The following is a 115343-nucleotide window of genomic DNA, read 5'->3' on the forward strand; positions in this document are numbered from 1 at the left end:
GCCGGTCGTTCGGTCAAGACCGTCGACGTGGACAAGGCTGAACGCGCACGTTTCTGCCTGACCGACGCCGAAGTCAGCGAGTTGGCCAAGCAGGCGATGATCATCGAGAAGCACTACAAGTGCCCGATGGACATCGAGTGGGCCAAGGACGGTGACGACGGCAAGCTGTACATCGTGCAGGCCCGTCCGGAAACCGTGAAGAGCCGCACCCAGGCCAACGTCATGGAACGCTACCTGTTGAAAGAGACGGGTACCGTGCTGGTGGAAGGCCGTGCCATTGGCCAGCGCATCGGCGCCGGCAAGGTCCGCATCATCAAGGACGTGTCCGAGATGGACAAGGTCCAGCCAGGCGACGTACTGGTTTCCGACATGACCGACCCGGATTGGGAACCGGTCATGAAGCGCGCCAGCGCGATCGTCACCAACCGTGGTGGCCGTACCTGCCACGCGGCGATCATCGCCCGTGAGCTGGGTATTCCTGCGGTAGTGGGTTGCGGCAACGCCACCCAGCTGTTGAAAGACGGCCAGGGCGTGACCGTTTCCTGCGCTGAAGGCGACACCGGTTTCATCTTCGAAGGCGAATTGGGCTTCGACATCAAGAAGAACTCCGTGGACGCCATGCCGGAGCTGCCGTTCAAGATCATGATGAACGTCGGCAACCCGGACCGCGCCTTCGACTTCGCGCAGCTGCCGAACGCCGGTGTGGGCCTGGCCCGCCTGGAGTTCATCATCAACCGCATGATCGGCGTGCACCCCAAGGCATTGCTGAACTACGACGGCCTGCCGCAGGACATCAAGGACAGCGTCGACAAGCGCATCGCCGGTTACGACGATCCGGTCGGCTTCTATGTCGAGAAACTGGTTGAAGGCATCAGCACCCTGGCGGCTGCGTTCTGGCCGAAAAAGGTCATCGTGCGCCTGTCGGACTTCAAGTCCAACGAATACGCCAACCTGATCGGCGGCAAACTGTACGAGCCGGAAGAAGAGAACCCGATGCTGGGCTTCCGCGGCGCCTCGCGTTACATCAGCGAATCGTTCCGCGACTGCTTCGAGCTCGAATGCCGCGCTCTGAAGCGTGTGCGCAACGAGATGGGCCTGACCAACGTCGAAATCATGGTGCCGTTCGTCCGTACCCTGGGTGAAGCGAGCCAGGTGGTCGATCTGCTGGCGGAAAACGGTCTGGCCCGTGGCCAGAACGGCCTGCGTGTGATCATGATGTGCGAACTGCCGTCCAACGCCATCCTGGCTGAAGAGTTCCTCGAGTTCTTCGACGGTTTCTCCATCGGTTCCAACGACCTGACCCAGCTGACCCTGGGCCTGGACCGTGACTCCGGCATCATCGCCCACCTGTTCGACGAGCGTAATCCGGCGGTGAAGAAGCTGTTGGCCAATGCCATTGCCGCGTGCAACAAGGCCGGCAAATACATCGGCATCTGCGGTCAGGGTCCTTCGGACCACCCGGACCTGGCCAAGTGGCTGATGGAGCAGGGCATTGAAAGCGTATCGTTGAACCCGGACTCCGTACTGGAAACCTGGTTCTTCCTGGCAGAGGGTCAGGCGCAGGCTTGATCCTGTAGGAGCGACGGTGCGGCGTTCCGACCTGCTCGCGATGGACTGCAGAACAGCGCGTTTTTTCAGCATGAACGCGTTATCGTTGGCGACCATCGCGAGCAGGCTCGCTCCTGCAATGATTGGCAGTGTGGTCGGTGAACGCTGCCTTTGAGATTCAAGCAGGGCGGGCTCCATCTAGATGCCGCCCTTTTTTGTGCAAGAGATTATGCAAAGCAGCAGCAACCTATTTCCTGTCGCCCTGATCAGCGCCGAACGGCGCGGTGATCTGAGCGAAGATGTCTATCGATTGAAACCCGGTAACAGCCCCGACTTCACTGTCGAACTGGCTGTGACACGCCTTGGCATGGCCGATGAGTCGTCCTCCCGTGGTGTGCCGGTGATCCTGCTGCATGGCAGCTTTTCCAATCGCCGGTTCTGGTTCTCTCCCAAGGGCCTGGGATTGGGCGCTTACCTGGCTCGCCTGGGGTTCGACGTCTGGATTCCGGAAATGCGCGGTCACGGCCTGTCCCAGCGTAACCACGACTACCGCAAGAACCGTGTCGCCGACTACGCGCGCTATGACCTGCCGGCCATTGGCGCGTTCGTGCGCGAACAGAACGGGCAGGTGCCGCACTGGATCGGTCACTCGCTGGGCGGTACTACACTGGCCGCAGCGCTGGGTGGCGAGTACATCGGTGAGCCGGTCGTGGCTTCGGCGGCGTTTTTCGGTACACAAGTCAGCCGCACTTACTGGCCATTGAAGATTCCGCCGGTGGAGTGGAGTGGTCGCTTCATTCTCAAGCGCTTTGCCCAGTTGTCCGGCTCAAGGCTCAAGCGCGGTCCGGAGGACGAGCCTATCGGCCTGGCCTTGGAAAGCATGCGCTGGTTTGGCCTGTTCGGGCGCTTCGGTGATGCCGACAAGGACTGGTGGGCAGGCTTGGCCGAGGTCAAGTTGCCCGTGCTGGCGGTCAGTGCCGCGGGTGATCATCAGGACCCGGCGTGGGCGTGTCGCAAATTGTTCGAGCAGTTCGGCTCCGAGCACAAGCAATTCATCAACCTGGGGCGCGAGCAGGGCTTCGGCGACAATTTCGGTCACGTGGAAATGCTCGTCAGCAAGGCAGCCCAGGCTGAAGTCTGGCCTTTGGTGACGCGCTGGTTGGCTGATCAGCAGACACCTTTGCCGGGCGCGCAACAGGATTTGGCCGCGGCAATCTGAGCCTGACGCTCTAACAAGGGCATTTCGCTCCGGTCGGCTTGCGGCTAAGATATGACGCATTGAGCTGTTCCGGTCACAATGCGTGACTGAGCCATCACCGATGTTCGTGCTGTCTTCCTCTTCACAGGAGTTTCTCGATGATCCATTACCTCACGCCTGACCTGTGCGATGCCTATCCGGAACTGGTGCAGGTGCTGGAACCGATGTTCAGCAATTTCGGCGGCCGTGATTCCTTTGGTGGCGAAATCGTGACCATCAAGTGCTTCGAAGACAACTCGCGGGTCAAGGAGCAAGTCGAGCTCAAGGGGAATGGCAAAGTGCTGGTGGTAGACGGTGGCGGTTCCCTGCGTCATGCGTTGCTGGGTGACATGCTGGCCGAGAAAGCCGCGAAAAACGGTTGGGAAGGGCTGGTGATCTACGGTTGCATCCGTGACGTCGATATCATCGCACAGACCGATCTGGGCGTTCAGGCCCTCGCCAGCCACCCGAGGAAATCCGACAGGCGCGGGCTCGGCGATCTCAACGTTGCCGTGACCTTCGCCGGCGTGACTTTTCACCCGGGCCATTACATCTATGCGGACAACAACGGCGTGATCATCTCGCCCAGCCCGCTGCAAATGCCTGAATAAAGCGCTGGTCGACCAAAGGAGTGCGGATGTTCGAGGAAGAAAACGCGCAATGGGGGCTGGTGCATGCCCTGGTGCTGGACGGTAAAGGCGGCGCGCGTTCGATTGCCCGGACTGAACTCGATGACTTGCAGCTGCAGGCCCATGAAAGCCTGTGGCTGCACTGGGATCGCAGTCATCCGCAAACCCGGACCTGGTTACGCAAATCCAGCGGTCTGAGCGAATTCAGCTGTGACCTGTTACTCGAAGAAAACACTCGTCCGCGACTTTTACAGCTTTCCGACAGCGAACTGCTGCTATTTTTGCGCGGGGTCAATCTGAACCCCGGTGCTGAGCCGGAAGATATGGTGTCGGTGCGGATCTTCGGCTCTGCCCAGCGTGTCATTTCCCTGCGTTTGCGTCCGTTGCGTGCCACTGACGAGTTGTTGGTGCAACTGTCCGAGGGCAAGGGGCCGAAAACTGCCTCCGAACTCATCCTTTGCATGGCGCAGTACCTCACCAACAAGGTGCAGGATCTGGTCAGCTGTCTCTCGGAAGTGGTCGATGAGGAAGAAGAAAAGCTGGATGCCGACGAACGGTATACTCCTGAGCACGGATCGGTTTTGCAGATTCGTCGCCGGGCGGCTGCGTTGAAGCGCTTTCTTGCTCCGCAGCGGGATATTTTCGGTCAACTGACGCGGATCAAGTTGCCCTGGTTCGTCGAGGACGATGGCGATTACTGGAACGAATTGAACAACAGCCTGACTCGTTATCTTGAAGAGCTGGAATTGACCCGGGAGCGGGTGGGGCTGGTCCTGGAGGCTGAGGACCGTCGCTTGAACGTGCGTATGAACCGCACGATGTACCGCTTCGGGATCATCACCGGGATCTTTTTGCCGATGAGTTTTCTGACCGGGCTGTTGGGGATCAATGTCGGTGGAATTCCTTTCTCTGCCAGCCCCTACGGTTTTCTGATCGCCTGCCTGATGATGGTCTCGGTGGCACTGGGGCAGTGGTGGTTGTTCCGACGTTTGCGCTGGGTCTGAGGGAAGCCATGTGACCAGACCAACTCTGACCGCGTCTCCCACAGACATCACGAGAGGTGCGTATGCACGATCCGTTTGAACAGTCTTTGCGCGACATGCTCAACGCCTCACCGTCTACCCGGGACGACGATGCGTGCCTGGGGCGTGTGCTGAAAACCGCCAACCGCCAGGTCGGCGCCGGTGATTTGTTCAGTCTGCTGGGGCGCTGGTTGCCCGCACTGATGATCGCCCTCAATAACGGATCGGCCCATGTCGCGCCGGTATCCCGTCTTCGTAAACCTGCTGCCCGCACTGCTGATAAGGCTGATTGAATATGGAACTTGATCTCTGGACTCAGAGCCTCGTCACTGCAATGACTGCGTTGTGGACCAAGGTTGCGAACTTCATTCCGAACCTGTTCGGCGCACTGGTCGTGCTGCTGTTGGGTTTCGTCGTGGCCAAGCTGCTCGACACCCTGCTGTCGAAATTGCTCGCCAAATTGGGCCTTGATCGCTTGATGGGTGGCACCGGCCTGACCAAGTTGCTGTCCCGCGCAGGGTTGCAAGTTCCTATTTCGACCCTGATCGGCAAGATCGTCTATTGGTTCGTTCTGCTTATTTTTCTGGTTTCTGCCGCAGAATCCCTTGGCCTTGAGCGAGTTTCAGCTACGCTGGACATGCTTGCGTTGTATTTGCCGAAGGTGTTTGGCGCGGCGCTGGTGTTGCTGGTAGGTGTCTTGCTGGCGCAACTGGCCAACGGTCTGGTGCGTGGAGCGGCAGAAGGCGTGGGTCTGGACTATGCTTCAGGGCTTGGGCGGATTGCCCAGGGCCTGGTGATCATAATCAGTATTTCGGTTGCGATCAGCCAGTTGGAGGTCAAGACTGACCTGCTGAACCATGTGATTGTAATTGTGTTGATAACCGTTGGTCTGGCGGTAGCGCTGGCCATGGGGTTGGGAAGCCGGGAAATTGCCGGCCAGATTCTTGCGGGAATCTACGTGCGTGAGCTGTACCAGGTTGGGCAACAAGTGCGTGTTGGCGAGGTCGAAGGCCAGATCGAAGAGATCGGCACGGTTAAAACCACATTGCTGACCGATGAGGGTGAGCTAGTCTCTCTTTCCAATCGGATCCTCCTTGAGCAGCATGTGAGTAGCCGCTAACCCGGCAAACCCTGCTAATGTATGCCGCCGCAAAATGCCTGCTCACGCTGGCTGCGGCGGACATTGACCTGACTGTCGGCCCGACTTGTTTTGAATAAAGCCCAATCGTTATCCATGCGCTACGACCCCCGCGAGCTCTCTGATGAGGAGTTGGTCGCGCGCTCGCATACCGAGCTGTTTCACGTAACGCGTGCCTATGAAGAACTGATGCGGCGTTACCAGCGAACATTATTTAACGTGTGTGCACGATATCTTGGGAACGATCGCGACGCAGACGATGTCTGTCAGGAGGTCATGTTGAAGGTGCTGTATGGCCTGAAGAACTTCGAAGGTAAATCGAAGTTCAAGACGTGGCTATATAGCATCACGTACAACGAGTGCATCACACAGTATCGAAAGGAACGGCGAAAGCGTCGCTTGATGGACGCATTGAGTCTTGACCCCCTCGAGGAAGCGTCCGAAGAAAAGACGCCGAAACCTGAGGAAAAAGGTGGACTTGATCGCTGGCTGGTGTATGTGAACCCGATTGACCGTGAAATTCTGGTGCTACGATTTGTCGCAGAGCTGGAGTTTCAGGAGATCGCAGACATCATGCATATGGGTTTGAGTGCAACAAAAATGCGGTACAAACGCGCTCTAGATAAATTGCGTGAGAAATTTGCAGGCATTGCTGAAACTTAGTTCAGCGCAAATATCTCTTACGCGTAGGCAAGTTCTGTTAGACTTGCCGCCGAGTTGTCCCCCGGTTTGCGGGACTGCTTCACAATCACCAGATGGGGATTTAACGGATGAAACTGAAAAACACCTTGGGCTTGGCCATTGGTACTCTTATTGCCGCTACTTCGTTCGGCGCATTGGCACAAGGCCAAGGCGCAGTTGAAGGCGAGCTCAACTACGGGAAGAAGTACAACGACAGCGTTAACAACGTTGAAGACGGCTACACTCCTGGCGCCTCCATCGGTTACTTCTTGACCGACGACGTATCGTTGAACTTTACCTACAACAACGACGACTACACCCGTTCGAACAACGGTACTGGCAATCAGAAAATCGAAGGCGACCAGTTTGGTCTGAACGCTCAGTACCACTTCAACAACGCTGGCGACGCTCTGCGTCCTTACGTTCAAGGTGGTGTTAAGCACGGCAGCATGACCAACGTAGCCGCTGACGGCCACACCGGTCGTGACCAGTCGACTTTCCTGACTGCTGGCGCTGGCCTGAAGTACTACTTCCTGGAAAACGTCTACGCTCGTGCTGGCGTAGAAGCTGACTACAAGCTGGACAACGGCCGTTGGGACTACATCCCGTCCGTAGGTCTGGGTGTTAACTTCGGTGGCGGCAACAAGCCTGTCGCTGCAGCTCCAGCTCCAGAAGTTTGCTCCGACAGCGACAACGACGGCGTTTGCGACAACGTTGACAAGTGCCCGGACACCCCGGCCAACGTAACTGTTGACGCTGATGGCTGCCCAGCTGTTGCTGAAGTCGTTCGTGTAGAGCTGGACGTGAAGTTCGACTTCGACAAGTCGGTAGTCAAGCCAAACAGCTACGGCGACATCAAGAACCTGGCTGACTTCATGAAGCAGTACCCATCCACCACCACTACTGTTGAAGGTCACACTGACTCCGTCGGTCCTGACGCTTACAACCAGAAACTGTCCGAGCGTCGTGCAAACGCCGTTAAGCAAGTTCTGACCAACCAGTACGGTGTTGAGTCGTCCCGCGTTCAGTCCGTTGGCTACGGCGAATCCCGCCCAGTTGCTGACAACAAAACTGAAGCTGGTCGCGCTGTTAACCGTCGCGTAGAAGCGCAGGTTGAAGCTCAAGCTAAGTAATTAGCTCGCAGCTCTGAAAAGCCCGGCTCAGGCCGGGCTTTTCTTTGTCTGCGATTTGGTGGAGCGGGTGAAACTACGCTGACTGATCTGCCGTCATCACAGGCAAATCATGCTGCCACAGGGATTGAGTTGCACTGGCTGCCACTGCACCGATCACCATTATGGCAGGGCTTTTCAGTTGGAATCTGTAGGCAGCTTCATCCATGTCTGTGAGAGTGCTCCGACATTCCCGTTGATGGGGCAAGGAGGCGTTTTCAATCATGGCCACGGGCGTATCCGTCGCCATGCCGCCGGCCAATAGCTGTTCCCGGATTTCACCGAGCTTGGCCACTCCCATGTAAATCACCAGCGTCGTTCCGCCTTGGGCCAGTGCCTGCCAGTTCAATTGGCTGTCGTCCTGGGTGTGTGCGGTGACCAGCGTGACACCACGGGCGACACCGCGCAAAGTCAGCGGAATATCGCATTGCGTTGCCCCCGCCAGCCCGGCAGTGATGCCGTTGACCAACTCGGCTTCGACCCCACGCTCACGCAACCACTGCGCTTCTTCTCCACCGCGACCGAAAATGCATGGATCGCCGCCCTTGAGCCGTGCCACGCATTTACCCTGCCGGGCATAACGAAGCATCAGGCGATGGATGAACGCTTGCGGGGTGGAGCGGCAGCCGCCGCGCTTGCCCACCGGGATGATCCGCGCCCCGGGGCAATGCTCGAGTACCGCGACATTGACCAGGTCATCGATCAGCACCACATCTGCCTCGCGCAAGGCGCGTACCGCTTTCAATGTGAGCAACTCCGGATCACCCGGGCCCGCACCTACCAGCCAGACTTTTGCACTCATAGTGTTTTCCTCACGAGAAGACGGTGACTGGCTGCGCCGTGGCAGCCAGCAGGCGTTTGATTTCCGGAACGCAGGACCCGCATTGCGTGCCGCAACCCAGTTCTTGCTTGAGTCCCTGCAAGTCCAGGCCACGGCTGATGCCGGCGCAGATCGCGTTTTGGCCGACGTTCTTGCAATTGCACAGGATCTTGTTCGCGTTGACGGGCGCGTCGAGGTTGCCCGGTGGTGCGCTCAGCGGCGCAAGCAGCCAGCGCCGCAGTTGCTGGTCCGCGCGACCTTCGAGCCACAACCCCTGCAACCAGTGCTGGGCAAGGGTTTCCCCGGCCAGTCGAATGGCAGTGATCCGGCCATTTTCGATTCGCACGCGCTTGCCAATGGCCCGCCGAGGATCGTCGTAAGCCAGCACCGGGCCATCATCGAGTGCCAGGTTTTTATCGATTTCGCTTAGCAGCTCTGCCGCAGGCGCTGAAGTATTGGCCGCCCTTATAAGCAGGGCCGGGCGCTCACGACCAACCAGGCTGAGGCTGACGTAGGAAAACGCCTCACAAAGCGGCCGTAGCGTCTCAAAATGCCGTTGAACATCACCCTCGATCAGTGCGAACAGTTTCCAGGGCAGATCCACCGGATCCAGGCGAACGCCGCTGTGTTTAAGTTCGGGCTGTTTCGACAAAGGATCGAATGCGGGCAGGGTGAGGCTGTTCACCCCGCCCTTGAGAAAACGGTCGCCCCAATGCATCGGTAAAAAGGCCTGGCCCGGACGCACGCTGTCATCGCTGGCAACTGCGACGATGACTGCGCCACGCCGACTTTTCAGGCTGACCAGATCCCCCGGCTGCAGGCGATGGCGACGCAGTTCGTCCGGGTGCAGGCTCAACTCCGCTTCGTTGACATGGCCGAACAACTGCGCGGCGGTGCCGGTGCGGCTCATGCCGTGCCATTGATCGCGCAGGCGGCCGGTGATCAGGGTCAGCGGGAAGCGTGCATCCCGTTGCTCTTTGGCGGCGCGGTAGGGATCGGCCACGAACTGTGCGCGCCCATTGGCAGTGGCGAATACCCCGTCGACGTACAGCCGGGCCGTGCCTTCAACGGCACCCGCAGGGAAGGGCCACTGCTGTGGGCCGAGACGATCGATCAGTGCATGGCTGATACCGGACAGATCCAGGTCGCGACCTTGAGTCAGTTGTTTGTATTCGTCAAAGACCTGAGCGGGATTATTAAATTCAAACAGGCTGGTTTGGCCGGGGCGCAGATGTTTTTCCAGGCGTTGTGCGAAATCTACGGTGATTGCCCAGTCCGGCCGCGCCTCACCCGGTGCGACAATTGCCTGGCGTACGTGGGAAATGCGCCGCTCGGAGTTGGTCACGCAACCTTCCTTTTCCCCCCAGCTGGCGGCGGGCAGCAAAAGGTCGGCGAACTTCGCGGTTTCAGTGGTGCTGAAGGCTTCCTGCAACACCACGAACGGGCAGGCTTGCAGCGCTGCGCGCACGGCCGTCTGGTCCGGCATGGATTGCGCGGGGTTGGTACAGGCGATCCACAACGCCTTGATCTTGCCATTGCGCACTTGCTCGAACAGTTCGATTGCGGTGAGCCCGGGATTTTCCGGCAGTTGCTCGACGCCCCAGTAGGACGCCACTTGCTCACGGTGTTGCGGATTGGCGGCGTCACGGTGGCCGGGCAGCAGGTTGGACAAGCTGCCGGTTTCCCTTCCGCCCATGGCATTTGGCTGACCGGTGAGGGAGAAAGGTCCGGCGCCGGGACGACCGATCTGCCCGGTGGCCAGGTGCAGGTTGATCAGTGCACTGTTTTTCGCGCTGCCGGCGGTGGACTGGTTAAGCCCCATGCACCACAGCGACAGAAAGCTCGGTGACGTGCCGATCCACTCGGCACACTGCTGCAATTGCCCGAGACTGATTCCGCAGAGCTGCGAAACCATTTGCGGCGTGTAGTCACGCACCAGGCTTTTCAGCTCGGCCAGGCCTTCGGTGTGGTCGCGGATGAAGTCACGATCGATCCAGTCTTCCCACAACAGCAGATGCAAAATCCCATGGAACAGGGCGACATCGGTGCCCGGCAAGATCGCCAGGTGCAGGTCAGCCAGATCGCAGGTGTCTGTGCGACGCGGGTCAATGACGATGACCTTCATCTGTGGCCGGCGGGATTTGGCGGCTTCCAGCCGGCGAAACAGCACCGGGTGGGCGTAGGCCATGTTGCTGCCGACGATCATCACGCAATCGCTCAGCTCCAGGTCTTCGTAGCTGCAGGGCGGGGCGTCGGCACCCAGGCTGCGCTTGTAGCCGACGACTGCCGAGGACATGCACAGGCGCGAATTGCTGTCGATGTTGTTGGTGCCTATCAGGGCACGTGCCAGCTTGTTGAAGGCGTAGTAGTCCTCGGTCAACAGTTGCCCGGAAATGTAGAACGCCACGCTGTCCGGGCCATGCTCGGCAATGGTTGCGGCAAATACACTGGTGGCATGATCGAGGGCGGTATCCCAATCGGTGCGGTGACGGGCCAGGCCTTTACCGAGGCGCAGTTCGGGGTACAGCGCCCGCGCCGTCAAGTCGCCGGTCAGGTGCAGGGTCGAGCCCTTGCTGCACAGTTTGCCGAAATTGGCCGGGTGCGCCGGGTCGCCGCTGACGCCGAGGATGCGTGAACCGTCGTGCTCGATCAGCACGCCGCAGCCGACCCCGCAGTAACAGCAGGTGGATGCAGTGATCTGGCGGTCCATCAGCCTGCATCCCGCAGGGCCAGCATCACCCGGCCATTTTCCACCCGGGCGAGATGGTGGTGGGCACAGCCGATGTCCGGGGCCAGGGCTTCGCCGCTTTCCAGGTCGATTTGCCAGTTGTGCAACGGGCAGGCCACCCGCTTGCCGTAGACCAGGCCTTGGGACAACGGGCCGCCCTTATGCGGGCAGCGGTCGTCAAGGGCGAACACTTCGTCGTCGCTGGTACGAAAAATCGCGATGTCTCCCTTTGGCCCGGCGATGATCCGCGAGCCCAGGGCATTGATCTCTTCCAGTGCGCAGATATCCAGCCAGTTCATGCCAGCACCTCCAGGTTTTTCACGGGGATGACGTCGAATTCTTTTTTCAGCTGGGGCTGTTCCAGGCGCTCCTTCCACGGGTCCTGTTCGAACGACAGGGAGAATTGCAGGCGATCATTGAGCGCCTTGCGCCGCTCCGGATCTTCCAGCACGGCTTTCTTGATGTGTTCCATGCCGACCCGTTGCAGGTAGTGCACGGTGCGTTCGAGGTAGAAAGCTTCTTCGCGATAGAGCTGCAGGAATGCACCGTTGTATTCGCGCACTTCTTCGGCGGTCTTGAGCTTGACGAAGAACTCCGCGACCTCGGTCTTGATCCCGCCGTTGCCACCGATGTACATCTCCCAGCCAGAGTCCACACCGATAATTCCCACATCCTTGATACCGGCTTCCGAACAGTTGCGCGGGCAACCGGAGACAGCCAGCTTCACCTTGTGCGGCGACCACATGTTGAACAGGTCATGTTCCAGTTCAATGCCAAGTTGTGTGGAGTTCTGGGTACCGAAGCGGCAGAACTCGCTGCCGACGCAGGTTTTCACCGTGCGGATGGATTTGCCGTAGGCGTGGCCAGACGGCATGTCCAGGTCTTTCCACACGCCTGGCAGGTCTTGTTTGCGAATGCCCAGCAAGTCGATGCGCTGGCCACCGGTGACCTTGACCATTGGCACGTTGTACTTGTCGGCGACGTCGGCGATGCGCCGCAGCTCTGAAGGATTGGTCACACCGCCCCACATCCGCGGGACTACCGAATAGGTGCCGTCTTTCTGAATGTTGGCGTGGGCGCGTTCGTTGATCAGGCGCGATTGTGGATCGTCCCTGGCTTCCCCTGGCCAGGTGGAAATCAGGTAGTAGTTGAGCGCCGGGCGGCAGGTGGCGCAGCCGTTGGGTGTGCGCCAGTTCAGGTAGCTCAGGGTGCCGGCGATGGTCAGCAGGTGCTGCTCGCGGATGGCCTGGCGGATTTGCCCGTGATTGAGATCGCTGCAGCCGCAGATGGCCTTTTCGCTTTTCGGTTTGACGTCCGCCGCGCCGCCCACGGTATTGATCAGGATCTGTTCGACGAGCCCGGCGCAGGAGCCGCAGGAGCTGGCAGCCTTGGTGTGTTTCTTGACGTCGTCGACACTGAACAGCCCGTGTTCCTGAATGGCCTTGACGATGGTGCCCTTGCACACGCCGTTGCAGCCGCAGACTTCGGCGGTGTCGGCCATGCTCATGGCTTTGTCCTGGCCTTGATGTCCTACGTCGCCTAAAGCGTTTTCGCCAAACATCAGATGATCGCGGATCTCGCCAATGGCGTGATTCTCACGGATCTGCCGGAAATACCAGCCGCCGTCTGCCGTATCGCCGTACAGGCAGGCGCCGACCAGCACGTCATCCTTGATCACCAGTTTTTTGTAGACCCCGCCGATCGGGTCCGAGAGGGTGATGGTCTCGGTGCCTTCACCGCCCATGAAGTCGCCGGCGGAGAACAGGTCGATGCCGGTAACCTTCAATTTGGTCGAGGTCACCGACCCCTTGTAGGTGGCAAAACCGAGTTGGGCGAGGTGGTTGGCGCAGACCTTGGCCTGTTCGAACAGCGGCGCCACCAAGCCATAGGCGATGCCGCGGTGGCTGGCACACTCGCCGATGGCATAAATCCGTGGGTCGTAGGTTTGCAGTGTGTCGTTGACCAGAATCCCGCGGCTGCACGGAATGCCGGATTTCTCCGCCAGTTCGGTATTGGGGCGGATGCCGGCGGCCATCACCACCAGGTCGGCGGGGATGATGTCGCCGTTCTTGAATTGCACCGAACCGACCCGGCCGTTGCCCGCGTCGTGCAAGGCCTGGGTTTGCTCGCACAGGCGAAAATGCAGGCCGCGAGATTCCAGCGCGGATTGCAGCAACTGGCCGCTGGTCTTGTCCAGTTGCCGTTCCAGCAACCACTCGCCGATATGCACCACGGTCACGTGCATGCCCCGCAGCATCAGACCGTTGGCGGCTTCCAGGCCGAGCAGGCCGCCACCGATCACCACGGCGTGCCGATGGGTTTTCGCGGTGTCGATCATGGCCTGGGTGTCGGCGATGTCGCGGTAGCCGATCACGCCTTCAAGGGTATTGCCGGGAATGGGCAGGATGAAAGGTGTCGAGCCGGTGGCGATCAGCAGGCGATCGTATTCGGCTTCGCTGCCGTCTTCGGCAATGACCCGGCGCTTGACCCGGTCGATCTCCACCACCTTGCGGTTGAGCAGCAGCTTGATGTTGTTTTCCAGGTACCAGTCCAGGTCGTTGAGCACGATCTCTTCGAAGGTTTGTTCGCCCGCCAGCACCGGCGACAACAGGATGCGGTTGTAGTTGGTGTGCGGTTCAGCACCGAAGACCGTGATGTCGTACAGCTCAGTGCTCAGTTTGAGCAGCTCTTCCAGGGTCCGGACCCCGGCCATGCCGTTGCCGATCATCACCAGTTTTAGTTTTTTCATCAGGTTCTCCGGGGAGCTCAGGCCTGCCTCATCAGGGTTCAGGCCATGCTCGACAAATTTTGCGCAAACAAAAAAAGGCGTCCCGCTAGTTGCCTAGCGAGGACGCCTTTGTCCTGGTCCCGTTCTCTCGGGAAGTGCAACCTTCGTCGTTGAAGCCTGCGCTGTATGTCTGTTGCAAGAGGTAATGCAGCGGTTATGCCAAGTCGCTCAAAACCCGTGTTTGTTGGCTTTTTCCCCGTTCACAAGGGCGGATACCTGAGGGAATGCACCGATTCAAGGCGCTTTGCCCGCTAATGGAGCGCAACCACCAGCAGCACCAGGTTCAGCAGCAAGGACACCAGCGCCAATGTCCGCCAGACTTTCAGTGGCTCGCGTTCCAGCAAGGGCTTGGGACGCACGCTCAAGCTGCGGCGTTCGCCCTGTTCCATCAGCAGCAGCCATTCTTCCGCCGTTTCGAAACGCTGGTCGGGGGCCGCCGCCACGGCGCGTTCCAGGCTATGGGCGATCCAGTCCGGCAGGTCGGGCCGGTAGCGGCTGGCGTTGACCGGGAGGCCAAACCTGGGGCGTTGGAACGCTTCGATTTCGCCATAGGGATAGTGCCCGGTGAGCAGGAAATACAGGGTCACACCGACGGCGTACAAGTCCTGCCGTGGCGTCGGTACTTCGCCGCGAAAGGCTTCGGGTGCAATGTAACTGGGTGTACCCGGCAGCGCCCAGGGCAGGTCTTGCGAGAGACCGGGGCAGTAGGCCAGGCCGAAATCCAGCAGGCGCAACTCGCCATCGTCCCCCAGCAGCAGGTTCTCCGGCTTGATATCGCGATGCAGGATCTGCCGCCGGTGCAACAGGCCGACCGCTCGCAGCAAGCGTTCGGCGATGTCTTGCCACTGGGGCAACGGCAAGGGGCCGCTTTGCTCATGCCGTTGGGCCAGGGTAGCGCCCGAATATTCTCGCATCACGTAGTACAAATGCTGACGCTGACTGGCGGCATGGACTTCAGGAAAGTGTCGACCGGCCACGCGTTTGAGAAACCATTCCTCCGACAGTAATGCTTGCCCGGCCTGGTGATCGTCGTGCAGGCGCCCGGGCAGGGTTTTCAGCAGCCAGGGTTGTTGCTGGCTGTCGCGAACGCGATAAAGCAGCGATTGCTGGCTCTGTGCGACGATCCCCTCGACCTGCCAGCCCTCGAACGCCTGACCCGGTTTCAGGGCGGGCGGCAGTGGCCATTGCTGCAAGTGCATCAATGCATCGCCAATGCTCGCTTCGCCCAAGGCATCGACCCGTACCAGCAAGGCGCTGGCGTTGTCCTGGCTGCCCGCCAGGTGCGCGGCATTGACCAGGGTTTGCGCAGCGCTGTGCAAGTCCGGTTGGTCCCGCAGGATCGCGGCAATGGCGGTATCGCCCAGGACGGCCCAGACGCCGTCGCTGAGCAGGACGAAGCTTTCATCGGGGCGCAACTCACCGTCGAGAAAATCCAGCACCAGGTGTTGATCGAGCCCCAGTGCCCGTTTCAGCACATGCTGCATGCCCGGCTGGTCCCAGACGTGATCCTCACTGATTCGCTGCAATTGGTCGGCGTGCCAGCGATACACCCGGCAATCGCCGACATGGGCCAGGGTAAAACGCCGGCCACGCAGGACCAGCGCACTGAGGGTGGTCAGCAGCGGTTGTCCGCCGCCATTGGCCTGCAACCAGCGGTTCTGCGCCAGCAACAGACGATCGAGCGCCTGTGCGACGCTCCAGGTTTCCGGCGTGGCGTAGTAATCCAGCGCCAGGGCCTGCAGCGTCGAACGGGCGGCCAGACCGCCATCGACGCACTGGCTGACACCGTCGGCAATCGCGAACAGGTAACCCTTGCTCGCGGCCAGCGCCGGAGCCGGCGTGACCAGGCGCAGGGCATCCTGGTTTTCCTCGCGGGGACCGATGGCACTGGCTTCGGCGAAACTCAGTTGCAGGCTCATCGAGGCCTCAGACCCGCGCAGCCGTCACGGCGGCCGAACCCCAGGTGGTTCTCCAGCGACGTTTCACGCCGTGCAGACCGAACCAGGCCAGGACGCCGAGGCTGGCGAACAACCACAGCGCCAGTTGATAGCTGCCGGTGCTTTGCTTGATCGCGCCCATGCCGGCCGCGAGGGCAAACCCGCCGATACCGCCGGCCATGCCGATCAGGCCGGTCATCACGCCGATTTCCCGGCGAAAACGCTGGGGCACCAACTGGAATACCGCGCCATTGCCTGCGCCCAGACCGAGCATGGTGCAGACGAAAAGTGCCAGGGCGGCGTAGGAACTCGGCAGGTTGAAGCCGACCACGGCAATGCAGGTCGCCGCGACGGTGTACATCGCCAACAGGGTCCGAATGCCGCCAAACCGGTCAGCCAGTGCACCACCCAGGGGGCGCATCAGGCTGCCACCGAACACGCAGGCAGCGGTGTAGTAGCCGGCAGTCACCGGGTTCAGGCCGTACTGGTCGTTGAAATAACCGGGCAGGGCGCTGGCCAGGCCGATGAAACCGCCGAACGTCACGCTGTAGAAAAACATGAACCACCAGCTGTCACGATCACCCAAGGCCTTGAAGTAGTCGGCCATGGATTTGGCTTTTGGCCGCTCGGGGGCATTGCGGGCCAGCCAGGCGAAGACGACCAGGGTCAGGATCAACGGAATCAGGGCAAAGCCGAACACGTTGCTCCAGCCAAACGCCGCCGCCAGCACCGGGGCGATCAATGCCGCGAGGACCGTGCCCGAGTTACCCGCGCCAGCGATGCCCATGGCCTTGCCTTGATGCTGCGGCGGATACCACTGGGAGGCCAGGGGCAGGGCGACGGCGAACGAAGCGCCGGCCATGCCGAGGAACAGGCCCAGCAGCAAGGCTTGCTCGTAGCTGTGGATCCCGAGTTTCCAGGCGCCGAACAGGGCGCAGATCACGATGACCTGGCCGATCAGGCCGGCGGTTTTTGGCGACAGGCGATCAGCCAGCATCCCCATCACGAAGCGCAACACCGCCCCGGCCAGAATCGGCGTGGCGACCACCAGCCCCCGTTGCTGTGTCGTCAGCTGCAGGTCGGCGGCGATCTGCACCGCCAAAGGACCGAGCAGGTACCAGACCATGAAACTCAGGTCGAAATAGAGGAACGCTGCGAACAATGTGGGTGTATGGCCGGATTTCCAGAAGCTTGAATTCATTGCGCACCTCAGCTGTGAAGAGTCTCGAAAGGAGTCATGAGCTTGCAGGTGGGGCGCCGATACGGCCGCACCACCGGCCCCGTGCTCTGGGGCCAAAACGAAAAAACGCCGCCACCCGATCCGCCAAGGGCAAATGAGGTGAGCGACGTCTTTGTCGTAGGTGGGGCAACCGCCGTTGGTTACCTGTAGTGATTACCTAGCCAGATCTGTGCCATATCGGAAATTTGTGTAAAGCAAAAAGATCGCAGCCTTCGGCAGCTCCTACAGGGGAATCTGTGCACCCCGTAGGAGCTGCCGAAGGCTGCGATCTTTTGTTGTTCAACCCAATAATTCACTCATGGCAATAATCTGCTCCGCCACTTGAATCAGCTTCTGCTGGCGGCTCATCGCCTGGCGGCGCATCAGTGTGTAGGCCTCTTCCTCGTTGCAGTCCTTCATTTTCATCAGCAGCCCCTTGGCCAGTTCGATGCGCTTGCGCTCGGCCAATTGCTGGTCGCGGGCATGCAACTGGGCGCGCAAGGCCTGGTCACTCTCGAAGCGTGCCATGGCCACATCGAGAATCGGCTGCAGGCGTTGTGCGTGAATGCCTTCGACGATGTAGGCACTGACCCCGGACTTGATCGCCTGGCGCATCACATCGGGGTCGTGTTCGTCCGTGAACATCACAATCGGGCGTGGCTGGTCGCGCGTCACCAGCACCACTTGTTCCATGACATCGCGGCCCGGTGACTCGGTATCGATCAGAATTACATCCGGACGCACCGTTTCGACGCGTTCGGGCAAGTCGATGGTCAGGCCGGATTCATCGATCACTTCGAATCCGGCTTCGGTCAGGGCGGCCTTCAGGCGTCCGACTTTTTTGGCGGTGTCGTTGATCAGCAGGATACGCAGCATGTTCGTGGTCTCCTGTCAGCGGCTGGCGGATCGGTGCGAGCTGTCGCTCATTGCATGCAGTTTGAAACTGCGGGCATAACCGGCCGGGTCCGAGCCGTCCCAGATTTTGCCGTCGATCAACTGACTGCTGCGCATTTCCCCGGCTGACGAAGCGACGCCGACGGCACGGGCGGCTTCACGGTAGAGGTCCAGTTGCTGGACCTGCCGGGCCACCGCGAGATAGTCCGGGTCATCGCGCAACAAGCCCCAGCGGCGGAACTGGGTCATGAACCACATGCCGTCGGACAGGTACGGCAGGTTGACCTCGCCGTCCCCGTGCAGGCGCAGCGCGTGCGGGTCTTGCCAGCGGTGGCCAAGGCCGTCGGCGTATTCGCCCAGAAGGCGCGGTTCGATGCAGTCCAGTGGTGCGTCAAGGTACTGCGCGGCACTGAGCAGTTGTGCGGTGCTGCGGCGATTCTCGGTGCTTTCTTCGATGAAGCGGCTGGCTTCCAGAATCGCCATCACCAACACCCGGGCGGTATTGGGGTATTGCTCGACGAACGCACGGGTGCAGCCGAGGACCTTTTCCGGATGATCGGGCCAGATGGTCTGGGTCGTGGCCAGGGTGAAACCGAGGTCCTGTTGCACGGCGCTGGCGGACCAGGGCTCGCCGACGCAGAAGCCGTCGATACGCCCGGCCCGCAGGTGCGCGACCATTTGCGGTGGCGGCACCACCACGCTGTCGACATCCAGCAGCGGGTGAATGCCCTGGCTGGCGAGCCAGTAATACAACCACATGGCGTGGGTGCCGGTGGGAAACGTCTGGGCGAAGGTGAGTTTTGAGCGAGTTTGGTGCACGTGCCGATCCAGTGCTTCAGGACTGGTCACTCCAAGCGCCTGCAGGCCGTGGGACAGATTGATGCTCTGACCGTTCCGGTTCAGGCCCATCAACACGGCCATGTCGGTCGCGGCCACGCCACCGATGCCCAGGTGAACGGCGTAAATCAGGCCATAGAGGCTGTGGGCGGCATCGAGTTCGCCGCTGACCAGTTTGTCCCGCAGGTTGGCCCAGGACGATTGCCGCTTGAGGTTCAGGGTCAAACCGTGGGGCTGGGCGAAGCCCTGTGTGGCGGCGACAACCACAGAAGCGCAGTCGCTCAGGGCCATGAAGCCGAGATTGATTTCGGTTTTTTCCGGGGCATCGCTGCCATTGACCCAAGCCAGGGGGCCGGCTGACGGTTCGTTCATCGCGTGTTCACCTTGCAAAAAAAACGTCGTCCCGAGTTCTTGCTTGAGCAGGCCGGGGACGACGCCATTGTCTTTGCACACATTCGGTCGTTGGCATGGGTGCTGGTGCCCAGAGTGGTGCAAGGCATATGCCATTATCCGTTGATTTGATCACGCGCCTCGCTTGCCACCCCGTTGCCCGGCTATAATCGCCGCCTCAATTCGCCGCCAATCGAGTCAAATCCGCCCATGTACACCCTGGCCCGTCAGCTGTTGTTCAAACTCTCCCCGGAAACCTCCCACGATCTGTCCCTGGACCTGATCGGCGCGGGCGGGCGTCTTGGGCTCAACGGCTTGCTGTGCAAGGCCCCGGCGAAGCTGCCGGTGAATGTCATGGGCCTGGATTTCCCGAATCCGGTAGGTCTGGCCGCCGGCCTGGACAAGAACGGCGCAGCCATCGATGGTTTCGCCCAGCTGGGTTTCGGTTTTGTCGAAATCGGCACCATCACGCCGCGTCCGCAGCCGGGTAACCCGAAGCCACGTCTGTTCCGCTTGCCGGAAGCCGAGGCGATCATCAACCGCATGGGTTTCAACAACCTCGGTGTCGATCACCTGCTGGCCCGCGTGGCGGCGGCCAAGTACAAAGGCGTGCTGGGCATCAACATCGGCAAGAACTTCGATACGCCGGTCGAGCGTGCCGTGGACGACTACCTGATCTGCCTGGACAAGGTCTATGCCCACGCCAGCTATGTGACGGTCAACGTCAGTTCGCCGAACACGCCGGGCCTGCGCAGCCTGCAATTCGGTGACTCGCTCAAGCAGTTGCTGGCCGATCTGGCCGAGCGCCGCGCGGAACTGGCATTGCGTCATGGCAAGCATGTACCGCTGGCGATCAAGATCGCGCCGGACATGAGCGACGAAGAAACCGCACAAGTTGCGCAAGCGCTGATCGAAACCGGGATGGATGCCGTCATCGCCACCAACACCACCCTGAGCCGCGCAGGCGTCGAAGGCATGGAGCATGGCGAAGAAGCCGGTGGCCTGTCCGGCGCACCGGTTCGTGACAAGAGCACCCACACCGTGCAAGTGCTGGCGTCGGAGCTGGGTGGGCGTTTGCCGATCATTGCAGCGGGCGGCATTACCGAAGGCAAGCACGCCGCCGAGAAAATCGCAGCGGGCGCGAGCCTGGTGCAGATCTATTCGGGCTTCATCTACAAAGGCCCGGCGCTGATTCGTGAGTCGGTAGACGCAATCGCAGCGCTACGCTGAACCCCTGTAGGAGCTGCCGAAGGCTGCGATCTTTTGATTTTAGAAATCAAGGTCAAAAGATCGCAGCCTTCGGCAGCTCCTACAAGGTAATGGGGGGTATGGGACAGGCATAAAAAAGGGCTCCTTGAAGGAGCCCCTGGGCCGGAGCCCGCCGTCCGGATGGGACGTGCGTGGTTAATTCAGTACAAAGTCAGATTGTCGTGTCGGAGTGTTGTGCCCTGTAATTAGCCGACGGCGTGAAGTTCGTTGAGTCTGTGGATTCCCGCAGTGCCGGTCATACCGTCCCAGTTGTCGCCGCGTCCTTCTCGCCAGCCGTTGATCCAGGCTTGACGTACCGACGGTAGAGTAAATGGGCAAAGCTCACGGGATTTACCACCAACGCCATATTGATATCCGCGCAAAAATGCTCTTTCCAACGGATCACGCTTAAGTCTTCTCATAGGGTGTTGCCCTCACTTGTTGACTGTATTTATCGCGTCGACCTCTATTGAGGTCTGGCAGAAAAACTCTGCCGTTGGGGGCTCGTTGCCGGCGTGACGAGCCAAGGTGTTGGCGTCATTGCGGCGCCAACCTGTATTGAGTTCTAACCAATGCGTCACATCGAGGGAATGATCGTTTTGTCATAAGGACGTAACCGTTCATGTGCTAACGCCATAAGTAACAGAGCAGTTGTAGCGTATTTATTGGCCAAACCCCGGTATGATCGGCTCTGCGCTGGATGATGGGCTTAATCCTTTACTGAGAATGGCTCCCGTTGCCGGGAAGCACTATTCGACGAAGGGTCGACTTATGACATTTTGTTGCATCAACTTTTTTATCTGTCCTTGCATCTAAGCTCATTTAACCCGGGCAGCAGGGGTGGAACGGCACACCTTCGTGCCACGCGGGCGTTCTTCGAGAAAAGCGCCTGATTGAAAACCGGACCGGCAATGCGTTGCCCGGTCACTCAGCTAAAGGTTCTGGAATCCCCATGTCCGATCGTTTCGAACTCTTCCTCACTTGCCCAAAAGGCCTTGAAGGCCTGCTCATCGAGGAAGCCGTCGGGCTAGGCCTTGAGGAAGCACGGGAGCACACCTCTGCCGTGCGTGGCATGGCCACCATGGAAACCGCTTATCGCCTGTGCCTGTGGTCGCGCCTGGCCAACCGCGTGCTGCTGGTGCTCAAGCGCTTCCCGATGAAGGACGCCGAAGACCTGTACCACGGCGTGCTGGACATCGAGTGGCAAGACCACATGCTCAATGACGGCACCCTGGCCGTCGAATTCAGCGGCCATGGCTCGGGTATCGACAACACCCATTTCGGCGCGCTGAAGGTCAAGGACGCCATCGTCGACAAACTGCGCACCCCGCAAGGCGACCGTCCGTCCATCGACAAGCTCAACCCGGACCTGCGTATTCACCTGCGCCTGGACCGTGGCGAAGCCATTCTGTCCCTCGACCTGTCGGGTCACAGCCTGCACCAGCGCGGCTATCGCCTGCAGCAAGGTGCGGCACCGCTCAAGGAAAACCTCGCGGCCGCCATCCTGATCCGTTCCGGCTGGCCACGTATCGCGGCCGAAGGCGGCGCACTGGCTGACCCGATGTGCGGTGTCGGCACCTTCCTGGTGGAAGCGGCGATGATCGCTGCCGACATCGCGCCGAACCTGCGTCGCGAGCAGTGGGGCTTCACCGCCTGGCTCGGTCACGTCCCGGCGCTGTGGAAAAAATTGCATGAAGAAGCTTCTGAGCGCGCAGCGGCCGGCCTGGCCAAGACACCGTTGTGGATCCGCGGCTACGAAGCTGATCCGCGACTGATTCAACCGGGTCGCAACAACGTCGAGCGTGCCGGCCTGAGCGAGTGGATCAAGATCTACCAGGGCGAAGTCGCAACTTTCGAGCCGCGTCCGGACCAGAACCAGAAAGGCCTGGTGATCTGCAACCCTCCGTACGGCGAGCGTCTGGGCGATGAGGCGAGCCTGCTCTACCTCTACCAGAACCTCGGCGAGCGCCTGCGTCAGGCCTGCCTGAACTGGGAAGCAGCGGTGTTCACCGGTGCGCCGGACCTGGGCAAGCGCATGGGCATCCGCAGCCACAAGCAGTATTCGTTCTGGAACGGCGCCTTGCCGTGCAAGCTGCTGCTGATCAAGGTGTTGCCGGACCAGTTCGTCACCGGCGAGCGTCGTACTCCGGAACAGCGCCAGGTCGAGCGCGAGCAAGCCGCCTATGATCAGGCGCCGAACGAACCGCAAGAACGCAAGTTCAACAAAAATGGCAACCCGATCAAACCGACGCCGGCACCGGCTCCGGTGGTCGAGCAGCCGCGCCTGAGCGAAGGCGGGCAGATGTTCGCCAATCGCCTGCAAAAGAACCTCAAGGCCCTGGGCAAGTGGGTCAAGCGTGAAGGCATCGACTGCTACCGCGTCTACGATGCCGACATGCCGGAATACTCCATGGCCATCGACCTGTATCACGATTGGGTCCACGTCCAGGAATACGCCGCGCCGAAATCCATCGATCCGGAAAAGGCCTCGGCGCGCATGTTCGATGCCCTGGCGGCGATTCCGCAGGCGTTGAACATCGACAAGAGCCGTGTGGTGGTCAAGCGCCGCGAGCGTCAGAGCGGCACCAAGCAGTACGAGCGTCAAGCCGCTCAGGGCAAGTTCGTCGAAGTGAATGAAGGCGGCGTGAAGCTGTTGGTCAACCTCACCGATTACCTGGACACCGGGTTGTTCCTCGATCACCGGCCGATGCGCATGCGGATTCAGAAAGAGGCCGCTGGCAAGCGCTTCCTCAACCTGTACTGCTACACCGCCACCGCCAGTGTTCATGCGGCCAAGGGCGGAGCGCGCAGCACCACCAGCGTCGACCTGTCGAAAACCTACCTGGACTGGGCGCGTCGCAACCTTTCGCTGAACGGTTTCTCCGACAAGAATCGTCTGGAGCAAAGCGATGTGATGGTATGGCTCGACGCCTGCCGTGACGAGTTTGACCTGATCTTCATCGACCCGCCGACCTTCTCCAACTCCAAGCGCATGGAAGGTGTCTTCGACGTGCAGCGCGACCAGGTGCAACTGATCGACCTGGCCATGGCGCGCTTGGCGCCTGGCGGCGTGTTGTACTTCTCCAACAACTTCCGCAAGTTCGAACTGGAAGCCAATCTCGGCGAGCGCTATGCGGTCGAGGAGATCACCGCGCAGACCATCGATCCGGATTTTTCCCGTAATGCCAAGATCCATCGCGCCTGGAAAATCACGGCGCGTTGACACTTGATTTGATTGGATCCACAGAGCCTTGATTTTCAAAGGCTCCTGGATCCCATCAGTGCTGGTCAAGTTAGTGGCTAATGGCTATAACTCAACTCACGACCAAAGGGCTTTCCCGCACCTGGCGTTTTGAGTTGCGTTCTATGTCGTTGCATGCCGTGCGCCCCAGGATCCTGGGTTTTATCAGCGAAGATGCCTCGGCCTGGTTGGTCGCGCTGCTGGTATTGCTGGTCGGCGGGGTGCTCACCGGGTTGCTGGCGTGGTCGACACTTAATCTGTTTCACCATCAATTGCGGCAACGCTTCCAACTGCTGGCCAGTGAACGTTACAGCCGTATCGAAGAGCGTTTCGAAGATCAGGAGCAGCGCCTCGACGGCCTGCGCCGGTTTTTCGCCAATTCCGATTCGGTGTCCCGAGCGGAGTTCGATGGTTACACCCAACCTTTGCTGCTGCGAACCCAGGCGTATTCCTTTGCCCAACGGGTCACTCGTGATGAGCGGGCGGCGTTCGAGCGTCGGGTGCGTGACGAAGGCTTGAGCGGCTTCACCCTGAGAGAACTCAACGCCGCCGGCCAATTGCAACTGGCCGGCGAGCGAGATGAGTACGTAGCGGTGCTGTATAGCCAGACGCAAAGCAAACTCGGAGCACCCCTCGGTTACGACTTGCTGGCCCAGCCGCTACGGCGTGCCACGCTCGATCGGGCCGATCAACATGGCGCCATGGCGGTGTCGCAACCGATGCATCTGGTGAGTATCGAGCCGGCTTATGCGCGTGGTGTGCTGCTGGTTGCACCGGTCATGCAGCGCAACAGTCAGGGCCACAGCGCCATGAAGCCCTTCGGTTATGTCATGGCGGTGATCAGCATGCGCCAGTTGCTGGCGGATGGACTGCCGGAAGCGGGCCGCGACTATCTCTCGGTGCGCATCCTCGACTTGTCGATCGACGAGCAGCACGAGGTGCTGTTCGAGTCGCCCAACCCGCCGCCCATCAGCGACCTGTCGTCCACGCGCCTGTTGCGCATGGCCGACCATGACTATCAAGTCGATATCCAGCCCAGCGCCGCGTTCGTCAAGGCCAACCATTCCTCCGTCACCAGTGTGGTGGTGTTGGGTGGGTTGCTCAGCGTGATGCTCAGTGCCTTGCTGTATGTATTGGTCAGCCAGCGGCAGCGGGCGTTGAAACTGGTCGAGCAACGCACCCAGGAACTGCGCGACCGAGAGCAGGAACTGCGTGGCACCCATGGTCAGTTGCGTGGCGTGCTGAATGCCGCCACCCAGGTCGCGATCATCGCCACCGACCTGCGCGGCGTCATCAGCACTTTCAATGCGGGTGCCGAGCAGATGCTTGGCTACTCCAGCGCCGAGGTGGTGGGGCATATGACCCTGGAGAGTCTGCACCTGCCCCGGGAACTGGTTGCTCGCTCGGCCGAGTTGAGTGCGCGCTATGGCAAGCCGGTGCCGACCTGCCAGGCGATGCTGGTCGAAGGCGACGCGCAGGGCGACCATGAGGCGCGGGAATGGACGCTGGTGCGCGGCGATGGCAGCCATTTGATGGTCAACATGCTCGCCACGCCGATGCTCGATGAACAAGGCCTGTGGGTCGGGCACCTGGCGGTGTGCATCGACATCACCGAACGCAAACGGGTCCATGAGGCGCTCGCGGCGCGGGATCTGTTGTTGAAGAAACTCAGCGCCCACGTCCCCGGCGGGATCTACCAATTCAAGATGGAGTTCGACGGGCGTTTCAGCGTGATCTATGCCAGCGACGGCATTCGCGAGATCTACGAGCTCGAACCCGACGTGCTGCTGCTCAATGCCGAAGCGATCTTCACCCGGATTCACCCCAAGGACACCACCCGTGTCCGCGCCTCGATCCGGGCCTCGGCCGACACCCTCAGCCCCTGGCGCGAGGAGTACCGCGTGCAATTGCCACAACGGGGTCTGCGTTGGGTACGTGGCGAGGCCACGCCGGAGGAACTGCCCGGTGGCGGTGTGCTGTGGCACGGCTACATCTCGGACATTTCCGATATGAAGCGGGTGGAAGAAGAGTTGCGCGCGCTGTCGGTCACCGACTCGCTGACCGGTATTCACAACCGGCGTTATTTCCAGGAACGCTTGACCACCGAAATGGCCCGGGTCGAGCGCGGCGGTGGGGATCTGTCGGTGATCATGCTCGATATCGACCATTTCAAGCGCATCAATGACCTGCATGGCCATGCCGTCGGTGATCGGGTGTTGCAGGCCGTGTGCCAACGGATCGGCCACCGGCTGCGTCGCACCGATGTGTTCTGCCGCCTGGGCGGAGAGGAGTTCATGGTGTTGTGCCCGGATAGCGGCGGCGAACATGCCTATATGTTGGCCCAGCAATTGTGGCAAGGCTTGCGCAGCTCACCGATTGAAGGTGTCGGTACGGTCACCGCCAGTTTCGGGATTGCCAGTTGGCGGGTCGGGGAGGGCGCCGATGCCTTGCTGTTGCGCGCGGATTCGGGGGGCTATGCGGCGAAGCAAGCGGGAAGGGATAGGGTTGAGGGGGAGATGAATTAACCTGCGGTGAGCTGAAAAGATCGCAGCCTTCGGCAGCTCCTACAAGGTTATGTGTATACCTGTAGGAGCTGCCGAAGGCTGCGATCTTTTGATTTGACGGGTTACAACACCGAAGCCGTTTGTGGCACTTTCGGTTGGCGGTACAGGTCCAGCAGCACCTGATCGAGCACCGAAGATGCGCCGAACGGAGCCTTGTCGTTGAGGATCGCCACCACCGCCCAGGTGTTGCCATTGACGTCGCGACTGAAACCGGCAATCGCCCGCACGGTGTTCAGGGTGCCGGTCTTGACGTGGGCTTCACCGCGCATGGCAGTGGTCTTCAGGCGTTTGCGCATGGTGCCATCGGTGCCGGCAATCGGCATCGAACTGATGTATTCGGCGGAATACGGGCTGTGCCAGGCCGCTTCGAGCATCGAGGCCATTTCCCGGGCGCTGACACGCTCGGCACGGGACAGGCCGGAGCCGTTCTCCATCACCAGGTGCGGTGCGGTGATGCCCTTTTTCGCCAGCCACTGACGCACGACACGCTGGGCGGCCTTGGCGTCGTCACCATCGGCATCGGTACGGAAGCGTTGGCCGAGGCTCAGGAACAACTGCTGGGCCATGGTGTTGTTACTGTACTTGTTGATGTCGCGGATGATTTCCGCCAGGTCCGGCGAGAACGCCCGGGCCAGGACCTTGGCGTCTTTCGGGGTTGGCGCCAGCACATCCCTGCCCTGAATGCTGCCACCCAGCTCTTTCCAGATCGCGCGGACGGCGCCGGCGGTGTAGGTCGCGTGGTCGAGCAGCGACAGGTAAGTCTGCGAGCTGCAGCCTTCACCCAGTTGACCGCCGACCGTCACGGTCACACTGCCGTCGGCCTGTGCCACCGGGTTGTAACGCACGCCACCGGTGCATTGCCTGGAGTTGAGGGCCTTGACCTGGTTGTCGATGCGGATGCTCGCAATCGGCGGCTCCACCGAGACCAGCACCTTGCCCGAGTCATTGCGTGCGACGAAGCGCAGCGCCTTGAGGTTGACCAGCAGCGAGTCGGGTTTGACCAGAAACGGCTTGTTCTCGTCGTTGCCGTCGTCATTGAACTCCGGCAGTTGCGGTTGCACGAAGAAGGTTTTATCCAGCACCAGGTCGCCGGTGACCTGGGTGACGCCGTTGGCACGCAGGTCGCGCATCAGCAGCCAGAGTTTTTCCATGTTCAGCTTCGGATCGCCGCCACCCTTGAGGTAGAGGTTGCCGTTGAGAATGCCGCCGCTCAAGGTGCCGTCGGTGTAGAACTCGGTTTTCCACTGGTGGTTCGGGCCGAGCATTTCCAGCGCTGCGTAGGTGGTGACCAGTTTCATGGTCGACGCCGGGTTGACCGACACGTCGGCGTTGAACACCGTCGGGGTGCCGGGGCCGGTGAGCGGGATCATTACCAGCGACAGGGCGTTGTCCTGCAACTTGCTGGCTTTCAGGGCTTTTTCAACGTTGGGCGACAACGCGGTATTGACGGGAGCGGCGCAAACGGGAAGGGCCAGGGGGAGAAGAAAACCGGCCAACAGCAATGGACGCAAAGATTTGATCATCTGAAATAAAACCCTACAGCCGAGGGGAAAAAAGATGAGGGCATGGAGATAAATTCCCTCAATGGTCATGAAAGTGTCGGCATTATGCCCCAAGGTGTCACAGCTTGTGCCGTGCGCAGGCATTCTGATCGGCTATTTTTTTACCGACGGTAGGCGTGGTGGCCCAGAGAGTCAGGCAATCGGCGGCTTAAACTGCTAAAGTGCCGCCCGTTATTACTTAAGAGGATTGTTCCAATGGCGACTAACCGTTCCCAGCGTCTGCGCAAAAAACTGTGCGTCGATGAATTTCAAGAGCTGGGTTTCGAACTGAACCTGGATTTCAAAGAAGATTTGGCTGATGAAGCCATTGATGCTTTCCTCGACGCGTTCCTCAAAGAAGCCATGGAAGCCAACGGCCTGGGTTATGTTGGCGGCGACGACTACGGTCTGGTTTGCCTGCAGAAGCGTGGCTCGGTCAGCGCTGAACAGCGCGCTGCCGTTGAAGCCTGGCTCAAAGGCCGCACCGAGCTGACCAGCGTTGAAGTCAGCCCGCTGCTGGACGTCTGGTACCCGGAAAAGCCGATCAATCCGGTAGCTTGATGTTCCAGTAAAAACGGCGACCCAAGGGTCGCCGTTTTTTTTGGCCCGGTTTTGTGTATTTCAGGCCTTGCGCCAGTTCAGAATCACCAGCGTCACCACCCCGGCGACAATCCCCCAGAACGCCGAGCCGATGGAAAACAGCGTCAGCCCCGATGCCGTGACCATGAAGGTGATCAGCGCCGCTTCACGTTCCTTCACTTCGCTCATGGCGATGCTCAAGCCGTTGATGATCGAGCCGAACAGCGCCAGCGCCGCAATCGACAACACCAGTTCCTTGGGCAGCGCGGCAAACAACGCCGCGAGCGTCGCACCGAACACGCCGGCGATCCCGTAGAAAATCCCGCACCAGACCGCAGCGGTATAGCGCTTGTTGCGATCCTCATGGGCGTGCGGTCCGGTGCAGATCGCTGCGCTGATCGCCGCCAGGTTGATCCCGTGGGAGCCGAACGGTGCCAGCAGCAAACTGGCGATGCCGGTGGTGGTGATCAGAGGCGAGGCGGGCACCGTGTAACCATCGGCGCGCAATACGGCGATACCGGGCATGTTTTGTGAGGTCATGGCGACGACAAACAACGGGATGCCGATGCTGATGGTTGCCGCCAGGGAGAAGTGCGGCGTGGTCCAGACCGGCGTGGCCACTTCCAGGTGGAAATCGCTGAAGTCCAGCAGCCCCATGAAGCCTGACAATGCCGTGCCGATCAGCAATGCCGCCAGCACCGCATAGCGCGGCGACAGGCGCTTGACCACCAGATAAGTGACGAACATCCCCAGTACCAGGGCCGTGCGGTGTTGTGCCGCGACGAAAATCTCGCTGCCGATCTTGAACAAAATCCCCGCCAGCAGGGCGGCGGCCAGGGAGGCCGGAATCTTTTTCACCAGTCGTTCGAAGCTGCCGGTCATCCCGCAAATCGTCACCAGCACCGCGCAGGTGATGTAGGCGCCAATGGCCTCGCCGTAAGACACGCCGCCGAGACTGGTGATCAGCAGTGCGGCGCCGGGGGTCGACCAGGCAATGGTGATCGGCGTGCGATAGCGCAGTGACAGGCCGATGGAGCACACCGCCATGCCGATCGAGATGGCCCAGATCCACGAAGAAATCTGCCCGCTGCTGAGGCCCGCGGCTTGCCCGGCCTGGAACATCAGCACCAGGGAGCTGGTGTAGCCGGTCATCATGGCGATGAAGCCGGCGACGATGGCCGAGGGCGAGGTGTCGGCCAGCGGGCGGATTTGCGTGTGGGTGGCGTCGTTCATGACGGTGGTGTTCCTTGTCTATAAAAGCAGTGAATCCAGCAGGTATTTGTGGCTGACCCAAATGTGTGGCGAGGGAGCTTGCTCCCGCTGGGCTGCGAAGCAGCCCCAATCAAGGCACTGCAGTGTGTCCAATGGAATGCGTCGGCTGATTTTACGACTGCTGCGCAGTCGAGCGGGAGCAAGCTCCCTCGCCACAAAAATGTCTCTCGACAAAAGTTTTGTGTTTTAAGCCTAAACTCAAAAGTAATCAGGCGTTGCGATACAGCCGAGGCAACATTCAGCCGTACAGTCGTGTTGCCACCTTCCATTGTGTACAATCGCAGTGTTTTTTACGCGATACTTGCCAGCGACCCACTGTGCCGTATTACAGTCGCGGTCAATTCGCCGCAGTTCTTCCGACTCGAGTGCCCATGAACGAACAGTTGCAACCCCTAAAGAAACAACCGCGAGCAGGCAAAGCCGGCCGCAGCGGTACCCAGGACGATATTGTCTACGCGCATATCTTCGAGGCCATCCTCGAACAGCGTCTGGCGCCCGGCACCAAGTTGAGCGAAGAAGCGCTGGGGGAAATTTTCGGGGTCAGCCGCACCATCATTCGCCGTGCCTTGTCGCGCCTGGCCCATGAAGGCGTGGTGCTGCTTCGTCCGAATCGTGGCGCCGTGGTCGCCAGCCCGAGCGTCGAAGAAGCCCGCCAGGTGTTCATGGCCCGCCGTCTGGTGGAGCGAGCGATCACTGAGCTGGCCGTTCAGCACGCGACCGCCGAGCAGATTGCCGAATTGCGCCAGATGGTCAACGACGAACGCGACAGCTTCTCCCGTGGCGATCGTGGCGCCGGCATCCGCCTGTCGGGTGAATTCCACCTGAAACTGGCCGAAGCTGCGAAAAACGCGCCGCTGATCAGTTTCCAGCGCAGCCTGGTGTCCCAGACGTCGCTGATCATTGCCCAGTACGAAAGCGGCAACCGTTCCCATTGCTCCTACGACGAGCACACCCAGTTGATCGACGCTATCGAAAAGCGCGACTGTGAACTGGCGGTGAACCTGATGATGCATCATATGGATCATATCGACAGCAAGCTGAACCTCGACGAGGAAAGTGCTTCGGATGATCTGCATGCGGTGTTCTCGCATTTGTTGCAGACCAAGAAGCCTGGGCGCTCGCCGGCCAAGCTCTGAAAAATCGCAGCCTCGTTTCACTCGACAGCTCCTACAGAAGAATGCGCTCCATGTAGGAGCTGCCGCAGGCTGCGATCTTTTGATCTTTCTGACAGGCAATAAAAATCCCCCGGACTGAAAAGTGCGGGGGATTTTTTATGCCCGAAGGAAACTAGCGCTGATGCACCAGATTTCCCGCCGCATACGTCTGCTGCACAGTCCGGTCATCGCCCAGCGTCATCAGCACAAACAACGTCTCGGCGATGTTGTTGGCCTGCTTCAAGCGATAACTCAGCAGCGGCGTGGCGTTGTAGTCCAGCACCAGGAAGTCGGCGTCGGTGCCCGGTTGCAGGGTGCCGATCCTGTCCTCCAGGCGCAGTGCGCGGGCGCCGCCGAGGGTGGCCAGGTACAGCGACTTGAACGGGCTCAGGCGTGCACCTTGCAGTTGCATCACTTTGTAGGCTTCGTTGAGGGTTTGCAGCAGCGAGAAACTGGTGCCGCCGCCCACATCGGTACCGATGCCGACATTGAGCTTGTGCTTCTCGGCCATCGGCAGGTTGAACAGGCCGCTGCCGAGGAAGAAGTTCGAGGTCGGGCAGAACGAGATGGCCGAGCCGGTTTCCGCCAGGCGCGCGCACTCGTCATCGCACAGGTGCACACCGTGGGCGAATACCGAGCGCTCGCCGAGCAACTGGTAGTGGTCGTAGACGTCCAGGTAGCCCTTGCGCTCCGGGAACAGCTCCTTGACCCACTCGATTTCCTTGAGGTTTTCGCTGATGTGGGTCTGCATGTACAGATCCGGGTATTCGGTCAGTAACTGGCCGGCCAGGGTCAGCTGTTCCGGGGTGCTGGTCGGTGCGAAGCGCGGGGTGACCGCGTAGTGCAGGCGACCCTTGCCGTGCCAGCGTTCGATCAGCGCCTTGCTTTCGACGTAGCTGGATTCGGCGGTGTCGGTCAGGTAGTCCGGGGCGTTGCGGTCCATCATCACTTTGCCGGCGATCATCCGCAGGTCAAGCTGCTCGGCGGCTTCGAAGAACGAGTTCACCGATTGCGGGTGCACGCTGCCGAATACCAGCGCAGTGGTGGTGCCGTTGCGCAGCAGTTCCTTGATGAAAATGTCCGCGACCTGATCGGCGTGGTCCTTGTCGGCGAACTGGCTTTCGCACGGGAAGGTGTAGGTGTTGAGCCAGTCCAGCAATTGCTCGCCATAGGCGCCGACCATGCCGGTTTGCGGCAGGTGGATGTGGGTGTCGATGAAGCCGGGGGTGATCAATGCATCCTGGTAGTGAGTGATTTCGACGTCAGCCGGCAGGGTCGGCAGCAGTTCGCTGGCGTGGCCCAGGGCGCTGATCTGGCCGTTATCCACAACCAGCAAGCCGTCTTCGAAATACTCGTAGGAGGCTTCGATGCCCACGACGGCTGGGTCGGCAATGCTGTGCAGGATGGCGGCGCGGTAAGCTTTGCGAGTCAAAGGCATGAGATTCTCAATTCGAGGCTTTCAAGTTTGCGGTTTGGCTGCGGCGTGACGCGGGCAGCAGTTTGGCAATCGGTTCGGCGCTGGACGTCTGCTGGCCGAAGTTCGCGTTATAGATGGCGATGATTTCGCCGGCGATGGAGATGGCGATTTCCACAGGCAACTTGCCTTTGACTTCGCCGATGCCCATCGGGCAGCGCATGCGTTGCACGACGCTGTTGTCGAAACCGCGGTCGCGCAGGCGATGTTCGAACTTCACCCGTTTGGTCTTCGAACCGATCAGGCCGAAGTAGGCGAAGTCGTTGCGCTTGAGGATCGCGGCGGTCAGTTCGAGGTCGAGTTGATGGTTGTGGGTCATCACGATGCAATAGCTGCCGGCCGGCAGGTCATCGATTTCATCCACCGGTTCTTCGCTGACGATCTTGCGCACGCCATGGGGGATCTGCTCGGGGAACTCATCTTCCCGCGAATCGATCCAGCGAACCCGGCAGGGCAGGCTGGCCAACAGTGGCACCAGGGCGCGGCCAACGTGGCCGGCACCGAACACGGCGATCTGCGCTTGAATCTGGCCCATCGGTTCGAACAGCAAAACGGTTGCACCACCGCAGCATTGGCCAAGGCTGGCACCGAGGCTGAAGCGCTCCAGATGGGTGTCCTGCTTGCCGCTGGCGAGCATCTCGCGGGCGATCTTCATGGCCTTGTATTCCAGGTGCCCGCCACCGACGGTGTCGAAGCTCTGGTTCGCACTGATGACCATCTTCGAGCCAGCGTTGCGCGGCGTCGAGCCGAGCTCTTCGATGATGGTGACCAGCACGCAGGGCTCACCCCGGTTTTGCAGGTCGGCGAGGGCGTCGATCCAGTTGTACATGTTTCACCTCAACATCTCTGTTGTCTGTACCGGCCTCTTCGCGAGCAAGCCCGCTCCCACAGGGGAATGCATTCCAAATGTGGGAGCGGGCTTGCTCGCGAAGGCCGCACTTCGGTCTTAGAGCGAAGCCATCTCGGTCTCAGCCCCGACAGCTTTTGCCGCCTTCAACTGGCGCATCTGCTCACAGCCCCACAACACTCGCTCCGGGGTTGCCGGGGCGTCGATTTTCGGTTGATGTCTGTAATCGCCCAGGCTCGCCACGGCGTCCTTGATCGCACACCACGAGGCGATACCGAGCATGAACGGCGGCTCGCCCACGGCCTTGGAGTGGAACACCGTGTCTTCCGGGTTCTTGCGGTTCTCTACCAGCTTGACCCGCAGGTCCAACGGCATGTCCGCCACGGCCGGGATCTTGTAGCTGGCCGGGCCGTTGGTCATCAGCTTGCCCTTGTTGTTCCACACCAGCTCTTCCATGGTCAGCCAGCCCATGCCCTGGATGAAACCGCCCTCGACCTGACCGATGTCGATGGCCGGGTTCAGCGAGGCGCCGACGTCGTGGAGGATGTCGGTGCGCAGCATCTTGTATTCGCCGGTCAGGGTGTCGACCAGCACTTCGCAGCACGCGGCGCCAAAGGCGAAGTAGTAGAACGGCCGACCACGGGCCTGGCTGCGGTCGTAATAGATTTTCGGGGTCTTGTAGAAGCCGGTGCTCGACAGCGACACCTGGGCAAAGTACGCCTGCTGGATCAGTGCTTCGAAGGTCAGGATGTGATCGCGGACCCGTACGTGGCCGTTGTGGAATTCCACGTCTTCTTCGCTGACCTTGTACTGGCGCGCCGCGAATTCCACCAGCCGTTGCTTGATGGTTTCGGCAGCGTTCTGCGCGGCCTTGCCGTTCAGGTCGGCACCGCTGGAAGCAGCGGTTGGCGAAGTGTTCGGCACTTTGTCAGTGTTGGTCGCGGTGATCTGCACACGGTCCATTTCCACCTGGAACACTTCGGCCACGACCTGCGCGACCTTGGTGTTCAGGCCCTGGCCCATTTCGGTGCCGCCGTGGTTGAGGTGGATGCTGCCGTCGGTGTAGACGTGCACCAGGGCACCGGCCTGGTTGAGGAAGCTGGCGGTGAAGGAAATACCGAATTTCACCGGGGTCAGCGCCAGGCCTTTTTTCAGGATCGGGCTGTTGGCGTTGTAGCGACGAATCGCTTCGCGACGCTCGGCGTACTGGCTGCTTTCTTCCAGTTCGGCGGTCATCTCTTCGAGCATGTTGTGCTCGACGGTCTGGTAGTAGTGGGTGACGTTGCGCTCGGTCTTGCCGTAGTAGTTGGCCTTGCGCACGGCCAAAGGATCCAGGGCCAGATGGCGAGAAATGGCGTCCATCACTTCTTCGATGGCGACCATGCCTTGCGGGCCGCCGAAACCACGGTAGGCAGTATTCGACGCGGTGTTGGTCTTGCAGCGGTGACCGTTGATGGTCGCATCGCCCAGGTAGTACGAGTTGTCCGAGTGGAACATCGCCCGGTCGACGATCGACGCCGACAGGTCAGGCGAGCAACCGCAGTTGCCGGCCAGCTCCAGGTTGATGCCGTGCAGGCGGCCGGTGCTGTCGAAGCCGACGTCGTACTCGACATAGAACGGGTGACGCTTGCCGGTCATCAGCATGTCTTCGACCCGTGGCAGGCGCATCTTGGTCGGCTGGCCGGTGAGGTGCGCGATCACCGCGCACAGGCACGCGGGGCTTGCGGCCTGGGTTTCCTTGCCGCCGAAACCGCCGCCCATGCGACGCATGTCGACGACGATCTTGTTCATCGACACGTCCAGCACTTCGGCCACCAGCTTCTGCACTTCGGTGGGGTTTTGCGTGGAGCAGTAGACGATCATGCCGCCGTCTTCGGTCGGCATCACCGAAGAGATCTGGGTTTCCAGGTAGAAGTGCTCCTGGCCGCCGATGTGCAGCGTGCCCTGGATGCGATGTTCGGCAGTGGCCAGCGCCGTGGCCGAATCGCCGCGTTGATGGGTGTGGCTGTCGAGTACGAAGTGGCGCTTGCGCAGGGCTTCGACCACGTCCAGCACAGGTTCCAGGTCTTCGTATTCGATGATCGCGGCCATGGCCGCCTTGCGCGCGGTTTCCAGATCTTTCGCCGCCACGGCGATCACCGGTTGACCAACGAACTGCACAGTGTCGATGGCCAGCAGCGGATCGCCCGGTAGCAACGGGCCGATGTCTTTCAGGCCCGGTACGTCTTCGTGGGTGATGGCGATGCGCACGCCTTCGAAGGCGTAGCAGGGCGAGGTGTCGATGCTGATGATCCGGGCGTGGGCGCGGTCCGACATGCGCGCATAGACGTGCAACTGGTTCGCAAACTCCAGGCGGTCGTCGATGTATTGCGCCTCACCGGCCACATGCTTGGCGGCGCTGTCGTGCTGGACGCTGCGGCCGACACCGGTGGTCAGGTCCTTGGCGAACAGTTCAGCCAATTCGGCTTGGGTCTTCTCTACGGCGTGATGATTAGACATAAGCGGTCACCCGGGTCTCGATGTGCGGTGTTTGCAGTTCGATGAAGTATTTGCGCAGCAGGTTCTGCGCGCTGAGCAGGCGATATTCCTTGCTGGCGCGGAAGTCCGAGAGCGGCGTGAAGTCTTCGGCCAGGGCAGCGCAGGCGCGTTCGACAGTGGCGTTATTGAATGGCGAGCCGAGCAACGCGGCTTCGCAGGCAGCGGCGCGTTTCGGGATGGCCGCCATGCCGCCGAAGGCGACGCGGGCTTGAGCGACGATGCCGTTTTCCAGGCGAATGTTGAAGGCGGCGCAGACTGCCGAGATATCGTCGTCCAGGCGCTTGGAAACCTTGTAGGCGCGGAACAGTTTATCGACGCTGGCGCGGGGCACGATGATCTTCTCGATGAACTCGCTTTCCTGGCGCGCCGTGACGCGGTAATCGATGAAGTAATCTTCCAGCGCCAAGGTGCGGCGGGTCTCGCCTTTGCACAGCACGATCTGCGCACCGAGGGCGATCAGCAGGGGCGGCGAGTCACCAATCGGCGAGGCGTTGCCGATGTTGCCGCCCAGGGTGCCCTGGTTGCGGATCTGCAAGGACGCGAAGCGGTGCAGCAATTCACCGAAGTCCGGGTACTCGGCGTTCAAGGCCTCGTAGCAGTCGGACAGGGACGTGGCGGCGCCGATTTCCAGGCGATCGTCAAAACGGTCGATGCGCTTCATCTCGGCGACGTTGCCGACATAGATCATCACCGGCAGGGTGCGGTGGAACTGCGTGACTTCCAGCGCCAGGTCAGTGCCGCCGGCCAGCAGGCGGGCCTGTGGATAAGCGTCGTAGAGATCGGCCAGGTCGGCCACGGTCAGCGGCACCAGGCAGCGTTTGTCGCCGCTGTTGAGTTCGCCGATATCGGTCGGGGCAATGGCTTTGAGGCGTGCGATGGTGTCGGCCTCGCTGGCGTCGAACTGGTCCGGTTGCTTGGCGCAGCAGGACTGCTCGGCGGCTTCCAGGATCGGCCGGTAGCCGGTGCAACGGCAGAGGTTGCCGGCCAGTGCTTCGTGGGCCTTGGCATGATCCGGTGCATCGCTGTTCTTTTGCAGGGCAAACAGCGACATCACGAAGCCGGGGGTGCAGAAGCCGCATTGCGAGCCGTGGCACTCGACCATGGCTTTCTGCACGCTGTGCAGTTCACCCTTGTGCTTGAGGTCTTCGACGCTGATCAGTTGTTTGCCGTGCAGGGACGACACGAAGGTCAGGCACGAGTTGAGGCTGCGATAGCGAATGTGTTCGCGGCCGTCATCATCGGTCTGCAATTCGCCGACCACCACGGTGCAGGCGCCGCAGTCACCGCTGGCGCAGCCTTCTTTGGTGCCGGGCTTGCCGACATGGTCGCGCAGATAATTGAGCACGGTCAGGTTCGGGTCCAGGGCGTGCTCGCTACGGAGTTCCTGGTTTAGTAAAAACTGGATCACGGAAGGCCTCGCAGACTCATTATTGTTGTTAACCGACAGGAACTGAATTTAGCAGGTCTGACTTTTCGGTCAATGGTTTTCTGACTTAAAGGTCAGGAAATTACAATTTGTCGATCAACCACTTGTTCCTTAATTATTGTCGCTGGTTCGATAGCCTGCCTTTTTGCTTGAATTTGCTTGAATCATGCCAAAAACCTCCGGGCAGGCACTCCGCCCTGACGCAGCAATTGCGCTACACTGCGCCGCTTGTACAGATCAAAGAGTTTGAAGGACAACCATGACGTTCAAGGCGCCGGACAGCCTCGCCGAGCAAATCGCTCACCACCTCGCCGAACGCATCATTCGCGGCGAAATGAAGCCCGGGGAGCGCATCCAGGAACAGAAGGTCACGCTGGCCCTCAATGTCAGTCGTGGTTCGGTCCGCGAGGCCTTGCTGATCCTCGAGCGTCGCCATTTGATCGCGATCCTGCCGCGACGCGGTGCCCACGTTACCGAGCTCACGCCACACAAGGTGCAGAGCCTGTGCACGCTGATGAGCGAGCTCTATATCCTGCTCGGCAACTCAGTGGCCAGCGGCTGGAAAACCCAGGCCGACATGGCGCCTTTCGTACAGATCCAGCAACGCCTGACGGCCAGCTACGAGCGTCAGGACATCCGCACGTTCGTCGACGACAGCTTCAATGTGATGCGCGCCGCGTACCCGTTCGCCAACAACCCGTACTTGCAGGAGACCGTCGAGAATCTGCAGCCGGCCATGAGCCGTGCGTATTTCCTCGCGCTGGACCTGCGCAAAGCGTCGATGAGCGAATTCCTCGAGCTGTTCGAACGCTTGCTCGCTGCTGTGCTGGCCCGTGACTTTGTGCAGATTCGTGAAGTGCTGACGGCTTACGCCCAGCGCAGTTGCGATCTGGTGATCTCAGCACTGACGGACGCCTGAGGGTGCGGCTCAAGTGCATCAAGCTGGCGGGGTTCAAGTCCTTCGTCGACCCGACCACGGTGAACTTCCCCAGTAACATGGCGGCGGTGGTCGGGCCCAATGGCTGCGGCAAGTCGAACATCATCGACGCCGTACGCTGGGTGATGGGCGAGAGTTCGGCGAAGAACCTGCGCGGCGAGTCGATGACCGACGTCATCTTCAACGGCTCCACCAGCCGCAAGCCGGTGAGCCAGGCGAGCATCGAACTGGTGTTCGACAACTCCGACGGCACCTTGCTCGGGGAGTACGCCGCCTACGCGGAAATCTCCATTCGCCGCAAAGTGACCCGCGACAGCCAGACCACTTATTACCTCAACGGCACCAAATGCCGGCGCCGCGACATCACCGACATCTTCCTCGGCACCGGGCTTGGCCCGCGCAGCTACTCGATCATCGAGCAGGGGATGATCTCCAAGCTGATCGAGTCCAAGCCCGAAGACCTGCGCAACTTCATCGAAGAAGCCGCGGGCATCTCCAAGTACAAGGAACGCCGGCGCGAGACGGAAAACCGCATCCGCCGCACCCACGAAAACCTCGAGCGCCTGACCGACCTGCGCGAAGAGCTTGAGCGGCAGCTCGAACGCTTGCACCGCCAGGCCGAGGCCGCCAAGAAGTATCAGGAATTCAAGGGTGAGGAGCGTCAGCTCAAGGCCCAGCTGTCGGCCCTGCGCTGGCAGGCGCTGAATGATCAGGTCGGCCAGCGTGAAGCGATCATCGGCAACCAGGAAGTTTCTTTCGAAGCCCTTGTGGCCGAACAGCGCAATGCCGATGCGAGCATCGAGCGCCTGCGTGACGGGCACCACGACCTCTCGGAGCGCTTCAACCTGGTGCAGGGGCGCTTTTACTCGGTCGGCGGCGACATCGCCCGGGTCGAGCAGAGCATCCAGCACGGTCAGCAGCGTTTGCGCCAGTTGCAGGATGACCTGAAAGAGGCCGAGCGCGCGCGCCTGGAAACCGAATCGCACCTGGGTCACGACCGCACGTTGCTGCTGACCCTCGGCGAAGAGCTGGACATGCTCACCCCGGAGCAGGAAGTCACCAGCGCCGCGGCCGAAGAGGCCGCCGCCGCGCTGGAAGAGTCCGAAACCACCATGCACGGCTGGCAGGAGCAGTGGGATACGTTCAACCTCACCGCCGCCGAGCCGCGCCGTCAGGCCGAAGTGCAGCAGTCGCGGATCCAGCAGCTGGAAACCAGCCTCGAGCGCCTGGCCGACCGTCAGAAGCGTTTAGGCGAAGAGCGCGCCTTGCTCTCGGCGGACCCGGAAGACGCGGCGATCATGGCGCTCAGCGAGCAGCTTGCCGAATCCGAAGCGACCCTTGAGGATTTGCAGACCAGCGAAGAAGCCCAGGTCGAAAAGCTCGAGCAGTTACGTCAGGAGTTGCAGCAGGCGCTGACCGCGCAGCAGCAGGCACAAGGTGATTTGCAGCGCCTCAACGGTCGGCTGGCCTCCCTCGAAGCCTTGCAGCAAGCCGCGCTCGATCCGGGCACCGGCACCGCCGAATGGCTGCGCGAACAGAATCTTGCGAATCGCCCGCGCCTGGCCGAAGGCCTGAAGGTTGAGGCCGGTTGGGAGCTGGCGGTGGAAACCGTGCTCGGCGCCGACCTGCAAGCGGTGCTGGTGGACGACTTCAACGATTTCGATCTGTCGGGCTTTGCCCAGGGCGATCTGCGTTTGCTCAGCCCGGCCAGCGATGGCGTCCGGATGCCGGGCAGCTTGCTGGACAAAGTCGAGGCGCAACTCGATCTGTCGCCATGGCTGGGGCAGGTCAAGCCGGTCGACAGTCTGGAACAGGCCTTGGCCTTGCGGGGGCAATTGGCTGCCGGGCAGAGCCTGATCAGTCGTGACGGTTACTGGGTCGGACGGCATTTTCTGCGGGTGCGTCGGGCCAGTGAGGCGGAAAGCGGCGTGCTCGCCCGGGGGCAGGAAATCCAGCAACTGGGCCTTGAGCGTGAAGAGCGCGAAGCCGCTGTCGAAACCCTGGAAACCCGACTGCAGAATCTCAGGGCGCAGCAGCGTCAGCAGGAAAACGGTCGCGAACATTTGCGCCGCTTGCTGCAGGACGAAGCGCGTCAGCAAGGTGAATTGAAGGCGCAATTGTCCGCCGGCAAAGCCAAGGCCGAACAATTGACCCTGCGCCGTACCCGTCTCGACGAAGAGCTTGTCGAACTCGATGAGCAGCGCGCGCTGGAACACGAAAACATCGGTGAGGCGCGCCTGCAATTGCAGGAAGCCCTCGACAGCATGGCGCAGGACACCGAGCAGCGTGAGTTGCTGCTGGCCCAGCGCGACAGCCTGCGCGAGCGCCTGGATCGTGTGCGTCAGGAAGCGCGGCAGCACAAGGATCACGCCCACCAGCTGGCGGTGCGCCTGGGTTCGCTCAAGGCGCAGCATGATTCGACACGCCAGGCGCTGGAACGTCTGGAGATGCAGTCCGAACGCCTGACTGAAAAGCGCGAGCAACTGAGCCTCAATCTGGAGGAGGGCGAAGCACCGCTGGAAGAGCTGCGCCTGAAGCTCGAGGAGTTGCTCGACAAGCGCATGACCGTCGACGAAGAACTCAAGACCGCGCAGATCGCCCTTGAAGACGCCGACCGCGAATTGCGCGACGCCGAGAAGCGCCGCAGCCAGGCTGAACAGCAATCGCAGTTGATTCGCAGCCAGCTCGAAACCCAGCGCATGGAATGGCAAGCCCTGACCGTGCGCCGCAAGACCTTGCAGGACCAATTGCTGGAAGACGGCTACGATCTCCACGGCGTACTCGCGACCTTGACGGCCGAGGCCAGCGAGAAGGATGCCGAGGAAGAGCTCGAGCGCATCGCCGCCAGGATCCAGCGTCTGGGCGCGATCAACCTGGCGGCCATCGATGAGTACCAGCAACAGTCGGAGCGTAAACGTTATCTGGATGCCCAGAACGACGATCTGGTGGAAGCCCTTGAAACCCTTGAGAACGTGATTCGCAAGATCGACAAGGAAACCCGCAACCGTTTCAAGGATACCTTTGATCAGATCAATGGCGGTTTACAGGCGCTTTTTCCAAAAGTTTTCGGTGGCGGCCGCGCATATTTGGAACTGACGGGCGAAGATTTACTCGATACAGGGGTAACAATCATGGCGCAGCCGCCCGGAAAGAAGAACAGCACCATCCATTTGCTCTCCGGCGGCGAAAAAGCCCTGACCGCATTGGCCCTGGTTTTTGCGATCTTCAAATTGAACCCGGCGCCGTTCTGCATGCTCGATGAGGTTGACGCGCCACTGGATGACGCTAACGTTGGACGCTACGCGCGATTGGTAAAAGAGATGTCACAGACAGTGCAGTTCATCTATATCACCCACAACAAGATCGCCATGGAAATGGCCGAGCAACTGATGGGGGTGACGATGCACGAACCCGGTTGTTCACGCCTGGTGGCGGTGGATGTCGAGGAGGCGATGGCGATGGTGGACGCCTGAGTCGTAGTTGTAGGAAAGAGGCTTTACGGTGTGTAGGGCTCTTTTCCTGGCTTCGACTTGCTGGCCAATCGACATATTCGCGTCAGCCAAGGCGGTAGACGGTGTAAAGTTGCCTTTGGTCGTGCTAGTTTAATGTCAATTTTTCGTATACGTGGGCAAAACGCCTGTCAGAACATAGAGTTGGCGCCACGTTTTAAAGCGGTTTGCAGGTTGTAAACCCCTTATTTTTCAGCATTTTTTATAGAGGCACGGGATTACATGGAAATCGGTCTGCGCGAGTGGCTGATCGTCATCGGCATTATTGTCATTGCCGGTATTCTTTTCGATGGCTGGCGCCGTATGCGCGGCGGCAAGGGAAAACTGAAGTTCCGTCTTGATCGAAATCTGTCCAATCTGCCGGACGAGGACAGCAGCGCCGAGTTGCTGGGCCCGCCGCGCGTGCTGGATGCACATAAAGAGCCGCAACTGGATGAGCAGGATCTGCCTTCGGTGAGCATGCCGGCCCGCGAGCCTCGCGAGTCGGGCTCCAAGCGCGGCAAGCGTGGCCACAGCGAGCCTTCCCAGGGCGACATGAACCTCAGCCTGGATCTGGACGGTGGCCCGAGCTTCAGCAGCCGCGACGACGATTTCCCGGACGACACCAAGTCCGCGCCAGCGGTCAACGACAAGGATCAGCCGCAAGCCGAAGAAGTGCTGGTGATCAGCGTGATCTGCCGCGACGCTGCCGGCTTCAAGGGCCCGGCGCTGTTGCAGAACATTCTGGAGAGCGGGTTGCGTTTCGGCGAGATGGACATTTTCCATCGTCACGAAAGCATGGCCGGCAACGGCGAAGTGCTGTTCTCCATGGCCAACGCCGTCAAGCCTGGCGTATTCGACCTGGACGACATCGACCACTTCAGCACCCCGGCGGTGAGCTTCTTCCTGGGTCTGCCAGGTCCTCGCCATCCGAAGCAAGCCTTCGACGTGATGGTGGCTGCGGCACGTAAATTGTCCCAGGAGCTCAACGGCGAACTGAAGGACGACCAGCGCAGCGTACTGACCGCCCAGACGATCGAGCACTATCGTCAACGCATCGTGGAATTCGAACGCCGCGCCCTGACCCAGAAACGTTGACTGAAATGGTTATTCCCGCGCGGTGCGCGGGATAATCGGCAAAACAGATTGAGCAGCCTCGGCTGCTCTTTTGCTTTATGAGAGAACACCGATGACCGCCGCCAAGAACCGTATTTTAGAGCTGCGCGCTGAGCTGGATCAGCACAACTATCGTTACCACGTGCTCGACGAGCCGAGCATTCCGGACGCCGAATACGACCGCTTGTTCAACGAGCTCAAGGCTCTGGAAGCGGCCAATCCCGAACTGATCACCAGCGACTCGCCAACCCAGCGAGTGGGCAGCGAGGCGCTGTCGGCGTTTACCCAGGTGCGTCACGAAGTGCCGATGCTCAGCCTCGGCAACGCCTTCGAAGAAACCGACATGCGTGAGTTCGACCGCCGGGTGAGCGAAGGCCTGGACCTGCCGGCCGGCGATCTGTTCGGTGGCGGCGCAACCGTCGAGTACAGTTGTGAGCCCAAGCTCGATGGCCTGGCCGTCAGCCTGCTGTATCAGGATGGCATCCTGGTGCGCGGCGCCACCCGTGGCGACGGCACCACCGGCGAAGACATCAGCGTTAACGTGCGCACCGTACGCAACATCCCGCTCAAGCTGCACGGTACTGGCTGGCCGGCGACCCTGGAAGTGCGCGGCGAAGTGTTCATGTCCAAGGCCGGTTTCGAGCGGCTCAACGCCACGCAACTGGAAGTCGGCGGCAAGACCTTCGCCAACCCGCGTAACGCGGCGGCAGGCAGTTTGCGCCAGCTGGATTCGAAGATCACCGCCAATCGCCCGCTGGAGTTCTGCTGCTACGGCATCGGCCAGGTGTCGGCGGACATTGCCGATACGCACATCGGCAATTTGCAGCAGCTCCAGGCCTGGGGTTTGCCGATCAGTCATGAGCTGAAGCTGGCGCACGGTATCGCCGAGTGCCTGGATTACTACCGCGACATCGGTGAGCGTCGCAGCGCGCTGCCGTATGAAATCGACGGCGTGGTGTTCAAGGTCAACAGCATTGCCTCCCAGCGCGAACTGGGCTTTCGCGCCCGTGAGCCGCGCTGGGCCATCGCCCATAAATTCCCGGCGATGGAAGAGCTCACCGAGTTGCTCGATGTGGAATTCCAGGTCGGCCGAACCGGGGCGGTGACGCCGGTGGCGCGTCTGAAACCGGTCAAGGTCGCGGGCGTCACGGTGGCCAACGCCACGTTGCACAACATGGACGAAGTCGCGCGCCTGGGCCTGATGATCGGCGACACGGTGATCATCCGCCGCGCCGGTGACGTGATTCCGCAAGTGGTGCAAGTGGTCGTGGAGCGCCGTCCGGAAAATGCCCGGCCGGTGCAGATTCCCGAGCAGTGCCCGGTGTGCGGCTCCCATGTCGAGCGCACGCAACTGATCAAGCGCAGCAAGGGTCGCGAGACGGTCAGCGAAGGCGCGGTGTATCGCTGCGTCGGTCGACTGGCCTGCGGCGCGCAACTCAAGCAGGCGATCATTCACTTCGTTTCCCGTCGCGCCATGGACATCGAAGGCCTGGGTGAGAAGAGCGTCGAGCAACTGGTCGACGAAGGCCTGGTCAGCTCGCCGGCCGATCTGTACGCCCTGACCTTTGAGCAGATCGTCGATCTGGAAGGCTTTGCCGAACTGTCGAGCAAGAACCTGCTCGGCGCCATCGAAGACAGCAAGAAGCCGGGCCTGGCGCGGTTCATTTACGCCCTCGGGATTCCCGATGTCGGCGAAGAGACGGCCAAGGTCCTGGCGCGCTCCCTGGGTTCGCTGGAGCGGGTGCAGCAGGCCTTGCCGCAGGTACTGACGTACTTGCCGGATGTTGGCCTGGAAGTCGCGCACGAGATCCACAGCTTCTTCGAGGACGCGCATAACCGGCAGGTGATCGCTGATTTGCTCAAGCATGGCCTGCAGATTCAGGATCAGGGCGAGTTGGGTGCCGAGTTTTCGGCGAGCACCACCCTGGGTGGTTTCCTCGACAAGCTGCATATCCCCCTGGTCGGGCCGGGCGGGGCGCAGAAACTGGCGGACAAGTTCGGTTCGTTGCAGGCGGTGATTGGCGCGGATTGGCTGGATATGCGCCAGGCGCTGCCGGAGAAACAGGCCAATTCGGTGCGCGAGTTTTTTGCGGTCGAGGACAATCGCCAGCTGGCCGAAGCGGCGGAGAAGCAACTTGCCGATTTCGGCATGCATTGGCAGAGCGAGAAGAAAGTCGTCGAAGGCTTGCCGCTGGCCGGGCAGACCTGGGTGCTGACCGGCTCGCTGGAGCTGATGAGCCGCGATATCGCCAAGGACAAACTCGAAAGCCTCGGCGCCAAGGTAGCCGGCTCGGTGTCGGCCAAGACCCATTGCGTGGTGGCAGGGCCGGGTGCCGGTTCGAAGTTGACCAAGGCCAATGAGCTGGGGTTGAAGGTGCTGGATGAAGAGGCGTTTGTGGTGTTCTTGAAAGGTCACGGTATTCAGGTTTGACACCCAAGATCGCAGCCTGCGGCAGCTCCTACAGGAGAACGCATTTCTCTGTAGGAGCTGCCGCAGGCTGCGATCTATTGATTTTTCCCACAAAAAGCATGGGAACGATCATCTCTCGGGAATGATCTAGTCTCTGCAAGCCTCAGGGAGAGATCGCCATGTACCCGTTCTTCGAGCAGCTCAGTTCGCGCATCGCCGCGCCGTTCAAGGCCGAAAATTTGCGCAACAGCAAGGTCTGGTCCTGTCGTTGCGGGCAGTCGCTGTTCTTTCGCAACAGCCAGTGCCTGGCCTGTTCGGCGGCATTGGGTTATCAGCCGGAGCGCAGTCGCCTGTCTGCGCTGCAACCGGGTGTGCAGGCGGACACCTGGCTGCTGGATGCCGATCCCGGGGCTGGCCTGTTTCGCCGCTGTGCCAACCTCGACTCCCCGGCGGCCTGTAATTGGTTGCTGCCGGCCAATGACCATGACGTCTTGTGCATTGCCTGCTGCCTCAATCGCACCATTCCTGATCTGTCGATAACCGACAACCACGAGCGCTGGCGCAAGGTGGAAACCGCCAAGCGACGTCTGGTCGCGCAACTGCTCAGCCTGGGGTTGCAGGTGACTCCCAAAACCGTCGATGAAGACACGGGCCTTGCCTTCGACTTCATCGGCGTGGACCTCGAAGGCAAACCGCCTACCACCGGACACGCCAATGGCCTGGTCACCCTGGATATCAAGGAAGCCGACGATGCCCACCGCGAACAGGTGCGAGTGCAAATGCACGAACCCTATCGCACGCTGCTCGGGCATTTTCGTCACGAAGTCGGGCACTACTACTGGGATCGATTGATCGCCAATGGCCAATGGCTTGAGCCTTTTCGCGGAGTGTTCGGCGATGAGCGCGCCAGCTATGCCGAAGCCCTCGAGCGCCATTATCGGCAGGGCGCACCGCTCGACTGGCAGCAGCACTACGTCAGCGCCTACGCCACCATGCACCCGTGGGAAGACTGGGCCGAAACCTGGGCGCATTACCTGCACATGATGGACGCAGTGGATACCGCGCTGGGGTTTGGCATGAGCGCCCGGGAAATGGACTTCGACTATCAGCCGTTTCCGCTGGATACCCTCTACGATCCGCGGCATCCCGACGGCGCGGCGTTCCTGTCGTTCGTCAATGCCTGGATAGAACTGGCGGGCATGCTCAACGAATTGTCACGCAGCATGGGGCAGCCGGATTTCTATCCGTTCGTCCTGCCGCCAGCGGTCATTGCCAAGCTGCACTTTATTCACCTGGTGATTCAGCAGGAGGGCGGCAGGGCGGACGAGGTGCTTGAGGCGCAATAGCAAGTGCTTGAAGCCCCTCATATTTTTATTCCGAAACCAACGGTTGTAACTTCGTCTCAGATAGGTACAATGGCGCGGCTCGCCGACAGGTGAGCGTCGTTATGGTGACCCCATCGGTCCCCCCGCAACGATTACCCGTGAACCTGGTCAGAGCCGGAAGGCAGCAGCCACAGCGGGAACATTGTGTGCCGGGGTGTGGCTGGTGGGGTTACCACCTTAACGCCATGCGAGTGTTCTCTCGCGTTATCTTTCTGAAATCAGACTTTCGCTAGCTGCCAGGATCTTGTCCGGGGCGGTTTTTTGTCGTTTGCGGTTTATCCACAGCCGCAGGCTCGCCACCGATATACAGCCGAACAATCGCATCGATCTCCCCGGACATCTTCATCCGCCCCAGGGTGCGCAGGATGCTCTGCACCGGGATCTTCGGGTCATTGCGAACGTAGCAACCGATATGGTTTTCCTGCAGCACTGCCACGCCCTGCAGTTGCTGCTCCGGCAACAGGCGGTGATTGAACCAGTCCAGGCTCCATTGATTGCTGACGGCATAGTGATTGCGGCCGGCCAGGAGCTTTTCCAGCACTTGTTCCTGATTGCGTGCGTCGTCGCGCTGCAGTTGGCCGGTGTCGAACAGCGGCTGCAGGGTCGGGTAGTTGTAGCCCAGCACGGTGCCAATGGACTGTTGCGGCAAGTCGGCGGGTTTGACCGCGCCGGGCGGCGCATGCAGGGTGATCAACACGTCCGGTTGAGTGAAGAGCGGGATGCTCCAGAGATAATCATCAGGCTGATCGGGCAGCCACGATTGCGTGACATAACAGCGGACATCGACCTCGCCTTGCTCCATGGCACTTTGTATGCGCCGGCGCGGCAATACATGGAATTCGGCCGGTACGCCGACCTGGGTCGCGAGGCTGAGCATCATGTCATACAGGATGCCCTGGGTCGGTTTGCCCCGTTCAAGCTGCACCATGGGCATGCTCCAGCTGTCGGGTATCACGAAGCGCAGCGGTGCTTGCGCAGCCACGCCGTCCAGGCTGATCAACAGCAATGCCCCCAAGGCCAGCCGCATAAACACTCCGTTAATAGCCCCCGATGTGCAGCTTAGCCACAATACACGAGCGCACCGGATGCAATTTGTCCCTTGCTCCGCTAGCATTAGCCGCTTCTGCTTCCTTCGCTGCGACGGTTTTCGATGAGTTATCAGGTTCTTGCACGTAAATGGCGCCCGCGCTCGTTCCGCGAAATGGTCGGCCAGACCCATGTGCTCAAGGCTCTGATCAATGCCTTGGACAGCCAGCGGCTGCACCACGCCTACCTCTTCACCGGTACCCGTGGGGTCGGCAAGACCACCATCGCGCGGATCATTGCCAAATGCCTTAACTGCGAGACAGGTATCACTTCAACCCCCTGTGGCGAGTGTTCGGTGTGTCGCGAAATCGACGAAGGCCGCTTTGTCGACCTGATCGAGATCGACGCCGCGAGCCGCACCAAGGTCGAAGATACCCGCGAATTGCTCGACAACGTGCAGTACGCCCCGAGCCGTGGGCGCTTCAAGGTCTACCTGATCGACGAAGTGCATATGCTCTCGAGCCATTCCTTCAACGCCCTGCTCAAAACCCTTGAAGAGCCGCCCCCCTACGTCAAATTCATCCTGGCGACCACTGACCCGCAGAAACTTCCTGCAACGATTCTGTCGCGGTGCCTGCAGTTCTCCCTGAAGAACATGACGCCGGAACGCGTGGTCGAGCATTTGACCCACGTACTGGGCGTCGAGAACGTGCCGTTCGAAGACGATGCGCTGTGGTTGCTGGGCCGTGCCGCCGACGGGTCGATGCGTGATGCCATGAGCCTGACCGACCAGGCGATTGCCTTCGGTGAAGGCAAGGTCATGGCCGCCGACGTGCGTGCGATGCTCGGGACCCTCGATCACGGGCAGGTCTACGACGTGCTGCATGCGTTGATCGAAGGCGATGCCAAGGCGTTGCTCGAAGCCGTCCGCCACCTGGCCGAGCAAGGCCCGGACTGGAACGGCGTGCTTTCGGAAATTCTCAATGTGCTGCACCGCGTTGCCATCGCCCAGGCCCTGCCGGAAGGTGTCGACAACGGTCACGGCGACCGTGACCGGGTGCTGGCGCTGGCCCAGGCGTTGCCGGCCGAAGACGTGCAGTTCTACTACCAGATGGGCCTGATCGGTCGCCGCGACCTGCCGCTGGCGCCGGATCCCCGGGGTGGTTTTGAAATGGTGTTGCTGCGGATGCTGGCGTTCCGGCCCGCAGACACCGCGGATGCCCCGAGGCAACCGCTAAAGCCAGTGGGGATCAGCCAGGCCACAGTTGATTCCGCAAACTCAGTGGCTGCCGCGCCGGTTGTTGCGCCGGTAGTCGCTGCGGCCGTTGCGCCTGTAGCGGCTGCGCCAGTGGCAGCCCCAGCGCCTGCACCGGAACCGGAACCGGTTGTGCCGGTCGTTGTGCCAGAACCTGCGCCGGAACCAGCGCCTGCGCCTGTGGTTGAAGCGGCCGTGGTCGAAGAGGTGGTCGACCTGCCGTGGAATGACCCGGTCGAGCCGGCGCCCATTCAGCAACCGGCGGTGGAGCCGGTGCTGGAAACCGCCAGCGAACAACCCGAATTGCCGCCGATGCCGTTGCCGACGCCGGACAGTGTGGTGCCGGACGCTCCGGAATGGGCCGCCGCGCCGATCCCGGAACCCTCGGTGGCCACCGTCGATGCCGCGACGCCGGGCATGGACCTGGATGACGAACCGCCGCTGGACGAGGATTACATCGAGCCGGACATGGATTCGGCCTACAGCTACCTCGACGAACTGGCCAGCGAGCACGCCGCCGACCCGGCTCCGGAGCCCGAACCCGAGCCCGCGGCAATGCCGGCTACCGGCCTGGCCCTGCAATGGCTGGAACTGTTCCCGAAATTGCCGATCTCCGGCATGACCGGCAGCATCGCCGCCAACTGCACGCTGATCGCGGTGGATGGCGACAATTGGCTGATGCACCTGGACCCGGCCCACAGTGCCTTGTTCAACGCCACGCAACAGCGCCGTCTCAACGATGCGCTGAACCAGTATCACCAGCGCACGCTGACCCTGAGCATCGAGCTGATCAAGCCCGAGCAGGAAACCCCGGCACAAGCGGCTTCGCGCCGCCGCGCCAACCGTCAGCGCGAGGCGGAGGAATCGATCCACGGTGATCCGTTCATCCAGCAAATGATGCAGCAGTTCGGTGCGGTGGTCCGTAACGATACTATTGAACCTGTCGACGCCCTGGTCACTCAGGGCTAATAACTGAAGGCGCCCGGCCGCATGGGCCGGGCGCTGTTTTAATCCAAGTACTTTTGAGGTGATTACCATGATGAAAGGTGGCATGGCCGGCCTGATGAAGCAGGCGCAGCAGATGCAGGAAAAAATGGCCAAGATGCAGGAAGAACTGGCCAACGCCGAAGTCACCGGTAAGGCCGGTGGCGATATGGTCACCGTGGTGATGACCGGTCGTCATGACGTCAAGAGCGTGACCATCGACCCGAGCCTGGTCGAAGGCATGAGCGAAGACGACAAGGAAATGCTCGAAGCGGTCATCGCCTCCGCGGTCAACGATGCCGTGCGCAAGATCGAAGCCAACAGCCAGGACAAGATGGGCAGCATGACTGCCGGCATGCAACTGCCGCCGGGCATGAAGCTGCCATTCTGATTCGCCTTCAGGCGGCAGATGAGTTACAAAAATGCCAGGCATAGCGCCTGGCATTTTTGTTTCTGGCTGACAGATATGTGTGGCTGACATGCCGCCATCGCGGGCAAGCCCGCTCCCACAGGTTTTGTGAACGCCGCAAATCTTGTGGGAGCGGGCTTGCCCGCGAAGAAGTCGCCTCGGTTCACCTGAATAAACATCGAACGCCATACCGCCACAAAGGTCTGCTCCCTATATCACTGAACCTCATCGATCACAGGAGACGCTGCCATGTCCGACCCCATGACCCTCAATCAACGTATTGTCCTGGCCTCTCGCCCGGTGGGCGCGCCAACGCCGGAAAACTTCCGTATGGAACGGGTGGCGCTGCCGGACCTGGCCGATGGTCAGGTGCTGCTCAAGACCATTTTCCTGTCGCTGGACCCGTATATGCGCGGACGTATGAGTGACGCGCCTTCCTACGCCGCGCCGGTGGAAATCGGCGAAGTCATGACCGGGGGCGCTGTCAGCCGGGTCGAGCGCTCGCTCAATCCGAAGTTTCAGGAGGGCGATCTGGTGGTCGGTGCCACCGGTTGGCAAAGTCACAGCATCAATGACGGTCGCAGCATCATTCCTATTCCCGCGCTGCCAAGCCCTTCGATGGCCCTTGGGGTACTGGGTATGCCGGGCATGACCGCGTACATGGGCCTGATGGACATCGGCCAGCCGAAGGCCGGCGAAACCCTGGTGGTTGCAGCGGCGTCCGGCGCGGTGGGCTCGGTGGTCGGCCAGGTGGCGAAGATCAAGGGGCTGCGCGTGGTGGGTGTGGCGGGTGGGGCGGACAAGTGCCGTTATGTGGTCGACGAGCTGGGCTTCGACGCCTGCATCGACCACAAGAGCGCGGACTTTGCCGACGAACTGGCGCAAGCCTGTCCCAAGGGCATCGACATTTATTATGAAAACGTCGGCGGCAAGGTATTCGACGCCGTGGTGCCGTTGCTCAATCCCAAGGCACGGATTCCGCTGTGTGGCTTGATCGCTTCCTATAACGCCCATGAGGCGCCGAGCGGCCCGGATCGCCTGCCACTGTTGCAGCGCACACTATTGACCAAGCGAGTGCGCATCCAGGGCTTCATCGTGTTCGATGACTATGGTGATCGCCAGCCGGAATTCCTCAGTGCCATGGCGCCCTGGGTACGCGATGGCAAGGTGAAGTTCCGCGAAGATGTGGTCGATGGCCTGGAACAGGCGCCCGATGCGTTCATCGGCCTGCTGGAAGGGCGCAACTTCGGCAAACTGGTGGTCCGGGTTTCCCGGGACTGAGTAATTCACGCTGCAATTTGACGCTCAACCGAGGCGCGGGTATAAACCGCGTCTCGTTGTTTTGTCGGACTTTTCCACCATGAGCTTCAGCCCTTTGATTCGCCAACTGATCGACGCCCTGCGAATTTTGCCAGGCGTGGGTCAGAAAACCGCCCAGCGCATGGCGTTGCAGTTGCTCGAGCGTGATCGCAGCGGCGGCTCGCGCCTGGCGCTGGCCCTGAGCCAGGCCATGGAAGGGGTCGGTCACTGCCGCTTGTGCCGTACGCTGACGGAAGATGACCTGTGCCCGCAATGCGCCGATACCCGTCGCGACGACACCTTGCTCTGCGTGGTGGAAGGGCCGATGGACGTCTATGCCGTGGAGCAGACCGGTTTTCGCGGGCGCTATTTCGTGCTCAAGGGCCATCTGTCGCCGCTCGACGGCTTGGGGCCGGAAGCCATCGGCATTCCCCAGTTGATGGCGCGGATCGAAGAGGCCGGCACGTTCGCCGAAGTCATCCTGGCCACCAACCCGACCGTGGAAGGTGAAGCCACGGCGCACTACATCGCCCAATTGCTCAGCAGTAAAGGCCTGATCGCCTCGCGCATCGCCCACGGCGTACCGCTGGGTGGCGAGCTGGAGCTGGTGGATGGCGGGACGCTGGCGCATTCGTTTGCGGGGCGTAAGCCGATTTCGTTGTAATCGCATCAAGCCGAAAAGATCGCAGCCTGCGGCAGCTCCTACAGAAAGACACCGATCCCCTGTAGGAGCTGCCGCAGGCTGCGATCTTTTGATCTTCTATCTGTCTCTTGTAAACCAAGCAAGCGCTCGGTTAACTTCACTGACCCCTTCAGTGGAGCTCGCCGATGTCTGCCTTTCAGGAATACTTCGACCCCAGCCACCAATTGGTCCGCGACAGCGTCAGACGTTTCGTCGAGCGCGAGATTCTTCCTGATATCGAGCAGTGGGAAGAGGCCGAAAGTTTTCCTCGCGAACTCTACCTCAAGGCCGGCGCCGCGGGGATTCTCGGCATTGGCTACCCGGAGGCTTACGGAGGCAGCCACGAAGGAGATCTGTTCGCCAAGGTTGCCGCCAGTGAAGAGTTGATGCGCTGTGGCTCTGGCGGGCTGGTTGCCGGCCTGGGGTCGCTGGATATCGGCTTGCCGCCCATCCTCAAGTGGGCCCGGCCCGATGTACGGGATCGTGTGCTGCCCCAGGTGCTGTCGGGAGAGAAGATCAGCGCCCTGGCAATCACTGAGCCCGGGGGCGGCTCCGACGTCGCCAACCTGCAAACCCGTGCTGTGCGCGACGGCGATTTCTATCGGGTCAGTGGCAGCAAGACTTTTATCACCAGCGGTGTGCGTGCGGATTTCTATACGGTTGCGGTGCGAACGGGCGAGCCAGGTTTCGGTGGCATCAGCCTGTTGCTGATCGAGAAGGGCACGCCAGGTTTCACCGTAGGACGGCAGCTGAAGAAAATGGGCTGGTGGGCGTCAGACACCGCTGAGTTGTTCTTCGATGATTGCCGAGTGCCTGTAGGAAACCTGATCGGTGCCGAGAACATGGGCTTTGCCTGCATCATGGGCAATTTCCAGAGCGAACGCCTGGCCCTGGCGTTGATGGCCAACATGACCGCACAACTGGCGCTGGAAGAGAGCCTGAAGTGGGCGCGCCAGCGCGAAGCCTTTGGCAAACCGATCGGCAAGTTTCAGGTGATCAAGCATCGCCTGGCCGAGATGGCGACCGCGCTGGAAGTGTCCCGGGAATTCACCTACCGCCAGGCCGCGAAAATGGCGGCGGGGCAGGGCGTGATCAAGGAGATTTCCATGGCCAAGAATTTTGCGACGGATACCGCAGACCGGATCGTCAACGATGCGGTGCAGATTTTGGGTGGGCTGGGTTATATGCGCGAGAGTCTGGTGGAGCGGCTGTACCGCGACAACCGGATCCTGTCGATTGGCGGCGGGACGCGGGAAGTGATGAACGAAATCATCAGCAAGCAGATGGGGCTGTAATGCAAAAGATCGCAGCCTTCGGCAGCTCCTACAGGATCAAAGCCATCCCAATGTAGGAGCTGCCGAAGGCTGCGATCTTTTGATCTTTGTTACTTATCAGTCAACGCAAACTGCGTCAGGCAAAACGTCGGAATGCCCATGTCTTCCAGACGCTGCGAGCCACCCAGTTCTGGCAGATCGATGATCGCCGCCGCTTCATGCACCCGGGCGCCCATTCGGCGGATCAGGTTGGCGGCGGCGATCAGGGTGCCGCCGGTGGCGATCAGGTCATCGAACATCACCACCGAATCCCCTTCGCACAGGCTGTCGGCATGCACTTCCAGGAAGGCTTCGCCGTATTCGGTCGCATAGCCCTCGGCCAGTACGTCAGCTGGCAACTTGCCTTGCTTGCGGAACAGCACCAACGGCTTGTTCAACTGATACGCCAGTACCGAACCGATCAGGAAGCCACGGGCGTCCATCGCGCCGATGTGGGTGAAGTCAGCCTCGACGTAACGGTGGGCGAAGCTGTCCATCACCAGGCGCAGGGCCGTGGGCGACTGGAACAGCGGGGTGATGTCGCGAAAGATCACACCCGGTTTCGGGAAGTCGATGACAGGGCGGATGAGGGATTTGATGTCGAAGGAGTCGAAGACCATCGTGGTGTCCTGGCAGGGCTGCAAAGGGCGAAGTATAACGGCGGCTGAACCCTTTCGCTCAGCCGCAACGTTTTGTTTCAGCCTTCCAGTGAACCACCGGCCAGGGCGCACAGCTGGATCGGGTCGATAATCCGGATTTCCTTGCCTTCTGCCGCAATCAGTTCGTTTTGCTGGAAACGGGTAAAGACCCGGGACACGGTTTCCACTGCCAGGCCCAGGTAGTTGCCGATTTCGTTGCGCGACATGCTCAGGCGGAACTGATTGGCGGAAAAACCCCGGGCGCGGAAACGTGCCGAGAGGTTGACCAGGAAGGTGGCGATGCGTTCGTCGGCGGTCTTTTTCGACAACAGCAGCATCATCTGCTGGTCGTCACGGATCTCGCGACTCATCACCCGCATCAGCTGACGGCGCAACTGCGGCAATTGCAGGGCCAGTTCGTCGAGGCGTTCGAAAGGGATTTCACACACCGAGGTGGTTTCCAGGGCTTGTGCCGATACCGGGTGCTTTTCGGTGTCCATGCCCGACAGGCCGACCAGTTCGCTGGGCAGGTGGAAGCCGGTGAGCTGTTCTTCACCACTGTCGCTCAGGCTGAAGGTCTTGAGGGCGCCAGAACGGACTGCGTAGACAGAATCGAAGGTATCGCCCTGGCGAAAGAGAAACTCGCCTTTTTTCAGCGGCCGGCCGCGTTTGACGATTTCGTCCAGCGCATCCATGTCTTCCAGATTCAGCGAAAGTGGCAGGCAAAGAGGGGCCAGGCTGCAATCCTTGCAATGGGCTTGATTATGAGCGCGCAGTTTTACTGGCTCGGACATTTCTTCAATCCTTGTGGGAAATCACACATAAGACGTAAGGGTAACTCACCATAGGATATCGAGGCCAGTCTGAGGCGCTTGCTTGCAGAATTAGATTACCCGCGAAAAGCGCTGGCGGCTGTGTTGTTCCAGATACGCGTCGAACACCATGCACACCGAGCGCACCAACAGTCGCCCGGCGGGCAGGATGGTGATCCGGTCGCGATCGAGTTCGATCAGCCCGTCTTTGGCCATGTCTTGCAATTGCGGCCAAAGATCGCCGAAGTAGCCTTGGAAATCGATGTTGAAGGCCTGTTCGATCGCGGAAAATTCCAGGCTGAAATTGCAGATCAGTTGCTGGATGACCGCACGCCGCAGCCGGTCATCGGCATTGCACAGCAGGCCGCGGCTGGTGGCCAGTTGTGACGTGGCAAGGACGTTCTGATACTCGGTCAGGTCGCTGCTGTTCTGGCAGTACAGGTCACCAATCTGGCTGATCGCCGACACGCCGAGGCCGATCAGATCGCAATGACCGTGGGTGGTGTACCCCTGGAAATTGCGTTGCAGGGTCGACTCTTCCTGGGCAATCGCCAGTTCATCGTCGGGCAGGGCGAAGTGGTCCATGCCGATGTAGCGATAGCCGGCGCCGGTCAGTTGCTCGATGGTGCGCTGCAGCATTTCCAGTTTCTGCGCGGGTGTCGGCAGTTCATTGCTGTTGATGCGCCGTTGGGGCATGAAGCGTTCCGGCAAGTGGGCGTAGTTGAACACCGATAACCGGTCCGGTTGCAGGTTGATGACCTCTTCGACGGTGCGGGCGAAATTCTCCGGTGTCTGTCTCGGCAGGCCGTAGATCAGGTCGATATTGATCGAACGAAACTGCAAGGTACGGGCGGCATCGATCACCGCGCGGGTTTCTTCCAGGCTTTGCAGGCGATTGACTGCGCGTTGCACCGCCGGGTCGAGGTCTTGCAGGCCGATGCTGACCCGGTTGAAACCCAGTTCGCGCAGCAGGCCCATGGTCGACCAGTCGGCCTCGCGCGGGTCGATCTCGATGCCGTAGTCGCCGGAGTCGTCGTCCAGCAAATTGAAGTGTTTGCGCAAATGCGCCATCAACTGCCGCAGTTCGTCGTGGCTGAGAAAGGTCGGCGTGCCGCCACCGAAGTGCAGTTGCTCGACTTTCTGCGTAGGGTCGAGGTGGCAGGCGATCAACTGGATTTCCTGTTCCAGGCGCTGCAAATATGGCTGAGCCCGGCCTCGATCCTTGGTGATGACCTTGTTGCAGGCACAGTAATAGCAAATGTTCGCGCAGAACGGCACGTGCACGTACAGCGACAACGGGCGTTGGGCCTTGCGGCTGTCGCGCAGGGCATGGAACAGGTCGAAGGTGCCGACCTGGCTGCTGAATTGCACGGCGGTCGGATACGAGGTGTAGCGTGGTCCCGCCAGGTCATAACGGCGGATCAGATCGGTGTCCCAACGAATGGCGTCGAGCATCATGCGGGCATTCCCCCCGGATAGGCTGGCAGTGTCAGCCACTTTATGCGAGGGCGGGGTGGGGCATCTTGATTTACATCAAGATCAAAAGATCGCAGCCTGCGGCAGCTCCTACATGGATCGCGTACACCTGTAGGAGCTGCCGAAGGCTGCGATCTTTTGCTTCTAGTGCCCCATCAACCAATGCTGATGCGGCCCCGGCAGTGTCCAGAGACCGAACAGCATCACCAGCAATCCGCCCGCCATCCGCACACTGCGCTTGCGCAACACTGCGGTGACGCGCTCTGCAGCCAGGCCGGTCGCCAGCAAAACCGGCCAGGTGCCGAGCCCGAACGCGAGCATCAACAAGGCACTGTCCAGTGCGTTGCCCTGGCTGGCCGACCATAGCAAAGTGCTGTAGACCAGACCGCACGGCAGCCAGCCCCAGAGCGCGCCCAACAACAACGCACGGGGAACGTTCGACACCGGAAGCAAGCGGTTGGCGACTGGCTGGATATGCCGCCACAGGCCGCGACCGAGGCTTTCGATACGGGTCAGGCCGCTCCACCAGCCGGCCAGGTACAGGCCCATGGCAATCAGCAGCAACCCGGCGAGAATACGCAGGAACATCGCCGCCGGGCTGTTGGCCACGGCCCATCCGGCCAGACCGATCAACAGTCCGGCGCAGGCATAGCTCAGGATCCGTCCCAGGTTGTAGGCCAGCAGCAGGCGGAAGCGCCGGCTGCGTTGTTCCTTGGGAATCGCCAGGGTCAGCGCGCCCATCAAGCCGCCGCACATGCCCAGGCAATGGCCGCCGCCGAGCAAGCCGAGGATCACCGCAGACACCAGCAGAGGCGCCAATTCAAGCATGGGGCGGGGCCTTGTCGTCCGTTTTGGCCGGTTGGCCGCTGGCCTCATCGACGGCGGCGGTGTGGTTCGGGTCCTGGTCGTCGAACAGGATGCTGTGGGCCGGGCCGTCGAGGTCGTCGTACTGACCGCTGTCCACCGCCCAGAAGAAGATATAGACGGCGATGGCCACGATCAGCAATGCAGCGGGGATCATCACGTATAGAGCAGGCATCTGGACTCCATGCCCGCGCGGCTCAGGCCGGCAGCGGGCGGGTTTCTGGCGTGGTGCTGGCGGCGGGCGCGCTCGGCATGCGAGTCAGGCGCAGCGCGTTCAACACCACGGTCAACGAACTGATCGACATGCCCACCGCCGCCCATACCGGCGTGATCCAGCCGAGGGCGGCGAAGGGCAACATGAGGCCATTGTACAGCCCGGCCCACAACAGGTTCTCGATAATGACCCGACGGGTGCGCCGCGCCAGGCTGAAGGCTTGTACCAGCGCGTCGAGGCGGTTGGACAGCAACACGGCATCGGCACTGGTTTTCGCCAGGTCGGTGGCCGAGCCCATGGCGACGCTGATATCCGCAGCCGCCAGCACCGGCACGTCATTGACCCCGTCCCCGAGCATCAACACCTTGCGACCTTCCTTGTGCAGTTGTTGCAGGACCTGCAGTTTATCGTCCGGACGCAAGCCGCCACGGGCTTCATCGATACCGAGTTCCGCCGCCACGCTGGCGACCATCGGCGAGCTGTCGCCGGACAACAACAGCGTGCGCCAGCCCCGCGCCTTGCACGCGGCCAACAGCGCGGGCGCATCGGCCCGCAAGCGATCATCGAGGACCAGCCAGGCCAGCGGTCCCTGGCTGTCGCCAAGCAGCAGCCATTGGCCGGCTTCTTCGGGCATCGACGGCACCACGGCGCCGCTGAGCTCGCAGACGAAACGCGGTTGGCCGATGCGCAGGCGTCGCCCGTCAACCAGCCCCTCCAGGCCAAGGCCCGGTGTGCCGTGGACTTCTTCGGCAGCCATCGGCGCACGACCGAAAGCGCGGGCAATCGGGTGCTCGGAGCGGTTTTCCAGGGCGGCGGCGAGGCCCAGGCATTGATCGCTGTCGAGCGCTCTGAGGGGGCGGATCGAGCGTAACGCCAGGCGACCTTCGGTGAGGGTGCCGGTCTTGTCGAAAATCACTGTGTCGATCTGGTTCAGGCCTTCCAGCACATGACCACGGGTCAGCAACAGACCGAGTTTGTGCAGTGTGCCGGTGGCAGCGGTGAGGGCGGTCGGCGTGGCCAGCGACAAGGCGCACGGGCAGGTCGCCACGAGCATCGCCAGCACGATCCAGAAGGCCCGCGATGGGTCCAGTTGCCACCACAACAGGCCAATCGCGGCAGCTGCGATCAGCGACAACAGCAGGAACCATTGCGCGGCGCGGTCGGCGATTTCCGCCAGGCGCGGCTTTTCGGCCTGGGCACGATCGAGCAGGCGAACGATGGCCGAGAGGCGAGTGTCCTGGCCCAGGGCCTGGACCTCGACGGTCAGTGCGCCTTCGACGTTCATTGTGCCAGCGGTGACCGCGTCGCCCAGGGTACGGGGTTGCGGCAGGTATTCGCCGGTCAGCAGCGACTCGTCGACACTCGACTGGCCGTCGAGGATCTTGCCGTCAGCCGGGAGAATGGCGCCCGGATGAACCAGCACCTGATCGCCAATACGCAATTCACTGAGCAGAATGCGTTCGCTCTGGCCATCGGCTGTCAATCGCAGGCACGAGGCGGGCAGCAGATTAACAAGCTGTGCGGTGGCGGCGGCGGTGCGTTCGCGGGCGCGGCGTTCCAGATAACGCCCGGCCAGCAGGAACAGGGCAAACATGCCGACGGCATCGAAATACAGTTCGCCGACCCCGGTGATCGAGGTCCAGATCCCGGCAATGTAGGCGCTGCCGATGGCCAGCGACACCGAAACGTCCATGGTCAGGTGACGGGTGCGCAGATCGCGCATGGCGCCTTTGAAGAACGGCGCGCAGCTGTAGAACACAATCGGGGTGGTGAGGAACAGCGCGACCCAACGCAGGATAGTGTGCAGTTCCGGGCTGAGGTCGATGTTGAATTCAGGCCAGGTGGCCATGGTTGCCATCATCGCCTGGAACCACAGCAACCCGGCCACGCCGAGCTGGCGCAGGGCCAGGCGGTTTTCGCTGGCCAGTTGTTCGCAGGCTTGGTCGGCCTGATACGGGTGTGCGGCGTAACCGATGTGGCGCAGCTCGCTGAGGATCTGGCTCAGCGGCAATTGCCCGTCGGCCCAGCGCACGTGCAGGCGATGGTTGGACAGGTTCAGGCGCGCTTCGTCCACCGCCGGCAAGGTGCGCAGGTGTTTTTCGATCAGCCAGCCGCAAGCCGCGCAACTGATGCCTTCCATCAATAGTGTGGTTTCGGCGAGTTCACCGTCGTGGCGAACGAAGGGTTGCTGGACATCGGCACGGTCGTACAGCGCCAGTTCGTCCACCAGTTGCACCGGCAACGCTTCGGGGTTGGCCGAAGCTTCGCTGCGGTGCTGGTAATAGCTTTCCAGGCCGCCGGCAACAATGGCCTCGGCCACGGCCTGGCAACCCGGGCAGCAGAATTCGCGGGTTTGCCCCAGGACCGCAGCGGTGAAGCGGCTGCCGGCCGGGACGGGGAGCGCGCAGTGGTAGCAGGGGGTTGGGGTAGTCATCAAATATTCCGTAGGAGCTGACGAGTGAAACGAGGCTGCGATCTTTCTGGATTGATTAAAATGCAAGATCAAAAGATCGTCCGAACGCGGCCCGAGCCTTCGGCAGCTCCTACAGGTCTTCGGCACCTTGCAGCGGTTCGTCACCCAGCAGCAGGTCCTTGTCATGGCTGACCATTTCTTCTTCGAACATGCGCCAGATGTGCTCGTCCTGGGTGCCGAGCAATTCGACAAAACGCCGGCCTTCGACCTTGTCGCCCAACTGGCCGATGTAGCGGCCCTGTTCGGTTTCGCTGCGGGTCAGGGTGATCTTGCGATCCTTTTCCGGCTGGGTCGGCGAGATCAGGTTCAGCTCCAGGGTGCCGGGCTGACTGTCGCCGCTCAGGCGCAGGTCAACCTCGCCGGTCATGCCGTCGAGATGAACGCTGGCGCGCATTTTCAGGGTCTGGGCCAGCAGCTCGCGGTCGAGGGAGCGGTTGATGCCTTTGCCGGCCTCGTAGTAGTTGTCGTTGACCAGGTTGTCCGGGTTCTTCACCGCGATGGTCACCATGGACAAGGTCAGGGTCACCGAGCAGGCCAGGATCCCGATGATGATCCACGGCCAGAGGTGCTTGTACCAGGGACTTGCGGCAGTTGCTGCGGGCATGTTCAGTTCTCTCAACGATTCTGTGGGCCGATGAACCGGCTCTTGGCTTCAATGTGGACGCTGTCGTCATCGGCGTCCTTGAGGATGAATTTCACCTCGTTGGTGCTCGACGGCAGTTTTTCCGGTGCGACGGACAGTTCGGCAGGCTGGCTGACGATCTCGCCGGCCGCGACCTTGATCTCGCGTCGACCCTGCAATTTGAGATCCGGCAGGCCGGAGGCTTCGAGCAGGTAGGTATGGTCGCGCTGGTCCTTGTTCATGATTTTCAGGCTGTAGACGTTTTCGATCCGCCCTTCGGCGTTCTCGCGGTACAGCACGCGGTCCTTGCTGACATCGAAGCCCACCAGCGCACGCATGAAGAATGCCGTCACCAGCAAGCTGATCATCGCCAGCAGCACAATGGCATAGCCAATCAGGCGCGGACGCAGTTTATGGGTTTTCTGCCCGGACAGGTTGTGCTCGGTGGTGTAGCTGATCAGCCCGCGCGGGTAATCCATCTTGTCCATGATGGCGTCGCAGGCATCGATGCAGGCGGCGCAACCGATGCATTCGATTTGCAGGCCGTCGCGGATATCGATACCCGTCGGGCAGACCTGGACGCACATGGTGCAATCGATGCAGTCACCCAGGCCCTGGGCCTTGTAGTCGATGCCTTTTTTACGCGGGCCACGGCCTTCGCCACGGCGCGGGTCGTAGGAAACGATCAGGGTGTCCTTGTCGAACATCACGCTCTGGAAGCGTGCGTACGGGCACATGTAGATGCACACCTGTTCGCGCAACCAGCCGGCGTTGCCGTAAGTGGCGAGAGTGAAGAACCCGACCCAGAAGTACGACCAGCCATCCGCCTGGCCGGTGAAGAATTCGAACACCAGTTCGCGGATCGGCGAGAAGTAGCCGACGAAGGTCATGCCGGTGACGAAACCGATCAACAGCCACATGGTGTGCTTGCTGAGTTTGCGCAGGAGCTTGTTGGCGCTCATGGGCGCCTTGTCGAGCTTGATGCGTTGGTTGCGGTCACCTTCGGTGACTTTTTCGCACCACATGAAGATCCAGGTCCAGACGCTTTGCGGGCAGGTATAACCGCACCAGACCCGTCCGGCGTACACGGTAATGAAGAACAGGCCGAAGGCGGCGATGATCAACATGCCGGACAGCAGAATGAAGTCCTGGGGCCAGAAGGTGGCGCCGAAAATGAAGAACTTGCGCTCCGGCAGGTTCCACCACACGGCCTGGTGACCGCCCCAGTCCAGCCATACAGTGCCGAAATACAGCAGGAACAACAGGGCTCCGCCGGTCATCCGCAGGTTGCGAAACAGGCCGGTGAAGGCGCGGGTGTAGATTTTTTCCCTGGAGGCGTAGAGGTCGACGCTATTGTTCGCATTCTTTGTGGGTGGAGTGACGTCGTGTACCGGAATCTGGTTGCTCATCATTGCATCCCACGGCAGTGGAAAAATGCCTCGGTCAGTACGTGCCGACCGCGGTCAAAAAGGAGTGTTGCAGTGGCGCAATGATACGCCTCTCGCTCTAGCCTGCGGGTGCGACCTTTGGTCACGTTTGGCAAAATCATTTGATGGTGTAATGACTTGAATCAATTGACTTGAGAATTATGGACGGTTTTGCGCATGTCGCCGGTCATTCGGTCCACGGGTAGAAGCGTTACTACTGTGTGCGGCGATCGACAACCTCGAAGTAGGTGCCGGGCATTACCATTGGTCGAAACCATTGGACACTGCCGAACAAACAAAAGGGCCCCGCCAATTCACATTGGCGGGGCCCTTTTTTGTTGCTTCAAGCGTTTGCCTTACTCGGCGTCCGCTGCCTTCTCGCCGTGAGACAGGCTGTAGACGTAAGCGGCCAGCAGGTGAACCTTGTCGTTACCTTGCAGCTGCTCTTGCGCAGGCATCTGGCCCTGACGGCCGTAACGGATGGTCTGCTGCAGTTGAGCGAAGCTCGAACCGTAGATGAACGCTGCCGGGTGAGTCAGGTTAGGTGCGCCCATCGCCGGGGTGCCTTTGCCTTCCGGACCGTGGCACGCCACGCAGTTGGTAGCGAACAGTTTCTGCCCGGCAACCGGGTCGGCCTTGGCGCCTTCCGGCAGCTTGCGGCCATCGAGGTTGGTCAGGACAAACGCGGCCACGTCGGCCACGCCTTGCTCGCCAATCACTTCAGCCCACGCAGGCATCACCGCGTGACGGCCGCCCATGATGGTGGTCTTGATGGTTTCCGGCTCGCCGCCCCAGCGCCAGTCGGCGTCGGTCAGGTTCGGGAAGCCATAGGCGCCCTTGGCGTCGGAACCGTGGCAAACCGAGCAGTTGGAGGCGAACAGGCGGCCACCCATCTTCAGGGCTTGCGGGTCCTTGGCCACTTCTTCGATTGGCATGGCCGCGAACTTGGCGAAGATCGGACCGAACTTGGCGTCCGACCTGGCCATTTCCTTTTCCCACTCGTGAACGCCGGTCCAGCCGGTCTGGCCGTTGGCGAACGCGGTCTGCTTCTCGTTATCGAGGTAGTTGTAACCCGGCAGCAGGCCTTTCCAGTTGCCCAGGCCCGGGTACAGCACCAGGTAGCCGAGGGCGAAGATGATGGTGCCCACGAACAGCATGAACCACCATTTCGGCAACGGGTTGTCGTACTCCTCGATCCCGTCGAAGGAGTGACCAACCGTCTCGTCGGTTTGCTCGGCGCGCTGACCCTTGCGGGTGGACAGCAGCAGCCAGGTCAGGGCGAAGATGGTGCCGAGACTGAGGACTGTGACGTACAGACTCCAGAATGTAGTCATTCTTTGTTACTCCTAGAAGCTTGCTCGACGTGCTTGATGGCTTCGGGATCATCCGCGAAAGGCAGCAAGGTAGCGTCTTCAAACTCCGACTTGCGCTTGGGACTGAACACCCACAGTGCCAGTCCGATGAAGGCCACCATCACGACAACGGTGCCCAGGCCACGAATCATCCCGATATCCATCCAGATCACCGTTTGCTTTTGATGATGGTGCCCAGGCCCTGCAGATAGGCCACCAGCGCGTCCATTTCGGTTTTGCCCTTCACAGCATCCTTGGCGCCGGCGATGTCTTCGTCGGTGTAAGGGACGCCGAGCGTGCGCAAGACTTCCATTTTCTTGGCGGTGTCTTTGCCGTCGAGCTTGTTTTCCACGAGGAACGGGTAGGCCGGCATTTTCGACTCGGGCACTACGTTGCGCGGGTTGTACAGGTGCGCACGCTGCCAGTCATCGGAGTAACGACCGCCGACACGGGCCAGGTCCGGACCGGTCCGCTTGGAACCCCACAGGAACGGGTGGTCCCAGACGCTTTCACCGGCGACCGAGTAGTGGCCGTAGCGTTCGGTTTCAGCACGGAACGGACGGATCATCTGCGAGTGGCAGCCGACACAACCGTTGGCGATATAAACGTCCCGGCCTTCCAGTTCAAGGGCGGTGCGGGGCTTCATGCCCTCGACCGGCTTGTTGGTGACATCCTGGAAAAACAGCGGAACGATCTGGGTCAGGCCGCCGATGCTGACGGCGATGACCATGAAGAAGGCCAGCAGGCCAATATTCTTCTCGACTGCTTCATGCTTCATCAGTGAGCTCCAACTACGGCAATCTGTTCGGCGGCTTTGGCTTCAGCCGGGTTCGAGGCGCGTACGGTACGGAATACGTTGTAGGCCATGAACAGCATGCCGGTGGCGAAGAACGCACCGCCCAGGGCACGGACGATGAAGCCCGGGTGGCTGGCTTGCAGCGCTTCGACGAACGAGTAGGTGAGGGTGCCGTCATCGTTGATTGCACGCCACATCAGGCCCTGGGTGATGCCGTTGACCCACATCGAAGCGATGTAGAGCACGGTACCGATGGTTGCGAGCCAGAAGTGGGTGTTGATCAGGCCGGTGCTGTGCATCTGCGCACGACCGAACAGTTTCGGGATCATGTGGTAGACCGCGCCGATCGAGATCATTGCGACCCAGCCCAACGCGCCGGCGTGTACGTGGCCGATGGTCCAGTCGGTGTAGTGCGACAGGGAGTTCACGGTCTTGATCGCCATCATCGGACCTTCGAAGGTCGACATGCCGTAGAACGCCAGGGAGACGACCAGGAAGCGCAGGATCGGGTCGGTGCGCAGCTTATGCCAGGCGCCCGACAGGGTCATCATGCCGTTGATCATGCCGCCCCAGCTTGGCGCCAGCAGGATGATCGACATCGCCATGCCCAGGGACTGAGCCCAGTCCGGCAGTGCGGTGTAGTGCAGGTGGTGCGGACCTGCCCAGATGTACAGGGTGATCAGCGCCCAGAAGTGCACGATCGACAGGCGATAGGAGTAGATCGGGCGTTCGGCCTGTTTCGGCACGAAGTAGTACATCATGCCCAGGAAGCCGGTGGTCAGGAAGAAACCCACGGCGTTGTGGCCGTACCACCACTGGATCATCGCGTCCGTCGCACCCGAGTAGGCCGAGTAGGACTTGAACAGGCTGACCGGCAGCGACATGTGGTTGACGATGTGCAGCATCGCGGTCACGACGATGAACGCGCCGTAGAACCAGTTACCCACATAAATGTGCTTGGTCTTGCGCTTGACGATGGTGCCGAAGAACACCAGGCCGTAGGTGACCCAGACAATGGCCAGCAGAATAGCCAGGGGCCATTCCAGTTCCGCGTATTCCTTGGTGGTAGTGAAACCCATCGGCAAGGTAATGATCGCGCCGATGATCACCGCTTGCCATCCCCAGAAGGTGAAGGCGGCGAGGCTGTCGGAAATCAGTCGCGTTTGGCAGGTTCGCTGCACGACGTAATAAGAAGTGGCAAACAGTGCACATCCACCGAAGGCGAAAATCACCAGGTTGGTGTGCAGCGGGCGCAGGCGTCCAAAGCTCGTCCATGCCAGACCGAAGTTCAACTCCGGCCAGACCAGTTGCGAGGCAATGAAGACACCGAGCCCCATGCCAAGGATCCCCCAGACCACCGTCATGATGGCGAACTGGCGGACTACCTTATAGTTATAAGCAGTCGGACTGATTGCTGTGCTCATTCTAAGGTTCCACGGTTTGGGTGTTTTATTAGGATTAAAAATCGGCCGCAAGTATGGAGAAAGCAAGGGGTCATTGCAACGCGCCATGACCTGGGTCAATGCTTTCAAAAGCTGATTCTGCGGCCTTTCCATGCGCCGCGTAAGGACAAATTTGCCCGCGGGCAAAACGTCCCGGCGGACTGATCAGGCGAGGGGGTCAGGTCGGATGTAACGGGGTGTGTTCAAACGCAACGTTTGGCTGACCGGAGGCAACTGGCGCGACAGCCGGTATCTACCAGCCTTTGCGGCCTGTTCATCGGGCAGATTCGTCGAACACATCGTTCAGGGTCGACCTGGAACCGGCACCGGCCAGTCCGCATCGGGGGAAGCTTAGACCCGAATCCGGTGATCCGAAAGAAAGTCTGGGGGAGGGTGCGACAATGGGTCGCAAAGGGGCAGGGAACTGCCGCATCCGGGAGAATGCGGCAGCAGAGCGGTCGGGATTTATTTGCGGTTGTCTTCAGCCTGCAGGCGCTCGGTATTCAAACCGTGGGACAGGCTGTACACATACGCGGCCAGCAATTGCACCTTGTCATTGCCCAGCAGTTCGTTCTGCGCCGGCATATGGCCCTGGCGACCATGCCGAATCGTCTGCTCAAGCTGCGTCAGGCTTGTACCGTAAATGAAACCGGCCGGGTGCGTCAGGTTCGGCGCGCCCATGGCTTCAGTGCCCTGGCCGTTTGCGCCATGGCAGGCGACGCAGGTGGTGCTGAAGGCTTGCTGTCCGGCTTGCAGGTCGACTTTGCTGTCGGCGGGCAGCGGCAGGCCGGCCAGATCATGGCGCACATAAGCGGCGACGTTTTTCACACCTTCCTCACCCAGGACTTCACCCCAGGCCGGCATCATCGCCATCCGGCCACCCATGATGGTGGTCTTGATGGTTTCTGCGCTGGCGCCCCAGCGCCAGTCGCTGTCGGCCAGGTTGGGGAAGCCGAATGCACCCTTGGCGTCCGAGCCGTGGCACACCGAACAGTTGGAGGCAAACAGGCGGCCGCCCATTTTCAGTGCCTGCGGGTCCTTGGCCACTTCTTCCACGGGCATCGCCGCGAATTTGGCGAAAATCGGCCCGAACTTCGTGTCAGCCTTGGCCATTTCCTTTTCCCATTCATGCACCCCGGTCCAGCCGTTTTCGTAGCCGGGGAGGATGCCTTTCCAGTTGCCCAGGCCGGGATAAAGGATCAGGTAGCCGACGGCAAACACCAGGGTGCCAACGAACAGCATGAACCACCATTGCGGCAGCGGGTTGTCGTACTCCTCGATGCCGTCGAAGCTGTGGCCCATGGTCTGGTCGACACTGCCCTTGGTTTCGCCCTTGCGGGTGCTGAGCAGCAACCAGGTCAGGCCGATCAGGCTGCCGATGGTCAGTACGCAGATCCACGTACTCCAGAAGGTGGTCATGGCCGGGTACTCCTTGTTGCTGATTCTTCAGTGATGTCGGGTTGTGGCTCGTCGGCGAAGGGCAGCAGGCGCGCTTCGGCGAATGCCGGGCCGCGCTTGCCGTTGAATACCCACAACGTCAGGCCGACGAAGGCCACGAACACCACGACGGTGCCGAGGCCGCGGATCATTCCAGTGCTCAATTCAAACATTGCTCACCTCTTGCTCTTGATGGCAGTGCCGAGCACTTGCAGGTAGGCGACCAGTGCATCCATCTCGCTCTTGCCCTTGAGGGAAGCGACGGCCCCGGTAATGTCCTCGTCGGTGTACGGCACGCCCAGGGTGCGCATGGCCTTGATCTTGGTTTCGGTATGACTGCTGTCGAGCTGATTGGCCACCAGCCACGGGTAGGCCGGCATCTTTGACTCCGGCACGACATTGCGCGGGTTGTACAAGTGCGCGCGGTGCCAGTCATCCGAGTAGCGCGCGCCGACCCGCGCCAGGTCCGGTCCGGTGCGTTTAGAGCCCCACAGGAAGGGGTGATCCCACACGCTTTCACCGGCCACCGAGTAGTGACCGTAGCGTTCGGTCTCGGCGCGGAACGGCCGGATCATCTGTGAGTGGCAGCCGACGCAGCCTTCGCGGATGTAGATGTCGCGACCTTCCAGTTGCAGTGCGGTGTAGGGCTTCATGCCTTCCACCGGTTTGTTGGTTACGTCCTGGAAGAACAGCGGGACGATCTGGGTCAGGCCGCCGATGCTCACCGCCAGGATCATCAGCAGCAGCAACAGGCCGACGTTTTTCTCGATAGTTTCGTGTTTCATGGCGGACTCCTCAGGCCATCTGCGCGGCAGCGGCGACTTCGGCAGGCTGCGAGGCCCGCACGGTGCGCCAGGTGTTGTAGGCCATCAGGAACATGCCGCTGAGGAAGATCGCGCCGCCCACCAACCGCACGACGAAGCCTGGGTGGCTGGCCACCAGGGTTTCGACGAAGGAGTAGGTCAGCGTGCCGTCTTCGTTCACCGCACGCCACATCAGGCCCTGGGCGATGCCGTTGACCCACATCGAGGCGATGTAGAGCACGGTGCCGATGGTGGCGAGCCAGAAGTGCGCGTTGATCAGGCCGATGCTGTGCATCTGCTCGCGGCCGAAGACTTTCGGGATCATGTGGTACAGCGCGCCGATGGAGATCATCGCCACCCAGCCCAAGGCACCCGCGTGTACGTGGCCGATGGTCCAGTCGGTGTAGTGGGAGAGGGCGTTGACCGTCTTGATCGCCATCATCGGCCCTTCGAAGGTCGACATGCCGTAGAACGCCAGCGACACCACAAGGAAGCGCAGGACCGGGTCGCTGCGCAACTTATGCCAGGCGCCCGACAGGGTCATCATGCCGTTGATCATCCCGCCCCAGCTCGGCGCCAGCAGGATCAGCGACATCACCATGCCCAGCGACTGCGCCCAGTCCGGCAGCGCGGTGTAGTGCAAGTGGTGGGGGCCTGCCCAGATGTACAGGGTGATCAGCGCCCAGAAGTGCACGATCGACAGGCGATAGGAGTACACCGGACGCTCGGCCTGTTTCGGCACGAAGTAGTACATCATCCCGAGGAAACCGGCGGTGAGGAAAAAGCCTACGGCGTTGTGCCCGTACCACCATTGCACCATCGCGTCGGTGGCACCGGAGTACAGCGAGTAGGACTTGGTGAAGCTGACCGGCAATTCCATGTTGTTGACGATGTGCAGGATCGCCACGGTGATGATGAACGCACCGAAGAACCAGTTACCGACATAGATGTGCTTGGTCTTGCGCTGCATGATCGTGCCGAAGAACACGATGGCGTAGGCGACCCAGACAATGGTGATCAGGATGTCGATCGGCCATTCCAGTTCGGCGTATTCCTTGGAACTGGTGTAGCCCAGCGGCAGGCTGATGGCCGCCAACAGAATCACCAACTGCCAGCCCCAGAAACAGAACGCGGCGATTTTCGGTGCGAACAGCCGGGTCTGGCAGGTACGTTGTACTGAATAAAACGAACTGGCGAACAGTGCGCAGCCGCCGAAGGCGAAGATCACCGCGTTGGTGTGCAGCGGGCGCAAGCGGCCGAAGCTGGTCCACGGCAAATTGAAGTTGAGTTCGGGCCAGACCAACTGGGCAGCGAGAAAAACCCCGAGCCCCATGCCGACGATGCCCCACACCACCGTCATAATGGCGAATTGGCGGACCACCTTGTAGTTGTAGGCGGTACTGATAGAAGTGTTCATGGTTCCCCATCCACGGTTCAGCCGAAGTGAGCGCACTCGCGCAAGGCAGCGCACCCTTCGGCCGGAGTTATAGGCAGACTAAAAGCGAGGCAAGCATGGACAAAGGGCACAATGCCGGTATTGACGGGGATCAATGGGCGCAGTGCGTGCGGGATCATGGATGGTTGTGGAACGCCGCCGCTGGCAAGGCTGCCGCGACGCTGATCCTCGCCCATGGCGCCGGCGCACCGATGGACAGCGACTGGATGAGCGACATGGCTGCACGCCTCGCCGCGCAAGGCCTCAACGTGTTGCGCTTCGAGTTTCCCTATATGGCGCAGCGGCGCCTCGATGGCGGCAAACGCCCGCCGAACCCGGCGCCAAAACTGCTGGAGTGCTGGCGCGGGGTGTATGCCCAGGTGCGACGTCATGTCACTGGGCCGCTGGCCATCGGCGGCAAGTCCATGGGCGGTCGCATGGCCAGTTTGCTGGCTGATGAGTTGGGCGCGGATGCGCTGGTGTGCCTGGGGTATCCGTTTTATGCCGTGGGTAAACCGGAGAAGCCGCGGGTTGAGCATTTGGCCGGACTGAAGACGCGAACCTTGATCGTGCAAGGTGAACGCGATGCGCTGGGCAATCGGGAGGCGGTCGAGGGGTACGCGCTATCGCCGGGTATCGAGGTGTTCTGGCTGGTGGCGGGGGATCATGACTTGAAGCCGTTGAAGGCTTCGGGGTTTAGCCATGAGCAGCATTTGGCGGCTGCGGCGGGGAAGGTGGTTTCATTCCTTCAGTGAAAGATGTGGTGTTGCAAATGGCCTCTTCGCGAGCAAGCCCGCTCCCACAGGGTTTTGCACTGTACATAAATTCAAGCCACACCAAAGATCACTGTGGGAGCGGGCTTGCCCGCGAAGAGGCCTGTCCAGGCGATATACATTTCAGACTGGCAATAAAAAACCCGGAAGTGTTCACTGTCCGGGTTTTTATCATTCCAGCAGCAATCAGCGGTTAAACCGCTCCACCAACGAATACTGTGTATTGGCAGTCTTGGTCAGCTCTTCACTCAACAACGCCGAGTTCTGTGCCTGTTCCGAGGTCTGGTCTGCCAGTTGCGAAATGTTGCTGATGTTGCGGCTGATCTCTTCGGCCACGGCGCTTTGCTCTTCGGTCGCGGCGGCGATCTGGGTGGTCATGTCGGTGATGTTGGCCACCGCTTCACTGATCCCCACCAGTGCCTGGTCCGCTTCCAGTACCCGCGCCACGCCTTCTTCAGCTTGACGGTGCCCGGCCTCCATGGTTTGCACGGCAGTGCTGGCGGTTTGCTGGAGCTTGGCGATCAGCGCATGAATCTGCCCGGTGGACTCGCTGGTGCGTTGCGCCAGTTGACGGACTTCGTCGGCCACCACCGCAAAACCACGACCCATCTCGCCGGCACGGGCCGCTTCGATGGCTGCGTTCAGCGCCAGCAGGTTGGTCTGGTCGGCGATGCCTTTGATCACATCGACCACGCCGCCGATTTCGTTGCTGTCCTTGGCCAGTTGGGTCACGGTCACGCCGGTTTCACCGACCACCACCGACAGGCGCTGGATGGCTTCGCGGGTTTCCCCGGCGATGTCACGACCGCGACCGGTCAGGCGATTGGCTTCCTGGGTGGCGTCGGCGGTGCGTTGCACGTGGCTGGCGACTTCCTGGGTGGTGGCGGCCATCTGGTTGACCGCGGTGGCCACCTGTTCGGTTTCGACCCGTTGACGTTCCAGGCCGCTGGAGCTGTTGTGCGCCAGGGCGTCGGACTGTCTGGCCTGATCGGTCAGGTGTTCGGCCGTGTCCTGCAGACGCGTCAGGCAGGTTTTCAGGCGTGCTTCCTGGCTCAGGATGGACATTTCCAGGCGCGCCTGGGCGCCGCGACTGTCGGTGTACATCTGTGCGATCAACGGATCGGAGGTGGTTTGCTCGGCCAGGCGCAGCAAACGCTTGAGGCCTCGCTGTTGCCACTGGAGGCCCATCAGGCCCAGCGGCACCGAAAGACCGGCAGCCAGGGCAAACCCCCAATGGGAGTTCAGCGATGCACCGATCATGAAGCTCAATTGGCTGACCAGGATGAACGGCAGCCAGTCTTGCAGGATCGGCAGCCATTTATCCGAGGAGGGAATGGCCGACTTGCCCTGGTTGATGCGTTGGTAGAGCGCTTCGGCGCGGCGGATCTGTTCGGCGGTGGGCTTGACCCGTACCGACTCGTAACCGATCACCTGTTTGCCTTCGAAAACCGGTGTCACATAGGCGTTCACCCAGTAATGATCACCGGTCTTGCAGCGATTCTTGACAATGCCCATCCATGGCAAGCCTTGTTTCAGCGTGTCCCACATGTGGGCGAACACCGCGGCCGGGACGTCGGGGTGACGGACCAGATTGTGCGGTGCACGGATCAGTTCCTCTCGGGAAAACCCGCTGATCTCGACGAAAGCGTCGTTACAGTAGGTGATCATGCCCTTGGCATCGGTGGTGGAAATCAACCGTTGCTGAGCCGGGAAGGTCCGCTCGCGTTGTGTAATTGGCTGGTTGTTACGCATGGCTTTTTTAATCCGCAAGGCTTTCAAGTGCTGTATCGGCGAAGCCGGCGGATTGTTGAGCTTATTTTTCGATAATCAGCGATGCGTCGCAAAATGACCCTTGCGTCAGCCGGCGAGCATCGGATAGGTGAACAGGCCGAAATGCAGCAGGTTCAAGCCAAAGTGACTGGCAATGGCGGCGCCCAGCCCGCCGAACCGGTAGGCCAGGCCATAGCCGACCCCGGCCAGCGTTGCCAGCAATACCCACTGCCATCCTGCGCCGATATGGGCCAGGCCGAAGACCAATGACGCCAGCAGCAGGGCGAGAAGTTCACCGTAGGGCCGGTCTTTGAGGTGTCGGCTCAGGCCGCCCTGAATGTAGCCACGGAACAGCGCTTCTTCGACCAGCGTCACTAGCAGCAGATTGTTCAGCAACCACAGCCAGGCTTGATCCGGCCATTTCGGCGACCAGGCGATGACCCCCAACAAGAGCGCGCCGCCCAATGCCAGCATGGCGCTCAAGGTCAGGGCCAGTGCGGTGGCATACAGCGACAACCGAAGTGAACGGCGACCGACAATCCACGGACAAACCAGTAACAGCCAGAAGCCGATCAGCGGTTTGTCCAGGTTCAGGTGCATGGCGAATGACACGGCATCGTCGGTAAAACGCTGGGGATCGATAACGCGACCGTTATAGAAGCCGGGTAGCCAATGCGTCGCCAATGCCAGGGCCAGGACGATGAACAGGCCGTGGCCGAGGTAGCGGGCAAAAGGGATGTCGCGTTGGCGGACGGCGACACCTGCGACCAGCAACAGGAACACCGAAATTGCCGAGAGCCAGCCGAGATGGCCGTAGGTCAGCGCTAGGCCGTAGCCGAAGGAAAGCAGGGCCAGAAACGTCCATGGCAGGGCAATCATTTGAAGTCCTTAGAGATGAATAGCTTTTGTGGCGAGGGAGCTTGCTCCCGCTGGGCTGCGAAGCGGCCCCAATAACAATCAACCCGGTGTGCCAGATGAAATGCATCTGCAGGGCTGGCGACTGCTTCGCAGTCGAGCGGGAGCAAGCTCCCTCGCCACAGATGGGGGGTGTCCTGAGGGCTGCGATTATAAGCGCAGCCCAAATACAAACACCGCCCGAAGGCGGTGTTTGTGTCGGTCGTCCGTTACGAAGCAATCAACTGCCGCAACACATAATGCAAAATCCCCCCCGACTTGAAGTACTCCACCTCATTGAGCGTATCGATGCGGCACAACACCTCGATCTTCTCGCTGCTGCCGTCTTCGCGGGTGATGACCAGCGTCAGGTTCATCCGTGGTGTCAGCTCGACGCCGGTCAAGCCGAGGATGTCCAGGGTCTCGCTGCCACCCAGGTTCAGGCTCTTGCGGTTCTGATCCAGCTTGAACTGCAACGGCAGCACGCCCATGCCCACCAGGTTGGAGCGGTGAATTCGTTCGAAGCTTTCGGCGACGACCGCTTTCACCCCTAGCAGGTTGGTGCCCTTGGCGGCCCAGTCGCGACTCGAGCCGGTGCCGTATTCCTGGCCGGCGATCACCACCAGTGGTGTACCTGAAGCCTGATAGCGCATGGCGGCGTCGTAGATCGACATTTTTTCGCCGGTGGGAATGTAGCGGGTGTTGCCGCCTTCCTCGCCGCCGAGCATTTCGTTGCGTATGCGGATATTGGCGAAGGTGCCGCGCATCATCACTTCATGGTTGCCACGCCGCGAGCCATAGGAGTTGAAGTCTCGCGGTTCCACGCCTTTGTCGCGCAGGTATTGCCCTGCCGGGCTGTCGACCTTGATGTTGCCGGCCGGGGAGATGTGGTCGGTGGTCACCGAGTCGCCCAGCAGTGCGAGGATCCTGGCGCCGCTGACATCCTTGACCACGGGCGGCGGGCCGCCGATGTCGTCGAAGAACGGCGGATGCTGGATGTAGGTCGAGTCGTCCTGCCAGACATAGGTCGCCGCCTGCGGAACCTTGATCGCCTGCCATTGCGCGTCACCGGCAAACACTTCGGCGTATTCCTTGTGGAACATGGCGGTGTTCACCTGATTCACGGCGTCGGCAATTTCCTTGCTGCTTGGCCAGATGTCCCGCAGGTAAACCGGGTTGCCATCCTTGTCATCGCCTAGCGGCTCGCGGGTGAGGTCGGTGCGCACCGTGCCGGCCAGCGCGTAGGCCACCACCAGCGGCGGGGAGGCCAGCCAGTTGGTTTTCACCAGCGGATGCACCCGGCCTTCGAAGTTGCGATTGCCCGAGAGTACGGAGGCCACGGTGAGGTCGGCTTGCTGGATGGCTTTCTCAATGGGCTCCGACAGCGGCCCGGAGTTGCCGATGCAGGTGGTGCAGCCATAGCCGACCAGGGCAAAGCCCAATTCATCGAGGTATTGGGTCAGGCCGGCCGCCTTATAGTAGTCGGTCACCACTTTCGAGCCGGGGGCCAGCGAGCTCTTCACCCAGGGTTTGCGTTTCAGGCCTTTTTCCACAGCCTTCTTCGCCACCAGCCCGGCCGCCATCATCACGCTGGGGTTGGAGGTGTTGGTGCAGGAGGTGATCGCGGCGATGACCACGGCGCCGTTTTTCAGGCGATAGGTCTGGCCTTCGTAGTCGTAATCCGCTTCGCCGGCCATATCGGCATTGCCGACGGCAACACCGCCACCGCCTTCGCTTTCCAGGCGGCCTTCTTCCTTGCTGGTGGGCTTGAATTGCAGGTCGGTGAAGTCGCTGAATGCTTGCGCGACGTTGGGCAGCGACACCCGGTCCTGTGGACGTTTTGGTCCGGCGAGGCTGGCTTCAACGCTGGCCATGTCCAGCGCCAGGCTGTCGGTGAAGGCGGGTTCCTGGCCGGGCAGGCGCCACAGGCCCTGGGCCTTGCTGTAGGCCTCCACCAGTTGCACCGTTTCCAGGGGCCGGCCGGACAGGCGCAGGTATTCCAGCGTAATGTCGTCCACCGGGAAGAAACCGCAGGTGGCGCCGTATTCCGGGGCCATGTTGGCGATGGTCGCGCGGTCGGCCAGGGGCAGGTCGGCAAGGCCATCGCCGTAGAATTCGACGAATTTGCCCACCACGCCTTTCTTGCGCAGCATCTGGGTCACAGTCAGCACCAGGTCGGTGGCGGTGATGCCTTCCTTGAGCCTGCCGGTGAGTTTGAAACCGATGACTTCGGGAATCAGCATCGACACGGGTTGCCCGAGCATCGCCGCTTCCGCCTCGATACCGCCGACGCCCCAGCCAAGCACACCGAGGCCGTTGATCATGGTGGTGTGGGAATCGGTGCCCACCAGGGTGTCGGGGAAGGCATAGGTGCGGCCGTCCTCGTCCTTGGTCCAGACGGTGCGGGCGAGGTATTCAAGATTCACCTGGTGGCAGATCCCGGTGCCCGGCGGCACTACGCTGAAATTGTCGAAGGCACTCTGACCCCAGCGCAGGAACGCATAACGTTCGCCATTGCGTTGCATTTCAATGTCGACGTTCTGCTCGAAGGCGCTGCTGCTGGCGAACTTGTCGACCATCACCGAGTGGTCGATCACCAGGTCCACCGGCGACAGCGGGTTGATCCGCTGCGGATTGCCGCCGGCCTTGGCCATCGCCGCACGCATGGCGGCCAGGTCGACCACCGCCGGTACACCGGTGAAGTCCTGCATCAGCACCCGCGCCGGGCGGTACTGGATTTCGCGGTCGGAGCGACGCTCCTTGAGCCACGCGGCCAGTGCCTTGAGGTCGGCGCCGGTGACGGTTTTTTCGTCCTCCCAGCGCAGCAGGTTTTCCAGCAGGACTTTCAACGACATCGGCAGCTTGTCCAGGTCGCCCAGGCTTTTGGCGGCATCGGGCAGGCTGAAGTAGTGGTAGGTCTTGTTGCCGACTTGCAGGGTCTTGAGCGTATTCAGGCTATCGAGGGACGGCATTGCGATCACTCCTTTGAGTCCGCACGGCTACGGACAGAGGGGACGGGCAGAGGACTAAACCTAGTCCTCTTTGCTGCTTAAGGCTAATAACTGGACTCTATCGCTGAGTCCGGGGTTCCGAAGTCGGCTATCATGCGCGGGTTTTCGTGACAGGCTTTGCTTCAACGCAAGCCTGGGCATCGCGCAGTGGCCGAAATTCCTCGCCATTGCCCAGGAGTAAGAATGAACACCCTCTTTATGCATTGCCGGCCGGGCTTCGAAGGCGAAGTCTGTTCCGAGATTTCCGACCTCGCCGCGCGCTTGAACGTGGCCGGATATGCCAAGGCCAAGGCGGCAACTGCCTGCGCCGAGTTTGTCTGCACCGAAGAAGACGGCGCCGAGCGCCTGATGCGCGGGCAGCGTTTCGCCGAGCTGATCTTCCCGCGCCAGTGGGCTCGGGGGATCTTCATCGATCTGCCGGAAACCGACCGCATCAGTGTGATCCTTGCGCATATGGCGGACTTTCCGCTGTGCGGCAGCCTGTGGCTGGAAATGGTCGACACCAACGACGGCAAGGAACTGTCGAACTTCTGCAAGAAATTCGAAGTGCATCTGCGCAAGGCACTGATGGCGGCCGGCAAGCTGGTGGAAGATGCCCACAAACCGCGTTTGCTGTTGACGTTCAAGAGCGGCCGCGAAGTGTTCATGGGCCTGGCGGAGTCGAACAACTCGGCGATGTGGCCGATGGGCATTCCCCGTTTGAAGTTCCCCCGCGAGGCCCCGAGCCGCTCGACGCTGAAGCTGGAAGAGGCCTGGCACCACTTCATCCCGCGCGATCAGTGGGACGAACGCCTGCATGGCGACATGACCGGCGTTGACCTGGGTGCCGCCCCCGGTGGCTGGACCTGGCAACTGGTCAACCGCGGTATGCTGGTGACCGCCATCGACAACGGCCCGATGGCCGAAAGCCTGATGGACACCGGTCTGGTGCAGCACTTGATGGCTGACGGTTTCACCTTCAAGCCCAAGCAGCCGGTGGACTGGATGGTCTGCGACATCGTCGAGAAGCCGGCGCGCAACGCCGCGATGCTGGAAGAGTGGATCGGCGACGGCCACTGCCGCGAGGCGGTGGTCAACCTCAAGCTGCCGATGAAACAGCGCTATGCCGAAGTGAAGCGCTTGCTCGAGCGCATTGCCGATGGCTTCAAGGCCCGGGGCATCAAGGTGGAGATTGGCTGCAAGCAGCTGTACCACGACCGCGAAGAAGTGACTTGCCACTTGCGCCGGCTGGATGTGAAGAAGCCCAAGTCCCGCTGATTTCCATCCATGGCTTTTGTGGCGAGGGAGCTTGCTCCCGCTCGGCGGCGAAGCCGTCGAAAAACCTGTGTATGTGGTGTGTCAGGCACAACCAATAGCTGATAGCTGACTTTAGGGCTGCTTGGCAGCCCAGCGGGAGCAAGCTCCCTCGCCACAAACCGGGTAATGCGCGACAATGCCGGCCAGTTTCAGGAGTGAATCATGAGTGAAATGCTTGATACGCCGGTAGACGGCACCCTCGACGCCACCGGCCTCAACTGCCCCGAGCCGGTGATGATGCTGCACCAGCACATCCGTGACCTGGTGCCCGGCGGTCTGCTCAAAGTAATCGCCACCGACCCCTCGACCCGTCGCGACATTCCCAAGTTCTGCGTGTTTCTCGACCATGAACTGGTGGCGCAGCACGAAGATGAGGGCACCTACCTCTACTGGATTCGCAAGAAGTCTGTTTAACGGTAGCCAAAAAAAGACCTGCAAAAGCAGGTCTTTTTGTTTGTGCAATCAACCCGCCGAGCGGCTGTTACGAATCCGTCGGCGCGCACTGAGCGTCAGGCGGATCGACAGCATCAGCGCCGCACAGCTCAAACCGGCAATTAAACCTTCCCACAGCCCGCTCGGGCCGCTGGCCGGACCGAACAAGTCGGTCAGTCCCAGCACGTAGCCGACCGGCAGGCCGATGCCCCAATAGGCGAACAAGGTCAGGATCATCGTCACCCGGGTGTCCTGGTATCCACGCAGCGCACCCGCGCAGATCACCTGGATGGCATCGGAAAACTGGTACAGCGCGGCGTACACAATCAACATCGACGCAATCTGGATCACGGCCTTGTCAGGCGTGTAGATCGACGCGATAGGTTCGCGCAGGAGCAGGATCAGGGCCGCCGAGAACGCCGCGAACACCAGTGCCGCGCCGAGCCCGACCTTCGCCGCGAAGCGCGCCTGCCAGGGATTACCGGCTCCCAGTGCCTGGCCGACGCGCACGGTCACCGCCATGCCCAGCGAATAAGGAATCATGAACAGCAACGAGCTGATATTCAGGGCGATTTGATGCCCGGCCACCACGGTGGAGCCAAGACTGCCGATCAACAGGGCAATGACCGCGAAGATGCTGGACTCGGCGAACACGGCGATACCGATCGGCAGGCCAATGCTGACCAGACGCTTGATCACGGCCCATTTCGGGCGGTCGAAGCGTACCAGCACACGGGTGCGGGCATAGAAGGGGGCCCAGAAGGTCCAGCCGGCCATGCTCAACGCCATGAACCACATCACAATGCCGCTGGCCCAGCCGCACCCGACGCCGCCCAGGGCCGGTGCGCCGAAATGGCCATAGATCAACGTGTAGTTCAACGGGATGTTCAGCAGTAGCCCGCACAAGCCGATGACCATGCTCGGGCGGGTACGGCCCATGCCATCGCTGTAGCAGCGCAGCACGTAATAAAACGCCATGCCCGGCAAGCCGAAGGCGATCCCGTGCAGGTACCCCATGCTCGGCTCGATCAATTGCGGATCGACTTTCATCCAGTGCAGGATTGGCTCGGCGCCGAGCAGCAGGCCACTGCCGATCAACCCGACACACAGTGCCAGCCACAGCGCCTGGCGTACCAGCGGGCCGATTTCGTCAAGTTGCCCGGCGCCAAAGCGTTGCGCGACCTTGGGGGTGGTGGCCAGCAGGACGCCGGACATCAACAGGTAGACCGGAATCCAGATCGAATTGCCCAAGGCCACCGAGGCCAGGTCCCGTGGGCTGACGCGGCCGGCCATCACCGCATCGACGAAGCCCATGGCCGTGGTGGCCAGTTGCGCGATCATGATCGGCAGGGCCAGGCTGAGCAGGCCTTTTAGCTCCAGGCGAACGGGGGTCGTCCGCGCCGGAGCAATGGCGGCGGTATTCTCAATTACAGGATTCAATGGCGAAACGTCCAAAAGGTATTGATGCACAGGCGCGCATTCTACGCGTTGACGCGGCAGTCAGGAAAAGACCCGTGTTACCGATTTGTAATCAAAACCTGTGGGAGCGGGTTTGCTCGCGAAGGGGGAGTGTCAGTCACCATTAATGTTGCCTGGCACACTGCTTTCGCGAGCAAGCCCGCTCCCACAAAGTAACTTGCGCTTCAGACACAAGTGAACAATGCCCGCTGGCCCACCACCCGCATCTACGCCTAAACTGCCGATCCGCCAAAGGAGCCTGCCATGCTGATTGTTGCCGACGAAAATATCCCCCTGCTCGATGCCTTCTTCGAGGGTTTCGGCGAAATCCGCCGGGTACCGGGTCGTGCCATCGACCGCGCCACGGTCGAGCAGGCCGATGTTCTGTTGGTGCGTTCGGTGACCAACGTCAATCGCGCGCTGCTCGAGGGCAGCAAGGTGCGCTTTGTCGGTACGTGCACCATCGGCACCGATCATCTGGACCTGAATTACTTCAAACAGGCCGGCATCACCTGGTCCAGCGCACCGGGCTGCAATGCCCGTGGCGTGGTCGACTATGTGCTCGGCAGCCTGCTGACCCTGGCCGAAATCGAAGGCGTCGACCTGACCCGGCGTACTTACGGGGTGGTTGGTGCTGGCGAAGTGGGTGGGCGGCTGGTCAAGGTCCTGCAAGGCCTGGGCTGGAAAGTGCTGGTGTGCGATCCACCTCGGCAAGCGGCGCAAGGAGGGGATTACGTCAACCTCGAGCAGATCATCGATGAGTGCGACGTCATCAGCCTGCACACGCCATTGACTAAGCAGGGCCAGCAATCGACCTGGCACTTGTTCGATGAACAACGCTTGAACCGGCTCCGGTCCGGCACCTGGCTGATCAACGCCAGTCGCGGGCCGGTGGTCAACAACGCGGCACTGCGCGATGTGCTGCTGGAGCGCGAAGACCTGCAAGCAGTGCTCGATGTCTGGGAAGGCGAGCCTGAGGTCGACGTGGCGCTGGCCGAGCTCTGCGTGCTGGCAACGCCACACATTGCCGGTTACAGCCTCGACGGCAAGCAGCGGGGCACCGCGCAGATTTATCAGGCGTATTGCGATTTCCTCGGGCAACCGGCCCGCGTCAGCCTGGGCGATTTGCTACCGGCACCGTGGCTTTCGCACGTGACCCTCAATGCCCAAAGCGACCCGGCCTGGGCGTTGGCGATGCTGTGCCGTGGCGTGTATGACCCGCGTCGTGACGATGCCGATTTCCGTCGCAGCCTTGTCGGCAGTGTCAGCGAGCAGCGTGCGGCATTCGATGTGTTGCGCAAGCAATACCCGTCGCGCCGCGAGATCGACGGGTTGCAGGTGCGGATCGAGGGGGATGCGCCGCAGTTGCAGAGGATTGTGGCGGCGTTGGGAGCGACACTGGTTTAAAGACCGCATTGGCCTTATCGCGGGCTTGCTCGCGAAGGGCGCGCCACAGTCCCGGATTGGATAAGCAGGCATAAAAAACCCGGCCAACAATGGGCCGGGTCAAGAAGACGGTGGCTATATCACTTTTGTTCGGCAGGTTTGACCAATCGCTTTTCCAGTTCGCTGCAAGCTTTCTGGATCATTTCTTCAGTGATCGGTACTTCGCGACCCTGCTCGTCAATAATCGAGCAACCCAGAGACTGGTCTGGTTGCGTGCGGATCACTTGAATCTTGTCATCGCTGCTGTGTTGCAAGGACATGGCCTGTCTCCTCATCAGGTTGTTAGCTCACTGTAGAACCGCCAGGTGACCGGGCTATGACAACTCCCTGCGATCTTTCCGGGGGGACAGAACCAGTCCAGCAGAAATGCCTTCGCCTGGCTACCCGAACTTTAGACCAATAGCGTCTAGCCTCTAGTGTTGGTGGACATAATCAACCGGACTCATTGTGATTTGCAGCGAGCCACCCCATTGAGCGGTATAGGCTGACCCTAATGACTGCCTTGTCCAGGATAATTACGATGCTCTCTGCCCGTCACCGCCGTGCCATTCGCCTGGCCAGCCGTTTCATTGCGCCGTATCGCTGGCAGGCCATTGGCGCCTTGCTGGCGTTGATCGCCACCGCCGGCATCACCTTGTCCATGGGGCAGGGCATCCGCCTGCTGGTGGACAAGGGGTTCATGACCCAGTCACCGCACCTGCTCAATCAGTCCATCGGTCTGTTCATGGTACTGGTGGCGGGGTTGGCGATCGGAACCTTTGCACGGTTTTACCTGGTGTCGTGGATCGGCGAGCGCTGCGTCGCCGACATCCGCCGCAACGTGTTCAATCACCTGATTTACCTGCATCCGGGGTTTTACGAAGACAATCGCAGCTCGGAAATCCAGTCCCGCCTGACCGCCGACACCACGCTGCTGCAATCGGTCATCGGCTCTTCGCTGTCGTTGTTCCTGCGCAATCTGTTGATGGTGATCGGCGGGATCATCCTGTTGTTCATCACCAACCCCAAGCTCACCAGCATCGTGGTGGTTGCCTTGCCCCTGGTGATCGCGCCGATCCTGATCTTCGGGCGCCGGGTGCGTAACCTCTCACGCCTGAGCCAGGACCGGATTGCCGATATCGGCAGCTATGTGTCCGAAACCCTGGGCCAGATCAAGACCGTGCAGGCCTACAACCATCAGGCCCAGGACGAGCGCCGGTTTGCCGTGACCGTGGAAGAGGCGTTCAACACCGCACGCAAGCGCATCTTCCAGCGGGCATGGCTGATTACCCTGGTGATCGTGCTGGTATTGGGCGCGGTCGGGGTGATGCTCTGGGTCGGCGGCATGGACGTCATCGCCGGGCGGATTTCCGCCGGCGAGCTGGCGGCGTTCGTGTTCTACAGCCTGATCGTCGGCAGCGCGTTCGGTACCTTGAGCGAAGTGATTGGCGAGTTGCAGCGGGCAGCCGGCGCGGCCGAGCGGATTGCCGAGTTGCTGCGCTCAGAAAACATCATCCTGGCGCCAGTGGCGGGCGCGGTGAAACTGCCCGAGCGTGTCGAAGGCCAGTTGCAACTGCACAATGTGCGTTTTTCCTACCCGTCGCGGCCGCAAAGCTATGCTGTCGACGGCTTGAGCCTGACCGTCAATGCTGGTGAGACGCTGGCGCTGGTCGGGCCATCAGGGGCCGGTAAATCCACGGTGTATGACTTGCTGCTGCGATTTTACGACCCGGCCGAAGGGCGCATCCTGCTCGATGGCGTGCCATTGACTCAACTCGACCCGCTGGACCTGCGCCGCTGTTTCGCCCTGGTGTCGCAAACCCCGGCGCTGTTTTTCGGCAGCATTGAAGAAAACATTCGCTACGGCAATCCACAGGCGACCTTGGCCGAGGTGCAGGAGGCGGCAAAAATCGCTTACGCCCATGACTTTATCGAAGCCATGCCCAACGGTTACCAGACTCATCTGGGGGACGGCGGTCTCGGCTTGTCCGGTGGCCAGCGCCAACGCCTGGCCATCGCCCGCGCGTTGCTGGTGGACGCGCCGATCCTGCTCCTGGACGAAGCCACCAGCGCCCTCGATGCCCAGAGCGAACACCTGATCCAGCAGGCGCTGCCAAGCCTGATGAAAAACCGCACCACCCTGGTGATAGCCCATCGCCTGGCCACGGTGAAAAACGCCGATCGCATCGCAGTGATGGATCAGGGGAAGCTGGTAGCGGTGGGCACGCATCAGGAGCTTATCGCCAGTAATGCGTTGTATGCGCGGTTGGCGGCGTTGCAGTTTAGTGATGGACATGAAGCGGCATGAATGACTACTGATGAATGACGCCCGGTTCGGGCATTATGTCGTCCTCTGTTATGAGCCCGGATGAGGATATGAGCCGTTATCAACCACCGCTGACCTTGACGACGAAAATGTTGTCGCTGATCGCCGATATCAGCGAACAGATCGGTCAGCTTACGGCTATGGACGAACGCCTGCAGACACCTCAGTTACGTCGTGGCAATCGGATTCGAACGATTCAGGCTTCTTTGGCCATCGAAAACAATTCGCTGAGCATCGAGCAGGTGACTGCCGTTCTGGCAGGGCAGCGTGTGCTGGGGTTGCCTCGGGAAATCCAGGAAGTACGAAATGCGTTTGCTGCTTACGAAGCCATGCCTGATTGGCAGCCAAGTAGCCGGACCGATTTACTGCGTGCCCATGAATTGCTGATGGGCGGATTGATTGATGAATACGGGCAGTTTCGTCGAACCGGCGTGGGTATCTATCGTGGCGATAAGTTGATCCATATGGCGCCGCCGCCGAGTCGCGTTGTGCACTTGATTGATGATTTGTTGGCGTGGCTTGGTGCCTCGGACTGGCATCCGCTGATTACCAGCTGCGTCTTTCATTATGAATTTGAGTTCATCCATCCCTTCGCTGACGGTAACGGACGTATGGGACGCCTTTGGCAAACCCTGATACTCAGTCAGTGGCGCCCGGTATTATCTTATTTGCCGGTTGAGGCCGTGATTCGGGATCAGCAGGAGGCGTACTACGCGGCATTGTCGGCGGCCGATCTTTTGGCCGAATCAACGCCTTTCGTAGAGTTCATGTTGCGAGCCATGAGCCTTGCACTATCGGAGGCGGTACAGGGTGAGCCAGAAATCGACCCAGTAACCGACCCAGTAAGCGACCCAGTAGAGAAGTTGCTTTCTGCGCTGCATCTTAACGGTCCGCGAAAGATCAGCGAATTGATGGCTGACATCGGATTGGTGCACAAGGCGACCTTTCGGACTAACTATCTCAGGCCTGCATTAGCGGTCGAATGGATAGAGATGACCCATCCTGAGTCGCCAAGTAGTCCAGCACAAAAGTATCGCCTGACCCAGCTTGGAAAACAGGTCTTCGCACGGCTCAAGTCGGCAAAGAAATTCTGAGCAACAAAAAAGCCCGCATCTGTGATGCGGGCTTTTTTTGCGGGTCGATTTGAATCATTGATCGTCGAAATACCGCTCATGCCAGTCCACGATCGGCTGTGGTGAATTGAGCTTCTCGCCATAGATCACCGAATACGACAGCACGTTTTGCACATACTGGCGGGTTTCGTCGAACGGAATGCTTTCCACCCACACGTCGAAACTCAAGTGATCGGCGCCGCGCAGCCATTGGCGCACTCGGCCGGGGCCGGCGTTGTAGGCGGCGGAGGCGAGGACGCGGTTGCCGTTGAACTGGCTGTGCACCTGGCTCAGATACGCGGCGCCGAGCTGGATGTTCTTGTCCGGATCCAGCAGTTGCTGTGGCGAGCTGTAGGGAATGCTGAACTTGCGCGCGGTTTCCTTGGCGGTGGCGGGCATCAGTTGCATCAGGCCCGAGGCGCCGACCCCGGAGCGGGCGTCGTCCATGAACGCACTTTCCTGGCGGGTGATGGCGAACGCCCAGCTCGGATGCAGGCCGCGGTTCTTCGCTTCACGCACCAGCGTATTGCGGTGGGCCATCGGGAAACGGATATCCAGGTCATCCCAATACTGGGCCTGACTGATGGTGCGGATCGCCGGGAAATACCATTTCAGGTCGTAGGCCAGTTTGGCCTGGGCGACCATCTCGTCGCGGCTGAAGTGGCGGCTGACGTGGTACCACTCGCGGCGACCGTCGACAATTTGCCCGCGAGCGTGCAGTTCAAGGGCGCGACGCACGCCGGGAGTGTTGCGCACCTTGTTGATGGTGGCCTGGCTGAGTACCAGCGGTTTGTTGAGCAGCGAGTAGGGCGACTGTGAGCGATCGGCGGCGAGGAAGCCATAGAAGTCGCGTTCGCGGGCCAGGTTTTTATAGAGTGTCTGCGCTTCCGGATTCTGCGGTTGCGCCAGTTCCAGGCTGCGGGCCTGCCAGTAACGCCAGCGGTTGGTGGTGGCCAGGTCCTGGGGCAGGCGGCGGGTCAACTGGTAGGCATCGTCCCAGCGCGCCAGGCGCAGGAGCAGGCGCAGGCGCCATTCGGAAACCGTGTTGTCGCGCAGTTCCGGATCGTATTTGGTCATGACGTCCAGGGCACGACCGTCGAAACGTTTGGCGAGGCTCAGCCCGATTTCCCGGGCGATCGCGACTTTTTCATCCCGGGAGAAATGCATGCTGCTGGCGTAACCGTCGAGCAGGTTCATGGCCCTGTCCGGATCCTGGCGAGCCAGGCGGCGCAGGCCGAGGCTGACCACGTCGGACATGGCTTCATCGGCCGGGGCGAAGCGTGACGGCTGGTTGAGCAGTTCCGGTTTCTGCGCCACGTCCACCAGCAAGCGACCGCGAGGTGCGAGGGTGGTCATGCCATTGACCAGGCTGTTGGCCAGCGGATAGTTGCGCGCCTGGGCGGCGAGTTTCGCGCGTTCCCAGCGTTTTTGCTCGGTCAACTGGCCATCGGCGGCCCACATGCCGAACAGGGCATCGCAGGCTTCGGGCTGGGATTTGCCGGTCAGCCAGAGCTTTTCAGTGTTGGCATAACCTTCGGCCTTGAGGTTGTGGCTGATCTGGTACTGCGCATTCAGGCAGTCCAGTTCGGTGAAGTTCATTTTCGGGTCGTAATACTTGACGAAGGTCGCCCAATCGCCCCGGTCTGCCAGCCAGCGCAACCAGCGCAGTTTCATCCAGTTGGCCTGGGGCAGGTCGCCGTGTTCGGCGAGGAATTTCTCGATTTCGGCGTTGCTCGCGGTTTTCAGGCGCGCGGTCAGCTCGTCGTACGCCAGGTAGGGTTCCAGCGGATAATCGGCGAGGGCCTGGCTGTAACGGAAATACGGGCCGCTATCGCCCTTGGCCAGGGCGCGCTTGGCTTCATCGTAATACTGGCGTTGGGTGGACAGGTCCACCGCCTGGGCGGATTGAACGGCAGCGGCAGACAGTAAAAAAGCAGATAAAAGATTGAAAAGGCGACTGCGCATGAGACGTCCGGGCAGAGAAAAATCATGACAAGCGCGGGCCAGGCCCGCGCTGAATTGTCTGTAGCTTAGCCTTTTGCCAGCAGCCGGTGAAAGCTTTGCGGGTCTTACCGCATCAGTTCGCAACATTTGTCCTTCAGAGTGCTGCGAGAGTGAAATTGCCGGCCTTCTGAAGCCTCAAGTCAGGTAGAATGCGCGCCCGGTTTTTGGAGAAGCTCATGACCCTGCTCAAATTCAGCGATGTGTCCCTTGCTTTCGGCGCTATGCCGTTGTTGGACAAGGTGTCCTGGCAGATCGCCCGTGGTGAGCGGGTGTGCATCATCGGCCGCAACGGCACTGGCAAGTCCAGCATGATGAAGCTCGTCAAGGGCGACCAGAAGCCCGATGACGGCTCCGTTTGGCGCGCACCCGGGCTCAAGATCGGCGAATTGCCGCAAGAATTGCCGGTGGCCGACGAGCGGACAGTGTTCGACGTAGTGGCCGAAGGCCTGGATGGTGTTGGCGCCTTGCTCGCCGAATATCACCACCTGAGCCAGAATATCGTCACCGACGCCGATCTGGACAAACTGATGCACGTCCAGCACGACCTCGAAGCCCGCGATGGCTGGCGTTTGCAGACCCTCGTCGACAGCACCTTGAGCCGCCTGCAACTGCCGGCCGACAAGACCCTCGCCGAGTTATCCGGCGGCTGGCGTCGTCGCGTCCTGCTGGCCCAGGCCCTGGTGTCCGAGCCGGACCTGCTGCTGCTCGACGAACCGACCAACCACCTGGACATCGGTGCCATCGCCTGGCTTGAAGAAGCGCTGAAGGATTTCCAGGGCGCCGTGCTGTTCATCACGCACGACCGTTCTTTCCTGCAGAACCTGGCAACCCGCATCCTCGAACTGGATCGCGGTGGCCTGATCGACTGGAACGGCGACTACGCCAGCTTCCTGGTGCACAAGGAAGCTGAACTCGCTGCCGAAGCCACTGCCAACGCGCTGTTCGACAAGCGCCTGGCCCAGGAAGAAGTGTGGATTCGCCAGGGCATCAAGGCCCGTCGCACCCGTAACGAAGGTCGTGTCCGTGCACTGAAAGCCTTGCGCGTCGAGCGTAGCGAGCGTCGTGAGCGTACCGGCAAGGCCAACATTCAGCTCGATACCGCCGACAAGTCCGGCAAGCAGGTCATGGTGCTCGAGAATGTGAGCTTCGCTCACCCGGGCGGGCCGTTCCTGATCAAGGACTTCTCCATGGTGCTGCAGCGTGGCGACCGTATCGGCCTGCTTGGCGCCAACGGTACCGGCAAGACCACGTTGCTGAAGTTGATGCTCAGCGGTCTGCAACCGACCAGCGGCAAAGTGGAAGAGGGCACCCGGATCGATGTCGCCTACTTCGACCAGTTGCGCCATCAGCTGGACCTGGAAAAGACCGTGATCGACAACGTGGCCGAAGGTCGCGACTTCATCGATATCGATGGCCAGAGCCGCCACGTGCTGAGCTACCTCGGCGACTTCCTGTTCAGCCCGCAGCGTGCCCGCACGCCGGTCAAGGCGCTGTCCGGTGGTGAGCGTGCCCGTCTGTTGCTGGCCAAGCTGTTCAGCAAGCCGGCGAACCTGCTGGTACTCGACGAACCGACCAACGACCTCGACGTCGAAACCCTCGAATTGCTCGAAGAGGTCTTGCTGACCTTCAACGGCACCGTACTGATGGTCAGCCACGACCGGGCATTCCTCGACAACGTGGTTACCAGCACTCTGGTCTTCGAAGGTGAAGGCAAGGTTCGCGAGTACGTCGGTGGCTATCAGGACTGGCTGCGTCAGGGCGGCTCGCCGCGCCTGCTGGGCGTGACCGAGAGCAAGTCCGGCAAGGCCGACCTGAACTCCGCGGTGGTGAAGGCCGAGCCTGCGCCGGTTGCGGCAGCGGTCGAAGCGCCAGTGGCAAAGAAAAAGCTCAGCTACAAGTTGCAGCGCGAGCTGGAAGCGTTGCCGGGGCAGATCGAAGCCATGGAGCAGCAGATTGCCGCCGTTGAAGCGCAGATGGCGGATGCCGGTTTCTACCAGCGTCCTGCGGCCGAAACGGCAGCGGTGATTGCTCAGTTGGAGCAATTGCAGGCTGAGCTCGACATCATGGTCGAGCGTTGGGCCGAGCTGGATGCCTGATTGATCCTGCAATAAAAAAGCCCGGCGCTCAGTGATGAACGCCGGGCTTTTCATATGCAATGCGATCTGCGGGCTGCCGTAGATCCAATGTGGGAGCAAGCCCGCTCCCACAATGATTTGTGTTGTCAGCTTTTGGTTTGCAGGCGTACAGCAAGCACATCGCAAGGCGCGCCGTGCAGCACGTCATTGGCGGTGGAGCCCAGCAGCAGTGCCAGGCCGTGCCGGCCATGGCTGCCCACCACGATCAGGTCGCAGGTTTGCTCCTTGGCCAGGTGGTGGATCTCCTGGCGTGGCTGGCCGTAGGTCAGGTGGCTGTATTCCCTGGAGAGCTCCGGATATTTCAGGATCAGGCGGTCAAGACGCTCCTTGGCCTGATCGAACTGCTGTTGTTGCAGTTGTGACAGGTCCATCGGCACGTCGCCGCCGAAGGCCATCGCCATCGGCTCGACAATGTGCACCAGCGACAATTTCGCACCGTTGCTCACCGACAGTTCGCGAGCGCGGTGAATCACAGGGTCGCACTCTTCGGTCAGATCTACAGCGACCAGAATATGGTTGTAGGGCATGAGGTGCTCCTCCTGAGGGATGCAATATTGGTAAGTATGGCTGGTTTCAAGCGCATTGGTTCCAAAGTGACACAATGGGCTCATTCAAATTCGGGAGTACAGATATGACGGTCTGGATAGTAGTGTCAATCCTGTTGGTGGTGCTGAGCCCACTGGCATGGTTGCGGCCGTCGCGAGTTCAGAGCGGGCGCATAGCCTTGCGGATGGAGGCCCGGCGCATCGGACTGGCCATGCAATTGGCACCTCAGGAGTGGCCACACTGGCTCAGCCAGGAGCCGCCGAGCCCTTGCGCCCAGTACCATCGTCCGCGGCGCGGCCGTCAGCCGGCGTGCTGGAGTTACTGGCAAAAATCACCGGGTGTCTGGGTCAATCAGTGGCAGGAAATCTGTGAAGATCGTTCGTTGCTCGATCATTTCGAAAAATTGCCAGGCAATGTCTTCAAGGTCGAGGCCGACAAGCAAATAATCGCCTTGTATTGGGGCGAGAAGGGCGAGGCCGAGGTTTTGCAACGGATCGATGCCACCCTCAAGGCGCTGGCCTGACACCGCAGCCAGTAAAAATCATCAGGCAATAAAAAGCCCGACAAAATCATCGGGCGGGTTGGCCAGGCAGGCCGGTAATCGGTGTTGGCTGATCTTACGCTGGGCATTCGCCAAAAGCGTTCACAATTTTCCTCCAAGTTTCGCCAGCGTAGCTTGTTAAACACGGGCTGCAGCGAATTAGGGCGAATTTTCTAACAATTGATTCTATGAATGACCTTGCATGTTTCGGCGTGTTTAAGGTCTTCGCAGTACGGATATGACCGGAAAGTCGCGTTTCAACCCGTGTTTTGGGCGATTGACAATTGTCGGAAATTCCGTGAAGGTGACGTACCCAAATCAAACGGGCGTATGAATTGAGCGTTTGTATTTCAGACCGCTCCTACAGAATCCCGACTATCGCGTTGGCGGGTGTGCCGGGGGAATGGGCGTAGCATTGACGATCAACGTCCCTGCCAAGCCGTTCGCCTGCGTCCGACGTGTACTGTTCAGCTTCCATATCGTGGAGATCAGTTGATGATTTACGAAGGTAAAGCCATCACGGTTAAGGCTCTTGAAAGTGGCATCGTCGAACTGAAGTTCGACCTCAAGGGTGAGTCCGTCAACAAGTTCAACCGTCTAACCCTGAACGAACTGCGTCAGGCCGTAGACACCATCAAGGCAGATGCTTCGATCAAGGGCGTGATCGTCAGCAGTGGCAAGGACGTGTTCATCGTCGGCGCCGACATCACCGAATTTGTCGACAACTTCAAGCTGCCGGATGCAGAACTTGTTGCTGGCAACCTCGAAGCCAACAAGATTTTCAGCGATTTCGAAGACCTCAACGTCCCGACTGTTGTTGCCATCAACGGCATCGCATTGGGTGGCGGTCTGGAAATGTGCCTGGCGGCGGACTACCGCGTCATGTCCACCAAGGCCAAGATCGGTCTGCCGGAAGTCAAGCTGGGCATCTACCCGGGCTTCGGCGGTACTGTGCGCCTGCCGCGCCTGATCGGTGCCGACAACGCCATCGAGTGGATTGCCGCCGGCAAGGAAAACCGTCCTGAAGACGCGCTGAAAGTCGGCGCCGTCGACGCAGTGGTAGCTCCTGAGCAGCTGCAGAACGCCGCGCTGGAACTGATCAAGCGCGCCATCTCCGGCGAGTTCGACTACAAGGCCAAGCGCCAGCCGAAGCTGGAAAAACTCAAGCTGAACGCCATCGAACAAATGATGGCTTTCGAAACCGCCAAGGGTTTCATTGCTGGCCAGGCTGGCCCGAACTACCCGGCGCCGGTTGAAGCGATCAAGACCATCCAGAAAGCCGCGAACTTCGGTCGCGACAAGGCGCTGGAAATCGAGGCTGCCGGTTTCGTCAAGCTGGCCAAGACCTCTGCCGCGCAGAGCTTGATCGGCTTGTTCCTGAACGATCAGGAACTGAAGAAAAAGGCCAAGGCCTACGACGAAATCGCCAAGGACGTGAAGCAGGCTGCCGTACTGGGCGCCGGCATCATGGGCGGCGGTATCGCCTATCAGTCGGCTTCCAAAGGCACGCCGATCCTGATGAAGGACATCAACGAGCACGGTATCGAGCAGGGTCTGGCCGAAGCCGCCAAACTGCTGGTTGGCCGCGTTGACAAAGGTCGCATGACCGCCGCGAAAATGGCTGAAGTGCTCAATGGCATTCGTCCTACCCTGTCCTACGGTGATTTCGGTCACGTGGACCTGGTGGTCGAAGCGGTCGTCGAGAACCCGAAGGTCAAGCAAGCGGTACTGGCTGAAGTCGAAGACAAGGTCAAGGAGGACACCATCCTGGCGTCCAACACCTCGACCATTTCCATCACCTTGCTGGCCAAGGCCCTCAAGCGTCCGGAAAACTTCGTCGGCATGCACTTCTTCAACCCGGTGCACATGATGCCGCTGGTGGAAGTGATCCGTGGCGAGAAGTCCAGCGAGTTGGCGGTTGCCACCACCGTTGCCTACGCCAAGAAAATGGGCAAGAACCCGATCGTCGTCAACGACTGCCCGGGCTTCCTGGTCAACCGTGTCCTGTTCCCGTACTTCGGCGGTTTCGCCAAGCTGGTCAGCGCCGGTGTGGACTTCGTCCGTATCGACAAGGTCATGGAAAAATTCGGCTGGCCTATGGGCCCGGCCTACCTGATGGACGTGGTCGGCATCGACACCGGTCACCACGGTCGTGACGTGATGGCTGAAGGCTTCCCGGACCGCATGAAGGACGACCGTCGCTCGGCCGTCGACGTGCTCTACGAAGCCAAGCGCCTGGGCCAGAAGAACGGCAAGGGCTTCTACGCCTACGAGACCGACAAGAAAGGCAAGCAGAAGAAAGTCGCCGATCCTTCGGTACTGGAAGTGCTCAAGCCGATCGTTTACGAGCAGCGCGAAGTCACCGACGAAGACATCATCAACTGGATGATGATCCCGCTGTGCCTGGAAACCGTGCGTTGCCTGGAAGACGGCATCGTCGAAACCGCTGCCGAAGCCGACATGGGTCTGGTCTACGGTATCGGTTTCCCTCCATTCCGTGGCGGTGCGCTGCGCTACATCGACTCGATCGGTGTGGCAGAGTTCGTTGCCCTGGCTGACCAGTACGCTGACTTGGGCGCGCTGTACCACCCGACCGCGAAGCTGCGCGAAATGGCCAAGAACGGCCAGAGTTTCTTCGGTTAAGCGCCCCCAACTAGAGTGAGAGTGAACTTATGAGCTTGAATCCTAGAGACGTCGTGATTGTCGACTTCGGTCGTACTCCGATGGGCCGCTCCAAGGGCGGCATGCACCGCAACACCCGCGCCGAAGACATGTCGGCGCACCTGATCAGCAAACTGCTGGAACGTAACGTCAAGGTCGACCCGAACGAAGTCGAAGACGTGATCTGGGGCTGTGTGAACCAGACCCTGGAGCAGGGCTGGAATATCGCGCGCATGGCGTCGCTGATGACCCAGATCCCGCACACCTCGGCCGGCCAGACCGTCAGCCGCCTGTGCGGCTCGTCCATGAGCGCACTGCACACTGCCGCGCAAGCGATCATGACCGGCAACGGTGACGTTTTCGTGGTGGGCGGCGTCGAGCATATGGGTCACGTGAGCATGATGCACGGTGTCGATCCGAACCCGCACATGTCGCTGTACGCGGCGAAAGCCTCGGGCATGATGGGCCTGACCGCGGAAATGCTGGGCAAGATGCACGGCATCACTCGCGAGCAGCAGGATGCTTTCGGCGTGCGCTCCCACCAACTCGCCCACAAGGCGACCGTGGAAGGCAAGTTCAAGGACGAAATCATCCCGATGCAGGGCTACGACGAGAACGGTTTCCTGAAAACCTTCGACTACGACGAAACCATTCGTCCGGAAACCACCCTGGAAAGCCTGGCGGCTCTGAAGCCGGCGTTCAATCCGAAGGGCGGCACCGTGACAGCCGGTACCTCGTCGCAGATCACCGATGGTGCCTCGTGCATGATCGTGATGTCGGCGCAGCGCGCACAGGACCTGGGCATCCAGCCTCTGGCGGTGATTCGTTCGATGGCGGTGGCAGGTGTGGATCCGGCAATCATGGGCTATGGTCCAGTACCGGCCACACAAAAAGCATTGAAGCGCGCGGGTCTGGGTATCTCCGACATCGACTTCTTCGAGCTCAACGAAGCTTTCGCCGCACAGGCCTTGCCAGTGCTGAAAGATCTGAAAGTGCTCGACAAGATGAACGAGAAGGTTAACCTGCACGGCGGCGCGATCGCCCTGGGCCACCCGTTCGGTTGCTCCGGTGCGCGTATCTCCGGCACTTTGCTCAATGTGATGAAGCAGAATGGCGGTACCTTCGGGGTAGCCACCATGTGCATTGGTCTCGGCCAAGGCATCTCCACCGTCTTCGAACGCGTTTAAGCGTCTCGTTGATGGAAGCCGGGGCCAAGTGCCCCGGTTTTTGTTTTTCCGGATTTATTTTTGTTTTTATTTTGAAAAAATTCAGTGAGGGCCAAAGCATGCCGATACAACCTGGGCTCTACCAACATTACAAAGGTCCGCAGTACCGCGTATTCAGTGTTGCGCGGCATTCGGAAACCGAAGAAGAAGTGGTCTTCTATCAAGCCCTGTATGGCGATTACGGCTTTTGGGTGCGTCCCTTGAGCATGTTCCTGGAGTCCGTCGAAGTTGACGGCGAACAGGTGCCACGCTTTGCTTTGGTGCAGGCCGAAGAAAGCCTTTTCAACAAGCCATAAGCTGGGTGCGCGCAAAACCCTGCGCTTGACCTCACCTTGTTGCCACTATATATAGCGGTGCCGCGTCAGGCGCCAACCGCCTTTCACTTCTCGAATTCAGGAATTTTCTGATCCATGGGCAAATCGCTGGTCATTGTGGAATCCCCGGCTAAGGCCAAGACCATCAACAAGTATTTGGGCAACGAATACGTGGTGAAGTCGAGTATCGGCCATATCCGAGACCTGCCCACCAGCGGTTCGGCTAGCGCCAGCAAAGAGCCAGCCGCCAAGCGCGGCAAGGCTGCCGCGGGTGAAGTGCCGGCACTGTCGCCGAAAGAAAAAGCGCGCAAGCAGCTGGTCGCTCGCATGGGGGTCGATCCGGACCATGGCTGGAAAGCCAAGTACGAGATCCTCCCGGGCAAGGAAAAGGTCATCGAAGAGCTGCGCCGGCTCGCCAAGGATGCTGACACCATCTATCTCGCAACCGACTTGGACCGCGAGGGGGAAGCCATTGCCTGGCACCTGCGCGAAGCCATCGGTGGTGACGACACCCGCTACAAGCGCGTGGTGTTCAACGAAATTACCAAGAAGGCGATCCAGGAAGCCTTCTCGAAGCCAGGCGAACTGGATATCGACCGCGTTAACGCCCAGCAGGCGCGTCGTTTCCTCGACCGCGTCGTGGGCTACATGGTTTCGCCGCTGCTGTGGGCCAAGATCGCTCGCGGTCTGTCTGCCGGTCGCGTGCAATCGGTTGCCGTGAAGCTGGTGGTCGAGCGCGAACGTGAAATCCGTGCGTTCATCCCGGAAGAGTACTGGGAAGTCCACGCCGACCTCGGCACCGCCAAAGGCGCGACCGTGCGTTTCGACGTGGCTCGCGAAAAGGGCGAAGCCTTCAAGCCGCTCAACGAAACCCAGGCCATGGCTGCACTGGAGAAGCTCAAGGCTTCCAGCTACAGCATCGTCAAGCGCGAAGACAAACCGACCAGCAGCAAGCCGTCGGCGCCGTTCATCACCTCCACCCTGCAACAGGCCGCGAGTAACCGCCTGGGCTTCGGTGTGAAGAAAACCATGATGATGGCCCAACGTTTGTACGAAGCCGGCTACATCACTTATATGCGTACCGACTCCACCAACCTTTCGGTTGATGCCGTGGCGATGGCGCGTACCTATATTGAAGGCGAGTTCGGCAAGAAGTACCTGCCGGAAACCCCGAACGTCTACAGCAGCAAGGAAGGCGCACAAGAGGCTCACGAAGCGATTCGTCCGTCCGACGCCAATACCGAGCCAAGCAAGCTGTCGGGCATGGAGCGTGACGCTGAGCGCCTCTACGAGCTCATCTGGCGCCAGTTCCTCGCTTGCCAGATGCTGCCGGCGCAATACCTGTCGACCACGGTCACTGTGGGTGCCGGCGACTTCGAGCTGCGCGCCAAGGGCCGCATCCTGAAGTTCGACGGTTACACCCGCGTCATGCCGCAAATCGCCAAGCCAGGCGATGACGACGTACTGCCGGACATGGCCCAGGGCGACGCGATGAAGCTGATCAAGCTTGATCCGACCCAGCACTTCACCAAGCCGCCGGCGCGTTACTCGGAAGCCAGCCTGGTAAAAGAAATGGAAAAACGCGGCATCGGTCGTCCTTCGACCTACGCGGCGATCATTTCGACCATCCAGGACCGCGGCTACGTGGCGCTGCACAACCGTCGTTTCTACTCGGAGAAGATGGGTGACATCGTCACCGAGCGTCTGGCGGAGAGCTTCTCCAACCTGATGGACTACGGTTTCACCGCCGGCATGGAAGAGCATCTCGATGACGTGGCCCAGGGCGAACGCGACTGGAAAAACGTGCTCGACGAGTTCTACGGCGACTTCAAGAAGAAACTCGAAGTAGCCGAAAGCCCGGAACACGGCATGCGCGCCAACCAGCCCGTCATGACTGACATTCCGTGCACCACCTGCGGCCGGCCGATGCAGATCCGTACCGCGTCGACCGGTGTGTTCCTCGGTTGCTCGGGCTACAGCCTGCCGCCGAAAGAGCGCTGCAAGGCCACCGTCAACCTGGTGCCGGGCGACGAAATCGCCGCGGACGACGAGGGTGAGTCGGAGTCGCTGGTGTTGCGTGGCAAGCATCGCTGCCCGATCTGCAGCACGGCGATGGATGCCTACCTGCTCGATGAAAAGCGCAAGCTGCACATCTGCGGTAACAACCCGGATTGCGATGGCTACGAAATCGAAGAGGGCACTTATCGCATCAAGGGCTATGAAGGTCCGAGCCTGGAGTGCGACAAGTGCGGTAGCGAGATGCAGCTCAAGACCGGCCGTTTCGGCAAGTTCTTCGGTTGCACCAATGCTACTTGCAAGAACACCCGCAAGCTGCTGAAGAGCGGTGATGCGGCGCCGCCGAAGATGGATCCGGTGAAGATGCCTGAGCTGAAATGCGAAAAGGTCAACGACACCTACATCCTGCGCGACGGTGCATCCGGTCTGTTCCTGGCCGCCAGCCAGTTCCCGAAAAACCGCGAGACCCGTGCTCCGCTGGTGATGGAAATCATCCCGCACAAGGACGAGATCGATCCGAAGTATCACTTCCTCTGCGAAGCACCGAAGAAAGATCCGGATGGCCTCCCGACTGTGATTCGTTACAGTCGCAAGACCAAGGAGCAGTACGTGCAGACCGAAGTCGACGGTAAGCCGACTGGCTGGAAAGCGTTCTACGACGGCGGCAAGTGGACGGTCGAAGACAAGCGTCCGGCTGCGAAGGCGTAAAGCGTCGCGGCACTGAAAAGGCCGCATGAGAACCCTCGGGTTTTCATGCGGCCTTTTTTGGTGCTCCTGCAAAGAAGGGGGGGCTTGCGGTTGGATCGGCTGATCCTCGACACTGTCCAACCTGCATGAAGCAATTATTTCGTTGTGGAGGCTGCCGTCATGGCCCACGAACTGTATACCCGCACCAATCAGAAGATTTATTTCGCCGGCTTGTCGCTCGAAGCGCTGGCTCGCACTGAAGAGGGGCGGGCGATGAATTCGCTGGCGCTGATCCAGGCCGGACGCGAATCCACGCTGTTTCACCTGTACGGTGCGCTGTTGGGCCTGTGTCACGAAATCGCCGGTTTCTATCGCTTGCCTCAGGCCAATGCTCCCCGTGCAGAGATGTTGCTGACTCGCGAGGTGCTGGACACCATCGCCATTCCGGAAATGGCTGAGCTGGTCGAACTGGCCAATAATCCGGAAACCTGGCTGGCCAAGCTGTTGGCCGCCCATGCTGCATTGTTTCAGCCGCCACGCGCGCCTCACAAGCCGAAAGGGGACGTGACCCAACCTCTGATCCAGGCTGTCAATCTGGATGAAGAGGAGGCACCGCAAGAGCTGAGTCGGGAGGAGCTGGAGAGCTGGCGTCAGAATCTGAAAGGATTGGCGATCCGCTTTCGCGAAGGCCTGAACGAGTGCTGACAGAAACAGTTTTGGGACGGCATCTGGTCAAGATCCCGAGCGAAGCCTGGCCGATGCCTATATAATCCCCGCCTTTCGTGGAGAACAGTCCTTTATGCCAACGTCCTTTCTAGAAATTGTCGAGTTACCAGACGGCCGTATCGAGCTGCGCAGGGCCGAGGACGAGGGTTCTCTGGTTACTTTGGATTTCTCCGAGGACGCCAAGGCATTCCTGCAAGGGCAGCACGTGGAAGTCGCCAAGGCGATGTTGAGCGTGGGTGTTCAGATGGCCGGTCGCCTGGTTGAAGGCGAATTCGACAAGGAAGAGGGGTCGCGGGTTCTTCATTGACCCCCGTCTGTCGCTTTTCTTGACGTCGTTATTCATCGGCTTCTCTGTCCCTGGAGAAGCCTTGCGCGGTGAAGCGCGCGTCTTGTCTGCCGGTTAACCCAGTCGAATATTCAGGCTTTGAGCGTCCCCGGTGCGGGCGGCGCTGATCAGTTGTTGCCGCGATTGGGAGCTCAACGGGTTGATCCAGCTGACCACCGTGTGGCTGCGACCCAGGCGCAGGGCTTCGCAGGTCAGTTGCTGGGCGCTCTGGGTGCCCCGTGGTTGCAGCAACAGAATGCGCTCGCGGTTGAGGCCGGCATCTCGCAGCCAGGCTTGAGTCAGGCTGGCGGGCGGGGCGATCAGTGTCAGCCAACGTGCGTCCTGGTCCTGGCTCAATTCCCTGAGGATCGGTGCCAGGAGGCTCAGGCAGTTCCCGGCTGCACCACGCAGTGACAGCTCGCTGAAAACGTCAGGTTCGGCGCTCCAGGGGGACTCGACTACGTCTTTCAGGATCGGCGCCAATGGCTGTGCCATGAACGCTTCGAACAACGGCAGTTGGGTTTGCTGTGGTGATGTCTGTGGGAACTGCATGGTGCCTCCTTTAGCGGCGAATGACGCCGACACTCAAGCCTTCGATCACCAGTTCCTGGTCTTGAAGGTTCACTTCAATAGGGGCGAACTCGGGGTTCTCGGCGATCAGCCAGACTTTGCTGCCGTCACGCTTGAAGCGCTTGACGGTCACTTCGTCGCCGATTCGCGCAACCACGATCTGGCCGTTGCGGGCTTCGCGGGTGGTGTGGACCGCCAGCAGGTCGCCGTCGAAAATGCCGATATCCTTCATGCTCATCCCGTGGACGCGCAGCAGGTAGTCGGCGCGCGGATGGAAGAAGGCGGGATTGATGTTGCAGGATTCTTCGATGTGTTGCTGCGCAAGAATCGGAGCGCCGGCTGCGACCCGGCCAATGATCGGCAGGGTGGAGTCGTCGGCCTTGGCTTCGAAACCGGGGATGCGAATGCCGCGGGAGGCGCCAGGCGTCATTTCGATTGCACCCTTGCGAGCCAGTGCCTTGAGGTGTTCTTCCGCCGCATTGGGCGACTTGAAGCCCAGTTCCTGAGCGATTTCCGCACGGGTGGGTGGATACCCGTTGTCTTCCAGGCAGCGCTTGATGAAGGCCAGAATCTCTGCTTGTCGTGGCGTCAGCTTTAGCATATCGATCGCTCTGTTTTTTTATACAGTGACTGGGATTATATACAGTGAGGCGATCTTGGCAATGCTCCTTTTTTCAGTCGCCGCCGGACGGTCAAACAGTCAGTGGATTGAAGCTTCGCCGTTGTGTGGTTAAATGTCTGACCGACCATTCCCGAAACGAACTGCCAGACTTGACAATGCACAGGCTGAAACGTATGTTTCAAACAAGTGTTTGTCAGGCGGAGTAGCCATGGCCCAGTCGGAAACCGTTGAACGCATTCTTGATGCAGCCGAGCAGTTGTTCGCGGAAAAAGGTTTCGCCGAAACCTCGTTGCGTCTGATCACCAGCAAGGCGGGTGTCAACCTGGCGGCGGTGAACTATCACTTCGGTTCGAAGAAGGCGTTGATCCAGGCGGTTTTCTCGCGGTTCCTCGGTCCGTTCTGCATCAGCCTCGATAAAGAGCTGGAGCGGCGTCAGGCCAAGCCTGAAATCAAGCCGACCCTCGAAGAGTTGCTGGAAATCCTCGTCGAGCAGGCGCTGGTGGTGCAGCCGCGCAGCGGCAACGACCTGTCCATCTTCATGCGTTTGCTGGGGCTGGCGTTCAGTCAGAGCCAGGGGCACTTGCGGCGTTATCTGGAAGACATGTACGGCAAGGTGTTCCGCCGCTACATGATGCTCGTCAACGATGCGGCGCCGCGTATCCCACCTATCGAACTGTTCTGGCGTGTGCACTTCATGCTGGGTGCGGCGGCGTTCAGCATGTCCGGTATCAAGGCCTTGCGCGCGATTGCCGAAACCGACTTCGGCGTGAACACCTCGATCGAGCAGGTCATGCGCCTGATGGTGCCGTTCCTGGCTGCCGGCATGCGCGCCGAATCCGGCGTTACCGACGCCGCCATGGCCACTGCCCAGCTGCGTCCGCGTAGCAAATCGACACCGCTTGCCGCCAAGGTTTAACCGCGCACGGGTGGGCGCGGCAGCTGACATCCGCTAAGCTAGCCGCCCATGCCGACTCTCGTTTTGAACCCGTTTCCCATTGATATCGCCGACCTGCCGGGCACAGCGTCTGGCGGCGAATTCGTGTGGGCCGGGTTTTCTGTTATCAAGGAATTTCTATGACTGCTGGCTTGCAAGGCTCGTTGATGGTGGACGTCGCCGGTACCTGGCTGACCGCTGAAGATCGCCAATTGTTGCGCCAGCCCGAAGTGGGTGGCCTGATCATCTTTGCCCGTAACATCGAGCATCCGCGTCAAGTGCGCGAGCTGAGTGCGGCCATTCGCGCCATTCGTCCCGATCTGCTGCTGGCGGTGGATCAAGAGGGCGGCCGCGTGCAGCGCCTGCGCCAGGGTTTCGTGCGCTTGCCCGCCATGCGCGCCATTGCCGACAACCCGAACGCCGAATACCTGGCCGAGCAGTGCGGCTGGATCATGGCGACCGAAGTGTTGGCCGTTGGCCTGGACCTGAGCTTCGCCCCGGTGCTCGACCTGGATTACCAGCGCAGCGCCGTTGTCGGCACTCGCTCGTTCGAAGGTGATCCCGAGCGCGCGGCCTTGCTCGCGGGTGCATTCATCCGCGGTATGAACAGCGCAGGCATGGCGGCTACCGGCAAGCACTTCCCCGGCCACGGCTGGGCTGAAGCGGATTCCCACGTCGCGATCCCCAACGACGAACGTAGCCTCGACGAGATTCGCGCCAATGACCTGGTGCCGTTTGCCAAACTGAGCAAGCAACTGGCCGCGGTCATGCCGGCCCACGTTATTTATCCACAGGTCGATTCCCAGCCCGCCGGTTTCTCCCGACGCTGGTTGCAGGACATCCTGCGTGGCGAACTGCAGTTCGATGGCGTGATTTTCAGTGATGACCTGTCCATGGCGGGCGCTCACGTGGTCGGCGATGCCGCCAGCCGTATCGAAGCGGCGCTGACTGCCGGTTGCGACATGGGCCTGGTGTGCAACGACCGTGCGGCCGCCGAACTGGCCTTGAGCGCTGCGCAACGCCTGAAGGTCAAGCCTTCCGAGCGCATTGCACGGATGCGCGGCCAGTCGTTCGCCAGCACCGAATACCGTCAGGACCCGCGCTGGCTGGCCGCTGTCGGCGCGCTCAAAGAAGCTCAATTGATTGATTAAGGACTGTTCGTTATGACGGTTTACGCGATTATCGGTGGCACTGGCCTGACTCAACTCGAAGGCCTGAGCATTCGCCAGTCACTGGCAGTGGACACGCCTTATGGCGCACCTTCGGCCGAGGTTCAGATCGGCGAGTATGCCGGCAAGGAAGTACTGTTCCTCGCGCGTCACGGCCATCCCCATCGTTTTCCGCCGCATCAGGTCAACTACCGCGCCAACCTCTGGGCGCTGAAGCAGGCCGGTGCCGAAGCCATTCTGGCGGTCAATGCCGTGGGTGGCATCCATGCCGCCATGGGCACCGGGCATTTTTGCGTGCCACATCAGTTGATCGACTACACCAGCGGTCGTGAGCACACCTACTTTGCCGATGACCTGGAGCACGTCACCCATATCGACTTCAGCTATCCCTATAGCGAACCGTTGCGCCAGCAACTGATTGCGGCATTGGCGGTGGAAGGCGTGGGTTACAGCAGTCATGGCGTGTATGCCTGCACTCAAGGGCCGCGACTGGAGACAGTGGCTGAAATCGCCCGACTGGAGCGCGACGGTTGCGACATCGTCGGCATGACAGGTATGCCGGAAGCGGCCCTGGCCCGCGAGCTGGAACTGGATTACGCCTGTCTGGCGCTAGTGGTGAACCCGGCGGCGGGCAAGTCGACGGCGGTGATTACCATGGCCGAGATCGAGCAGGCATTGCATGACGGCATGGGCAAGGTGAAATCGACGTTGGCGCGGGTGCTCAAGGGCTGAGCCCCACTTGATACCGCGTTGACCCCATCGCGAGCAAGCTCGCTCCCACAGTGTCCGCGTCGAACACAACTTTTGCGGACATCACTGAACCTGTGGGAGCGAGCTTGCTCGCGATGGCGGTCTAAAAAACGCCGAAAGTCTCAACGTTTTTCGAGGTTTTCCGGCAGCGGCGCAAACAGCGCCTCGATATCATCGTTTTGCAGCTTCCAGTCCCCGGCCTTGCGCCCATCCAGCACACCGGCCGCGAGGTCGGATTTTTCCTTTTGCAGGTGCTGAATCTTTTCTTCCACCGTGCCGCGCGCGATCATTTTGTAAACGAACACCGGCTTCTCCTGGCCGATGCGATACGCGCGGTCGGTCGCCTGGTTTTCCGTCGCCGGGTTCCACCACGGGTCGTAATGAATCACCGTGTCCGCCTCGGTCAGGTTCAGGCCAACGCCACCGGCCTTCAGGCTGATCAGAAAAATCTGACGCTTGCCGCTCTGGAATTCCTTCACTGGAGTACGGCGGTCGCGGGTCTGGCCGGTTAGCAGGGCGTAGGCCACGCCGCGTTTGTTCAGTTCGTCTTCGATCAGCGACAGCATTGAAGTGAACTGCGAGAACAGCAGGATTCGTCGACCTTCCTCGAACAATTCCTCGAGCATTTCCATCAGGCTGTCGAGCTTGCCCGACGTGCTGCCACGGCTTGGCGGGGTCGCCTCGTTGACCAGGCGCAAATCGCAACACACCTGACGCAGCTTGAGCAGGGCTTCGAGAATAATGATCTGGCTGCGGGCCACGCCTTTGCGGGTGATCTCGTCGCGGACTTTCTTGTCCATGGCCAGGCGCATGGTTTCGTACACATCACGCTGGGCCTCGTTGAGTTCGACCCAGTGAATGATCTCGGTTTTCGGCGGCAACTCGGTCGCCACCTGTTCCTTGGTGCGGCGCAGCAGGAAAGGTTTGATCCGACCGTTGAGGTGCGCAAGCCTGACTTCGCTGGTGCGTTTTTCAATCGGCACGCGGTAATCGCGGTTGAAGCTTTTGACGTCGCCCAGCCAGCCGGGCAGGAGGAAGTGAAACAGTGACCAGAGTTCACCGAGGTGGTTTTCCAGCGGCGTACCGCTCAGGCACAGGCGCTGTCGGGCATTGAGCTCGCGGGCAGCCTGGGCGGCCTTGCTGGTCGGGTTCTTGATGTATTGCGCTTCATCCAGCACCAATATGTGCAAGGGCTGCGCCGCCAGGCGTTCGACATCCTTGGGCAGCAGCGCATAGGTGGTCAGGATCAGATCGTAGTCAGCCAGCTTGTCGAAGTGCTTTTTGCGGCCGGCACCGTACAGCGCCAGTACCTTGAGCTGCGGCGTAAAGTGCGCCGCTTCGTCGAGCCAGTTGGGGATCAGGCTGGTCGGCATCACCACCATGCACGGCCGATCCAGGCGGCCGGCGTTTTTCTCGCTCAGCACATGGGCCAGTGTCTGTAGGGTTTTGCCCAGGCCCATGTCGTCCGCGAGAATTCCACCCACCTCCAACTGCCGCAGTGATTGCATCCAGCTCAAGCCTTCGAGCTGATACGGACGCAGCGTCGCATTCAGGCCTTCCGGGGCGATGGCCGTGTGGTCCTTGATGTCGCGCAGGCGCTGGGCAAAGGTGCGGATCTGTTCGCCACCCTCCCACAGTAGCGGCATGTCTTCCAGCGGGTTCAGGCGCGTGGCATCGGCCTTGCTCAGGCGCAGCGTGGTGTCGCCGGGCTCCTGCAGGTAGAACTCGCCAAGGGTGGCCAGCACCGGTTTCAAGCGGCCGAAGGGCAGGGCGACTTGTAATGGGCCGTGCTCGGAATTCGGGCGATTGGGGATATTCACCAGGATCAGCTCGTCGTCGCGGCGTCGGGCGAGGCGTTCCGGGTTGAGGATTTCGGTGTGGGAGCGCATCAGGTTGAGCAGGATCGGCAACAGGCTCAGGCGTTCGCCGTTGACGATGATCCCCAGTTCCAGGTCGAACCAGTCGCGCTCCGGCGCTTGTTCGACGGTGGCGTACCAATCGTCTACCGCTGTCAGGTCGAACCCGAAGTCCTCGTCGATCTGCAACTCCCAGCCCTGGGCGCGCAACTTCGGCAGTTCATTGAGGGTAAAGGTCAGCCAGGCGCTGTCATTGACCATCTCGAACAGCTCGCCGGCGCTTTCCGGCAAGGCCTTGCTTTGCCGGGTGGCGACTTTGAAGCCGAGGATTCGCAGCTGTTCCCGGTAGGACTGTTCCACGTCCGGGTGGCGTTTTATCCGCAGCGTCTGGGTTTCCTGGCGAATCAGGATGTCGGTGTTTTTCTGCCCGCTGACGTACTCGTCCAGGTAACTGAAAGACAGCGCCGCGCGATGCTGGATGTAACGCTGCATTCGACCGTTGCGCGGTTCGAAGGCGCTAAACTCGATGCTCGCCAGCCATAGGCGCGGTACCGGTTGCACATTGTCCACCAGCACTTGCGGCGGGGCTTTCGGGCTGCGGTTTTCCAGGACGGCCTGGAGCTTTTCCAGGAGTTCGGCGTCTTTGGCGGCAGCGGGGTAGTCGAGGGTTTCCTGCACTTGCAGGAGCACCGCCGCGCAATGTTTGCAGTTGCTGTGGACCGGGCAGGAGCAGGTGGCGTCGACCATCAGCAGCGTGCCTTTGGCTGACTCGCGCAGGCGAATGGTCTGACGGTAAACGTTACCGCCAGAGCCTTCACACGCGGCGACGATGGTTGCGTCGCCGGCCTCGACGATCCTGACGCGATTCTCCAGCGCGTAACGGCGACCACGCTCCAGGCTCTGTTCCTTGAATCGGCTGACCCAGGACGGTGCGAGGGGTTTGCTCAGGGTCGCGGACATAGGGAATCAGTCCGGAATTTCTTCGGGAGCTGCTCGGGGTGCGGGGGCGGTCAGCGAGGTGATCTTGATCAACAGGCCGAGGTGGCCGTTATCGAGAAAATTCAACTGGCCGTTCTTGGTGTGGCTTTCCTGTTTCAGGCGCTCGCTGGCGGTCACCATGCCATTGGCATCGATCTGGTTGACCCAGAAATCGGCGTCGACGTCGGTAAAGCGTCCCAGTTTCATGTTCAGTGTGCCCTCGATCGGGAACTGACCATATTGTTCCTTACCGTCGCTGACCGCCACTTTGCTGGCCGTTTCACCGAGGGGTTGTTGCCAGGCCTTGTGCAGCAACACCGTGTAGTCGGCGCTGCTGGTGAGTTTTTCCACCTCGCCATTGAGGCTTGGCGTGCGCAGGCTGTCGGGGCTGACCGGTTGGGCGCCCGCCGCCCAGTCTTCCGGCGCGGCGCGGCTGACAATCGCCGGCACGGCGTTTTGACGGACCAGAATCATTTCGACCTGATACAGGTCATCGGCAAATGCCGTGGGTGCGACCAGCGTTGGCATCAACAGGGTCAGCAGGGTCAGTGAGCGAAACAGGCGCATGCGGCGTCCTTCAAGCAGTTTTCGGAACGAGGCGCTCGAACAGCGCCTCTACAGTATTAAAGCGCTCTTCCGGGCGCTCCATCGGAACCATGAACTTGAACATCGTGGCGCCTTCGAATTTGTAGCGTTTTGGCTGGCTCTGGATCAGTTTGATCAGGGTCAGCGGGTCGACCGGCGTCTGTGCGGCGAACTCGACGCGACCGCCCTGGGGGCCGCCATCGACTTTCTTGATGCCCAGTTGCTCGGCCTGCAATTTCAATGCAGTGATACGGATCAGGTTCTTGGTCGGTTCCGGCAGCAGGCCGAAACGGTCGATCATCTCCACCTGCAAATCCTTGAGGCCGTCCTCGTCGGTGGCCGAGGCAATGCGCTTGTAGAGAATCAGGCGGGCGTGGACATCCGGCAGGTAGTCTTCCGGAATCAACGCCGGTACCCGCAAGTTGACTTCCGGACCGCCGCCGAGCGGTTGATCGAGGTTCGGCTGCTCGCCCTTGCGGATCGACTTCACCGCGCGCTCGAGCATTTCCATGTACAGCGTGAAGCCGACAGCCTGGATCTGCCCGCTCTGGCCGTCGCCGAGCAGTTCGCCGGCGCCACGGATTTCCAGGTCGTTGGTGGCGAGCACGAAGCCCGCGCCGAGGTCCTGGGTGTTGGCAATCGCTTCCAGGCGCTTTTCCGCGTCCGGGGTGATTTGCTGGCGTGGCGGTGTCAACAGGTAGGCATAGGCCTGGTGGTGGCTGCGTCCGACCCGGCCGCGCAACTGGTGCAACTGTGCCAGGCCGAACTTGTCGGCACGCTCGATGATGATGGTGTTGGCGCTTGGTACGTCGATGCCGGTCTCGATGATGGTCGAGGCGATCAGCACGTTGAAGCGCTTGTGGTAGAAGTCGCTCATCACCTGTTCGAGTTCGCGTTCGCGCATCTGCCCGTGGCCGATGCCGATCCGTGCTTCCGGCACCAGTTCGGCGAGGTCGGCGGCGCATTTCTCGATGGTCTTCACGTCGTTGTGCAGGTAGTAGACCTGGCCGCCACGCAGCAACTCACGCAGCAAGGCCTCTTTGACCGTGCTCTTGTTCTGTTCCATGACGAAGGTGCGGACCGACAGGCGGCGGGCCGGCGGCGTGGCGATGATTGACAGGTCGCGCATGCCTGACACCGCCATGTTCAGCGTGCGCGGGATCGGCGTGGCGGTCAGGGTCAGGATGTCGACTTCGCTGCGCAGGGCCTTGAGCTGTTCTTTCTGGCGCACGCCGAAACGGTGTTCCTCGTCGATGATCACCAGGCCAAGGTTTTTGATCTTCACGTCGTCCTGCAGCAGCTTGTGCGTGCCGATGACGATGTCGATCTTGCCTTCGGCCAGGTCCGCGACTGCCGCATTCACTTCCTTGGCCGACTTGAAGCGGCTCATCACTTCCACGGTTACCGGCCAGTCGGCAAAGCGGTCGCGGAAGCTGTTGTAGTGCTGCTGGGCGAGCAGGGTGGTCGGCACCAGGATCGCCACCTGGCGACCGCCGTGCACGGCGATGAACGCGGCGCGCATCGCCACTTCGGTCTTGCCGAAGCCGACGTCGCCACATACCAGGCGATCCATCGGCCTGGGCGCAAGCATGTCTTCGCGCACCGCGTCGATGGTGGTTTGCTGGTCCGGGGTTTCTTCGAACGGGAAGCCGGCGCTGAAGGTGGCGTAGTCGGCCTTCGGGTCGGCGAAAGCGTAGCCTTCGCGGGCGGCGCGGCGGGCATAGATGTCGAGCAGCTCGGCGGCGACGTCGCGCACCTGTTCGGCGGCTTTGCGCTTGGCTTTCTGCCAGGTCTCGGAACCGAGGCGGTGCAGCGGGGCCAGGGCATCGTCGCTGCCGGTGTAGCGAGCGATCAGGTGCAGGTTGGCCACCGGCACATAAAGCTTGGCGCCTTCGGCGTATTCCAGGGCGAGGAATTCAGCGGTCTGGCTGTCGATTTCCAGGGTCGCCAGGCCCAGGTAGCGGCCGACGCCGTGGTCGATGTGCACCACCGGCGCACCTTCGCGCAGCTCGGTGAGGTTCTTGATGACGGCATCGTTGTTGGCATCGGCACGCTTTTCGCGGCGACGGCGCTGCATCACGCGCTGGCCGAACAACGGGCTTTCCGCGACAAGGGCCAGGGCCGGGTTGTCGAGCAGCAAGCCTTCGTCGAGCGGGGCGATGGTGATCGCCAGGCGATCCTTGCCGGCGACAAAGTCCGGCCAGCTGTCGACGGTTTTCGGTCGCAGCTTCAAGCGTTCCAGCAGCTCCAGCAGCACCTCGCGGCGACCTGCCGATTCGGCGGTGAACAGCACGCGGCCGGGGAACTGGTCGAGGAACTCCGCCAGTGCCGCCAGCGGTTGGGTGGCCTTGGCTTCGATCGCCAGGTTGGGCAACTCGCGAGCGGGGAAGCGCTCGCGACCACCACCGCTTTCCACATCCTGTTGACTGGCCACCACGCGCGGCCAGTTCTTCAGGCGCGCGAAGCAGTCTTCCACCGGCAGGAACAGTTCGGCGGGCGGTAATAAAGGACGGGACGGGTCGACGCGGCGTTCTTCATAGCGATTGCGTACGTCGTTCCAGAAGTTTTCCGCGGCCTGTTCGATGCCGGGCAGCGAGAACACTTGGGTGTCCTGGGGCAGGTAATCGAACAGCGTCGAGGTTTCTTCGAAGAACAGCGGCAGGTAGTACTCGATGCCGGCCGGGGTAATCCCGCTGCTCAAATCCTGGAAAATCGGGCAGCGGCGGAAATCGACATCGAAGCGCTCGCGAAAGCGCGCCTTGAAGCGAGTGACCGCTTCTTTTTGCAGCGGGAATTCCTTGGCCGGCAACAGCTTGACCGAATCAACCTTGTCGATCGAGCGCTGGTTCTCCGGGTCGAAGGTGCGCAGGGTTTCGATTTCGTCGTCGAACAGGTCGATGCGATACGGCAGTTTGCTGCCCATCGGGAACAGATCGATCAGCGAGCCGCGAACGGTGAACTCGCCGTGCTCATACACCGTATCGACGTAGCGATAGCCCGTGGCTTCAAGCCGGGTGCGCATTTGCTCGACGTCGAGCTTCTGGCCGATGTCCAGCACCAGGCTGCTGCCGAGCAGGAATTTGGTCGGCGCGAGGCGATGCAGGGCGGTCGTGATCGGCACCACCAGCACGCCATGGCTCAGTTCCGGCAGCCGGTACAGACTGGCGATGCGCTGGGAAATGATGTCCTGGTGCGGCGAGAACAGGTCGTAGGGCAGGGTTTCCCAGTCCGGAAAGTGCAATACGGGCAAATCCGGGGCGAAGAAACCCAGCTCCTGTTCCAGCCGTTCGGCACTTTGGCTGTCGGCGGTCAGCAGCAGGGTAAAGCGCTTGGCAGCGCTGGCGGCCTCGGCGATGGCCAGGCTCAGGGCGGCACCGGGCAGGTTGCCCCAGTGCTGTTTACCTGCCGCGGCAGGGAGAAGCGGTAGACGCAGAACGGGCACGGAAGGTTGAGCTCCAAGCGTTGCGACAAAGTCGGCAATTGTAGCGGTCAACGATGCCGCCTGTCAGTTGCTGACTGTGTCTAAAGCACGGGTTTGGTGAAATGTAGTGGTAAAGACAAAATCCGGCGCTTTTTTGCCATGAATTATTGAATATGTAGTGGCAAAAACAACGAGTGTTACGGAGGGTTACGGATAACGACGCGCGGCCTCCAAAAAATTGACTGCGCTGAAAGCCCCGGTTTTATTGGGTTTGCGCGGGGCGTAATTTTTTTGAACGACGAATTGTTACGTAAAGCACGACGGGCGCGCATTGCTACCGCTGTCACTCGGCGGCATAATGTAGCCCCTTTTTTCTGCCCCTACATGTGGAAGGTTCCCGTGACTCAGAAGCCCGACCAGTGTCTTGGTGAATGGATCGACCGTGAAGCACTCGCAGAAGCGATGATTCCGCTTATCGGTCAGCTCTACCGCAATAACAACGTGGTGAGCTCGATCTATGGCCGCAGCCTGATCAATCGTTCAGTCATTGCGATTCTCAAAGCTCACCGCTTTGCTCGTCACCGTCAGTCCGACGAAAGCGAGCTGTCCGTCCACGAAACATTCCCGCTGATCAAGGCGATGAGCGAACTCAAGCTCGGCGCCGCTTCGGTGGACCTGGGCAAGCTGGCGGCCAAGTTCAAGGCCGAAGGCAATGGCCGTACTGCCGAGCAGTTCGTCCGTGAAGAACTGGCTGACGTGGTTGGCCAGCAAAACGCATCGGCCCGCAAAGGCACCGACGTTGTCCTCTACGGCTTCGGTCGTATCGGCCGTCTGCTGGCGCGCATCCTGATCGAGAAAACCGGTGGTGGCGACGGCCTGCGCCTGCGCGCCATCGTAGTCCGCAAGGGCGCCGAGAACGACCTGGTCAAGCGTGCCAGCCTGCTGCGCCGCGACTCGGTCCATGGTCCGTTCGATGGCACCATCACCATCGATGAAGCCAACAACACCATCACCGCCAACGGCAACCTGATCCAGGTTATCTACGCCAAGAGCCCGGCCGAAGTCGACTACACCCAGTACGGCATCGAAAACGCCCTGATCGTCGACAACACCGGTGTATGGCGTGACGCTGACGGCCTGGGCCAGCACCTGGCCTGCCCGGGCGCTGCCCGCGTGATCCTCACCGCACCTGGCAAGGGCGCGCTGAAGAATATCGTGCATGGCATCAACCATGGCGAAATCACCCCTGACGACAAGATCATCTCGGCGGCTTCCTGCACCACCAACGCCATCGTGCCGGTGCTAAAGGCGGTCAACGACAAGTACGGCATCGTCAACGGCCACGTCGAAACCGTTCACTCGTTCACCAACGACCAGAACCTGATCGACAACTTCCACAAGGGCAGCCGTCGTGGCCGCGCCGCGCCGCTGAACATGGTTATCACCGAGACCGGTGCCGCCACCGCAGCCGCCAAGGCGCTGCCAGTGCTCAAGGGCAAGCTGACCGGCAACGCGATTCGCGTTCCTACGCCGAACGTGTCGATGGCCATCCTGAACCTGAACCTGGAAAAGGCCACCACTCGCGAAGAGATCAACGAGTACCTGCGCCAGATGGCCATGCACTCGGACCTGCACAAGCAGATCGACTACGTGAGCTCCCAGGAAGTGGTTTCCACCGACTTCGTTGGCTCGCGCCACGCAGGCGTAGTGGACGCTGAAGCGACCATCACCCAGGATAACCGCGTTGTTCTGTACGTCTGGTACGACAACGAGTTCGGTTACAGCTGCCAGGTGGTTCGCGTGATGGAAGACATGGCCGGTGTAAACCCGCCAGCATTCCCGCGCTAAGCCTTTAGCTGCACATGAAACGCCCCGGCCTTGGTCGGGGCGTTTTTGTTTGTGCGCTCCGCAATAAATACGCTTTAGAAACAATCCTGTAGGAAAAGGATCGTTTCTATTGGCGAAACTTCTGAATCATTCTTTTGACCCTGCCGTGAGGATCGCGACGCTGTTAGCGTCCGCCGCATTATTTCTGAACACCCTTCCTGGGATATGGATTTTGAAATGAATGCACCCATGCAGCCTTTGTATACCAACGATGTTTCCCCAGAGTATCTACGCAGTCTGGACAATCCACACTTCACTGAGCAGCAAATTGCGCAATTCCATGAGCACGCCCAAGTGGTTGTGCGTCAACAGCAGGCCTACATCGACGCTCATCCTGCTATCGCAATCTTCCGGTGCGCAACCGAGGGCAGCCACACCCGTAACGGCGGGGTGATCCAGCAAGGGACAGGGCCGCTGGAGTTCAAGTTGGAAAATGGACGCTCGGTGCGCGTAGCGCGAACAGGCGACTACGTCCTGTATGCCGATGGCAGTACGGCGCAAATCATTACCGGCGCAGGGCAAGACAACAATGATGTGGCGCTGGTCGGCAGCATGCTCAGCAATGGCGACGAAATCATCAATACACCGCAAGGCGGCTACGTGTTTATTGCGCGCGAAGGTGTGTCGATGGGCGAGGATTTTTTGCCATCGGTCGCGGATTGAGTGACGAAGTCTGGCGCTGTCCAAAGCTGTCTCAGTGCTGCGTTGCTTAAATGCTCACGCAGCTGATGGTCGAAAACTTTCTGGACTCGGCCGGAAGTAACGGAGAAGAAATTCAATGAAAGAAGGACATTTCATCGGTCTGAATGACCGAACCACTTGTGGTGGCAAAGTTCTGGATGGTGACACCCGGATCATGATGTATGGCGTTGCCCACGCCTGCGATGGTGATCGAGTTACCTGTGGAAAAGACGGGAAGACGTATCGGATCGTCGGTGGTATTTCGCACATGATCAGTCATGGAAAGCTCATGGCTGGTACGCTGGACAGTTACAGTAATTGCCCCTGTAAAGCTCGACTGATCCCCTCCGTAATGACGGCCACGTATCAAAGCAACGCAAGCCCTGCAAAGCCGGCCACCAGGGCTGCGGGCTCATCGGCGGCTCCGGCTGAAAACAGCTTTACGGCCAAACCTCAGGTGGTTGATCTGAAGCTGGCAGATAAAATCTCTGCACCACCCGGCGACCTTGGTGGAAGCGAAGCCTGTAACCATCCAGACCAGATGGAAGAGCTTGCCAGCTACATCGCAGGTGAGATGAATAGGAACATCAAGCATCCGTCCGTGTTGAAAATGAAAGAGCTGATGAGCTACGACAGCAGCGCGCAAGCCAGGAAATTTCGGGCGTTACCCTGGTACGCCAGACTGGCTGGACCACCAAATTTCAACGGAATTGCATGGACGAAGAAGCTTGAGGCGATGGCGATCTGGACGAAGCAGGTGGGTCAGAATATGGAGTGGGATCACAAGCCGAAGCTTCGGGCTATGTACAGCGATGACGTCCGGCACAAGCAAGGCCGATATGACTACTACTACGATATTTGGTCGAACATCCATTATGGGTACGTCGGCATAGTAGGTGGGCTTTCACAAAGCGTATTGTTGGATGGTGCGGGAGTTGAGCAAATTGGCTCGGACACAAAAAGGTGGATTGAAGACCATAAGAAATACCCAGGCCCGCATCTAACTGCGAGTCTAGTTGACGGACTACGGGCATTTGACGATATAGCCGATAGGGTGGCGATAAGTATTGGTGTGAAACTCGCCAGTCAATACGCAAATGGCGGGGTGACAGCCAAAATCATCATGAGCGAAGTTTTGGCAGTCGCACCCGAAAATTGGGGGGATGGAGTTCGTGAGCACTCCTGCACGTAAAAGAGGTCAATCTTTTAAAAGGTGGTTGTGGATTCCGATTGTGTATCTGGCCATCACCCACTGGGATATTGCGCTACCTACGGTTACTATTCACTATCCCGAGAGCGGAAGGGAGGAGCTCAGATACATCTGGAATGTCCAAGACCGGGTATACAAAGGAGGGATGCAACCCGGCGGAGGCACAGTCGATAATGGTCACCTGTTTCCGGATGATAATTTTTTTATGGAAATCTCCTGGTGGAGCAAAAATGTTCGTGCCCACTGCGTCAACATAACCCCGAAGTGGCCTAATACGGATATCTATCTTGATGCCAATGGTGATATTGATCTCAGCGAAGGCAGTGGCACTGATTCGGATCGCTTGAAACAATGTATCACAGATACCGCGAGCCCCTGAAAGATGCCAAGTTCTGAGGGGATCGGCTTCACAAGATTATCAGTATCCCAAAATGTAAATAAAAGGGTGCTGCTTTTGTTTATGCGTAGACTGCTAGCAATATTGCTTCTGATATATTTTGTCTGGTATGTCTCCGTGCCAAGGGTGAAAGTCTATTTCTCAGAGGCGGGGGGGCGGAAAGTTGGAGTTTGTTCTAAATACTCAGCACGATATATTTCGAGGAGAAATCTCCCCTGGCCAATCTACAGGAGGTCCCGGCCATATTTTTAAAAATAATGATTTTTTCATGCAGTTCGACTGGACTGTCTCAGGGAAAAGTCATTGCGTAAGGATAAGTCCTAAGTGGCCAACGACCAGTATATATATTGGAGCAGATGGAGCTCTCGATAGCGGTCACACTAGTGCAGCCGATTCAGATCGATTAACGGAATGCCCTCGGCAATGAGTACAGGATCAAAAAAAACGCTCCGACCTTCATTCTACGGTCAGCCCTTGGACTGAATTGTGACCATGGGAGGATAAAGTGTCGATAAACATCGGTTTAAAACTCGCCAATCAGCACCCTGATGGCGGGATAACTGCGCAGATAATTGTGAAGTGTTGGCAGTTGCTCCGGAAAACTGGGGGGAAGGAGTCCGTGTCCACGACTGCAAGTAAATCCCGGAGGCGGTATAAGCGATGGTTGTGGATTCCAGTTGTGTTTTTGGCCATCACTCATTGGGATATTGCGTTACCTACTGTGACTGTTCACTACTCCGAAGATGCTCGTGGCGAACTTAAATACATATGGAACGTGCAGGACCGTATTTTCAAGGGGCGTATGCAACCCGGAGGCGGTACGCGTGATTATGGCTTTCTGTTTCCGGATGAGAATTTTTCATGGAAATTTCCTGGTGGAACGATGGCGCGCTCCGACATTGCGTCAACGTAACCCCTAGGTGGCCCAATACGCATATTTACCTCAATGCCAATGGCGACATTGATTACAGCGAAGGCAGTGGCACGGATGCGCATCGACTGAAGCAATGCTTCACGGATACCGCAAGCCCATGAAGAGTAGTGAGATGCACAGCTTGTAAGGTGAATCTAGGAGACGGAGTCCGTGTCCATTCCTGGTAATAAACCTCGGTCGCGTTACATTCGGTGGCTATTGATTCCGTTGATACCACTATTGCTGCCATTGGTGGTTCTTCTCTTGATCGCCCTCTGGCAAATTATTGTGCTGCCCGCCGCGACGGTTCATTACTCCAAGAATGACGAAGGCGAATTGCGGTTCATCTGGAATGTACAACGCCGGATATACAAAGGTGGTATGCCCCCTGGCAGCAGCACACGCGATCATGGTTTTTTGTTTCCTGATGAGAAGTTTTTCATGGAGATCTCTTGGTGGAACGATAAAGATCTCCGACACTGCGTAAATATCACCCCGACATGGTCCAATACGCACATCTACCTTGATGCCAACGGCGATATTGATCGCAGCGAAGGCAGCGGTACGGATTCGCATCGACTAAAACAATGCGTCACCGATACCGCGACTCCATGAAAAGACCCCGATTGCAGCCATTGCAGTTCGGTCAAGAACTTTGTAGGAGCGAGATTACTCCGGGCGGTGTTCCGATGATGGAGCCAGGAGCGCTGCGTTTAACCAGTAAACATGCGTTATCGTTGACGACCATCGCGAGCGAGCTCGCTCCTACAGGGATTGGTGGTGTTTGCGCGGTCGTGATCACACCAGCGATCCAATGTGGGAGCGAGCCTGCTCGCGATAGCGGTCTGACAGAAATATCAATGTTGACTGTGATGGCCTCTTCGCGGGCAAGCCCGCTCCCACAGTTCTATCGCATAATGGCTGGCCCTGGCGGCGTGTCAGGGGATGTTTCGGGGAGCTCGGGAATTGTTGATCAGGTGGCAGGGGGTGGCATTTTTGCTGCTCGGCGCACTATCAGGCTGTGGTAACGGCGACGCCCTCGAAAGCTTTGGCGGCCCGACCATGGGCAGCACTTATTCGATCAAGTATGTACGCCATGCCGGTCTTCCGGCGCCGGACGAAGTCCGTGTCCAGGTCGGGCAGATCCTCGCTGACATTGACCGGCAAATGTCCACGTACCGCAGTGACTCGGACATTGAGCGCTTCAATGCATTGCCGGCCAACCGCTGTCAGGCGATGCCGGCATCGATCCTCGAATTGGTCCGCGTGGGCGAGCAGCTGTCAGTGCAAAGCGACGGTTCCTACGATCTGACGGTGGAGCCGTTGCTCAATCTCTGGGGATTTGGTCCGCAGGCCCGTGGGGAGAAAGTCCCGACCACCGAAGCCCTCGCCGAAGCCCGCAAGCGCGTCGGCCATGAACACTTGCGCATCGAGGGCGACCGGTTGTGCAAGGACGCCGCCGTGGAGGTCGACTTCAACAGCATCGCCGCCGGTTATGCGGTGGACACGATTGCCGCAAGACTCGAGACGATGGGCATCCACGACTACCTCGCCGAGGCTACGGGCGAGCTCAAGGCCTCCGGCAAGAAAGCTGACGGTTCGCCATGGCGCATTGCCCTGGAAGAGCCGCGGGATGACCGGCAGGTGGCCGATCGGGTCATTGTCGTCGACGGCTATGGCCTGTCCACTTCCGGCGACTACCGCAATTATTTCGAGCAGGACGGCCAGCGCTTTTCCCACACCTTCGATGCTCGCACTGGTGCGCCGGTCTCACACACCCTGGCATCGGTCACGGTAATTCATCCTTCCGCGTTGATGGCCGATGGCTTATCGACGCTGTTGCTGATTCTCGGCCCGGAGCGCGGTTGGGACTACGCAGAAAAACACGATATCGGCGCATTTTTTGTGATTCGTGCCGATACAGGTTTCGTCACACGCAGCAGTCACGCTTTTGAACGCCTCAGTGGCAAAAAAACCGAATGATTTCGGCGATTTGAGCATTGAAAACTGGCGTTGTAGCGCAGGCAAAAGTAGCCTACGACGCGACCAAGGGTTAATGTGCGCGGCGTTGACGCTTCTATAGACTGTGTCCGGGTTCTGCACTGGCCCCAAATTGTTCCTTCATGCCACGCATTGGCGTGATTTAGCCGCAGGTGCCGAGGGTGCCGCGGCCTGTTCTGAGGAGTACGCATGGCTGTCTACAACTACGACGTGGTGGTGTTGGGTTCCGGCCCGGCAGGGGAAGGCGCGGCAATGAACGCCGCCAAGGCAGGGCGCAAGGTGGCGATGGTCGATAGCCGTCGCCAGGTCGGCGGCAACTGCACTCACTTGGGCACCATCCCGTCCAAGGCACTGCGTCACTCGGTGCGGCAGATCATGCAATTCAACACCAACCCGATGTTCCGGGCCATTGGTGAGCCGCGCTGGTTCTCGTTTCCGGACGTGTTGAAAAGCGCCGAGAAAGTCATCTCCAAACAAGTCGCTTCGCGTACCGGCTACTACGCCCGTAACCGCGTCGACGTGTTCTTCGGCACCGGCAGCTTCGCCGACGAGCAAACCATCGAAGTGGTCTGCGCCAACGGCGTGGTCGAGAAGCTGGTGGCCAAGCACATCATCATCGCCACCGGTTCGCGCCCTTATCGCCCGGCGGACATCGATTTCCACCACCCGCGTATC

At 60.4% G+C, this 115343-nt stretch carries 92 protein-coding genes and 1 other RNA gene (2 of these 93 only partly in view); 49 read left to right on the forward strand and 44 right to left on the reverse strand.

Annotation, left to right across the window (positions count from 1 at the left end; translation table 11 throughout):
- The 8 genes from ppsA to ACM6G4_RS22885 form a co-directional block, all read left to right on the forward strand.
- A protein-coding gene (ppsA, locus tag ACM6G4_RS22850; protein WP_223542330.1) for a phosphoenolpyruvate synthase crosses the window boundary here: on the forward strand, positions 1–1569 show its 3' portion. 807 nt of this gene lie to the left of the window's left edge; 1569 of the gene's 2376 nt are visible here — the last part of the coding sequence; its start codon lies off the left edge, out of view; it ends in the stop codon at positions 1567–1569.
- Between the two features lie 208 nt (positions 1570–1777).
- Positions 1778–2767, forward strand: a complete 990-nt coding sequence (locus tag ACM6G4_RS22855) for an alpha/beta fold hydrolase (protein ID WP_056721906.1) — start codon at positions 1778–1780, stop codon at positions 2765–2767.
- 140 nt (positions 2768–2907) lie between these two features.
- Entirely contained in the window at positions 2908–3396 is a 489-nt protein-coding gene (rraA, locus tag ACM6G4_RS22860) for a ribonuclease E activity regulator RraA (RefSeq protein ID WP_177336456.1), read from the forward strand.
- Between the two features lie 26 nt (positions 3397–3422).
- Positions 3423–4418: a zinc transporter ZntB gene (locus ACM6G4_RS22865; protein ID WP_056721910.1), complete on the forward strand. Its 996-nt coding sequence runs from the start codon at positions 3423–3425 to the stop codon at positions 4416–4418.
- A 62-nt stretch (positions 4419–4480) separates the two neighbouring features.
- Positions 4481–4729, forward strand: coding sequence for a hypothetical protein (locus tag ACM6G4_RS22870; protein ID WP_008048593.1), 249 nt, complete (start codon positions 4481–4483; stop codon positions 4727–4729).
- 2 nt (positions 4730–4731) lie between these two features.
- Positions 4732–5556, forward strand: a complete 825-nt coding sequence (locus ACM6G4_RS22875; protein ID WP_008048604.1) for a mechanosensitive ion channel family protein — start codon at positions 4732–4734, stop codon at positions 5554–5556.
- 90 nt (positions 5557–5646) lie between these two features.
- Entirely contained in the window at positions 5647–6237 is a 591-nt protein-coding gene (gene sigX, locus ACM6G4_RS22880; protein WP_015096065.1) for an RNA polymerase sigma factor SigX, read from the forward strand.
- A gap of 107 nt (positions 6238–6344) precedes the next feature.
- Entirely contained in the window at positions 6345–7388 is a 1044-nt protein-coding gene (locus ACM6G4_RS22885) for an OmpA family protein (RefSeq protein WP_056721911.1), read from the forward strand.
- A gap of 73 nt (positions 7389–7461) precedes the next feature.
- Here ACM6G4_RS22885 and cobA read toward each other — a convergent pair whose 3' ends face one another.
- The 8 genes from cobA to ACM6G4_RS22925 all read right to left on the reverse strand — a co-directional run bounded on the left by cobA (position 7462) and on the right by ACM6G4_RS22925 (position 19019).
- Positions 7462–8226 carry a uroporphyrinogen-III C-methyltransferase gene (gene cobA / locus ACM6G4_RS22890; protein WP_223542331.1) on the reverse strand — a complete coding sequence of 255 codons (765 nt, stop codon included), beginning with the start codon at positions 8224–8226 and terminating at the stop codon, positions 7462–7464.
- Between the two features lie 10 nt (positions 8227–8236).
- On the reverse strand, positions 8237–10954 hold the full coding sequence (locus ACM6G4_RS22895) for a molybdopterin-dependent oxidoreductase (RefSeq protein ID WP_414914677.1): 2718 nt from the start codon (positions 10952–10954) through the stop codon (positions 8237–8239).
- The gene (gene nirD / locus ACM6G4_RS22900; RefSeq protein ID WP_046042889.1) at positions 10954–11271 is read right to left on the reverse strand and encodes a nitrite reductase small subunit NirD; all 318 of its coding nucleotides are present in this window, start codon (positions 11269–11271) and stop codon (positions 10954–10956) included. Before nirD ends, ACM6G4_RS22895 begins: the two co-directional genes overlap by 1 nt.
- Positions 11268–13721: a nitrite reductase large subunit NirB gene (nirB, locus tag ACM6G4_RS22905; protein WP_056721916.1), complete on the reverse strand. Its 2454-nt coding sequence runs from the start codon at positions 13719–13721 to the stop codon at positions 11268–11270. The genes nirD and nirB overlap by 4 nt, the downstream gene beginning before the upstream one ends.
- A 290-nt stretch (positions 13722–14011) precedes the next feature.
- Positions 14012–15679, reverse strand: coding sequence for a protein kinase domain-containing protein (locus ACM6G4_RS22910; protein ID WP_409078453.1), 1668 nt, complete (start codon positions 15677–15679; stop codon positions 14012–14014).
- Positions 15680–15686: 7 nt separating this feature from the next.
- Complete coding sequence (locus ACM6G4_RS22915; protein ID WP_056721919.1) at positions 15687–16898, reverse strand: nitrate/nitrite transporter; 1212 nt, start codon at positions 16896–16898, stop codon at positions 15687–15689.
- A gap of 318 nt (positions 16899–17216) precedes the next feature.
- Positions 17217–17792, reverse strand: a complete 576-nt coding sequence (locus ACM6G4_RS22920; protein WP_008048624.1) for an ANTAR domain-containing response regulator — start codon at positions 17790–17792, stop codon at positions 17217–17219.
- A gap of 15 nt (positions 17793–17807) precedes the next feature.
- Positions 17808–19019 (reverse strand): CmpA/NrtA family ABC transporter substrate-binding protein, encoded by a 1212-nt coding sequence (locus ACM6G4_RS22925; protein WP_056722302.1) that lies wholly within the window; start codon positions 19017–19019, stop codon positions 17808–17810.
- 228 nt (positions 19020–19247) lie between these two features.
- On the opposite strand from ACM6G4_RS22925, the gene ACM6G4_RS22930 reads away from it, so the two are divergent.
- Positions 19248–20267 (forward strand): quinone-dependent dihydroorotate dehydrogenase, encoded by a 1020-nt coding sequence (locus ACM6G4_RS22930; RefSeq protein WP_056721922.1) that lies wholly within the window; start codon positions 19248–19250, stop codon positions 20265–20267.
- 224 nt (positions 20268–20491) lie between these two features.
- Here the strand turns inward: ACM6G4_RS22930 and rmf are convergent, their stop codons facing one another.
- Positions 20492–20707 (reverse strand): ribosome modulation factor, encoded by a 216-nt coding sequence (rmf, locus tag ACM6G4_RS22935; protein WP_003223300.1) that lies wholly within the window; start codon positions 20705–20707, stop codon positions 20492–20494.
- Positions 20708–21237: 530 nt separating this feature from the next.
- Here rmf and rlmKL point away from each other — a divergent pair.
- Both rlmKL and ACM6G4_RS22945 read left to right on the forward strand, forming a co-directional pair.
- Positions 21238–23508: a bifunctional 23S rRNA (guanine(2069)-N(7))-methyltransferase RlmK/23S rRNA (guanine(2445)-N(2))-methyltransferase RlmL gene (gene rlmKL, locus ACM6G4_RS22940; RefSeq protein WP_056721923.1), complete on the forward strand. Its 2271-nt coding sequence runs from the start codon at positions 21238–21240 to the stop codon at positions 23506–23508.
- A 143-nt stretch (positions 23509–23651) separates the two neighbouring features.
- Positions 23652–26051: a diguanylate cyclase gene (locus ACM6G4_RS22945; RefSeq protein ID WP_414914678.1), complete on the forward strand. Its 2400-nt coding sequence runs from the start codon at positions 23652–23654 to the stop codon at positions 26049–26051.
- 101 nt (positions 26052–26152) lie between these two features.
- Here ACM6G4_RS22945 and dacB read toward each other — a convergent pair whose 3' ends face one another.
- Complete coding sequence (dacB, locus tag ACM6G4_RS22950) at positions 26153–27613, reverse strand: D-alanyl-D-alanine carboxypeptidase/D-alanyl-D-alanine-endopeptidase (RefSeq protein ID WP_056721926.1); 1461 nt, start codon at positions 27611–27613, stop codon at positions 26153–26155.
- Positions 27614–27847: 234 nt separating this feature from the next.
- On the opposite strand from dacB, the gene ACM6G4_RS22955 reads away from it, so the two are divergent.
- Positions 27848–28192, forward strand: a complete 345-nt coding sequence (locus ACM6G4_RS22955) for a YggL family protein (RefSeq protein WP_007971486.1) — start codon at positions 27848–27850, stop codon at positions 28190–28192.
- Positions 28193–28252: 60 nt separating this feature from the next.
- Here the strand turns inward: ACM6G4_RS22955 and ACM6G4_RS22960 are convergent, their stop codons facing one another.
- Positions 28253–29443 carry a benzoate/H(+) symporter BenE family transporter gene (locus ACM6G4_RS22960; RefSeq protein WP_056721928.1) on the reverse strand — a complete coding sequence of 397 codons (1191 nt, stop codon included), beginning with the start codon at positions 29441–29443 and terminating at the stop codon, positions 28253–28255.
- 410 nt (positions 29444–29853) lie between these two features.
- On the opposite strand from ACM6G4_RS22960, the gene ACM6G4_RS22965 reads away from it, so the two are divergent.
- Positions 29854–30618: a GntR family transcriptional regulator gene (locus ACM6G4_RS22965; protein ID WP_414914679.1), complete on the forward strand. Its 765-nt coding sequence runs from the start codon at positions 29854–29856 to the stop codon at positions 30616–30618.
- A gap of 151 nt (positions 30619–30769) precedes the next feature.
- On the opposite strand, the gene guaD is transcribed toward ACM6G4_RS22965, so the two are convergent.
- From guaD to xdhA, 4 genes are all read right to left on the reverse strand, one after another.
- Positions 30770–32074 (reverse strand): guanine deaminase, encoded by a 1305-nt coding sequence (gene guaD, locus ACM6G4_RS22970; RefSeq protein ID WP_414914680.1) that lies wholly within the window; start codon positions 32072–32074, stop codon positions 30770–30772.
- A 7-nt stretch (positions 32075–32081) separates the two neighbouring features.
- Positions 32082–32939, reverse strand: a complete 858-nt coding sequence (xdhC, locus tag ACM6G4_RS22975; RefSeq protein WP_414914681.1) for a xanthine dehydrogenase accessory protein XdhC — start codon at positions 32937–32939, stop codon at positions 32082–32084.
- A gap of 117 nt (positions 32940–33056) precedes the next feature.
- Positions 33057–35456 (reverse strand): xanthine dehydrogenase molybdopterin binding subunit, encoded by a 2400-nt coding sequence (xdhB, locus tag ACM6G4_RS22980; protein WP_414914682.1) that lies wholly within the window; start codon positions 35454–35456, stop codon positions 33057–33059.
- On the reverse strand, positions 35449–36903 hold the full coding sequence (gene xdhA, locus ACM6G4_RS22985) for a xanthine dehydrogenase small subunit (protein ID WP_414914683.1): 1455 nt from the start codon (positions 36901–36903) through the stop codon (positions 35449–35451). Before xdhA ends, xdhB begins: the two co-directional genes overlap by 8 nt.
- Positions 36904–37180: 277 nt before the next feature.
- On the opposite strand from xdhA, the gene ACM6G4_RS22990 reads away from it, so the two are divergent.
- The 6 genes from ACM6G4_RS22990 (at position 37181) to ffs (ending at position 46426) form a co-directional block, all read left to right on the forward strand.
- On the forward strand, positions 37181–37840 hold the full coding sequence (locus tag ACM6G4_RS22990; protein ID WP_056721937.1) for a GntR family transcriptional regulator: 660 nt from the start codon (positions 37181–37183) through the stop codon (positions 37838–37840).
- 2 nt (positions 37841–37842) lie between these two features.
- On the forward strand, positions 37843–41331 hold the full coding sequence (gene smc, locus ACM6G4_RS22995) for a chromosome segregation protein SMC (RefSeq protein ID WP_056721939.1): 3489 nt from the start codon (positions 37843–37845) through the stop codon (positions 41329–41331).
- Between the two features lie 258 nt (positions 41332–41589).
- The gene (gene zipA / locus ACM6G4_RS23000) at positions 41590–42444 is read left to right on the forward strand and encodes a cell division protein ZipA (RefSeq protein ID WP_056721941.1); all 855 of its coding nucleotides are present in this window, start codon (positions 41590–41592) and stop codon (positions 42442–42444) included.
- 91 nt (positions 42445–42535) lie between these two features.
- A complete protein-coding gene (gene ligA / locus ACM6G4_RS23005; RefSeq protein ID WP_414914684.1) occupies positions 42536–44893 on the forward strand; it encodes an NAD-dependent DNA ligase LigA in 2358 nt (785 codons plus the stop codon).
- 158 nt (positions 44894–45051) lie between these two features.
- Positions 45052–46218, forward strand: coding sequence for a putative zinc-binding metallopeptidase (locus tag ACM6G4_RS23010; RefSeq protein WP_414914685.1), 1167 nt, complete (start codon positions 45052–45054; stop codon positions 46216–46218).
- A gap of 111 nt (positions 46219–46329) precedes the next feature.
- Positions 46330–46426, forward strand: an RNA gene (gene ffs / locus ACM6G4_RS23015) — signal recognition particle sRNA small type.
- 60 nt (positions 46427–46486) lie between these two features.
- Here ffs and ACM6G4_RS23020 read toward each other — a convergent pair.
- On the reverse strand, positions 46487–47284 hold the full coding sequence (locus ACM6G4_RS23020) for a substrate-binding periplasmic protein (protein WP_056721948.1): 798 nt from the start codon (positions 47282–47284) through the stop codon (positions 46487–46489).
- A gap of 123 nt (positions 47285–47407) precedes the next feature.
- Between ACM6G4_RS23020 and dnaX the strand changes: the two genes are divergently transcribed.
- From dnaX to ACM6G4_RS23045, 5 genes are all read left to right on the forward strand, one after another.
- Complete coding sequence (dnaX, locus tag ACM6G4_RS23025; RefSeq protein ID WP_409078450.1) at positions 47408–49507, forward strand: DNA polymerase III subunit gamma/tau; 2100 nt, start codon at positions 47408–47410, stop codon at positions 49505–49507.
- Positions 49508–49574: 67 nt separating this feature from the next.
- Entirely contained in the window at positions 49575–49913 is a 339-nt protein-coding gene (locus ACM6G4_RS23030; protein ID WP_007971455.1) for a YbaB/EbfC family nucleoid-associated protein, read from the forward strand.
- A gap of 267 nt (positions 49914–50180) precedes the next feature.
- Positions 50181–51212, forward strand: coding sequence for an NADP-dependent oxidoreductase (locus ACM6G4_RS23035; protein WP_223542342.1), 1032 nt, complete (start codon positions 50181–50183; stop codon positions 51210–51212).
- Positions 51213–51291: 79 nt separating this feature from the next.
- The gene (recR, locus tag ACM6G4_RS23040) at positions 51292–51894 is read left to right on the forward strand and encodes a recombination mediator RecR (protein WP_008050204.1); all 603 of its coding nucleotides are present in this window, start codon (positions 51292–51294) and stop codon (positions 51892–51894) included.
- A gap of 164 nt (positions 51895–52058) precedes the next feature.
- Positions 52059–53207, forward strand: coding sequence for an acyl-CoA dehydrogenase family protein (locus ACM6G4_RS23045; RefSeq protein ID WP_056721954.1), 1149 nt, complete (start codon positions 52059–52061; stop codon positions 53205–53207).
- An 89-nt stretch (positions 53208–53296) separates the two neighbouring features.
- On the opposite strand, the gene ACM6G4_RS23050 is transcribed toward ACM6G4_RS23045, so the two are convergent.
- The 16 genes from ACM6G4_RS23050 to ccoN (ACM6G4_RS23125) form a co-directional block, all read right to left on the reverse strand.
- Positions 53297–53845, reverse strand: coding sequence for an adenine phosphoribosyltransferase (locus tag ACM6G4_RS23050; RefSeq protein WP_027921719.1), 549 nt, complete (start codon positions 53843–53845; stop codon positions 53297–53299).
- A 77-nt stretch (positions 53846–53922) separates the two neighbouring features.
- Entirely contained in the window at positions 53923–54657 is a 735-nt protein-coding gene (gene fnr, locus ACM6G4_RS23055) for a fumarate/nitrate reduction transcriptional regulator Fnr (RefSeq protein WP_056721956.1), read from the reverse strand.
- Between the two features lie 90 nt (positions 54658–54747).
- A complete protein-coding gene (hemN, locus tag ACM6G4_RS23060) occupies positions 54748–56130 on the reverse strand; it encodes an oxygen-independent coproporphyrinogen III oxidase (protein WP_223542401.1) in 1383 nt (460 codons plus the stop codon).
- Positions 56131–56295: 165 nt separating this feature from the next.
- A complete protein-coding gene (locus ACM6G4_RS23065; protein WP_414914686.1) occupies positions 56296–56979 on the reverse strand; it encodes a sulfite exporter TauE/SafE family protein in 684 nt (227 codons plus the stop codon).
- A complete protein-coding gene (gene ccoS / locus ACM6G4_RS23070) occupies positions 56972–57190 on the reverse strand; it encodes a cbb3-type cytochrome oxidase assembly protein CcoS (protein WP_056721958.1) in 219 nt (72 codons plus the stop codon). The genes ACM6G4_RS23065 and ccoS overlap by 8 nt, the downstream gene beginning before the upstream one ends.
- A gap of 22 nt (positions 57191–57212) precedes the next feature.
- Positions 57213–59663: a heavy metal translocating P-type ATPase gene (locus ACM6G4_RS23075; protein ID WP_414914687.1), complete on the reverse strand. Its 2451-nt coding sequence runs from the start codon at positions 59661–59663 to the stop codon at positions 57213–57215.
- Between the two features lie 109 nt (positions 59664–59772).
- Positions 59773–60306, reverse strand: coding sequence for a FixH family protein (locus ACM6G4_RS23080; protein ID WP_056721963.1), 534 nt, complete (start codon positions 60304–60306; stop codon positions 59773–59775).
- An 11-nt stretch (positions 60307–60317) separates the two neighbouring features.
- Positions 60318–61733 carry a cytochrome c oxidase accessory protein CcoG gene (gene ccoG / locus ACM6G4_RS23085; RefSeq protein ID WP_414914688.1) on the reverse strand — a complete coding sequence of 472 codons (1416 nt, stop codon included), beginning with the start codon at positions 61731–61733 and terminating at the stop codon, positions 60318–60320.
- Between the two features lie 374 nt (positions 61734–62107).
- Complete coding sequence (gene ccoP / locus ACM6G4_RS23090) at positions 62108–63085, reverse strand: cytochrome-c oxidase, cbb3-type subunit III (protein ID WP_056721967.1); 978 nt, start codon at positions 63083–63085, stop codon at positions 62108–62110.
- Complete coding sequence (locus ACM6G4_RS23095; protein ID WP_003175465.1) at positions 63082–63267, reverse strand: CcoQ/FixQ family Cbb3-type cytochrome c oxidase assembly chaperone; 186 nt, start codon at positions 63265–63267, stop codon at positions 63082–63084. The genes ccoP (ACM6G4_RS23090) and ACM6G4_RS23095 overlap by 4 nt, the downstream gene beginning before the upstream one ends.
- Positions 63268–63272: 5 nt before the next feature.
- On the reverse strand, positions 63273–63881 hold the full coding sequence (ccoO, locus tag ACM6G4_RS23100; protein ID WP_009042961.1) for a cytochrome-c oxidase, cbb3-type subunit II: 609 nt from the start codon (positions 63879–63881) through the stop codon (positions 63273–63275).
- Positions 63881–65323 carry a cytochrome-c oxidase, cbb3-type subunit I gene (gene ccoN, locus ACM6G4_RS23105; RefSeq protein WP_414914689.1) on the reverse strand — a complete coding sequence of 481 codons (1443 nt, stop codon included), beginning with the start codon at positions 65321–65323 and terminating at the stop codon, positions 63881–63883. Before ccoN (ACM6G4_RS23105) ends, ccoO (ACM6G4_RS23100) begins: the two co-directional genes overlap by 1 nt.
- Before the next feature lie 483 nt (positions 65324–65806).
- On the reverse strand, positions 65807–66760 hold the full coding sequence (gene ccoP, locus ACM6G4_RS23110) for a cytochrome-c oxidase, cbb3-type subunit III (protein ID WP_056721969.1): 954 nt from the start codon (positions 66758–66760) through the stop codon (positions 65807–65809).
- Positions 66757–66951, reverse strand: coding sequence for a cbb3-type cytochrome oxidase subunit 3 (locus ACM6G4_RS23115; RefSeq protein WP_056721971.1), 195 nt, complete (start codon positions 66949–66951; stop codon positions 66757–66759). The genes ccoP (ACM6G4_RS23110) and ACM6G4_RS23115 overlap by 4 nt, the downstream gene beginning before the upstream one ends.
- Before the next feature lie 3 nt (positions 66952–66954).
- Positions 66955–67563, reverse strand: coding sequence for a cytochrome-c oxidase, cbb3-type subunit II (gene ccoO / locus ACM6G4_RS23120; RefSeq protein WP_008020035.1), 609 nt, complete (start codon positions 67561–67563; stop codon positions 66955–66957).
- Between the two features lie 10 nt (positions 67564–67573).
- The gene (ccoN, locus tag ACM6G4_RS23125; RefSeq protein WP_056721973.1) at positions 67574–68998 is read right to left on the reverse strand and encodes a cytochrome-c oxidase, cbb3-type subunit I; all 1425 of its coding nucleotides are present in this window, start codon (positions 68996–68998) and stop codon (positions 67574–67576) included.
- Between the two features lie 95 nt (positions 68999–69093).
- Between ccoN (ACM6G4_RS23125) and ACM6G4_RS23130 the strand changes: the two genes are divergently transcribed.
- Positions 69094–69771 carry an alpha/beta family hydrolase gene (locus ACM6G4_RS23130; protein ID WP_223542344.1) on the forward strand — a complete coding sequence of 226 codons (678 nt, stop codon included), beginning with the start codon at positions 69094–69096 and terminating at the stop codon, positions 69769–69771.
- 204 nt (positions 69772–69975) lie between these two features.
- On the opposite strand, the gene ACM6G4_RS23135 is transcribed toward ACM6G4_RS23130, so the two are convergent.
- The 3 genes from ACM6G4_RS23135 to acnA form a co-directional block, all read right to left on the reverse strand.
- Positions 69976–71541 (reverse strand): methyl-accepting chemotaxis protein, encoded by a 1566-nt coding sequence (locus ACM6G4_RS23135; protein WP_056721976.1) that lies wholly within the window; start codon positions 71539–71541, stop codon positions 69976–69978.
- A 105-nt stretch (positions 71542–71646) separates the two neighbouring features.
- Positions 71647–72438 carry a CPBP family intramembrane glutamic endopeptidase gene (locus ACM6G4_RS23140; protein WP_223542345.1) on the reverse strand — a complete coding sequence of 264 codons (792 nt, stop codon included), beginning with the start codon at positions 72436–72438 and terminating at the stop codon, positions 71647–71649.
- A gap of 245 nt (positions 72439–72683) precedes the next feature.
- The gene (gene acnA / locus ACM6G4_RS23145; RefSeq protein ID WP_414914690.1) at positions 72684–75425 is read right to left on the reverse strand and encodes an aconitate hydratase AcnA; all 2742 of its coding nucleotides are present in this window, start codon (positions 75423–75425) and stop codon (positions 72684–72686) included.
- Between the two features lie 222 nt (positions 75426–75647).
- On the opposite strand from acnA, the gene rlmM reads away from it, so the two are divergent.
- Together rlmM and tusA are read left to right on the forward strand one after the other, a co-directional pair.
- Positions 75648–76721, forward strand: a complete 1074-nt coding sequence (gene rlmM, locus ACM6G4_RS23150; RefSeq protein WP_057715663.1) for a 23S rRNA (cytidine(2498)-2'-O)-methyltransferase RlmM — start codon at positions 75648–75650, stop codon at positions 76719–76721.
- 201 nt (positions 76722–76922) lie between these two features.
- A complete protein-coding gene (tusA, locus tag ACM6G4_RS23155; protein WP_056721984.1) occupies positions 76923–77174 on the forward strand; it encodes a sulfurtransferase TusA in 252 nt (83 codons plus the stop codon).
- Positions 77175–77222: 48 nt separating this feature from the next.
- On the opposite strand, the gene ACM6G4_RS23160 is transcribed toward tusA, so the two are convergent.
- Positions 77223–78632 (reverse strand): MATE family efflux transporter, encoded by a 1410-nt coding sequence (locus ACM6G4_RS23160; protein ID WP_056722306.1) that lies wholly within the window; start codon positions 78630–78632, stop codon positions 77223–77225.
- Between the two features lie 282 nt (positions 78633–78914).
- On the opposite strand from ACM6G4_RS23160, the gene pdxB reads away from it, so the two are divergent.
- The gene (gene pdxB / locus ACM6G4_RS23165) at positions 78915–80057 is read left to right on the forward strand and encodes a 4-phosphoerythronate dehydrogenase PdxB (protein ID WP_414914691.1); all 1143 of its coding nucleotides are present in this window, start codon (positions 78915–78917) and stop codon (positions 80055–80057) included.
- Between the two features lie 119 nt (positions 80058–80176).
- On the opposite strand, the gene ACM6G4_RS23170 is transcribed toward pdxB, so the two are convergent.
- Complete coding sequence (locus tag ACM6G4_RS23170) at positions 80177–80356, reverse strand: PA1571 family protein (protein ID WP_046041374.1); 180 nt, start codon at positions 80354–80356, stop codon at positions 80177–80179.
- Positions 80357–80616: 260 nt separating this feature from the next.
- Here ACM6G4_RS23170 and ACM6G4_RS23175 point away from each other — a divergent pair, with 260 nt between their 5' ends.
- Positions 80617–82383, forward strand: coding sequence for an ABC transporter transmembrane domain-containing protein (locus ACM6G4_RS23175; protein WP_056721988.1), 1767 nt, complete (start codon positions 80617–80619; stop codon positions 82381–82383).
- A gap of 68 nt (positions 82384–82451) precedes the next feature.
- Entirely contained in the window at positions 82452–83495 is a 1044-nt protein-coding gene (locus ACM6G4_RS23180) for a Fic family protein (protein ID WP_056722307.1), read from the forward strand.
- Positions 83496–83549: 54 nt separating this feature from the next.
- Here the strand turns inward: ACM6G4_RS23180 and ACM6G4_RS23185 are convergent, their stop codons facing one another.
- Complete coding sequence (locus ACM6G4_RS23185) at positions 83550–85478, reverse strand: transglycosylase SLT domain-containing protein (RefSeq protein ID WP_056721990.1); 1929 nt, start codon at positions 85476–85478, stop codon at positions 83550–83552.
- A 215-nt stretch (positions 85479–85693) separates the two neighbouring features.
- Between ACM6G4_RS23185 and ACM6G4_RS23190 the strand changes: the two genes are divergently transcribed.
- Positions 85694–87613, forward strand: a complete 1920-nt coding sequence (locus ACM6G4_RS23190; RefSeq protein ID WP_056721991.1) for an ATP-binding cassette domain-containing protein — start codon at positions 85694–85696, stop codon at positions 87611–87613.
- Between the two features lie 125 nt (positions 87614–87738).
- Here ACM6G4_RS23190 and ACM6G4_RS23195 read toward each other — a convergent pair whose 3' ends face one another.
- Complete coding sequence (locus ACM6G4_RS23195; protein WP_007974054.1) at positions 87739–88179, reverse strand: universal stress protein; 441 nt, start codon at positions 88177–88179, stop codon at positions 87739–87741.
- Positions 88180–88283: 104 nt separating this feature from the next.
- Between ACM6G4_RS23195 and ACM6G4_RS23200 the strand changes: the two genes are divergently transcribed.
- The 7 genes from ACM6G4_RS23200 to ACM6G4_RS23230 all read left to right on the forward strand — a co-directional run bounded on the left by ACM6G4_RS23200 (position 88284) and on the right by ACM6G4_RS23230 (position 96676).
- Entirely contained in the window at positions 88284–88721 is a 438-nt protein-coding gene (locus ACM6G4_RS23200) for a hypothetical protein (RefSeq protein ID WP_056721993.1), read from the forward strand.
- Positions 88722–89234: 513 nt separating this feature from the next.
- On the forward strand, positions 89235–91382 hold the full coding sequence (gene fadB / locus ACM6G4_RS23205; protein ID WP_414914692.1) for a fatty acid oxidation complex subunit alpha FadB: 2148 nt from the start codon (positions 89235–89237) through the stop codon (positions 91380–91382).
- A 29-nt stretch (positions 91383–91411) separates the two neighbouring features.
- On the forward strand, positions 91412–92587 hold the full coding sequence (fadA, locus tag ACM6G4_RS23210) for an acetyl-CoA C-acyltransferase FadA (protein ID WP_008023006.1): 1176 nt from the start codon (positions 91412–91414) through the stop codon (positions 92585–92587).
- A gap of 98 nt (positions 92588–92685) precedes the next feature.
- Positions 92686–92922 carry a DUF1653 domain-containing protein gene (locus tag ACM6G4_RS23215; RefSeq protein WP_008050054.1) on the forward strand — a complete coding sequence of 79 codons (237 nt, stop codon included), beginning with the start codon at positions 92686–92688 and terminating at the stop codon, positions 92920–92922.
- Between the two features lie 114 nt (positions 92923–93036).
- Complete coding sequence (topA, locus tag ACM6G4_RS23220; RefSeq protein ID WP_046041393.1) at positions 93037–95664, forward strand: type I DNA topoisomerase; 2628 nt, start codon at positions 93037–93039, stop codon at positions 95662–95664.
- 159 nt (positions 95665–95823) lie between these two features.
- A complete protein-coding gene (locus ACM6G4_RS23225) occupies positions 95824–96348 on the forward strand; it encodes a DUF6586 family protein (RefSeq protein ID WP_056721996.1) in 525 nt (174 codons plus the stop codon).
- 94 nt (positions 96349–96442) lie between these two features.
- Positions 96443–96676 carry a hypothetical protein gene (locus tag ACM6G4_RS23230; RefSeq protein WP_046041430.1) on the forward strand — a complete coding sequence of 78 codons (234 nt, stop codon included), beginning with the start codon at positions 96443–96445 and terminating at the stop codon, positions 96674–96676.
- A 93-nt stretch (positions 96677–96769) separates the two neighbouring features.
- Here ACM6G4_RS23230 and sulA read toward each other — a convergent pair whose 3' ends face one another.
- Together sulA and lexA are read right to left on the reverse strand one after the other, a co-directional pair.
- Entirely contained in the window at positions 96770–97246 is a 477-nt protein-coding gene (sulA, locus tag ACM6G4_RS23235; protein WP_056721998.1) for an SOS-induced cell division inhibitor SulA, read from the reverse strand.
- A 10-nt stretch (positions 97247–97256) separates the two neighbouring features.
- A complete protein-coding gene (gene lexA / locus ACM6G4_RS23240) occupies positions 97257–97865 on the reverse strand; it encodes a transcriptional repressor LexA (RefSeq protein WP_007995278.1) in 609 nt (202 codons plus the stop codon).
- 229 nt (positions 97866–98094) lie between these two features.
- Between lexA and ACM6G4_RS23245 the strand changes: the two genes are divergently transcribed.
- The 3 genes from ACM6G4_RS23245 to ACM6G4_RS23255 all read left to right on the forward strand — a co-directional run bounded on the left by ACM6G4_RS23245 (position 98095) and on the right by ACM6G4_RS23255 (position 100721).
- On the forward strand, positions 98095–98802 hold the full coding sequence (locus ACM6G4_RS23245; RefSeq protein WP_409078442.1) for a TetR/AcrR family transcriptional regulator: 708 nt from the start codon (positions 98095–98097) through the stop codon (positions 98800–98802).
- A gap of 158 nt (positions 98803–98960) precedes the next feature.
- Entirely contained in the window at positions 98961–99971 is a 1011-nt protein-coding gene (gene nagZ / locus ACM6G4_RS23250) for a beta-N-acetylhexosaminidase (protein ID WP_056722002.1), read from the forward strand.
- A gap of 12 nt (positions 99972–99983) precedes the next feature.
- The gene (locus ACM6G4_RS23255; protein ID WP_056722004.1) at positions 99984–100721 is read left to right on the forward strand and encodes an S-methyl-5'-thioinosine phosphorylase; all 738 of its coding nucleotides are present in this window, start codon (positions 99984–99986) and stop codon (positions 100719–100721) included.
- Between the two features lie 140 nt (positions 100722–100861).
- Here ACM6G4_RS23255 and ACM6G4_RS23260 read toward each other — a convergent pair whose 3' ends face one another.
- The 3 genes from ACM6G4_RS23260 to mfd are packed head-to-tail and all read right to left on the reverse strand — an operon-like array spanning position 100862 to position 107600.
- On the reverse strand, positions 100862–103555 hold the full coding sequence (locus ACM6G4_RS23260) for an SNF2-related protein (RefSeq protein ID WP_414914693.1): 2694 nt from the start codon (positions 103553–103555) through the stop codon (positions 100862–100864).
- 6 nt (positions 103556–103561) lie between these two features.
- A complete protein-coding gene (locus tag ACM6G4_RS23265) occupies positions 103562–104140 on the reverse strand; it encodes a CsiV family protein (RefSeq protein WP_056722008.1) in 579 nt (192 codons plus the stop codon).
- Between the two features lie 10 nt (positions 104141–104150).
- Complete coding sequence (gene mfd, locus ACM6G4_RS23270; RefSeq protein ID WP_414914694.1) at positions 104151–107600, reverse strand: transcription-repair coupling factor; 3450 nt, start codon at positions 107598–107600, stop codon at positions 104151–104153.
- Between the two features lie 363 nt (positions 107601–107963).
- Here mfd and ACM6G4_RS23275 point away from each other — a divergent pair, with 363 nt between their 5' ends.
- The 8 genes from ACM6G4_RS23275 to sthA form a co-directional block, all read left to right on the forward strand.
- Positions 107964–109427 carry a glyceraldehyde-3-phosphate dehydrogenase gene (locus ACM6G4_RS23275; protein ID WP_056722011.1) on the forward strand — a complete coding sequence of 488 codons (1464 nt, stop codon included), beginning with the start codon at positions 107964–107966 and terminating at the stop codon, positions 109425–109427.
- A 216-nt stretch (positions 109428–109643) separates the two neighbouring features.
- Positions 109644–110129, forward strand: coding sequence for a hypothetical protein (locus tag ACM6G4_RS23280; protein ID WP_414914695.1), 486 nt, complete (start codon positions 109644–109646; stop codon positions 110127–110129).
- A 115-nt stretch (positions 110130–110244) separates the two neighbouring features.
- The gene (locus ACM6G4_RS23285) at positions 110245–111339 is read left to right on the forward strand and encodes a polymorphic toxin type 44 domain-containing protein (RefSeq protein WP_414914696.1); all 1095 of its coding nucleotides are present in this window, start codon (positions 110245–110247) and stop codon (positions 111337–111339) included.
- On the forward strand, positions 111311–111736 hold the full coding sequence (locus ACM6G4_RS23290) for a hypothetical protein (protein WP_414914697.1): 426 nt from the start codon (positions 111311–111313) through the stop codon (positions 111734–111736). The genes ACM6G4_RS23285 and ACM6G4_RS23290 overlap by 29 nt, the downstream gene beginning before the upstream one ends.
- 697 nt (positions 111737–112433) lie before the next feature.
- Complete coding sequence (locus ACM6G4_RS23295; protein WP_414914698.1) at positions 112434–112667, forward strand: hypothetical protein; 234 nt, start codon at positions 112434–112436, stop codon at positions 112665–112667.
- Positions 112668–112838: 171 nt separating this feature from the next.
- Positions 112839–113282 (forward strand): hypothetical protein, encoded by a 444-nt coding sequence (locus tag ACM6G4_RS23300; protein ID WP_414914699.1) that lies wholly within the window; start codon positions 112839–112841, stop codon positions 113280–113282.
- A gap of 330 nt (positions 113283–113612) precedes the next feature.
- Positions 113613–114650 carry an FAD:protein FMN transferase gene (locus ACM6G4_RS23305; protein WP_414914700.1) on the forward strand — a complete coding sequence of 346 codons (1038 nt, stop codon included), beginning with the start codon at positions 113613–113615 and terminating at the stop codon, positions 114648–114650.
- A 207-nt stretch (positions 114651–114857) separates the two neighbouring features.
- Positions 114858–115343, forward strand: partial view of a Si-specific NAD(P)(+) transhydrogenase gene (sthA, locus tag ACM6G4_RS23310; RefSeq protein ID WP_007984277.1) — the beginning only. The gene runs 909 nt beyond the window's last position; 486 of the gene's 1395 nt are visible here — the first part of the coding sequence; the start codon lies at positions 114858–114860; the stop codon falls past the right edge of the window.

Source organism: Pseudomonas sp. IT-P258, from assembly GCF_949767825.1.
Classification (GTDB): Bacteria; Pseudomonadota; Gammaproteobacteria; order Pseudomonadales; family Pseudomonadaceae; genus Aquipseudomonas; species Aquipseudomonas monachiensis.

Coding starts and splice junctions, on each gene's coding strand:
- ACM6G4_RS23180 (WP_056722307.1), top strand. CDS start 82,452: ATGAGCCGTTATCAACCACCGCTGACCTTGACGACGAAAATGTTGTCG.
- ACM6G4_RS22915 (WP_056721919.1), bottom strand. CDS start 16,898: ATGAATTCAAGCTTCTGGAAATCCGGCCATACACCCACATTGTTCGCA.
- ACM6G4_RS23275 (WP_056722011.1), top strand. CDS start 107,964: ATGTGGAAGGTTCCCGTGACTCAGAAGCCCGACCAGTGTCTTGGTGAA.
- ACM6G4_RS22895 (WP_414914677.1), bottom strand. CDS start 10,954: ATGGACCGCCAGATCACTGCATCCACCTGCTGTTACTGCGGGGTCGGC.
- ACM6G4_RS22930 (WP_056721922.1), top strand. CDS start 19,248: ATGTACACCCTGGCCCGTCAGCTGTTGTTCAAACTCTCCCCGGAAACC.
- ACM6G4_RS23065 (WP_414914686.1), bottom strand. CDS start 56,979: ATGCTTGAATTGGCGCCTCTGCTGGTGTCTGCGGTGATCCTCGGCTTG.
- zipA (WP_056721941.1), top strand. CDS start 41,590: ATGGAAATCGGTCTGCGCGAGTGGCTGATCGTCATCGGCATTATTGTC.
- dnaX (WP_409078450.1), top strand. CDS start 47,408: ATGAGTTATCAGGTTCTTGCACGTAAATGGCGCCCGCGCTCGTTCCGC.
- ACM6G4_RS23265 (WP_056722008.1), bottom strand. CDS start 104,140: ATGCGCCTGTTTCGCTCACTGACCCTGCTGACCCTGTTGATGCCAACG.
- ACM6G4_RS23185 (WP_056721990.1), bottom strand. CDS start 85,478: ATGCGCAGTCGCCTTTTCAATCTTTTATCTGCTTTTTTACTGTCTGCC.
- nirD (WP_046042889.1), bottom strand. CDS start 11,271: ATGAACTGGCTGGATATCTGCGCACTGGAAGAGATCAATGCCCTGGGC.
- ACM6G4_RS23285 (WP_414914696.1), top strand. CDS start 110,245: ATGAAAGAAGGACATTTCATCGGTCTGAATGACCGAACCACTTGTGGT.
- ACM6G4_RS23305 (WP_414914700.1), top strand. CDS start 113,613: ATGTTTCGGGGAGCTCGGGAATTGTTGATCAGGTGGCAGGGGGTGGCA.
- fadA (WP_008023006.1), top strand. CDS start 91,412: ATGAGCTTGAATCCTAGAGACGTCGTGATTGTCGACTTCGGTCGTACT.
- ACM6G4_RS23140 (WP_223542345.1), bottom strand. CDS start 72,438: ATGATTGCCCTGCCATGGACGTTTCTGGCCCTGCTTTCCTTCGGCTAC.
- ACM6G4_RS23230 (WP_046041430.1), top strand. CDS start 96,443: ATGCCAACGTCCTTTCTAGAAATTGTCGAGTTACCAGACGGCCGTATC.
- xdhB (WP_414914682.1), bottom strand. CDS start 35,456: ATGTCTAATCATCACGCCGTAGAGAAGACCCAAGCCGAATTGGCTGAA.
- ACM6G4_RS23280 (WP_414914695.1), top strand. CDS start 109,644: ATGAATGCACCCATGCAGCCTTTGTATACCAACGATGTTTCCCCAGAG.
- fnr (WP_056721956.1), bottom strand. CDS start 54,657: ATGTCCGAGCCAGTAAAACTGCGCGCTCATAATCAAGCCCATTGCAAG.
- ACM6G4_RS22925 (WP_056722302.1), bottom strand. CDS start 19,019: ATGAACGAACCGTCAGCCGGCCCCCTGGCTTGGGTCAATGGCAGCGAT.
- recR (WP_008050204.1), top strand. CDS start 51,292: ATGAGCTTCAGCCCTTTGATTCGCCAACTGATCGACGCCCTGCGAATT.
- acnA (WP_414914690.1), bottom strand. CDS start 75,425: ATGCCGTCCCTCGATAGCCTGAATACGCTCAAGACCCTGCAAGTCGGC.
- guaD (WP_414914680.1), bottom strand. CDS start 32,074: ATGCCTTTGACTCGCAAAGCTTACCGCGCCGCCATCCTGCACAGCATT.
- ACM6G4_RS22865 (WP_056721910.1), top strand. CDS start 3,423: ATGTTCGAGGAAGAAAACGCGCAATGGGGGCTGGTGCATGCCCTGGTG.
- ACM6G4_RS22870 (WP_008048593.1), top strand. CDS start 4,481: ATGCACGATCCGTTTGAACAGTCTTTGCGCGACATGCTCAACGCCTCA.
- ACM6G4_RS22855 (WP_056721906.1), top strand. CDS start 1,778: ATGCAAAGCAGCAGCAACCTATTTCCTGTCGCCCTGATCAGCGCCGAA.
- ACM6G4_RS23095 (WP_003175465.1), bottom strand. CDS start 63,267: ATGGATATCGGGATGATTCGTGGCCTGGGCACCGTTGTCGTGATGGTG.
- ccoS (WP_056721958.1), bottom strand. CDS start 57,190: ATGCCTGCTCTATACGTGATGATCCCCGCTGCATTGCTGATCGTGGCC.
- ACM6G4_RS22945 (WP_414914678.1), top strand. CDS start 23,652: ATGTCGTTGCATGCCGTGCGCCCCAGGATCCTGGGTTTTATCAGCGAA.
- ACM6G4_RS22955 (WP_007971486.1), top strand. CDS start 27,848: ATGGCGACTAACCGTTCCCAGCGTCTGCGCAAAAAACTGTGCGTCGAT.
- ACM6G4_RS23030 (WP_007971455.1), top strand. CDS start 49,575: ATGATGAAAGGTGGCATGGCCGGCCTGATGAAGCAGGCGCAGCAGATG.
- nirB (WP_056721916.1), bottom strand. CDS start 13,721: ATGAAAAAACTAAAACTGGTGATGATCGGCAACGGCATGGCCGGGGTC.
- lexA (WP_007995278.1), bottom strand. CDS start 97,865: ATGCTAAAGCTGACGCCACGACAAGCAGAGATTCTGGCCTTCATCAAG.
- ACM6G4_RS23170 (WP_046041374.1), bottom strand. CDS start 80,356: ATGTCCTTGCAACACAGCAGCGATGACAAGATTCAAGTGATCCGCACG.
- ACM6G4_RS22885 (WP_056721911.1), top strand. CDS start 6,345: ATGAAACTGAAAAACACCTTGGGCTTGGCCATTGGTACTCTTATTGCC.
- ACM6G4_RS23035 (WP_223542342.1), top strand. CDS start 50,181: ATGTCCGACCCCATGACCCTCAATCAACGTATTGTCCTGGCCTCTCGC.
- ccoG (WP_414914688.1), bottom strand. CDS start 61,733: ATGAGCAACCAGATTCCGGTACACGACGTCACTCCACCCACAAAGAAT.
- ACM6G4_RS22920 (WP_008048624.1), bottom strand. CDS start 17,792: ATGCTGCGTATCCTGCTGATCAACGACACCGCCAAAAAAGTCGGACGC.
- pdxB (WP_414914691.1), top strand. CDS start 78,915: ATGCTGATTGTTGCCGACGAAAATATCCCCCTGCTCGATGCCTTCTTC.
- dacB (WP_056721926.1), bottom strand. CDS start 27,613: ATGATCAAATCTTTGCGTCCATTGCTGTTGGCCGGTTTTCTTCTCCCC.
- ccoO (WP_008020035.1), bottom strand. CDS start 67,563: ATGAAACACGAAACTATCGAGAAAAACGTCGGCCTGTTGCTGCTGCTG.
- ACM6G4_RS23135 (WP_056721976.1), bottom strand. CDS start 71,541: ATGCGTAACAACCAGCCAATTACACAACGCGAGCGGACCTTCCCGGCT.
- ACM6G4_RS23255 (WP_056722004.1), top strand. CDS start 99,984: ATGACGGTTTACGCGATTATCGGTGGCACTGGCCTGACTCAACTCGAA.
- ACM6G4_RS23225 (WP_056721996.1), top strand. CDS start 95,824: ATGGCCCACGAACTGTATACCCGCACCAATCAGAAGATTTATTTCGCC.
- ccoP (WP_056721969.1), bottom strand. CDS start 66,760: ATGACCACCTTCTGGAGTACGTGGATCTGCGTACTGACCATCGGCAGC.
- nagZ (WP_056722002.1), top strand. CDS start 98,961: ATGACTGCTGGCTTGCAAGGCTCGTTGATGGTGGACGTCGCCGGTACC.
- ACM6G4_RS22960 (WP_056721928.1), bottom strand. CDS start 29,443: ATGAACGACGCCACCCACACGCAAATCCGCCCGCTGGCCGACACCTCG.
- ACM6G4_RS23045 (WP_056721954.1), top strand. CDS start 52,059: ATGTCTGCCTTTCAGGAATACTTCGACCCCAGCCACCAATTGGTCCGC.
- ACM6G4_RS23010 (WP_414914685.1), top strand. CDS start 45,052: ATGTACCCGTTCTTCGAGCAGCTCAGTTCGCGCATCGCCGCGCCGTTC.
- ACM6G4_RS23080 (WP_056721963.1), bottom strand. CDS start 60,306: ATGCCCGCAGCAACTGCCGCAAGTCCCTGGTACAAGCACCTCTGGCCG.
- rlmM (WP_057715663.1), top strand. CDS start 75,648: ATGAACACCCTCTTTATGCATTGCCGGCCGGGCTTCGAAGGCGAAGTC.
- ACM6G4_RS23195 (WP_007974054.1), bottom strand. CDS start 88,179: ATGCCCTACAACCATATTCTGGTCGCTGTAGATCTGACCGAAGAGTGC.
- xdhC (WP_414914681.1), bottom strand. CDS start 32,939: ATGTACAACTGGATCGACGCCCTCGCCGACCTGCAAAACCGGGGTGAG.
- ACM6G4_RS23130 (WP_223542344.1), top strand. CDS start 69,094: ATGGACAAAGGGCACAATGCCGGTATTGACGGGGATCAATGGGCGCAG.
- ccoO (WP_009042961.1), bottom strand. CDS start 63,881: ATGAAGCATGAAGCAGTCGAGAAGAATATTGGCCTGCTGGCCTTCTTC.
- topA (WP_046041393.1), top strand. CDS start 93,037: ATGGGCAAATCGCTGGTCATTGTGGAATCCCCGGCTAAGGCCAAGACC.
- ccoN (WP_056721973.1), bottom strand. CDS start 68,998: ATGAACACTTCTATCAGTACCGCCTACAACTACAAGGTGGTCCGCCAA.
- ACM6G4_RS23215 (WP_008050054.1), top strand. CDS start 92,686: ATGCCGATACAACCTGGGCTCTACCAACATTACAAAGGTCCGCAGTAC.
- ACM6G4_RS23050 (WP_027921719.1), bottom strand. CDS start 53,845: ATGGTCTTCGACTCCTTCGACATCAAATCCCTCATCCGCCCTGTCATC.
- ACM6G4_RS22965 (WP_414914679.1), top strand. CDS start 29,854: ATGAACGAACAGTTGCAACCCCTAAAGAAACAACCGCGAGCAGGCAAA.
- tusA (WP_056721984.1), top strand. CDS start 76,923: ATGAGTGAAATGCTTGATACGCCGGTAGACGGCACCCTCGACGCCACC.
- ACM6G4_RS23190 (WP_056721991.1), top strand. CDS start 85,694: ATGACCCTGCTCAAATTCAGCGATGTGTCCCTTGCTTTCGGCGCTATG.
- ligA (WP_414914684.1), top strand. CDS start 42,536: ATGACCGCCGCCAAGAACCGTATTTTAGAGCTGCGCGCTGAGCTGGAT.
- ACM6G4_RS22990 (WP_056721937.1), top strand. CDS start 37,181: ATGACGTTCAAGGCGCCGGACAGCCTCGCCGAGCAAATCGCTCACCAC.
- rmf (WP_003223300.1), bottom strand. CDS start 20,707: ATGAGAAGACTTAAGCGTGATCCGTTGGAAAGAGCATTTTTGCGCGGA.
- ACM6G4_RS23290 (WP_414914697.1), top strand. CDS start 111,311: ATGGAGTTCGTGAGCACTCCTGCACGTAAAAGAGGTCAATCTTTTAAA.
- ACM6G4_RS23075 (WP_414914687.1), bottom strand. CDS start 59,663: ATGACTACCCCAACCCCCTGCTACCACTGCGCGCTCCCCGTCCCGGCC.
- cobA (WP_223542331.1), bottom strand. CDS start 8,226: ATGAGTGCAAAAGTCTGGCTGGTAGGTGCGGGCCCGGGTGATCCGGAG.
- ACM6G4_RS22910 (WP_409078453.1), bottom strand. CDS start 15,679: ATGAGCCTGCAACTGAGTTTCGCCGAAGCCAGTGCCATCGGTCCCCGC.
- ACM6G4_RS23260 (WP_414914693.1), bottom strand. CDS start 103,555: ATGTCCGCGACCCTGAGCAAACCCCTCGCACCGTCCTGGGTCAGCCGA.
- fadB (WP_414914692.1), top strand. CDS start 89,235: ATGATTTACGAAGGTAAAGCCATCACGGTTAAGGCTCTTGAAAGTGGC.
- ccoP (WP_056721967.1), bottom strand. CDS start 63,085: ATGACTACATTCTGGAGTCTGTACGTCACAGTCCTCAGTCTCGGCACC.
- ccoN (WP_414914689.1), bottom strand. CDS start 65,323: ATGAGCACAGCAATCAGTCCGACTGCTTATAACTATAAGGTAGTCCGC.
- ACM6G4_RS23245 (WP_409078442.1), top strand. CDS start 98,095: ATGGCCCAGTCGGAAACCGTTGAACGCATTCTTGATGCAGCCGAGCAG.
- ACM6G4_RS22875 (WP_008048604.1), top strand. CDS start 4,732: ATGGAACTTGATCTCTGGACTCAGAGCCTCGTCACTGCAATGACTGCG.
- hemN (WP_223542401.1), bottom strand. CDS start 56,130: ATGCTCGACGCCATTCGTTGGGACACCGATCTGATCCGCCGTTATGAC.
- ACM6G4_RS23175 (WP_056721988.1), top strand. CDS start 80,617: ATGCTCTCTGCCCGTCACCGCCGTGCCATTCGCCTGGCCAGCCGTTTC.
- rlmKL (WP_056721923.1), top strand. CDS start 21,238: ATGTCCGATCGTTTCGAACTCTTCCTCACTTGCCCAAAAGGCCTTGAA.
- ACM6G4_RS23020 (WP_056721948.1), bottom strand. CDS start 47,284: ATGCGGCTGGCCTTGGGGGCATTGCTGTTGATCAGCCTGGACGGCGTG.
- ACM6G4_RS23200 (WP_056721993.1), top strand. CDS start 88,284: ATGACGGTCTGGATAGTAGTGTCAATCCTGTTGGTGGTGCTGAGCCCA.
- ACM6G4_RS23115 (WP_056721971.1), bottom strand. CDS start 66,951: ATGTTTGAATTGAGCACTGGAATGATCCGCGGCCTCGGCACCGTCGTG.
- sulA (WP_056721998.1), bottom strand. CDS start 97,246: ATGCAGTTCCCACAGACATCACCACAGCAAACCCAACTGCCGTTGTTC.